Source organism: Streptomyces sp. R33 (genome assembly GCF_041200175.1).
Lineage (GTDB): Bacteria > Actinomycetota > Actinomycetes > Streptomycetales > Streptomycetaceae > Streptomyces > Streptomyces katrae_B.
In genome coordinates this window covers 1,064,591-1,176,707 of the sequence record NZ_CP165727.1, presented here as the reverse complement: position 1 = coordinate 1,176,707, position 112,117 = coordinate 1,064,591, and the positions used below count along the sequence as shown (strand labels likewise).

Genomic DNA, 112,117 nt, shown 5'->3' with positions numbered 1-112,117 from the left:
GCCCTGGGCCGCCAGTACGAGGGCGAGGGCGGAGCAGCCCAGCGCGGGCAGGAACGGGCGGTCGGCGACGAGCGGTTCCACCACGCAGCCCAGCAGCAGCGCGGTGTGCAGGGCGAGCATGGCGGGATAGTGGCCGCGGCCGTACTCGATGGCGCCGCGGGACAGGCTCCAGCGCGCATTGCGGCGGGCGACGGCGAGTTCGGCGAGCCGCTCGGCCACGACGAGAGCCATGAGCAGCAGGTACAGGTCCATCGTGGGGATCGGGTTCAGGGGCATGAGGTCACCAGCGCAGGAGGACGAGTTCGGAGGCGAAGCCCGGTCCGAAGGCGATCATCAGCCCGACCGAGCCCGGTGCGGGCGGCCCGGCGGCCTGGACCGCGCTGAGGACGTGCAGGACCGAGGCCGAGGAGAGGTTGCCCGCCTCCGCCAGCGAACGCCGGCTCGCCGCGAAGGCCGAATCCGGCAGCGCCAGCGCGTCGGCCAGCACGTCGAGGACCTTCGGCCCACCGGGATGGACGATCCACGCGTCCACGTCCGGCGGCTTGAGGTCGTGCCCGGCGAGGAACGTCTCGATCTCCTCGGCCACGTGCAGCCTGACCAGCGCGGGCAGTTCACGGCCCAGCACCATCCGGAAACCCCAGTGGCCGATGTCCCAGCCGAGCAGCCCCTCGGTGCCGGGGTACAGGCGGCTGCGCGCGGCCACCACCGAAGGCCCCGGCCTCGTCCCGTGCAGCGGATGGCCGCGGCCCACGGCGAGCAGCGCCCCGGCCCCGTCGCCGAAGAGGGCGCCGGCCACCAGGTTCGCCATCGAGGTGTCCGAGGGCTGCAGGGTGAGGGAGCAGAGCTCGGTGGACAGCAGCAGGGCCGCGTGGTCCGGGCGGCCCGCCAGGTAGTCGTGGAGGTGGCCGAGCCCCGCGGCGCCTGCCGCGCAGCCGAGGCCGAAGAGCGGCAGCCGCCTCACGCCGGGGCGCAGACCGGTACGGGTGGCGAGGCGGGCCTCCAGCGAGGGCGTCGCCAGCCCGGTCACCGTGGTCGACATGACCAGATCCACCTCGCGCGCCGTCAGGTGGCCCGCGCTCAGGGCGGCTTCGACGGCGCGGGCGCCGAGCTCCTCGGCCGTCTGCACGAAGAGGGCGTTCGTCCCGCCGAAGTCGTTCGAGGGACCGTAGCGCTCCAGCGGGAGCGCGAGGTGGCGGTACTCCACGCCCACCGAGGCGTGCAGCCGGTGGAGCAGGGCGGTGTCGGCCCCCGGGGGCAGGAAGCGGGCGAGCGCCGCCGCGATCTCGGACTGACGATAGCGGTGGGGCGGGAACACACTGCTCACTGCCAGGACACGCGTCATTGATTCAACATAGGGAATAACTGACACTTCGTGATGAATCCCGCATACCGGGCGCGGCGCGGCATAGCGTGATCGCGTGTCCCCCGCCCGAGCCGCAGACGGAACTCCGCCGACGCCCGCCCCGGCCCCGCAGACCGGCCGACGGCCCAAGCCCGCCGTGTCCGGTCCACCCGGTCCACCCGGTCGATCCGTCCTGTTCGGGCTGCTGGGGGCCTGCCATCCGGTGCCCGCGGCCGCCGTGACGCTGTTCGCCGCCGCCCTCGCCGCGGCCGTGGGGCGCAGCCTCCCGGGGGCGGCGCTCGCCGTGGCCGCGGTGGCCGCGGGCCAGCTCTCGGTGGGCTGGTGCAACGACCGGGTGGACCTCGGCCGGGACCTGGCGACCGGCCGCCGCGACAAACCCCTGGTCTCCGGAGCGGTACGGCCCGCCGCGGTGACGGCCGCGGCCCTCACGGCCCTGCTGCTCTGCGTCCCGCTGTCACTGGCCGGCGGATGGCTCGCCGGCTGCGCGCACCTGTGCGGGGTGGCCGCCGCCTGGGCGTACAACCTGCGGCTGAAGGGCACCGCCTTCTCCTGGCTCCCCTACGCCCTCGCCTTCGGGCTGCTCCCCGCCTTCGTCACCCTCGGGCTGCCCGGTGCGCCCTGGCCGCCGTGGTGGCTGACGGCCGCCGCGGCCCTGCTGGGCGCGGGCGCGCATTTCGCCAATGTGCTGCCGGACCTCGACGAGGACCTGGCCACGGGCGTGGTGGGCCTGCCGCACCGGCTCGGCGCCCGGCGCGCGGCGGCCGTCGGGGGGCTCCTGGTCCTCGGCTCGGCCGTGGCCCTGGTCGCCGGACCGCCGGGTCGGGTGCCCCCGTACGGCTGGGGGCTGCTCGCGGCGACGACGGTGGCGGTACTCCTCGGGGCCGGTCGGCCGACCGGCCGGAGCCGGATCCCGTTCCTGGCCACGATGGGGGTCGCCGGGGCCGATGTCGTGCTGCTGCTGGTACGCGGGGCGGACCTGGCCGGGCTCGGCTGACGCGGCCCGAGCGCCGGGCAAGCCTCGGCTCAGGCCGCGGCCGCCGCGGTCGGCGGGCGTCGCGTCCGGGTCCACTCCAGCAGCTGCTCCCGCGGCCAGGTGTTCACGACGCGCTCGGCCGGAACCCCGCACTCCACGGCCCGTTCGCAGCCGAGCAGCTGCCAGTCCAGCTGGCCCGGGGCGTGGGCGTCCGTGTCGATCGCGAACAGCGTGCCGGCCTCCACAGCCAGCCGCAGCAGCCGGCGCGGCGGGTCCAGCCGCTCGGGTCGGCTGTTGATCTCCACGGCGGTCCCGGACTCCGCGCACGCGGCGAAGACCGCCTCGGCGTCGAACTGCGACTCGGGGCGGGTCCGGCCCGTCACCAGCCGTCCCGTGCAGTGCCCCAGGACGTCCATCAGGGGGTTGCGTACGGCGGCCAGCAGGCGCCGCGTCATAGCGGGCGACTCCATCCGCAGCTTGGAGTGGACGGACCCGACGACCACGTCCAGCCGGTCCAGCAGCTCCGGCTCCTGGTCCAGCGAGCCGTCGAGCAGGATGTCGCACTCGATGCCGGTGAGCAGCCGGAAGGGCGCCCACGACGCGTTGAGCTCCGCCACCACGTCCAGCTGCTCGCGCAGTCGCTCCGGCGACAGGCCCCGGGCGACGGTCAGGCTCGGCGAATGATCCGTGAGCACGGCCCACTCGTGACCCAGCTCGACCGCCGTCCGCCCCATGGCCTCGATCGGGCTGCCGCCGTCGGACCACTCGGAGTGCAGATGGCAGTCGCCGCGCAGTGCCGCGCGCAGCGCGCGGGCGGCCGGGCTCGCCGGGGGGCCTTCGGGGTGCGCCGCGATCTCGTCCTCGAGTTTCTGCAGGTACGCGGGGATCGCCCCGCCGTCCGCCTCCCGCACCACCTGGGCGGTCTTCGGCCCGATGCCCTTGACCGCTTCGAGCGTTCCGGCCTCGACCCGCTCCCGTAATTCGCGTTCACCCATCCGGGTGAGTGCGGCGGCGGCCCGCCGGAAGGCCTGCACCCGGTAGGTGGGCGCCTGCCCCCGTTCCAGCAGGAAGGCGATCCGCTCCAGGGCCGCAACCGGATCCATGGGCTACCTCCCGATCCCTCTGCGATGGCTGGTTCCAGTGTGACGGGCAACCCCAAGGATGTCTTGGGAAGGTCATAAGGCTTGTTTATAGGGTCATAACCGGGGGGTGGGTGCCGGGTTAGGGTCGCCTTAGTTTAGGGTTCTCTTGATCCAGTTTTTTGTCGGTCGAAGGGAACCTGTCATGCCTCGCCCCCTGCGGGTAGCAATCGTCGGTGCCGGCCCCGCCGGAATCTACGCCGCCGATGCGCTGCTGAAGTCCGAGGCGGCCGCCGAGCCGGGTGTCTCCATCGACCTGTTCGAGCGAATGCCCGCCCCCTTCGGCCTGATCCGGTACGGCGTCGCCCCCGACCACCCGCGGATCAAGGGCATCATCACCGCCCTCCACCAGGTGCTCGACAAGCCGCAGGTCCGCCTGTTCGGCAACGTGGACTACCCGAACGACATCAGCCTCGACGAACTCCACTCGTTCTACGACGCCGTGATCTTCTCCACCGGCGCGACCGCCGACCGTGCGCTCGCCATACCGGGCGTCGAGCTCGACGGCTCGTACGGCGCCGCCGACTTCGTCTCCTGGTACGACGGCCACCCCGACGTCCCGCGCACCTGGCCGCTGGAGGCCGAGAAGGTCGCCGTCCTCGGCGTCGGCAACGTCGCCCTCGACGTCGCGCGCATCCTGGCGAAGACCGCGGACGAGCTGCTGCCGACTGAGATCCCGGCGAACGTCTACGACGGCCTCAAGGCCAACAAGGCGCTCGAGGTGCACGTCTTCGGCCGCCGCGGACCGGCGCAGGCCAAGTTCAGCCCGATGGAGCTGCGCGAGCTCGACCACTCGCCGAACATCGAGGTCATCGTCAACCCCGAGGACATCGACTACGACGAGGGCTCCATCGCCACCCGCCGCTCCAACAAGCAGGCGGACATGGTCGCCAAGACCCTCGAGAACTGGGCGATCCGCGACATCGGCGAGCGCCCGCACAAGCTGTTCCTGCACTTCTTCGAGTCGCCCGCCGAGATCCTCGGCGAGGACGGCAAGGTCGTCGGCCTGCGCACCGAGCGCACCGAGCTCGACGGCACGGGCAACGTCAAGGGCACCGGCCAGTTCACCGACTGGGACGTCCAGTCCGTCTACCGCGCAGTGGGCTACCTCTCCGACGAACTGCCCAAGCTCCCGTGGGACGTCGACAGCGGAACGGTCCCGGACGAGGGCGGCCGCGTGATCGAAGCCGGCGCGCACCTGCAGTCGACGTACGTCACCGGCTGGATCCGGCGCGGGCCCATCGGCCTCATCGGCCACACCAAGGGCGACGCGAACGAGACGGTCGCGAACCTCCTGGAGGACCACGCGGGCGGCCGCCTGAAGACCCCCGCAGCGCCCGCGCCGGAGGCCGTCGAGGCGTTCCTGGCCGAGCGCAACGTCCGCTTCACGACGTGGGAGGGCTGGTACGAGCTCGACGCGGCCGAGAAGGCGCTGGGCGAGCCGCAGGGCCGCGAGCGCGTGAAGATCGTCGAGCGCGAGGACATGCTGAAGGCGAGCGGGGCGTAACCGCCGCACCGTCCTGATCGGGTGGGGGCCGCCGGCGGTGGCCCCCACCCGCAGGTCCGGAGCATCCGCAGGTCCGGAGCGTCGTCAGTCCTGGATGGAGAGGATCTTCCGGGTCTTCGGATCGGCCTGGACGTGGAGCCGGGTGGTTTCACTGCCGCTCCAGGTCAGGGTGATGGTGGAGATGGCGTACAGCGGCCTATCGGGGCGAACCCAGGCAGGTCAGAGCCGCCGCCCGCAGGGCCCGCACGCCCGCCGGGAGCGCCGTGCGCACGTCCGGCGCGAATCCGGCGCATGGTTGGCCGGCAGGGCGGCCGGCTTCACCTCCGGTACGAAGAGCCGTGGGCGCCGGCCGGTTCGGGCCCTCCGATCTCCTCGGAGCGCAGGATCGACGGCTCCAGGCGGCGCAGCCCGGCACCCGACCGAAGGTGATTTCAGGCCGGCTTGGCTGAATCCATCGCCGATGCCTTGTGGCTTGGAACCGGCCACTCGAACGGAGGATCCGCAGAGCGGAGGCCCGTACCCGGAATGCGCGGCGGCTGCCGGTGGTTCGGACTCCACGCACCACCCGACCACCTGCACGCACTGGAGAGCTCATGAAGATCGGCATCATCGGCGCAGGCAACATCGGCGGCAACCTGACGCGCCGTCTGACCGCGCTCGGACACGAGGTGTCCGTGGCGAACTCCCGTGGCCCCGAGACCCTGTCCGACCTCGCGAAGGAGACCGGGGCCACGCCGGTCACGGTGGCGGAGGCGGCCCGCGGGGCCGAGGTCGTCGTGGTCACCATCCCCCTGAAGAACGTGCCCGAGCTGCCCGCCGGGCTGTTCGACCAGGCGGCGAAGGACGTCGTCGTCATCGAGACCGGGAACTACTACCCGAAGCAGCGCGACGGCCGCATCGCCGAGATCGAGGACGGGGGCCTGACCGAGAGCCGCTGGAGCGAGCGCCACATCGGGCACCCGGTGGTCAAGGCCTTCAACGGGACGTACGCCGAGGACATCCTGGACCGGCACCGGCCGGCCGGGGATCCGGACCGGATGGCCCTCCCGGTCGCCGGCGACGACGAGGCGGCGAAGCAGACCGTCCGGGCGCTCATCGGCGAACTCGGCTTCGACTCCGTCGACGCGGGCGGCCTCGACGACTCCTGGCGCCAGCAGCCGGGCACGCCCGTGTACGGGCTGCGGGCGGGCACCGACGCCGTGGTGAAGGCCCTCGCCGAGGCCTCCCCGGTCCGGACGGCGGACTTCAAGGGCTGACGGGCCACGGCCGGGCGCGGGAGTACGGGGTCTCCGGTCCGGTCCGGGGCTCGGGGGTCGGCCCTGACTCCGGCGCCGGCTCCGGCCCCCGCTCCGGCCGCCGACCCCGGCCGGCAACCGTGACCGAAGTGTCATGCGCCGGGCCCCTGTGCCGGCGGGCCGCCCTTGCTAGCGTCCTGCCGTCACAGGAGCCGTAGGAGGGCACGTTGCACGTCAGACCCCGTCTGCTGATCGCCCCGGTGGTACTGGCGGCGCTCTCGGCCGTTCTGACGGCCTGCACCGGACACCCGGACACCCCCGCCGCTCCCACCCGGTCGTCGGACGCCTCGCCCTCGGGCTCGGCATCGCCGACGGCGACCGTGTCCGCGAGCCCGGCCGTGTCCGCACAGGCCGCCACGCCCACCTCCGCCCCCACGTCCCCGGCGGCGCCCGCCAAGACGCCGACAGCGGCGTCGGCCCCCGCCCCCGCGACCCGGCTGTCGCTCACCGCGGCCGCCCCGGGCGGCGGGCTGAGCCTGGTCCGCGGCGGCCCCGCGCAGGAGTTCACCGTCACCGTCCGCAACGGCAATGCCCAGGCCTACCGGCACCTGCTGATCGCCTTCCAGATGGAGCCCCTCACCGGCGAGCCCGGCGACCTGCCCGGCCCTGCGTCCCCGTACGTACTGGAACGGCGCGACCCGGCCACCGGCGCCTGGCGCGGCGTGGAGCTGCGGATGGCCACCGACGCCAAGCCGGCCCACCTCTACGAGGGCGGCTCCCCCCTCGCCCGCGATGCCGTCCGCACCGAGCGCTACCGGCTGCGCGCCACCGCCACGGGCCCCAGCGGCAGCAGCCCGCTCATGGTGTACGCCCTCGACACGGACGCCGCCGAGGGCGCCCCGCTCGACGCGGGACGACCGGGGTACTCCTCGCTGCCGCACACCACCCGGCGCATCCTGTAGCTCCCGCTCCGGCTCCCTCTGCCGTACGCACCGCGGCGACCGCAGAGGTCCGGCCCCTTCAGGCGTTCGGTGGCGTGGCCCGCAGGCCCCCGAGCAGGGTGGCGAGGTAGCGGTGGGCCGTGTCGATCCGGTCATCGGCAGTGCTGCCGTGGACCTGCACCGCGTAGGCGATGCCGCACATGAGCGGGACGAGGTCCGCGGGCGCCAGGTCGGGACGTACCGCCCCGGCCGCGCGGGCCCGGTCGAGGAGCGTGGTGCCGGCCGACCGCAGCGACTGCTTGAGTTCCGTGGTGCGTGGCAGGCAGTCCTCGGCTGCGGCGGTGACCGGGGCCAGGGAGGCGTCGGTGACCTGCGCCTCGACCGTGCGGGTCAGGAAGCCCTCGAGCGCGCGCCATGGGTCGGTTTCGGCCAGCGCCTGCTCGCCGTGGGCGGCCAGGGCTTCCAGGCAGGGGGTGGCGACGGTCTCCAGCAGCGCCTCGGGCGTGGCGAAGTGCCGGTAGACGGTGCCGACACCGAGGCCGGCGCGCCGGGCGACGTCGTTGAGCTGCAACGGCGTGCCCTGGTCGACCAGGGCACGGGCGACGTCGACGATCCGGTCCCAGTTGCGGGCCGCATCCTTGCGCAGTGGCGTCGTCGTCATGGGGACATGCTAATGGGATAGCCCATCCGGATGGCCCCGCCGCCCGCCGCCCGCCGCCTGCGCATCCCGCTGCCGTTCGGTACGTCAGACGGCCGCCGGGTCAGACGGCCGCAGGCGCGTGCCGTTCGCTGAGGCGGCGTACGGACTCGACGACGCGGGGGTCGGTCGCCGCGCGGTGGGGCGCCACCGGGCTCGCCTGGGCGCCGATGACGACGCCGGTCCTGCCCGTCAGGGCGTCGTCGGTCGCGGCGACGATCGAGGGCCTGGCCGCCACTGACGCCGGACCGGACGTCGACCGGGCGAACTTGCGGCGTACCAGCGGCCACATCAGCCGCAGCGCGGGCGACACGATCTTCGAGTCGGTCATGGTGCCGTCGGTCATGTCGGTCGCGGCGCCCCCGGGGTCTGCGGCGAAGACCGATACGCCCGTACCGTCCAGCCGCCCGGCCAGGTCGAGCGTGTAGGCGAGGTTGGCGAGCTTGGCGCGGCCGTACCAGTGGAAGCCGTAGTAGCCGCCGGGCGGCTCGACGGCATCGAACACCCGCTTCGCGACCCCGACCGCACCCGAGGTCACGTTCACGATCCTGCTCGGCGCACCGGCCGTCAGCGTGGGCAGCAGCAGCTCGGTCAGCAGGTACGGCGAGAGGTGGTTGACGACGAACGACGCCTCGACCCCGTCCAGGTCCCGCCGCTCCGGGAACATCGCCCCGACGTTGTTGACCAGCACGGTCAGCGGTTCGCCCGAGGCGGTGTGCTCGCGGGCGATCCGGTCGGCGAGCCGGCGCACTTCCTCGAGCGAGGCGAGGTCGGCGGACAGGAACCGGCCGGGGTGTGCCGGGTCCGTCGCGTTGATCCGGTCGACCGCCCGGGCGCCCCGCTCGGCGTTGCGTCCGATCACGGTGACCGAGTAACCGGCGGAGGCCAGCCCCAGCGCCGTCTCCAAGCCGATCCCGCCCGTTCCCGCCGTGACCACAGCAGTCCTCTTCATGGCTTCCATCCCCACCAGTTATCCGGATACATCATCCGCTTGATGTGACCGTAACACAGATGCGGATGGACTATCCGGTTGGAGTCCGGTGGTTCCGGGACGGTCGTCGTCTGCCTGCGGGGACGCCCTTTCCTGCCGGGGTGGATAGGCTCGGCCCGGCCGCAGGGGCGGTGCGTACCCGAGAGAAGGAGCAGCGCCATGACCGGCGGCGACGAGGTCCGGATCCTGCGCGCGGGCGACCGCGCCGCCGTCGCGTGGAAGAACGGCGGCGGGGTGACCCGGGAGATCGCTGCCTGGCCCGAGGGTGCCGGCATCGCCGACTTCGGGTGGCGGGTCAGCCTCGCCGAGGTGGCCGCGGGCGGCCCCTTCTCGGCCTTCCCCGGCGTCGACCGCACCCTGACCCTGGCCGAGGGGGCGGGCATGGAGCTCACGGTGGCCGGCGCCCTCCGCCTCGTCGACGAGCGCTACGCGCCGCAGGACTTCCCCGGCGACGCCCCCACCGAGTGCCGGCTCCTCGACGGGCCCGTCGTGAACTTCAACGTGATGTACCGCCGCGACCGCGTGCACGCGCAGACCGCGGTCGTACGGGGCGCCCTCGCGCTCACCGCCGCGCCGGGGGAGACCCTGCTCGTGGTCGCGCTCGGCGGCCCGGCCGAACTCGAACTCGAAGGCGAAGCCGGGGCCGGTGCCGCAGCCGGCCCCGTCGCCCTCGGCCCGTACGACGGGGTCCGGATCACGGGCGCCCAGGCCTGCCGCCTGCGTACGCAAGGGCGCGCGGCGGTGGTCAGGCTGGCAGACCGCCCCGGGCGATGACGTCGGCGTACCAGCGGGCACTGTCCTTGAGCGTGCGCCGCTGGGTCGCGAAGTCCACGTGGACGAGGCCGAACCGTTTGCTGTAGCCGTACGCCCACTCGAAGTTGTCCAGCAGCGACCACACGAAATACCCGCGTACGTCGGCCCCGTCCGCGATCGCCCGGTGTACCGCGGACAGATGGCCGTGCAGGTAGTCGATCCGCTCCGGATCGTGCACATCGCCCTCCGGGTCGGCATAGTCCACGTACGCCGCTCCGTTCTCCGTGATCAGCACCGGTACGCCGGGCAGTTCGTCGCGCAGCCGGACCAGCAGCTCGTGCAGACCGCCCGCGTCCACGGGCCAGTCCATGGCCGTCCGGGGCCCCGGCGCGGGCAGGAAGCGCACGTACTCCTCGGCGCCCACCCACGGTGAGGGCCCGGCGGCCGCGACGCCGTCCCCCGGCGCGGCCGCCGCGACCACCGTCGGGGAGTAGTAGTTGAGGCCCAGCCAGTCGATCGGCTCCGCGGCGGCGGCCAGGTCGCCGTCCCTGACGAAGGACCAGTCCGTCACCCCGGCGGTGTCGCGGACCAGGTCCTGCGGCAGGCGCCCGTGGAAGACCGGGTCGAGGAAGATCCTGTTGCCCACCGCATCGATCCGGCGCACCGCGTCCATATCGGATGCGGAGCGCGTCAGCGGCCGCAGCGCGTGCAGGTTCAGCGTCAGCGATACCTCGGCCGACCGGGGGAGGGCCGAGCGCAGCGCCGCCACGCCCAGCCCGTGCGCCAGGTTGAAGTGGTGCGCGGCCTGCAGCGCGGACGCCGGCTCGGTGCGGCCCGGGGCGTGCACCCCGGACGCGTAACCGAGGAAGGCCGCGCACCAGGGCTCGTTGAACGTGGTCCAGCTCGCCACCCGGTCGCCGAGCGCCCCGGCCACGAGCCCCGTGTACTCGGCGAACCGCTCGGCGGTCTCCCGCCGCGGCCAGCCCCCCAGGTCCTCGAGCTCCTGCGGCAGGTCCCAGTGGTACAGGGTGGCGACCGGACGGATCCCTGCGGCCGACAGCTCGTCGACGAGCCGCCGGTAGAAGTCCAGGCCCTGCTGGACGACGGGCCCCCGGCCGGTGGGCTGCACCCGCGGCCAGGCCACCGAGAAGCGGTAGTCGGTGACGCCGAGCCGTCGGAGCAGGGCCACATCCTCGGTCATGCGGTGATAGTGGTCCGCGGCCGTGTCCCCGGTGTCGCCGTTGAGCACCTTGCCGGGGGTGCGGCTGAAGGTGTCCCAGATGGAGGGCGTCCGGCCGTACAGGGCGGCCGCGCCCTCGATCTGGTACGCGGCGGTGGCCGTGCCCCAGCGAAAGCCGGCCGGGAAGGAGAGGCCCGTCTTCGTGACGGGAGACGCGTCGAGCGTGGTCATGGGAAGACTCCAGGAAGATGGGGGAAGGCCGGGGCGGCTGCGTCAGCCCTTGACCGCGCCCTGCATGATGCCGCCGACGATCTGCCGGCCGAGCAGTCCGAAGACCAGCAGCACCGGCAGCGTGCCGAGCAGGGTGCCGGCCATGATCACGGACTGGTCGTGGACGTATCCGCCGCCCAGCTGGCGCAGGGCGACCTGGACGGTCGGCTCCTGCGAGGACAGCGCGACGATCGGCCAGAAGAAGTCGTTCCAGGCCGTCATGAAGGTGAGCAGTCCCAGGACCGCCATCGCCGGGCGGGCGATCGGTACGACGATCGACCAGAAGATCCGGGCGTGCGAGGCACCGTCCACCCGGGCCGCCTCGATCAGCTCGTCCGGCAGCGACTGCACCAGGAACTGCCGCATGAAGAACACGCCGAACGCCGAGACCAGCCCGGGCAGCACGACGGCCTGCAGCTGGTTCACCCAGTGCAGCTTGACGATCAGCATGAACAGCGGGATCACCCCGAGCTGCGGCGGGATCATCATCGAGGCGACGACGGCGCCGAGCAGCGCCCCGCGGCCACGGAAGCGGAGTTTGGCGAAGGCGAACCCCGCCAGCGTGGAGCACAGCACCGTGCCCACGGTGATCGCCCCTGAGACGATGAGCGAGTTGAGCAGCGCCGTGCCGATCGCCGCCTCGTCGAGGACGGCCTGCAGGTTGTCCAGGAGACGCGGACCGGGCAGCAACGCCGGTATGGGCCTGGCCAGTTCGGCGTTGGAACGGCTCGCGGCGACGAGGGTCCAGTACAGGGGGAAGGCCGATACCAGCACCGCGCAGATCAGGACGGCGTACGTGAGCCTTCCGCCGCGCCGGGCGGAGACGTGCGCGCTCATCGGCCGGCCTCCTTACGGGAACGGCGGCGCGCGGCCAGGGCGTTGACCCCCACCAGCACCACGATCAGCAGGAACATCACCCAGGCGATGGCCGCCGCCCGGCCCAGGTGGAAGAAGCCCCAGCCCTGCTCGTACATGTACAGGCCGAGGGTCTGGTACTGGTGCGAGATGCCGCCGGACATCGACCCCTCGAACAGCAGCGGCTCGCCGAACAGCTGGGTGGCGCCGATCGTCGAGACGGTCGAGGTGAAGACGATCGTGGGGCGCAGCCCCGGCAGCGTCACGTGCAGGAACTGCCGCAGGCGGGAGGCCCCGTCGACCTCGGCCGCCTCGTACAGCTCGGACGGGATCGTCTGCATGCCCGCCAGGTAGATCAGTGCGTTGTAGCCGGTCCAGCGCCAGACCACGATGGACGAGACGGCGATCTGGGAGGCCGCCGTACCGTTCTGCCAGTCGACCGGGTGGATGCCCACCAGGTCCAGCAGGCGGTTCACGAGCCCGAAATCGTGCCCGAAGAGCTGCGCGAAGATCAGCGATGCGGCGGCGACCGAGGTCGCGTACGGCAGCAGCAGCGCCGTACGGAAGAACGTGCGGGCGCGGAGCCGGTAGTTGAGCAGGTGGGCCAGGCCCAGTGCCATCAGCAGCTGGGGCACCGTGGACAGCACGCCCATGGTGAACGTGTTGCGCAGCGCCGTCCAGAAGAACGGGTCGGTGAACAGTGCCGTGTAGTTGCCGAGGCCGCGCCACTCCAGCTCGCCGGGGGTCTGCAGTTCGGCGCGGTAGAGGGAGACGTACGCAGTGTAGAGCAGCGGGAAGATCCCGAACGCGGCGAACAGGGTGAAGAAGGGGGCGAGGAAGGCGTACGGGGACAGCCCCGCCGGCCGGCCGCGCCGCCGGGGCGGCGCAGCCGGCGGCGCCGGGGCGGTCGGAGGCGCCGGCGGTGCCAGCGGTGCCAGCGGCTCAGCCGAGGGCATTCTTGACGGCCTTCTTCGCGTTCGACCAGGCCGTCTCGGGAGCCGTGCCCTTGCGTTCGACCTCGCTGAGCGCGTTGTTGATCTGGTCGGCGATGTCCTTGTCGTGCAGGCCGAGCACCTGGACGGGCGCTTGTTCGGCGGCGTCGCCGAAGATCTGGCCGATCGGCGCGCCGGAGAAGTAGGGGTCCTTGGCGTCGGCTATCTGGCCGATGGACCGGGTGGCCGAGGGGAAGTTGCCCTGCTTGCGGAAGACCTTGGTCTGCTGCTCGGGCGCGGTGAGCCACTTGATCAGCTCGTACGCCTCCTTCTTGTGCTTGGCCACGCTCGGGACCGCCAGGTAGGAGCCGCCCCAGTTGCCCGCGCCGCCGGGCAGCTTCGCGACGTCCCACTTGCCCTGGCCCGCGTCCCCGGCCTGGCCCTTGATGTAGCCGAGCATCCAGGCGGGGCAGGGCAGGGTGGCGAAGGAGCCGGAGGCGAACGCCTGGTTCCACGGCGGCGACCACTGGTCCAGCTTGGCGCTGAGTCCCTCGCCCGCGGCCTTGACCGAGGCGTCCCAGGCGGCCTTCACGGCGGGGCTGTTCTCGTAGATCAGGGCGCCCGAGGCGTCGTAGTAGCGCTCCTTCTGCTGGCCGACCATGATCGCGTTCAGGCTGCCCACGCTGTCGATCCAGGAGCTGCCGGCCGGCGCCTTCTCCTTGTACTGGCGGCCGAGTTCGAGGTATCCGTCCCAGGTGGCCCACCGCGCCGCCAGCTCGGTGCGGTCGGTGGGCAGTCCGGCGGCCTGGAACAGGTCGCGGCGGTAACACATGGCCTCGGGGCCGACATCGGTGCCCAGGCCCAGCACCTTGCCGTCCTTGGTGGCCGCGGCGGACCACTTGGCGGGGGCGAACTCGGCCTTGAGCGTCCCGGCCCCGTACTGGTTCAGGTCCACGAACTTGCCGCCCTGCTGCTGGGTGACCGAGGCGATGCGGCCGACCTCGATGGCCTGGACGTCGGCCAGGCCGCCGCCGCCCGCGAGGCGGGTCTGCAGCGACTTCCAGTAGTCCTGCTCGTCCTCGGTGTCGGTCTGCTTGATCTTGACGCCGGGGTGGAGCTGCTCGTACTCGGCGTAGAGCCCGGCCTCCTGGTAGCCGAACGAGCCGAACAGGTCGACGGTGAGCGTGACATCGCCGCCTGCGGCGTCGCCGGAGGACGCACCGTCCGACCCGGACCCGGATCCGCAGGCGGCCAGGAGCACGCCCGTGAGCGCGACGGCGCCGATGCGGACCACGGCTCTGGGGGTGGTTCGGGGGATGGACATGGGGCGGCCTCCTTGGCCTGGACGGGCAGGGTGCGGGGGTGGGAGTGCGCCAGTGTTGAGAGCGCTCTCAGAGCGCGTCTGGAGCGTGCACCCGCAGCCCCGGCCCCGTCAAGAGTTGTACGCACAACAGCACGCGTTCGTCCACAATCACCCCTCCTGCACGACGAGTTCACGCCGCGCCGCCCCGGCGGACCGGGTGGATCACGCGGACCACGCGGACCACGGGGATCGCGCATGTCACGCGGAGGCGCGCCGTACCAGGGCCGTCGGAGTGACCACCGAGGCGGGAACGCTGCGCTCGCCCTGGACCTTGTTCAGGGTGCGCAGGAGCAGCCGCGCCATCAGGCACCCCATGCCCTCGATGTCCTGGCGCACGGTCGTCAGCGGCGGATCGGCGCTCTCCGCCACCAGTTCGGCATCGTCGAAGCCGACCAGCGCCACGTCCCCGGGCACGGTGAGGCCGCGCTCCCGCAGCACCTGCAGGGCGCCCGTTGCCATCAGGTCGTTCGCCGCGAACACCGCGTCGAGGTCCGGACAGCGCTCCAGCAGCCCGGCCATCGCGCGGGCCCCGCCCGCCGCGGTGAAATCCCCCTCCGCGATCAGCGCCGGATCCGCATCGAGCAGCACGTCCCGGTAGCCGTCGAGCCGGTCCACCGCCGAAGTCTGGTCCAGCGGGCCCGCGATGTGCGCGATCCGCCGCCGGCCCTGGTCAAGCAGGTACCGTACGGCCTCGCGGGCGCCCCCGCGGTTGTCGGCGTCCACGTACGCGACACCGCCGTGCTCCCCGGACCCGGCGGTCCACCCCGGGCGGCCGCCGTAGACCGTGGGCATGCCGATGCGGCGGGTGATCGCGGGCAGCGGGTCGTCGGTGTGCAGTGAGAAGGCGAGCGCCCCGTCGACGTGGCCGCCCGCCAGATACCGCTCGATGCGGTCGTAGTCACCCCGGTCCTCCACCAGCAGCAGGACCAGCTGTGTGTCGTGCGCGGTCAGTTCCTTGCTGATGCCGCGGATCTGGCGGGAGAAGAAGGGGTCCGAGAAGATCCGGACCTCCGGCTCGGCGATGATCACCGCGACCGCCCCGGTGCGCCGCGTGACGAGGGTGCGGGCCGCGGGATTCGGCACGTACCCCAGCTCCCGTACGGCCTCGCGGACCTTTTCCACCAGATGGGCGCGGACGCCCTCGCCGCCGTTGACGACGCGGGACGCGGTGGCCCGGGACACCCCGGCACGCTCCGCCACGGCCTCGAGGGTGGGCCGGTGACCGGGAAGCTGTTCGGGCACGGGCATTCCTCCTGCGTGTCCGGGGGCTGTTGACTCGCGGAACAGCAGGGTAACGCGTACCGCCGGGAGCGTGAGAGCGCTCCCGGCGGCCTGATCTACAAGGCGCCCCCTCTGTCACCAGCCGATGCCGAGGGTCAGCCCGGTCGGCGGCTCGGTGTTGCCGAGGATCTGGACGGAGGACTGGTCGTTGACGTCGTCGTAGGGGAACCCGTAGGCCCGCCCGTCCAGGCCGACGGTGTGGAAGAAGCCGGCGTAGTCGTTCTTCGCCGTCCCGCCGTAGTACGCGGCCGGGGTGTACCAGGCGGTGGTGTCGAGGGCGACACCCCGGTTGAACGCGGCGCAGAACTCCGCGCCGAGCTGCTTCTCGGTGTCGTTGCCCGAAGCCAGCGCCCCTGCACAGGCCATGACGTCCGGCGAGGTCGGCTTGCGGAGGGTGAAGGGGCCCGCGCCGTTCTTGCTGAAGGTCAGGACGGAGCCGGAGACCCGCCCGGAGAAGGTCTCGCCGAGCCGGGTCAGGGTGAACGGGTGGGCGGTGTAGTGGGCCCAGGCCTGGTCGATGGCGGTGGTGAGGTGCTGTTGCCGCGCGCCGCCCTCGAGGAACAGGTTCGAGGAGCGCGGCGCCACGATGCGGTAGCCGTTCTGCAGCGGCTTGAAGGCCGCCCCGACGGAGGCCGCGTACTGCTGCATGACCTCGGCGCGGGTCCGCGTGATGCCCCGGGTGGTGTCGTGGCCACTGGAGGTCTGGCGCAGCCGCGAGGTCATAGGGAAGCCGAACTGGTCGACCTGGGTGGTGTTCCCGCCGAACGGGACCTGGCCCCGCACGTACGTGTACTCGTACCAGTCGTAGTACACGTCGCTGTTCGGGTCATGGGGATTGCGCAGGTCGGGGCCGCCCCAGCCCTGGTCGTCGGGGGAGACCGGGAGGTAGAGGGGCGAGCCGAGGGAGATGTAGATCCGGCCCCCGCGGATCGATGCCGGGGAGGGCACGGTGCCGCCCACCCGGGCGAGCGTGAAGGACATGTTGGGGTAGTTGACGCCGTTCTTGACCAGGTGGCCGGGCGCGGTGGCGTCGAGGTGGTTGATGTGGGCCATGGAACCGTCGGGCTTCATGTACGACCACTGGCCCGGGGTCACCTGACCGAGCACGGTGACGAAGATCTGGGAATCGGTGTACGTGCCACGGGTGTTGTTCCGGAAGGTGATCGGGAAGCTCCCGGCCCCGCCCTGCGCGTACTGCGCCGCGGCGCGGGTCGGGGCCGGCAGGACGAACCCCAGCAGGGCGATCAGCGCGGCCGCCACGGTCAGCGGGAGCCGTTGTCGGGTGTTCACGGGCGTCTCCTCCGTTCGCTCGGTCCGGTCAGTGGCCGAAGTCGAACCAGTTGACATTCACGTAGTCGGCGCTCTGGCCGCTGGTGAAGGTCAGGTAGACGTCGTGCGTGCCGGTGACGGGGCTGATGTTCGCCGGGACGGTCCGCCAGCTCTGCCAGCCGCCGGTGTTCGCGACCGAGAAGCTGCCGATCGGCGGGCTGGTACGGCTGTCCAGCCGGACCTCGACGAGCCCGCTGACCCCGCCGGCCGCACCGCCGGCGACCCGACCGTAGAACTGCCTCGCCGCGCTGGAGCCGAAGTCGACGCCCTTGTACAGGGCCCAGTCGCCGTTGGCGATCGTGCTCAGGTTCTGGCCGCCGCCGGTGTCGCTGGTGCTCTCCTTGGCCAGCCCGGCCTGGTCGTCGTACGACTCCGCCTCGATGGCCGTGTACGCGTCGCGGTGGCCGGACGGGGGTGTGGTGGGCGGGGTCGTCGGAGGAGTGGTGGGGGGTGTGGTCGGCGGGGTCGAGCCGCCCGTCGAGCGGAGTACGGACACGTAGTCGACGGCCATCGAGAAGCCGGGCTGGGTGCCCGCGTCGGGTCCGCCGCCGAAGGCGTCCGGGAAGCCGCCGCCCATGGCGACGTTCAGGATGATGAAGTAGCCGTGGTTCGTGGCGTTGGCCCAGGTGGTCGCGTCGACCTGGTTCGCCCGTACGGTGTGGAAGGTGTTCCCGTCGACGGAGAAACGTATCTCCTCGACGGCGGTGGACCGGTCCCACTCCACGGCGTACGTGTGGAAGCCGCCCTGGCAGCTGGTGCCGGGGCAGACGCGCTGGCCGCCGATGCCGGAGGTCTCGTTGCACGGGCCGCCGGGGCTGGTGCCGCAGTGCAGGGTGGCCCAGACGTTGTTGATGCCCTGGACGTTCTCCATGATGTCGATCTCGCCGATGCCCGGCCAGTTCCACCAGTTGCCGCGGTAGGGCGCGCCCAGCATCCAGAACGCCGGCCAGTAGCCCTTCGCCGCCGCTCCCGTGACGTTCGGCATCTGTATCCGGGCCTCGGTGCGCAGCTTCCCGCCCGCCGGGGGCTGGAAATCGGCGCGCCGGGTCTCGATGCGGCCGGAGGTCCAGTTGCCGGCGGCGTCCCGGCGCGGGGTGATCCGCAGGTTCCCGGTGCCGTCGAGGGAGACGTTCGCGGTGCTCGAGGTCATCGTCTCGACCTCGCCCGTACCGAAGTTGGCGGGCCCGCCGGGGTAGCTGGTCCCGGTGGTGTACTGCCAGTCGGCGGTGTTCACGCCGGAGCCCGCGGCCCCGTTGAAGTCGTCCAGGAACACCTGCGACCAGCCCGCCGGGGGCGGGGGAGCGGCGGCGTTGGCGGGCAGGGTGACCACGGCGGCTGCCGCCGCGGCCACGCCCATCGCGCTGAGCGCGGCGACGACGGCCCGGCGGACGGTCGACGGTTTTCTACCGGATGTGTGACGCATATGGGTGTGCCCTCTCTCGGGGAACGGCCCGCTGTGTGAGAGCGCTCTCAAGCGGAGCCGCTGGCCACTGTGCTCCCGGCGTCCACGGGCGTCAAGACTTCGAACCGGCAACGGGCATATGTGGAGAGGGGGTTCACTCCTTGAAGGGTGGTGCAGGGCGGGGCGCGAGCACGGCGCCGCACTTCGTACCGGCCCCGTCAGGTGGGCAGCCCCACCGCCCGCTCTCCGGGGGCCCGGGGAATCCGGGAGAGCGTGTGCGGAAATGTGCCCTGACGGCGTGTCGGCCCCGCAGAAGTCCTCAGGAACGAACGGACTCCGACGGGAAGGCCCACATCACACCTGCCACCGCAGGGACATGTGGAGACGGCGGACTGTGCCGATCCGCCGCCGTACCAGCAGCCCTGGCCCCCAACTGCACGTTTGTTGAGGTCTGTTGACTTCTGTCGGATCGGTCAGGATGCTTTCTGCTGACCGGGGACACGGGTGCCACCAGTGCCCCCAGTGCCCCAGTGCCCCAACGCCCCAGGGAGAGGAACCGCCGCATGGCCGATCCCGGCAGTCTGCTGGCCCCTCAGCGCCGCGCGCTCATCCTCGACGAGGTCCGCCGGCGCGGCGGGGTGCGCGTCAACGAGCTGACCCGCTCCTTGAACGTCTCCGACATGACCGTCCGCCGCGATCTGGACGTCCTCGCCCGCGAGGGCCTGCTGCGCAAGGTGCACGGCGGTGCGGTGCTCGGCGACGAAGCCAGCAGCCACGAGCCCGGGTTCGAGGCCAAGTCGGAGTGGGAGACCGCGGCCAAGCACGCCATCGCCAGGGCGGCGGCCGCCCTCGTCGCACCCGGCTCGGCCGTCGCCCTGTCCGCCGGGACCACCACCCACGCGCTGGCCCGGGAGCTCACCGAGGTCGCCGGCCTGACGGTGGTCACCAACTCGGTCCGCACCGCCGAGGTCTTCGAGGCCGTCCGCGGCACCGCCAGCGCCGGGAGCACCACCACCGTGATCCTGACCGGCGGCATCCGCACACCGTCGGACGCCCTCGTCGGCCCCATCGCCGACCAGGCCATCCGCTCCTTGCACGTCGACCTGCTCTTCCTCGGCTGCCACGGCTTGGGCGCCGATACCGGGCTGACCACGCCCAACCTCGCCGAGGCGGAGACCAACCGGGCCTTCCTGCGCTCCGCCCGGCGCACCGCGCTCCTCGCCGACCACACCAAGTGGTCGACCGTGGGGCTCACCACGTTCGCCGCCCTGGAGGAGGTCGACGTGCTGGTCACCGACTCCCTTCCGCAGGAGGAGGCCGCGGCGGCCACCGAGCGGGTCGGCGAGGTACTGCTGGCCGCCGGTCCCGCGCAGGAGCGCCCGTGGTGAGGAAGACCCGTACGACCCTGTCCGACGGGCGGGAGCTGATCTACTACGACGCCGGGGCCGGCGCCGGGACCGCTGCGGGCGGTCCCCTGCGTGACCACGCCGACGCGCGCGGCCTGCCGCCCATCGCGACGGTCTCCGAGCGGCGCCACGACCGGCTCCTCGACGAGTGGGTGGTGATCGCCTCGCACCGCCAGGGCCGCACCCACCTGCCGCCCGCGGACCAGTGCCCGCTCTGCCCGTCGGCCCCGGGCCGGCCCACCGAGATACCGGCTCCGGACTACCAGGTCGCCGTCTTCGAGAACCGCTTCCCCGCCCTGTCCGGACCGGGCGGCGGCCGCTGCGAGGTCGTCTGCTTCAGCCCCGACCACGAGGCCTCGTACGCCGACCTCGGCCCGGCGCAGGTCCGTACGGTCCTCGCGGCCCTGGCCGACCGCACCGCCGAGCTCGCCGGGCTCCCCGGCGTGGAACAGGTCTACTGCTTCGAGAACCGGGGCCCCGAGATCGGCGTCACGCTGGCCCACCCGCACGGCCAGGTCTACGCACTGCCCGTCCTCACCCCGCGCACCCGGCGCACGCTGGACACGGTCGCCCGCCACCACGCGGCCACCGGCCGCAACCTCTTCGACGAGGTCCGCGACGAGGCGCTGGCCGACGGTCGCCGTGTGGTGGTCGCGGGGGAGCACTGGAGCGCCTTCGTGCCGCAGGCGGCGCGCTGGCCGTACGAGGTGCACCTCTACCCGCACCGGCGCGTCCCCGACCTGCCCGCCCTGACCGAGGCCGAGCAGGCCGAGCTGGCAGCTCTCCACCTGGATCTGCTGGGCCGCTTCGACCGGCTCTTCCCCACGCCGGCCCCGTACATCTCGGCCTGGCACCAGGCCCCCGTACGCACCGGCCGGGACCTGTACGCCCTCCACCTGGAGCTGTTCACCACCCGGCGGGCCGCCGACAAGCTCAAGCACTTGGCCGGGACCGAGTCCGGGATGGGCCAGTTCGTCAACGACATCGCACCCGAGCGCGCGGCCGCGGCGCTGCGCGAGGTCTGACGGCCGCCTCCCGGTGCGCGGCGTTCTTACGCGTCCTTCTCCATGGTCGGGCGCAGCCGCTCCAGCAGGGCGTAGAGCGTCGCGCTCTCGGTTTCGTCGAGGGTGTCCAGCGCGCCGTGCGTCGCCTGCATCTCCTCGCGCACGCGGCGGATGATCTCGCGGCCCGCGTCCGTGGCCACGACGTTCTTGACGCGGCGGTCGGCGGGGTCGGGCTCGCGGCGCACCAGCTCGCGGGCCTCCAGCCGGTCCACGATCCCCGTGACGTTCGATGCGTCGCACACCAGGAGGGTGGCGAGGCCGCGCATCGGCAGCGGGCCGTTGAGCTGGGCGAGGACGCGGGCCTGCGTTGAGGTCAGGCCGTAGTGGGCCGCCGCGGCCGCGAAGTCGCGCCACTGGGCGGTTCCGATGGCGGCGAGCAGTTCCAGGAGCTGGAGCTTGGTGGGGGTGCGGGGGGTGGTGGCGCTCATGCCGTCGAGCGTACCCGGGTGCTTGACATTGTCAATTGTTTACTTGACCTCCTTAACTATTGACGTCTACCGTCTACGGAGTTACTTGATGACATCAAACATCTGCGATCTGAAGCACTAAGAAGGTCCTGCCAGCCATGAGCACCGCCGCCCCCATACCCGCCGAGGCCAAGACCAGGAACGAGACGGTCATCGTCTTCGCCCTGAGCCTTGCCGCCATGGTCGTGTCGATGATGCAGACCCTGCCGGTCCCGATCCTGGGCCTCATCCGCACCGACCTGGGCACCTCGACCGCCAACGTGAGCTGGGTGACCACCGCCACGCTGCTGTCCGCCGCCGTCTTCACCCCGCTGCTCGGCCGCTTCGGCGACCAGCACGGCAAGAAGCCCACGCTGGTGGCCGTGCTCGGCGTCATGGTCGTCGGCTCCGTCATCGCCGCCGTCGCGACCTCGCTCCCGCTGCTGATCCTGGGCCGCGTCCTGCAGGGCGCCGCCACCGCGATCTTCCCGCTCGCCCTCTCGGTGCTGCGCGAGGAAGTCCGCCCCCAGAAGCTCCCCGGCGCGATGGCCCTGGTCAGCGGCACCCTCGCGTTCGGCAGCGGCCTGGCGCTCGTCGCCACCGGCCTGCTCACCTCCGGCTCCGGCGCCGACTACCGCAACGCGTTCTGGATGGCGACCGGCTTCGCGACCCTCGCCCTGCTCGCCGTCGCCTTCCTGGTCCCCGCGACCCGGCACAAGACCGGCGGCCGCACCGACTTCCTCGGCGCGCTGACCCTCGGCATCACCCTCCTGCTGCTCCTGCTGCCGATCTCGCAGGGCCATGAGTGGGGCTGGACCTCCGGCCGTACGCTGGGCAGCTTCGCCGGCGCCGTCGTCATGACCGCCGTCTGGGTCTTCACGGAGCTCAAGGTCCGCGAGCCGCTCGTGGACATGCGGATGTTCGTCCACCGCCCGGTGCTCATGGCCAACCTGGCCGGCATCCTGGTCGGCTTCGGCATGTTCGCGAACTTCCTCGGCGTCTCGTACCTCGTCCAGATGCCGCAGAAGCTCACCGGCTACGGGTTCGACGCGTCCATCCTGCGCGCCTCCGTGCAGTTCCTGCTGCCCGGCGCGATCGTCTCCCTGCTCGCCTCGCCCGTCGGCGGCCAGCTGGTCCGCCACCGCGGCCCGCGCGTGGCCCTCGGCCTGGCCGCCGCACTCGGCGCCGTCGGCTTCGGCTGGCTCGCGCTCGACCACCAGCACAGCTTCTCGGTGATCGGCGCGGGCCTGGTCGTCGGCGCGGCCGTCAGCTTCGGTTACGCGGCCATGCCCGCCGTCATCATGGCGAGCGTCCCGCACCACCAGAGCGGCATCGCCAACGGCATCAACTCGATCTCCCGCTCCACCGGCAGCGCGATCGGCAGCGCCATCGTCACCACGATCCTGGCGTCGAAGACCATCGAGCACCTGCCCGCCGGCGTCCCGGCCCTGCCCGCCGAGTCCGGATTCACCCTCACCTTCTGGATCGGGGCCGTCGCCTTCGCCCTGGTCGCGGTGATCAGCTGGATCGGCCTGCGCGGAGCGCACGGACCGCGCACCGTCGAGGTGAGCACGCCCGCCGCCGCGAAGGCGACGGAGAAGCAGTCGCAGCCGGAGCCGGCCGAAGCCGTCTGACCCGGCCCTACGAAGGGACGGCACCGCTCGCGGATGCCGTCCCTTCGCGCGCGTCTGCGGCGAGCCCTACGAGGGGGACGCGGCGGTTCCCCTGGCGAACCGCTCCCACTGCCCCGCGACGATCTCCTGCGGCACCCCGCCGAAGTCCTTGGTGTCGATGACGTCGGACCGGAACGCGAGCGTGACCGACCCGGAACGGACCAGCGTCAGGTACTTGTACAACGAGATGCCCGGGTCCTTCACGTCCTGCGTCACGATGCGGTACGCGCGCGCCTCGTCGCCCAGTGCCGGAGCCGGGACCGGCTCTACCCTGAGCACCTTCGCCTCGGCGAGGGCACGGTCCTCCGTATAGCCGCCGGCGCACCGGCCGCCCGCGTCCGCCAGCGACTTCACGGCGGCGGCCGCGGCGCCGGCGTCCGGGTACGAGCGCAGCAGGATCTCCGTGCCCACCGCCTGGAACTGCCCCGGGACGCCCGCCTTGGCGTACGCCTGCGCCGTGTGGCCCGCCTTGCCGAGACTGGTCAGCGGCTGGCAGGCCGTCGGCTGCGCTTCGTAGAGCTCGCTCATCGGTTCGTCGAGCAGCGGATCCGTGACCTCGTACGGGCCGAACTTCTCGCCCTGCGCGACGACGAGCTCCTTGAGCCGATCGGCTCCCGGCCCCGGCGTACCGCTCGGGCTCGCGACGGCGCTGCCGGTCGGCACACCGGCCGCGGCTTCCCCGGTCCCGGAACCACTGCATCCCGCCGTACCCACCAGCAGTGCGGCGGCGCCGATGACGGCCCCTGCCGCGCGCCGGAACCGCTGCTCGTTCCCCACCCCGTACATGTGCTGCCGTCCCCCGAGCTCGTGTGGAAAGCGCGATTATCGCAGGCCGCGGCGGTGTGCCGGGCGGTCGGGGCCTCCCGGATCAGGTGGGACGATGCCGCCGCGGGCTGCGCGGGCAGCACCATCCGGGGTCCGGTGAGTCTGTACGGCAACACCGGAGGCGTCGTGTTCCCGGCCGGCACGGTATTCGGCCCGCTGCGCTGGGACGCCGACGTCCCGGCTCCGCAGCAGGGCGGTACCACGGTGCAGGGCCCGCGCTCCGGCCAGTGCCGATAGCCGCCGTGAGCCGCTGACCACGGCGGGACGGGGCCGCCCCCGCCCGGGGCGGCCCCGTCCCGTCTCAGATGTCGATGTGCCCCATCAGGCCGTGCTGGTAGTCCAGCTGCGCCTGGCGGATCTCGGCGGCGGTGTTCATGACGAACGGGCCGCTGCGCGCCACGGGCTCGCCGATCGGCTCGCCGGCCAGGACCAGCACCTCGGCCGCATCGCCGGGGGCCTCGACCGTGAAGCGCTCCGCGTCCCGGCCGAGGATCGCGAGGTGACCGTCGGGGAGCGGGGCGTCGGGAGTCGCGGCGGTGCCGGACAGCACGTACAGCATGGCGTTGTGGCCGGCCGGGACGGTGAACTCGGCGCGGCCGCCGGCCCGGAGGCGGGCGTGTACGACGAGCACCGGGGTGTGGGTCTCGAACGGACCGCTCACTCCGTGCGTGGTGCCGGTGATCACGGTGAGCTCGGCGCCGCCGTCCTCGGTGGCGACCGTGGGGATGTCGCCGGGTGCGGAGCCGTACTGGACGCGCGGGGGCGTCGCCTTGAAGCGGGCCGGCAGGTTCACCCAGATCTGCAGCAGGTGCTGCGGGCCGCCGTCGGCGAGCAGTCCGGGGGTGGGGCGGGCGAGGTGGACGAGCCCCGACCCGGCGGTGAGCCACTGCACCTCGCCGGGGTTCATGACGCGCTTGTGCCCCTCGGAGTCGATGTCCTCCATCGCGCCTTCGATGACGTACTGGATGGTCTCGAATCCGCGGTGCGGGTGCGGCGGCGCGCCCTTGGCCTCGCCCGGGCCGAGCACGTGCGGGCCGACCTGGTCGACCATCAGAAAGGGGTCGACCAGGGGCAGTTCCGGCTGCGGGAACGGGCGGCGGACCGGGAAGCCCTCGCCCTCGAAGGTGTGGAAGGGGCGGACGACGCGGGTGGTGGAGCGCACGGCGGCGGTGGTGATGTCCATGTACCGAATGAACGGCACGGCGAATTCCACTGTCAACGCGGACCTGTTTGGTTGTCAGGTCGTGCCGGCGGCTTCAGCCAGACCGTCTCCCGACCCCCTCCTCCCGCCCGCCTTCCTCCGTCGGCCTCAGCGCCTGCGGGCCCGGGCGCGCCGCAGCAGTACACCGGCGGCGGCGCCGGCCAGGGCGATCACCGCCACACCCGCCGTGGTCCACCAGACGGTGCTGTCCTCGTCCTCGCCGGCCGGGGCTGCGGACGGGCCACTCGCGGGCGACGGGCTCTGCGCCTGACCGGGGCTCGGCGCCGCGGACGACACCGGCGGGACCGGGGCGGTGGAGGGCGCGGACGGCGCGGCCGCACTCGGCGTGGCCGCGGACGGCGCCGGGTCGACGACCGGCACGGCGATCTCCTTCTCCCCGTGGCCGAGGGACGGGAACCCCACGTCGACGGTGACCTTCCAGTTGCCGGGCGGCAGCACCTCGGCCGTGGTCCAGCCGGTGCGCGTGCCCGCGTCACGGACCAGCCGCCAAGGGCCCATGGTGCGGGAGCCGTCGGGGCTGGTCGAGTTCACCGTGGCGGCGACCGCCTCCTCGATGGCGTCCCCGTCGTTCTCCCAGGTGATCTCGGTGGTGACATGGCCTTCCCGCTGCCCGGTGACCACGACCTTGACGGTGTCGCCGTGGGCGTGGGCGGTGGTGGGTACGGCCAGGGCTTGGGCGAGGAACAGGAACAGGAAGCCGAGTCCGGTGCGGACCGGGAAGGCGGGGCGTGTACGCATCGTGGGGTGCTCCTGGTGCGGTGGAATGCGATGAGCTGTGGTGCGGGAGATGAGGGGGCCGGTGGGCGGCCGCGCAGGGCGGCCGCCCACCGGCGGGAGGCGGTATCGGATCCGGAAGGTCAGCCGACCTTCTGGACCGTCCACACCTGCGACGCGCGACCGTCCGCGCGCTGGAGGTCGAGCAGCCAGGCGCCGTAGTACGGGCGGTTGCTCACGGTCAGGGCGTAGCCGCCGCTGGAGTCCGTGACGGTCACACCGCCGCCGCGGGACGACAGCTTCCACTGCTGCGCGGCGTTGTTGCCGCACGGCTGCTGCGCGATCCACATGCCGGCGGCCGGGGCGCCGCCCGTCTGCAGGCACTTGCCGGAGACCGCGGACTTGATGCGGACGAGGCCGCCGCCCGCGTCGTCGAAGAGCCACTGCTGCTGGGCGTAGCCGTTGGAGCGGCCTCCGACGAGCACCGTGCCGTCGGCGCTGCGGCCGCCCCACAGCTCGGCGGCCATGCCGGTGCTGCCGTTGCCGAGCGTGTAGCGGGTGCCGGGCGTGGTGGTGCCGCCGCCGGCACCGGTCGTACGGAAGGCCGTGGTCGGGCCGGCTCCGCTGTCACGGCCGGAGGCGTCGCGGACCGAGACCGCGACCTTGTACTCCGTACCGGGCTGGAGGTTGTAGATGCGCAGGGCCTGGGACTGGACCCAGGTCAGGTGCTTGCCGTTCAGCAGGACCTGGTACCAGGCGGCGCCGTCGACCTTCGGCCAGCTCACCACGACGGAGTTCGACTGGATCTGCGCGGCCGTCACCTTGGGGCCGCCCGTGGGCTTCTTGGTCGGCGTCGGGGTGGGCTTCTGCGTGGGGCTCGGGGTGGGCTTGGGGTTCGGGTCGGGGTTCGTGTCACCGCCGCCGTGGGCCTTCATCAGGAACTGGTTGTTCGCGATGTTCCAGTGCGTGGCGAGGTAGCTGCCCGCCTTGGGGCTGGTGTGGAAGTAGTCGTCGTGGTTGCAGTCCAGGATGTTCTCGGCGGCCTGGTTGGTGCACACGTTGCGCATCTGCGGGTAGTACGGGGTGTCCGAGTAGCACATGACGTCCCACTCGTCCGTGCAGTGGGCGCCGCGGCTGGTGTTGGGGGCGCTGTTGTTCACCGCGCCGAGGTTGTGGCCGAGTTCGTGCGCCGCGGTGTGACCGCCCCAGCAGCCGGAGTCCGTACGGCCGTAGGAGGGGCCGAAGTTGCTCTGGTTGTCCTGGCCGGGCCGCTCGTCGCCCGCGAAGGTGCCGATGCCGCAGTAGACCTGGGTGTCCGAGAAGATCATGTACTTGCGGTCGCGGCGGTCGAGGCCCTTGCCGGCGAGCGCGTTGTTGGTCGCGCTGAACTCGGAGAGCGCGGACGCCGGGAGCTCGATGTTGAGCACCGTCGGCGTGCAGTCCGCGGCCGTCACGTAGCGGATGTGACGGATGCCGCCGGTCTCCTGGGCGCTCGTCGAGTAGATGAGGTCGGCGTCGGCCGCCCACTTGCGGAACGAGGCGACGTACTCGGAGTAGCGGTCGCGGTCGGGGCCGTGGACGTACACGACCTGGACGCGGTTGCCGGTGCTGCCGTCACCGTCGCACTGGACGGTCTGGCCGGCGGGACCGGCGGCGACGGCCTGGTTGCTGCCACCGGACGCGGGTGCCGGGGCCTTGGACGCCGGGGTGCTGGCCGAGGCGGCGTCGGCGGCGGGCGCGTCCTGAGGACGCCCGCTGCCTTCTGCGGCAGCCGCTTCGCCGGCCTCGGGCTTTGCCGGGTCGGCGGCCGGGGCCTTCGTCTTCACGACGGGGGCGACGTCGGCCTTGATGTCGACGTCCTTCGGCGGGGCGTCGGGGCCGTGCGTGCAGAGCCCGGCCTCCGTGCGGTAGACGCCGACGCAACGGTCGCCCTTCGGTGCGGCCTTGAGGCCGTCGAAGACCATGCCCTTGGCGGTCTCGTTGGCGGGCTCGCCCACGATGGGCGCCGGCTCCGCGTCGCGGGCCGGTGCGGCGGCCGGTGTGAGGGAGTCCGCGGCCGCGTCGGCCAGTACGGGCGTCCCTGCCTGGGCGTCGTCGCCGAGCCCGGAGTAGGCGATGCCGCCCGCTATCACCGCCGCCGTGGCCATGGCGGCGGTGAGGAGTATCAACCGGCGCGGTTTGCGACGGTGTTCGCGCGGCTTCCTGCGATGTCTGGTCATGCGCACCTCAAATCCTTGGTCGGAGGAGTGGGTGCGCGGAAGCCTGCCAGATGGGCGCGGTGGAGAATTCGGACAAACGGGAATGGGCCCCGAGATATCAGACTGTTACCTGCTGGTTGTATTTGATGAACCGTCAACTCACTTAAAAATTAGGTAAGTTACGCGCGTAGGCTGTTAATGGTCCAGGCCATTTCGGAGATCTCGTTATCGAATCGAGATATGGGGTGAATCCTTGTTGACGGTAATTCAGTCAGGGATTCACCTAATTACTACCTGCCGAATTCCTCTCGTCACGAGCGGTGAGGAATCCACCCCTCCGCCCGAGGAGGATGCCTGCCAGGGTCAGCAGGAGCCCGCAGATCTGTTGCGGGGTGAGCGTCTCCCCGGCGATCGCCGTGCCCAACAGGACGCCCGTGACCGGGTTCAGGAGCCCCAGCAGGCCGACCGTTGCGGTCGGCAGTCGCCGCAGCCCCGCGAACCAGGCTGCGAACGCCAGTGCCGTCGCGACGACCGTGACGTACCCGAATCCGAGCAGCTCCGAACCGTCCAGGGCCGGCGGAGATCCCTCCGCCCTGGCGGCGAACGGCAGGAGCAGGAGCCCGCCGCCCAGCAGCTGCCACGCCGTCGAAGCGAGCACCTCGACCTCGGTGCTCCACCGCTTGGCGAGGACGTAGCCGAACGAGGACATCGTCATGGCGGCCACGGAGGCCGCCACGCCGAGGGCGTCCATCGGCACGGACCCGGTGAGCAGCATCAGCGACACCCCGGCCACGCCCAGGCCGGCGCCGGCCAGTTGGCGCAGCCCCGGCCGTTCGGAGATCAGCGCCCAGGCGAACAGCATCATCACCAGTGGCGCGGTCGCCATGACGGTCGAGGCCGTGCTCGTCGGCAGCCGCTGTGCGGCAATGTAGACCAGGGCGAAGAACCCGCCCATGTTCAGGAAGCCGAGCAGCAGGGACTTCCACCACCAGGATCCGCCGGGCAGCTTCCGGCAGGCGGCCAGGAGCAGCAGCCCGGCGGGCAGCGCCCGGAAGGCCGCCCCGTACAGCGGGTGGTCGGCGGGCAGGAACTCCCGGGTGACGTAGTAGTTCGTGCCCCACGCGATCGGTCCTATCGCCGTGACCAGCGACCACCGGAGATTAGCTTCCATGGAAGATACAATACCTTCCATGGAAGCTATACTGGAGTGGTGAAGCAGGAACCGCAGGAAACGCAAGCGACGGCGGAAGCGCGGGCCGACCACGTCGCCCGCATCCAGGCCGAGTGGGCCCGCGAACGCCCGGACGTGGACGTCACCCCGCAGGGCGTGATCGGGCGGCTGCACCGGCTCGGGCTGCTGCTGACGGACCGCCTCTGCCTCGTCTACCGCCGCTACGGCCTGAGCGAGGGGGAGTTCGACGTACTGGCCGCCCTGCGCCGCGCGGGCGACCCGTACGAGCGGGCGCCCGGCGAACTGGCCGTGCACACCATGGTGACGACCGGCGCCATGACCAAGCGGATCGACCGGCTCGAACGGGACGGCCTCGTCGCACGCCGCCGTTCGGCCGCCGACGGCCGGGGGCGGGTGGTCGCGCTCACCGCGGCGGGACGCGAGCTGATCGACCGGGCGTTCACCGAGCACATGGAGAACGAGCGGAGCCTGCTCGAGGGCCTCACCCCGCAGCAGGCCGCAGAGTTGGAGACGCTCCTCACCGCCTGGCTGGCCCGGATCGAGCCGCCGCCCGCGCCCTGAGACCGGCGTCGTCCCCGTTACCGGCGGCCGACGCCGAGCTTGACCCACTTCGCCGTGCTCGGCACCCCCTTCTTGTCGAGCAGGAACAGCATGTAGTACCCGGGCGGGGCGTCGGCCGCACTCGGCGGTGTCCGCAGCCCGAGCGCGTTGCCGTGTACGCCGGTGATCGGGAGTTCCAGATGGCGCTGGCTGGTGTTCACCGCGTGGGTGACGGTGGTCGGTGCCAGCAGCACGGCCCGGGTGACCCGGGCGGCGGTGGAACTGCGCACCTCGAAGCCCGCGCCGTAGCCCAGCTCGCCCCCGGGCGCCTGGTCGAGCGCGGGCCGGGTGCCCCGGTGCAGGTACGCGGGCTCGTAGAGCTCGATGCTGCCGTCCATCTTGTCCTTGATGTCCGGGTCGTTGGCGATCTGCTGGAGCTCGTCGCCGGTGACCATCATCCGGCCGTCCGGCAGCACGAGGGCGTTGGAGTGGTAGCCGCGGGGCAGCCGCTGCGCCGGTCCGAGCCGCCAACGGCCGTGCGCATCGCGCAGTTCGATCTGCCGGTACGAGAGGTCGGCCTGCGGGTTGAACGGTCCGTGCCCGTAATTGCGGGTGTCCAGGGCGCCGTTGACCGTGAGCAGCGTCCCGTCCGGCAGGATCAGCGTGTCGTCCTGGGTGCGGCCGAAGGCCCGCGGCTCCTCGGTGGTCCACCGCCCGCCGGACAGCCGGTAGGTGTTCGGGTCGTGCGGATCGCCGCCGAGCACCAGTACGGAGTCGGGGCCGCGGAACCCCGCCGGCAGGGGCACCGCCGAGCCGTAGCCGCGGAAGTCGGCGGGCCGCCGGGGCAGATCGGTCCGGGTCTCCTTGACCGGGTCGAACAGCCACTGCTGATCGGCGTCCCGGCCGAGGCCGTAGATCATGCCGTCGCGCAGCGAGAACAGGTGCGGATAGTCGTTGCGGAACGGGGCGTCCGCCCGCAGCCGCTCGGCGGCCAGGTCGACGGGGATGTCGTACGGGCCCCAGGGCACGGGGTGGCGCAGCGCGGGGAAGCGCTCCACGACCGGGGTGGGCGTGCCCGTACCCCGCTCGGACTGGCCGGACATGATGATCTGCCGCCCGTCCGCCCCCGTCACGACCGAGGGGTACCAGCGGCCGACGGACATGTCCTGGTTGCGGAACCACTTCTCGGTCCACGGGTCGAACACGAAGGACAGCTTGGCGCCGCTGCCGCCCTTGCCTCCGGTGTTGCCGCCGAAGACCCCGACCATCCCGTTCGGCAGGAAGGCGTGCCCCGCGCAGAAGAACGGCGCCGGGCGCGGTACGTACGTACCGTCGGGCATCAGGACCGTCGGGGGCTCCACCTTCTTGAAGGCCCGCGCCCCGGTGCCCCGGGACGGGTCCCAGAGGAAGGCGCGGCCCGCGTTCGTCCGGCCGATCCGGTCGGTGGGCCCGGTCTCCTTGGTGGGGTTGACCTCGACGCGTTCGAAGGAGAAGAGCAGCACCTTGCCGGTGGGCAGCAGGGCGGTGTGGACGCCGAAGTCGGGGGAGGGGAAGAACTCCGTGAACCGGCCGAACTGCGCTGCGGGGAAGCCGGCGTTGGTGCGCTTCTGCGAGGACTCGAGGGAGGCCAGGCTCTTGGTGCGCTTCGCCTGTGGGTATTCCTGGGGGCCCTTGGCGTCGTTGCGCCGCTGTGCGTGCGCCCGGGCGTGCTCCTCGCCGAGCACGGCGGCCTCTGCGGGGTCCGCCTCGACCCGCACGGCGCCGTCGTCGGCCCGGTGCTGCCCGGGAGGGGATTCGTGCCCGACTGCCGCGGCGGAGGCGGGCGGTGCGGGCAGGGTGAGGGGTGCGAAAGCGGCGGCCACGGCCACGCATGCGGACAGCACGGCTGAGCGCCGTACGAGCGGACCGGGCATGGGCTCTCCTCCGTCGACGGGATGCCCATCATATGAAAAATGCCGGATTTGACATGGAAGGGGACGGGTGTGGCGGGTGAAGGCGTGTCATGTGGTCCGTTCGGCCGCCCTGTCCGGACTGCTGAATCGTTTCTTCGGTGAACCGGGCCGTCCGACCGGGTGATGCTGCGTACCCGGTCGGGCTCGGCGCCCCTGTGCGGCGGCTATCCATGGCGACGTGATCAAGTCACTTCGCACCACTCGCACCGCAATGACCGCCGCCGCCGTGGCCGGATGCCTCGTCACGCTCGCCCCCTCGGCCGGGGCCGACGCCACGACCACCACCGCACCCCCCGGCCGGGTGGCCGTCGACGTCGCCTCGGTCAACGGCTCGGGCTGCCGCCCCGGCAGCGCCGCCGTCGCCGTGGCCCCCGACAACTCGGCCTTCACCGTCACCTACAGCGAGTACCTGGCCTCGGCCGGCGGGGGCATCGCCGCCACCGAAGGCCGCAAGAACTGCCTCCTCTCCCTCGTCGTGCACGTCCCGCAGGGCTACACGTACGCCGTGTCCCACGTCGACTACCGGGGCTACGGCAAGCTGGAGGAAGGGGCGATCGGCACCCAGAAGGCCAGCTACTACTTCCAGGGCATGAGCCAGACCGCCAACCGGACCCACCAGTTCCATGGCGCGCTCGACGACAACTGGCAGGTGACGGACACCACCGGCATCGAGGCCCTCGTCTTCGCCCCTTGCGGCGAGCAGCGCAACTTCAACATCAACACCGAGCTGCGCGCGGACGTCGGCACCTCCGACAAGACCAAGACCAGCTACATGACCGTCGACTCCACGGACGGCAGCATCAGCACCGTGTACCACTTCTCCTGGAAGCAGTGCCCGGTCCGGCGCTGAGCCGGCCGGTTCGCCGGCGGGCTCCCCGAGCGGCGGTGGCGGCGATCCGTCTCCGCCGCTCACGGGTGTCCCGCCGTCCGGTCGCCCGGCGGCCCGGCCGCCTACGAGGCCTTCCCCGCCGCGTCCCGGTAGCGGCCCGGGGTGGTCCCGAACTCCCTGCTGAAGGCGTGCGAGAAGGCGTACGGAGTGCCGTACCCGACCCGGCGCGCGATCGCGGCCAGCGGGTCCGGGGTGTCGCGGAGCAGGGTGGCTGCGTACGTCAGGCGCCACCACGTCAGGTACGCCATCGGCGGGCGGCCGACCAGCGCGGTGAACCGGCGCGCCAGCGTGGGACGGGAGACGCCCGCCTCGGCCGCCAGTCGGTCGTTGGTCCAGGGCGCGGCCGGATCCGAGTGCAGCGCCCGCAGGGCGCCGGCCGCGACGGGGTCGCCGAGTACGGCCGACCAGGCTCCGCCCGAGCCCTCGGCCATCCAAGAACGGATCATGTAGACGAGCAGCAGGTCCAGCAGGCTGGGCACCGCCATGCAGGACCCGGGCCGCTGCTCGCCGCCCAGCTCGCCGCCCAACAGGGATATCGCCGCGTGCAGTTCGGGGTGCGCGCCGACGCGATTCGGCAGATGCACCACTGTCGGCAGCTCCAGCATGAGCGGGTGGAGGCGGCTGCGGTCGAGCCGGTACTTGCCGCACAGCATCTCCACGGCGCCTGAGGCGGCCGCCGCGGCCCGGCCCGGCAGCGTCCCGTCCGGCCGCAGCTCGAACGGCACGGCCCGCGCCACGGCCGCGGCATCGGCGGGGGAGTCGGCGATCACATGCCCCGTACCGTGCGGCAGCAGCACGGCGTCGCCGGGGCCGAGGGAGACCGGCGGGCCGCCGCCGTCGGGCAGCAGCCAGCAGTTGCCCTCCAGCACCACGTGGAAGCCCGCGCCCTCGTACGGGGCGAAGCGCGTGCACCAGCTCCCGCTCACTCTGACCCGGTTGGAGGAGGGCTGCCCGATCCGTACGGCCGCGATGGCGTCGCTCACCACATCCATGGGACCAGGGTAGCCGTGGACCTCAGGCATGAGACGACCACGTATTCGGATGAGCCGAACGGGCATTGAGGGGCTCAACCATGCTTCCTAGGCTCGACGGTATGAAGAACGAGAGCAGGCAGAGCATCATGCTGGGCGAGGTCGAGATCACCCGGGTCGTCGAATGGGCGGGGCCGTTCGGACCGGCGCGCAACCTCGTGCCGGGGGTCGGGCCCGAGGTGTGGAAGGAGAACGAGGACCGGCTCTCGCCGGACCACTGGGAGACGGACGGCGACCGGGCGGTGCTCGCCCTCCAGACCTGGGTCCTGCGCAGCGGCGGGAAGACCGTTCTGGTCGACACGGGCGTGGGCAACGGCCGGGAGCGGCCCGGTTCGCCGCACTTCCATCACCGGCAGGGCGATTTCCTCGGGGAGCTGGCGCGGGCCGGGGTCCGGCCGCAGGACGTCGACATCGTCGTCAACACTCATGTCCACGGCGACCACGTCGGCTGGAACACCGTGGCTGCGGACGGGGGTTGGATGCCCGCCTTCCCCAACGCCCAGTACCTCATCCCGGCCGCGGACGACCACCACTTCGGGCCCGGCAACGCGTACGGCGGCGGCCTCCGGGAGGACGACCGGCTGATCTACGAGGACAGCATCGCCCCCGTCCACCGCGCCGGACAGGCCGTGCTCTGGGACGGCGCCCACCGCATCGACGAGCACCTCACCCTCGAGTCCGCGCCCGGACACACCCCCGGATCCGCCGTCCTGCGGCTCACCTCCGGGACCGACCGGGCCGTCTTCGTCGGCGACCTGCTGCACAGCCCGGTGCAGATCCTGGAGCCCGCCTGCAACAGCTGCTTCTGCCTGGATGCCGGCCAGGCCGCCGCCAGCCGTCGCCGGATCCTCGAACGCGCCGCCGACGAAGCCGAGTTGCTCGTACCCGCCCACTTCGCCGGTACGGGCGCCGTCGAAGTCCGCCGCCAGGGACAGAAGTTCGCCCTGGGGGAGTGGGCGGGCTACGTCGACGTCGAGTAAGGAGAGGGGCGGACCGTCGAATTCGGGACCGGGCGGGGTCGGGCCGGCGTCACCCGCAGGATCCGCAGGGCCAGCTGGATCTCCAGCGCACCGGCCGGGGTGTTCCAGTCCTCGCCCAGGATCTGCCGGACCCGGTCCAGGCGCTGCACGACGGTGTTGACGTGCACGTGGAGGGCGTCCTTGGTCCGGGCCAGACTGGCCCCGTGGGCGAAGTACGCCTCCAGCGTGCGGACCAGCTCCGTCCCGCGCTGCGTGTCGTACGCGATGACCGGCCCCAGCACCTGCTCGACGTACGCGCCCACGTCCGCCCCGTCGCCCAGGAGCACCCCGAGGAATCCGAGGTCGGGCAGGCCGGCCCCGTCGCCGGTGTGGCCGAGGGCGTGCAGGGCCTCGAGGCAGCGCAGCGCCTCGGCGTACACGCCCGGGAGCCCCTCCGGTCCGGCGGCGGGCCCGGCGGAGCCCGCGGTGACCGGGGTGCCCAGGGCGTGGCCCAGTTCGGCGGCGAGCGAGCGGGCGAGCGGGCCCGGGCCGTCGGTCGGGGCGAGGAGGACGACGCGGCCCTCGTGCAGCCCGGCCAGGCCGTCGCGGGCGCGCGCGTGGCGGGCGGCCTCCGCCGCCAGCCGGGGCCGCAGCGCGGCGTCGCAGTGCAGCACCACGAGGGCGTGCGGGCGGGTGAGGTCGACCCCGAGCTTGCGGGCCCGCAGGGTCTGGCTGTCGGTGTCGCGGACACGGCCGGGCACCGCCGGAGCCAGCAGGTCGCCGAGCAGTTCGCCGCGGACCCGGTCCTCGGCGTGGGCGACGGTCCGGCGCAGCAGGAGCAGGAGAGCCGTCACCAGGCCGGCCCGCTCGAACAGACGCCGTTCGGTGTCGGGCAGGTCGGCGCGTCCGCCGAGGGTGATGCTGCCCAGCAGCTCCGGCCCGGCCAGGACCGCGCAGACCCATACGCCGTCCACCGCGACGGCACGTCCGCCGGAGCGCGACGCGGCCAGGCCGCGGGCCGGCGGGCCGACCGGATCCGGGCCGACCCGTGCGAGCTCGGCGCCGTCGCCGTCGTGCACGACCAGGCTGCCGCCCAGCAGCGCGGCGACCTCCTGGGCGACGTCGGCCACGTCGCCGCCACGCAGGACGAGGCGGGTGAGGCGGTCGTGCGTCTCGGCGGCGAGCCGCATCGCCTCGCTCTGGGCGCGGGCGGTCTCGGTGGCGACCCCGAGTTCGACGAGGGCGGCGCGGGTCTCTTCGAGCAGCCGGGCGCTGTCGATGGCGACGGCGGCGTGGTCGGCGAGGGAGGAGAGGAGTGCGACCGCGTCGGGGGTGAAGTCGCGGACCGCCCGGTCGGCGGCGTACAGCACCCCGATCACACGGGTGCCGACGCGCAGCGGGACACCGAGGATGCCGCGCAGGCCCTCCTCACGGACCCCGTTGTCGATGGTGTCCGTGTGCCGGAAGCGGTCGTCGGTGCGGTAGTCGACGCTGGCGTACGGGCGGGCGGTCTGGGCGACCAGCCCCCCGAGCCCCTCGCCCATCCCGAGCCGCAGCTGCTGGAAGGCCGCCGACACCGAGCCGTCGGTGACGCGCATGAACGTGTCCCCGACGACCGGGTCGTTGAGGGTCATGTACGCGATGTCGGTGCCCAGCAGCATGCGGGCCCGGTGGACGATGGCCCGGAGCACCGCGTCCAGATCGCGCAGGGCGGCGAGGTCGCCGGCGGTGTCGAACAGGGCGGTGAGCTCGGCCTCGCGCCGCCGGTGCTGGTCGAGCGTACGCCGGATGTCCAGCGCCACCCGGGTGGCCTCGTCCAGGATGGCCTGCTCGGCGGGACCCGCCCCGGCCGTGCGGGCGTCCGCCGCGGGGCGGTCGAACTGCTCGACCGGTGCGCCGCGGCGCAGCAGACCGAGCAGTTCGAGCAGGGCGGATTCGGATCCGGAGGTCATGGGGGCATTCTTCCGTGGCCGGCCGGACCGTATCAGGCGGGGTCGACGGCGGTCGGAAGCGGAGCCGTCCGCCCGCCGGCGGCAGCCGCGGGCCCGGTGCCTGCCTGCGTCAGATCACGGCCGCGGGTCTCCCGGGCGAAGGCGACGGTGAGGGTGGTCACGACGGCTGCCGCACAGAGATAGAGGGAGACGGGAACGGAGGAGCCGTAGTCCTTGAGGAGCTCGACGGCGATGAGCGGGGCCAGCGCTCCGGCCACGATGGAGGCGAGCTGTGAGCCCATGGAGGCACCGGAGTAGCGGACGTCGGTGTCGAACATCTCCGAGATGAAGGCGGCTTGGGGCCCGTACATGGCACCGTGCAGGAGCAGCCCGGCGGTGACGGCCACGGTGATGACGGCGAAGGACTTCGAGTCGACCAGCGCGAAGAACGCGAACGCCCACAAGGCCATGCCGGCCGACCCGATCAGGGTCACGGGACGCCGGCCGATCCGGTCGGACAAGGCACCCCAGGCCGGGATGGTGACGAAGTGGACGGCCGAGCCGATGAGGACGGCGTTCAGCGCGGTGCTCTTGGCCAGCCCCAAGTGCACGGTGACGTACACGAGCAGAAATGAGGTCAGCACGTAGTACGAAATGTTCTCGCCGAAGCGGGTGCCGATGGCGGTCAGCACCTGGCGCGCGCTCTTGCGGAACACCTGGACGACGGGAGCCTCGTCCTTGCGCCCCTGCCGGGCGGCCTGCGCGGCGAGGAACACCGGGGACTCGGAGACGGACAACCGGATCCACAACCCGACCATCACCAGGACCCCGGAGAGCAGGAACGGGACGCGCCAGCCCCACGCCAGGAACGCGGCATCGGACTGCACACCGGCGAGCAGCGCGAGCACCCCGGTGGCCAGCAGGTTCCCGCCCGGAGCGCCGGACTGCGGCCAGGACGCCCAGAACCCGCGGTGCTCGGCCCCGCCGTGCTCGGACACGATCAGCACCGCCCCGCCCCACTCCCCGCCGAGGGCGAAGCCCTGCACCAGCCGCAGCACGGTGAGCAGTACGGGGGCCCCGGCGCCGATGCTCGCGTACGTGGGCAGCAGCCCCATCGCGAAGGTGGCCCCGCCCATCATGAGCAGGCTCAGCACGAGCAGCTTCTTGCGCCCGACCTTGTCCCCGAAGTGCCCGAACACCACCCCGCCGAGCGGCCGGGCCAGGAAACCGATGGCGTAGGTGATGAAGGCGATCAGGGTCCCGGTCAGCGGATCGCTGGTGGGAAAGAACAGCTTGTTGAACACCAGCGCGGCGGCGGTGCCGTACAGAAAGAAGTCGTACCACTCGATGGTGGTCCCGATGAGGCTCGCGGCGACGATGCGCTTGATGGAGCCGGGGCTTGGGGACGGTACGGCAGAGGCGGCCATGAGTACCACTTCCGGACGGGGGGAGGGGTCGTTTCCGTGTCGCCACACCATAGAAACGCCCAGGTCAGGTGCACATGTAGCGTGTCACCATAGTTCGGGGGCGGAGAGTGTGGGCGCCGCCCATGACGAGGCTCGGGTGCGCGATCCGGGGTTCGGGTGGGTGTCCGTATAGGCGAACGGCCACCGGCTGATCTCCGGTTGCGGGCGACCGGCTCGTCGCGGCATGTAACTGTTCATCTCGCTCATTTGGACGAACGTGCCGTTGCTTTTACAGGGCTCTGCTTACGCAAAACATCCATGCCCACCGCATCTGTTGCTAGATTCATGGCCCCTGGCCAAGCCTTACTGAAAGCTGCGCGCCCTATGAGCGTACGCGACAAGTTGCACCAAGATTTTCTATGTTCGGTCGGCGCGCCTCCATGTACAACGGAGTCACGGGCATCTGAGGAATTCCTTTGCGAGTGAACTGGATGCGGTCCACCTTGGCAGGAGTGGCCATTCTGGACTTGCTCCTGTCAGTCGGTTGCGGTCCAGCCGACAGCCGGCCCTCCCCTTCTTCAACTCCTGCTGCTGCCGGTGACAGAAGCGGAATCGCGGCCAGTATCCCTGTGGCTACCAGTAGCCCGCCGAGCGCGACGGACCCAGCAACTGCGGAAGTCGCCGTCGAGAATCGGTATGGCGAACCGCTCAGCTCCGACGGACTGCGGCTGGTACGCCAGATCCACGCGTTCGCCGTGGCTGGGAACGTTGAGGCGCTGCTCGGCGCCTGTCAGCCGTGCCGCGAAGACCACGCCGCCGCGGCGAAGCAGCGTGCCCTGCTGTCCGAACCGGGTGCCACGGAAGAACTGGCGCGGGTCCTGCTCACGCACGCCGAGCCCACTGACGGCCTCACGTACCCCGGATTCACCATGGGTGGCACCACGGACCTGGACCTTGCCGACGCGGCGCTGCTGGGCGCGGTGGTCGATGAGAAGGCCAGCCCTCCGGCCGTAAGGTACGACGGGATGCGTGCGTCCTTCGAATACGACGACCCGGCCATGGGAACCGGTCTGGCGTGGGAAGGGGTGTACGCCAGGTCATGACGACGACCCCTCCCGGCTCCGCGAGTGAGTCGAGCGGCCCGCGGGTGCGCCGGGCCCTCGGTCGGCACGCGGCGTTCATTTCCTACAGCACACGGGATACACCTGTTGCGAAGCTCCTCCAGAGCTCGCTACATGGCTTCGGTCGACCGAGGTGGTTTCGGTTACGGCCCGTCGTGCGGACTTTCCGTGACGTGGAGAGCCTTCCAGCCACCTCCGCACTGTGGAGCAGTATCCGTACCGCTTTGCAGGCCTCTGACTACCTGATTGTCCTGGCCTCCCCGGAGTCCGCGGCCGCGCCGTGGGTCGACCTCGAAGTGCGGGAGTGGCTGGAATCCGGCCGGGAGCCCGCCCGTATCCTGCTCTGCCTGCTGCGTGGCTCACTCGAGTGGGACGGCCGATCGGGCGACTTCACACCGGAGTCGGTGGTGGTGCCCGCGCTGCGCGGGGTGTTCACGGAGGAGCCGCGATGGGTCGACTTGACCTGGGTCGGGCAGCCGCTTCCCGACCCGCGCGACTTTCGGCTGCTCGACGCGGTCGCCAGTCTGTCGGCGGCCATTCTCGGCCGCCCGAAGGACGATCTCATCGGCGATGATGTACGCAATAGACGGCGAGCGCTCATTACCCTCATCGCTACCGCGCTGGCTCTCGCAATGCTCGCGGTGACGGCCGGCTTCGCCGCGGTCTTCGCAGTGCGACAGCGAGACGAGGCCCGTACCCAAGCCGGACTGGCACTGTCACGTCAGCTCGCCGCCGACAGCCAATTGGCAGCGGACAGTTCCCTTGATCTGGCAGCCCTGCTCGCTGTCTGCGCTCGCTCGGCATCACCTACCGGACAGGCCGACGCGGCGCTCCTGGCGGCCGTCGAACGCGAGCCGCGATTGCGCAGGGTCATCCTCGCGCGGCACCGGCAGCTGGGCGACTCCCTGCTCGCCTACGACCCTGCAACCCGGCGTGTCGCGATGGAGGTACCGGGCGGCGTCCGGCTGGTCGACCCGGAAGGTGACAGGGCACCGTTGTTCCTCAAGGGCGAGGACAGGGATGGCGGCACGGCCAAGGAGCAAAAGATCAGGTTCTCGGCTGATGGCAAAGCCGTCGTCGTCACTGACGACAAGGGCCGTATCACGCTCTGGAATGTCAGCAGCGGTCAGCCACGTGCCGCTGCGAGGACGAAGCTGCGGCTCCTCGACAGCCGCTTCGCGCCCGCTGCCGAACTCAGCCCCGACGGGAAGACCCTGGTCGTCGCCGAAACCGGCAACCAGAGCGTGGTACACCTGCTGAGTGTCCCGTCCCTTCGCCCGGTCGAGGAACGACCGGTGCTGGTCAGGACTTCCGATCCGTCGATTGGGAACGTGCACTTCGATCCCGCCGGCCGGTACCTCGTCGTGGTCGGCGATCCTGTCCAGGTGTATGCCACCAGCGACTGGCATGTCGCGGGACGCGTGAACGTCAGCTCCGCAGTGGACGCCGTGTTCGACCACGATGCGGGCCGACTCGCAGTCGTTGACAACTTCAAAGTCACAGTTGTGGACACCCGCTCGTGGACGCCCACTGCTGTGTCCACCTCCGGCGCGCTGAACCTCTACACCGCTGCCTGGACCGCCGACTCCAAGATGCTCTTGACCGCAGGAGACGGCGGACTTCAGGTGGTCGACCCCGCGACCGGACACGATGTGCAGAAGCCGCTGACCCTGCATCCCGGACGCAGCCGGGCCGACTCGACGAGCTACGTCCACGTCTTCCCGGACTTGCTGACGGTCAGCATTGGCAATGACGGCGTCGTGCTGTGGGATCTGTCCGGGGTGGACCCCCTCGCCACGGTGTACCCCTTGCCGTCGGTGTCCGAGGTGAGCCTCGCCTCGACAGCGCGGGTCATCGTCAATGGCCCGCAGGGCCTGCGCCACCTGTCCGCCGGATCCATGGTGGTGCGGGACACCTACGGCAGCCCCACCGGCCTGACGGTGGACCGGGTTGCGGTAAGCGCCGACGGCCGAGTTGCGGCAGCCGCAGACGAACGCGGTGTGTGGACCGTGGACCTGACAACCGGCACCAAGTCCCGGTCACTGCGGCCTCGCAACTTTGCACCACTCTCACTGGCTCTCAGCCATGACGGAACCGTGCTGGCTGGAGGGGAAAGCGGCCAGGTGACCTTGTGGGACACCGTCAACTCGCAGCGGCTGCGCCCGCTCAGCCTCAGGGGGAGCCCGGTCGGCGATTCGGCGACCCACGTCGTCTTCCTGTCACTCGACGAGCTACTCGTCGGCGGGGACCACGGCGCGGCGATCTGGAACGTTGTCTCGGGCAAGCGCCGTGACCTCCCGGTCAAGGGTCAGGTGACCGGGATTGGCGTCGCGCTGGGCGGCGACCTCGCGGCTGTCGCGGTCGGCGACCAGGTCCACCGCCTGCGCCCCTCGTCTGGGCGCATTGTCGGAGCGCCCTTGTCATCGCCCGAGCCGGTCGGTGACCTCGCGGTATCGGCGGACGGCGGACTTGTCGTCGGAGTGACCGGCCAGAAACTGCGGTCCTGGGATGCGTCCTCAGGCTGGATGCTCGGGGTGCTGCCGACTGCCGGGTACACAAGGCCCGCGAAGGACCGACCCTTTTTTGCGCCGAAAATCGAGTTCAGCCCGGACCGGCCGCTGCTCGTCTCGGCGATGGGCGACGCTCTCGTCACCTGGGACATGGATCGGAACCGGTGGATGCGGCAATCCCGCGCCCTGGCCGGACGCAGCCTCACTCGCAGTGAACGGGACGCCTACGTCGGAACCGTGAAGACGGCGGCAGCCTGCGAAGATCCCTGACATGAGCGGGCCGGAATCCCGGCGGAACCACCACGTCGCGGGCGAAAGGCGTCGAGGTTACAGATCAGACGACACGGCCCAAGACCCAAGCCACGAACACCGCACAGGAACGGAGCTGGTGGTTCGTGAGTTGATGTCCATTTTCGGGTGAGGCTCGTCAGGTGTTCGAGGTGGGTCTCGGCTTCCCGCAGCCGGGCCTGCAGTTCGGCGATCTGGGGGCGGAGGTCGTCGGCCAGGACCCAGGCGGCGTCTTCCTGGATGCCGAGCGCGTCGATCAGGGGCTGAATGTACACGCGGTCACCGCCTGAGGGTCGCGCCAGGTGGGAGTGTTCACGTCGGTGGGCCGGCGGGCCATGACCTGGATCATCGCCCAGTAGACGCGGGACGCGGAGGAGGCCGGGCGGTGCTCGTAGTCGCGGACCGGGCGCCGGTGCAGTATCAGGATCCCGTAGGTCTGGTCGACTCTCCACCGCTTGGGCTGCGGCACGAACCCCTTGTCCTGCGGGTTGCGTTCGACGGTCTCGACGTCGATGCCCAAGAGGGTGCCGTCGGCGGGGACCTGGTTCTTGAACCCCTGGTCGAGCAGGGCGATGCCTGCGGCGTTGTCGTGCGTGCTCGCTTCCAGGACGGTGACGGCGATGACCAGGCCCAGCACGTCCACGGCCTGCTTCCGCTCACTCGCCCCGCCACCCCAACAGACCACCCGCCGCGGACCACCGGATTCCACACACGCTCACACCATCAGGCAGACGACAGAAACACTCAAATACTCACGAACCGCCCTCTGATAAGCGATGTTGTATGTAATCTAGAGCGATTGGTGGCTTCGGATGGCTGCTGGAAGGGACGGGAATGGTACGGGCACCGAAGAGCGTAGACGTCAAGTTGAACCTGCATTTCCTCGAAATCTCAGGTACTTGGGAGCCGAACGCTGCGGAGCGGCGGGCGGCCTGGGAACTCTATGTGGAGCTGGTCACGCGGGTTGCGGTAGTGCCGCTGCCAGCCGAGGAGGGGCTGTTGCGGGAGGCGCTTAGTAGCCTGTATTCCCTGTTCTCCACCACCCGCGCTGTACTGCGGCAGCATGGCCCGGAGGTCGCGGAGCCCAAACGCGACGGCCAGTACAACTTTGGTTACTTGGCGGTTGCGATGTTGAACTTCGGCGTCCGCCCCCTGCTCGCCCGTTGGCACCCCGCACTTGAGAACTGGGAAGAACAGCGGCCTAGCGATCGCTCTCGACGCGACCACGAACAAGCTTGGCCGGAGGCCGACGAACTCCGCGGAGCCCTAAATGACACGCGACGCCTCCTGACGTCCTACGCTGACCTGCTCGCAAGTGCCTGTGGCGTTCCCCATCTGCTTGAAGCGGTACCCACGACGGACTGAAATGAACACTCAGATACTCGAAGCTCCCAAGCTACTTCGATGGCGACGCCGCTGGACCAGCTCAGGGAGCGCAAACCGATTGGTACGGCTGGCCAGTCATAACGGACCCCCACTCCTGAGGCGTGAGATCTCGAGCTGCTTTCGCACACAGACGTCGAACCCACGACTTGGGGTCGACGTCCCACAGCACGACGCTATTTTTGGATCCGGTCGTTGCCAACAGACGGCCGTCGGCGCTGAAGACCGGGCCACGAAGAAAGGCCGTGGCCGAGTCCTGAGGGAGCGACAAAGTCGCCATTCGCTCGCTTTGAGCGATTAACCAGAGGCTGACGCCTCCGCCATCCGACGCGAGCATGCGGCCATCCGGGCTGAAGGCGACAGCTGTACCGGGCGAGGTATGCACAGTGAAGGTAGTGCGCCTCGCGTTCTCGGTGAGATCCCAGAGGACGATGCCGAAGTCCCCGCCGATGGCGGTGTTTGCGCTCTCCACGGCGCTCCAGGCCAGGATGTCCCCTTTGGGGCTGAAGCTCAGCCGGTAGACAGGGCCGCTGCTTGCACTCGAGAATGTGCCGGCCTGAGTTCTGGTCGCGACGTTCCAGAGGATGATCTTCTGGTATCCGTAACCTCCCACAGCCAGGACGCGACTATCTGGGCTGAACGCGAGGCCATGAACCTCATAATGGACGTACTCCTTAGGGACGAGCGTGGCACGCCGGGTGCGCTGGGCTACATCCCACAAGATCACAGCACGGTTGGCTGCAGTGGCTAGAGTGCGGCCATCCGGGCTGAAGACAGCCCCCGTGCTCATGGGATCAGAGAGTGAAGCACCAGGCAGGGTCGCCAGTTTGGCGCCACGATGGACATCCCAGAGGAAAACGTTTGTGCCCGCGATGGTGGCGAGCGTGTTGCCGTCAGGGCTGAAGGCAGGATGCCCTCCGGAGCCTGGCAGATCGATCAGTCGAGCTCGCCGGGGAATGTCCCAAAGAAGGACCCCTCTATGGGTGGGGATTGCCAGAATTTTACCGTCCGGACTGAATGCGGGACTGCCGCTATATGTATTTCCTGCGCCGGATGCTGTTGCTACAATTAGTGGGCTCTGCGAAGTTACGTACCACACGATGATTCTTCCGTCATTTCCCGAAGAAATCAACCTCCGCCCGTCAGGACTGAACGCGATATCGAGAACCGCACTGGTGTGGCCACCAGTCAGGCTGTCGAATTGGGCCCGCTTGGCGACATCGTAAAGGCTGATTCCGGCGCTATTGTCGCCCGCGGCCAGGATTTGCCCATCGCGACTGAACGCAACGGCGTTGACATCGCCCTGACGTTCCCAGGTGGCCAGGGGAGTGCGTTTGGAGACGTCCCAGAGGATGAGCTTGGCATCATGGCCCCGGTGGCGATCATCCGTCCGTCGGGGCTAAAGGCAAGGTCAAACACCCCGCGGGTATGGCCGCCGGTCAGGCTGCCCAGTAAGGTGCGCGTGCTGACGTCCCAGAGTGACAAACCCATCGCTAGGGTCAGCCCGTCCGGGCTGAATAGGCAGGTGGTTCCCCCTGCATCGCCGACCAAGGTCGCGAGCTTCTTGTGAGTGGCGATATCCCAGAGGGTGCACTTACCGGAGGGGTAGGAGTGAGTCGTCTCGTCGATGCCGGGGAGGGCGAGAATGCGACCGTCCGGGCTGAAAGCGGGAGTTCCGGTTTCCGTACGGCCGCCGAATGTGGCTCCGGGTGCTCCTGAGGTCAAATCCCACAGGACGACCCTGTCAATCTCCACAACCGCGAGACTTCTCCCGTCAGGGCTGAACACCGAGGAATAGGCGGTACGGCTGCCGTGTAATGCGCGAGGAGGGGACGCCCTGCTAGAGACCAGATCTCGCAGGAGGAGTTGGCCGCCCTCTCCGCCTGTCGAGGCGATGGTGCGTCCGTCGGGGCTTAGTGCCAAGTTGGTCACCCCCTGGCCCGGCCCGGTCAAGAAGCGCTCCACGCGTTGGCTGCGCTGAAGCTGCCGCAAAAGGTTGGACCTGGCCTCGTCGGTGTCGCTGATCTTGAAAGAAGCTGCGCTGAGTAACATCGCTGTCTGTAAGTCACTCTGGCTCCTCAACTCGGCGGTCGCCGCTAGCTGTCGCGAATTGGCAACGGCGAGTCGTTTCAGGGCCAGTTGTCGCTCCTTGAACGCGAGGATTGCCGATCCACTTGCGATGAGCGTCAGAGCTGTGAGCACAGCGAACACGCCACGGATCACCCGGTTTCTCTGCCGGTGCTGCCGTACGTCCTCGCCTTCTAGCTCGTCAACTTGCCGACCATGGATTGGTGCCGCGAGTTGGGCAACACGGACGCGGAACTCCGCATTTCGGAGATCGAGTTGATCATCATCTCTCGCCCAGCCAAGGTTGATATATGCCGGCTCATGGCTAAATACGCCGTGGAGTTTCGGGGGAAGGGCGATGGTTTTCTCCCCGTCTTGGCCGGGGTCCCTGACTACCCATTTGAAGACGCAAGCCTCGTCGTCCCATTCAATTTCTCCATCCGTGAGCACGAGGAACAGGTTGCGACCCGATGGGTCATGCTCCAGCCAACAGGCAATTTCCTTATCAATCCATTTCGATTCTTTCGTTTCCGGTGACATCAAGAGAATGAAGAATATGGATGTTCTTAGTGCACGCTCGAGAGACGGCCACATCTCCGGACTCGCCGCGAGGCTTGCCTCGTCCCGGAATACCCTTAGGGCTCGCAGTCGATACCAGGGGCGCGCGAAGGAATGAAGGCCGTCGCGCAATGCGGAGGCAAGGGCGGCGTCTGCCTTTCGGCTGTACGAGATGAATACGTCATAGCCGGCCGGTTCGAGACTCGGCCAAGGAGTTGAGGGTCGCCGAAGCCGGGAAAGCAGTGATGATCGCAATGCCATTTAACTAGCCCCTCTCTGCATCCGGACAGGCGTGCTGGGGATTGCGGAGCAGCGTCTCGGTGGCGGCCTTGTCGTCTCCGCTGTATTCGCCGTTCCGGCCCCCGTCGGCCTTCCCGGCCGAGATCGTCTCGGCTGAATCCGGCCCCGCGAGCTCCACCTTTCCGTCACGGAAGGTACGTTCAGCGTGCAAGGCCCGCTCCCATTCTGCTTCGAAGTCTTACGCGGCGCTGTCCGGGTCCGAGTCGTACGGTGGTCGGCGAAGGTCTGTTCGGCGTCATGCGGCGTTCCCAGGTGGCGGGGTCTGTACCGTCCGCACCATCCTTCCGTCATCGTGTGTCGCCGTCTGCTACCGAAAGAGTGAGGGGAGCGGCGGCCTGCATCAGGATTCGGCTGGGAATCGCAATAGTTGAAAGCGAACATGAACCGGCCCGCTCCTTACCGTCACAGGCCGAGGCGGAGACCCTGATCAGCGACCAGCGGCGTATGGAGCACTCTGAGAACGTAACGGCAAGTGGAAAGTCCCGGGTGTACGAGGCCTGCGCCGCAATGACTCGCAGAACCCGTCAGCCGCGGCGGCCCTGTCGAGGGAGGACTCGGCTCGGGCGGCCATCCTGGTGAAGGGTAGATTCTGCCCGTTCGGCGTCCGTACGATCGCCGGCCGTCCCTGCCGGTACGTGGGCGCCTGGCGACCAGTGCACGTGCGCATCGGCTAAGAAGCCATCTCATTTGGATGGTTGGGTAGGCTGTCGGTCGTGGCGAGGATTGTTGAGCGGCTGGTGCCGGATGAGTTGTGGGAGCTGTTCCAACGGGTGGTGCCGGAGGCGCCATCGCGGCCTCAAGGCGGTGGCCGACGTCGGCATGGTGACCGTGAAGTACTGGCCGCGATCGTCTTCGTTGCCACCTCGGGTTGTACCTGGCAGCAGCTGCCCGCGGCATCGTTCGGGCCGTCGGGGGCGACAGCCCACCGACGCTTCTCCGAGTGGACGAAGGCCAGGGTGTGGGCCAAGCTCCACCGCCTGGTCCTCGACGAGCTCGGCGCCCGCGGCGAGCTGGACTGGTCACGCTGCGCGATCGACTCGGTGAACATGCGGGCCCTGAAAAGGGGGACCTGACAGGTCCGAATCCTGTCGACCGGGGCAAGTTCGGATCGAAGATCCACTTGATCACAGAGCGAACGGGTCTGCCCCTGTCCGTCGGAATCTCGGGGGCGAATCTGCACGACAGTCAGGCACTCGAACCCCTCGTACGCGGCATCCCGCCCATCCGTTCACGCCGCGGACGCCGTCGGCGCAAGCCCGCCAAGCTCCATGCAGACAAGGGATACGACTACGCCCACCTGCGGAAATGGTTACGTCAGCGCGGCATCAAGCACCGCATCGCCCGCAGAGGAATCGAGTCCTCGCAGCGGCTGGGCCGCCACCGCTGGACCATAGAACGGACCATGGCCTGGCTCGCCGGCTGCCGCCGCCTCCACCGCCGCTATGAACGCAAAGCCGAACACTTCCTCGCCTTCACTAGCATCGCCTGCACCCTCATCTGCTACCGCAGATTCGCCAAATGAGATGGTGTCTAAGACGCCTTGGGAGGCTTGCCGGCTCATGCCCGCCACCTCGGCCCCGGCCCACCCGCACATGGCCCGCGTCCACACAGTTGCCCCCCGGGGTATGTGCGCCCCGACCACCGCAGCACCCGGCAGGCCGGGCACGGCGTGATCCGAACCGCCCTGGTAGCGGGCCAGACCGAGAGGGTCAACTCTCCTCACTTTCAACGCAGTTGTTCACGCGGGATTCGCCGATCCGTGCGTGAATGGTCAACCGGGCGGGAAATGCTCCTGCTTGAGGGTGACCACGGGCGTGCTGGGGGGCATGGGTGGCTGTCGGGGAGAGAGTCTCAGGGGAGGAACCGTTCATCGAGGAGCCTCGGCTGGCCGTCCGGCGCCGGTCGTCCGGCTCGTGGTCGCGGCGCAGCGTGTTGCTGTTCTTCCTGCCCGTGCTGGCCACCGTACTGACGGGGCTCGCCACGCTGGCCGTGTCGGGCAATCTGCTCTTGCCCTTCGAGAGCGTCGTCGTCCTCGAGGGCAAGATGGCCTCCAAGCGGGACTTCTTCGAGGACGAGGAGGTCCAGCGGATCCTGCTGAAGCACCGCGTCAAGGTGCACATCACCAGCTCGGGCTCGCGCGAGGTCGCCCTGCGGGACCTCGGCGCCTTCGACTTCGTCTTCCCCTCGGGCCAGCCCGCCGGTGATCTGATCACCGGCGTGCGCGCTGCGGCCGGGCAGTACGCCAAGGTGCACCGTCCGTTCGTGAGCCCCATCGTGCTCGCGACGTACCGGGAGTACGCCGAGACGCTGTACGACGCGGGGATCGCCACCCCGCTGCCCGCGGAGGGCGCGGACCGGCCGCTCTACTACTCGCTGGACATGCAGAAGTTCCTCGACGGCATCGACCAGGGAAAGCGCTGGAACGATCTCGGCATCCAGCGGCACGGGATCTCCAACGCCAACCGGATCGTCGCCCAGAGCCCCGACGTGTGCGGCTCCAACTCGGCCGGGACCTATCTCGCGCTGGTCTCCTTCACCTGGCGCGGTGACGGTCCCGAGGTGCCCTCCAGCGATCAGGAGGCGAGCGGCCGCGCGCAGTCCGTCAAACACCTCATGGAGCAGGGCTTGCCTGCCGCCGACGTGTTCAGGACGTACATCTCGCCGGAGGGCAAGGGGATCGCCCCGGTGGTCGTGGCGTACGAGCACCAGTACCTCAGCTACCAGGTCCGGTACCGCGCCGAATCGGAGCGGCTCGACCGAGAGCGGGTGCTGCTGTATCCCTCCAGCCAGTTCGTCACCCAGCCCCAGTTCATCTCGCTGAACGCCAGGGGCGAGCGGCTCGGTGAACTCATGGCCACCGACCCGCAGTTGCGCCGGCGTGCGATGGAGCTGGGCTTCCGGATCCTGGACCCGGCCGGCCAGGTCGCCGGCGACCAGCTGTCGCAGTTCCTGACCGAGCGGAGCATCCCCGTGCCGGCCCTGCGGAGTGACAACACCCGCTCACCCATGCCCCGGATCCGCTATCTGGAGCAGATGATCTCCATCGTCGGCGACTGCCCGCCCGCCCAGCTCCCTGACGGGGCGCCGTGACGGCCCGTGGCACGCCCGGACGGCGCCGCCGCCGGACGCCGACCGCGCTCATCGTCCTGTGCCTGTGCGTGCTGGCCACGCTCACCGCCTGCACCGGGGACCGGGGTGAGCCGGTCACGCTGCGGGTGCTCGCCAGCTCGGAACTCACCGACATGCAGCCCCTGTTCGACGATCTGCGCCGCGAGACCGGCATCACGCTGACGATGGAGTACCAGGGCACCGTCGAGGCCGCCGCCTCCCTGGCCACCGGCCACTACCGGCACGACCTCGCCTGGCTCTCCTCGTCCCGCCCCTTCCAGCTCCTCCTGAAGGAGGCAGGACGGCAGACGGACGGTCCGCTGTCGACGAGCACCATGCGCTCGCCCGTCGTCGTCGGCCTGAAGCCCGAGGTGGCCCAGCGGCTGCGGAAGGCGACCGTCGACGGGCAGCTGTCGTGGGCGGACCTGGCGGACGCCTCGGCGGCCGGCACGCTGAAGTACGCCATGGCCGACCCGCGCAGTTCGAACAGCGGGCTCGCCGCGCTGGTCGGCGTCGCGACCGCCGCCGCGGGTACCGGCGGCGCACTGCGCCCCGAGGACGTCTCCTGCGACCGCCTGCGCGGCTTCTTCACCGGGCACGCGGTGACCGAGGATTCCTCCGGCCGCCTCACCGACGCGTACGCACGCCACCAGGACGGCCTCGACGCGCTGATCACGTACGAGTCCGAACTGCTCTCCCTCAACCGCGCGGGCACCCTGCGCACTCCCCTGGAGATCGTCTACCCGAAGGACGGCATCGTGCTGTCCGACTATCCGCTGATGCTGCTCGACCCGGCCAAGAGGGCCGCGTACGACCGCCTGACGGCCTGGCTCCGGAGCGAGCCGGTCCAGCGGAAGATCATGGAACGCACGCTGCGCCGGCCGGTCGACCCCGGCCTCACCCGCCTGCCCGGTCTGCGCGCCCCGCTCGGCAACGCCCTGTACTTCCCGGACAGTCAGGCGGTCGTCGACCGGCTGCTGGCCGACTACGCCGACGCGCGGAGCGCCCGCCCGGTGCGGGTGATCTTCCTGCTCGACTTCTCCACGTCCATGCGGGGCGAGCGGATCGCGAACCTCCGCGCCACGATGGACGGGCTCAGCGGCGCCGACGGCTCGCGTTCCGGCAAGTTCGCCCGGTTCCACCAGGGCGAGACCCTCACGGTGGTGCGCTTCGGCGGCCGCGTCCTGGACGAGCGGACCGTGACGTACACGGGGGCACCCGACCTGGAGCGGCTGCGCGACATCGTCGCCGCCGACACCTTCGACGCGGGCACCGCGGTGTGGTCGGCCCTCGACCACGGCTACCGGGCGGCGGCCGACGCGGTGGCCGAGGACCCCGCGCAGCGCGTCTCCCTGGTGCTCATGACGGACGGCGAGAACAACGCCGGGATGAGCCTCGACGACTTCCTCGCCCGATACGCGGCCCTGCCGGCGGCCGCCCGGGCGGTCCGGACGTACACCGTCCGGTACGGCGAGGCCGATCCGCGGGAGCTCGACCGGGCCGCCAGGGCCACCGGCGGGCACATGGCCGATGCCACCGGGCAGTCCCTTCTCAATGCCTTCAAGGAGATCCGTGGGTGTCACGAGTGAAGCGTGGTGGGCCGTGTGGTGGCCCTGGATGCTGCTGTGGGCGGTCACCGGGGCGGGCCTCGCGGCGCTCCTGACGGTGGGGCTGCTGCGGCTGGTCCGCGCCCGGCGGGCCGCCACCCAGGACCTCACGGACGGCATCTGCTTCTACCTGCACGACAAGACGGTCATGGACCACTATCAGATGGGCGGGTACACGGCCGCCCTGCGCAAGGAGGTCGAACAGCGCACCAGTGACAGCAAGGACGGCACCGTCCGCGCGAAGGTCTTCGGCGTCGGAGCGGACGGCGGACGCAAGGAGAACACCGAGATCGTCAGCCGCTATCTGGAGGTCGCGGAGCCGATCTCGGTGATCGGGCTGATCATGAAGGTGCTGGAGGAGAAGCGCATCATCGTGCACGTCGACCTCCCGAGCGGGTCTGTCGTCCGCAGCCCCGCGCTGCTGCGGACGGCCTCCGGCGCGCAGGGCGCCGTCCGGCTGCGCGACATCGAGGGGTTCGTACTGATCCGGGGCCGGTTCCGCGCCACCGGCGACGGCGGCCCGGAGCGGGGCGGCTCCACCGTGTTCCTCGCTCCGTACGGGGATCCTGCCGACCCCTCCCGGGCCCCCCGGGTTCGGATCTCCTGCGCCACGGAGGGCCTGCGCAACCAGGTCCCCCGGGGCACCTTCCTGGCCCGCTGTCTGGGCAAGGTCCAGGAATGGAACCCGGAGGAGGGGGTCCTCGAGGTCCAGGCGATGGCCGTCTTCCGCTGACTCGCGCAGCGTCCGCATCACGCGGAGACCGCCCCCCCCGGGGGCCGGTTGGCACGGGAAGTGGGCTCGTTCGGGGAATCACCTCGAAAACGCCGGGGCAGGCGGGGGGCGAGCGGGCACGGATGCGGTGCCCCCGCGGGAGCCGGACAGGCCCGAGGCACAGGTTCCCGCATCACGATCCGCCAGACCGAGGAGGCGCATCATGTCGCAGGTCAAGGAGTCGATCGAGGTCGACGTTCCCGTCCGGGCAGCGTATGAGCAGTGGACGCAGTTCGAGTCGTTCCCCCAGTTCATGGAGGGGGTCGAGAGGATCGAGCAGCGTTCGGACACCCTCACGCACTGGGTGACGAAGATCGCCGGTGTGGAGCGGGAGTTCGACGCGGAGATCACCGAACAGATCCCGGACACCAAGGTCGCCTGGGTCACGGTCGGTGGTGAGACCGAGCAGTCGGGACTGGTCACCTTCCGACCCATCGACCCCTCGCATACCCAGATCACGTTGATGATGGACTTCGATCCGGACGGGATGGCCGAGAACATCGGCGACAAATTCGGCTTCGTCGACCGCCAGGTCAAGGGAGACCTGAAGCGGTTCAAGCACTTCATCGAAGACCGGGGTACGGCCGCCGGGGAATGGCGCGGACAGGTCTGACCCCGGCCCCCCGGCTGCCCGGCTCCCCGCGTCCGGCCGCCCGCCCGTCCGGGCGGCCGGTGCGGCGGCAGCCGGGGCGCGCTCAGCCGGCCAGGGCGACGAGCCTCTGGTACGCCAGCTGGTCCGTCCGCCTGGCTGTGAGGTGGACGTGGACGTCGGCGAGGAACTCCGCCAGCGACGTGTAGCCGGGCGTGTAGGCCGCTTCGTCCTGCTCACTCGCCGCCGAGGGCACCCACAGGATCAGTACGCGCTCGTTCCTGCGCATGCCTTCCGGGCTGGCGAACGACAGCTCGTGGACGACCAGGCGCGGCTCGTCGACGGGCAGCGCCTGGAGCAGCTCATCGTGGGTCAGGTTGCCCTCGACCTCCGCAACCAGCCCACCCGGCGTGCCGCGGAGGATCACGGTGTTGGTCTCCCGCGTCTCCTTCAGACGCTGGAGGGCATCAAGGCAGCCTTCCGAAAGGCCGGCCGGGCTGTTCACACGGGCCTCGTTTCTCTCATGGCCGGAACCGGGGATCGGCAACTCGACCCCGGACGGGTTCGTCGGCTGGTCTGTTCACCTTCACCCGTGTTCCTTCCCGATCTTCCGCATCACGGTAGCCATCACACAGGACGGTCGGCGTTGGCGCGCCGGTGAGCGGGGCATCCGGCTTCTGCCCGCCCGGGCGCCATCCCCGCCCGGGCGGCAGCTTCAGCCCTCCACCCCCGTGGAGGTGTGCGGGGCGCCGACGGGCTTGGATTCCGGGGAACCGCGCTGGCGGAGATAGACGGACAGGATGGCCATGGCGGCCACGGCCAGGAGCTCGGACTGCCAGTTCTGCAAGGACCGGTTCCAGAAGTCGGCGGAGGCCAGATAGGCACCCCAGGAGATGGGGGCCTGGAGTCGACGCAGCTGCTGCTCGTCGTAGGCCGCCGTCCCGGCGATCGACTGCGCGAGCCAGGACAGGAAGAACAGCGTGGCCATCACGATGCCGAGGGACCGTGAATACAGCTTCTGGCGCCAGCCCTTGCTTCCGGCCCAGCGGGGCGAATCGGCTGTGGCGTGATCGCCGACGTGTTGCTCGCGGTCGCTTTCCGGTCCTGCTTTGTGGAGCTTCTTGGATTCCGGGGAACCGCGCTGGAGGAGCCAGACGGTCCCGAAGATGTAGAGGAAGAACTGCAGGAACTCCGACTGCCAGTTCTCGGAGACGTCGACGGCGAAGTCCGATGACATCAGGTACTCGCCGATCGTCAGCTGCTGCAGCCCGTCGACGGCGAGGTCTTCGTTGAATCCGGCATGCCCGGCGACTGCCTGGCCGGCCAGCACGAGCAGGAACGCGCCCCCGAAGGCGAGGGTGAGGCTGTTGTCCCGCCAGAAACCACCCGGCCGGTTCTCCCGTTCGGCGCTCACCGGTGCATCGCCCCGATCGCGATGAAGTAGCCGAGCCCGCCCAACACCGTCACCAGGCAGGCGCAGAACAGCACACGCACGTCAGCCTCCCTTCAGCGAACACCGGTACGGGTCGTCTTGGCGCTGCGGTGTGCAGTCGGCCGCGACCACCTTCCAGCCGTCGTCGAACTGCGACAGGAACAGCGTGTCGCCCTGCAGGCGCAGCATGGCCTGCCGCCCGTACACCTGCGTGCCCCGCACCTCGCCGGCTGACGGCAGCTCCTGGCCGCGCAGCGCCGGGCCGCACGGCTTGCCTTCGTCCTGTTCCAGCTGCCGCCTGGTCTGCGGCGCCAGCAGTGCGCAGGCCCGGGAGTAGTCCGCTGCGGTGAGGGATTCCTCGAAGGCCTGTCCGGCCTGCCGTGCGCCCTCCAGCCTGGCCGGAGAGGCTCCGCACCCGCTCAGCAGTCCCGCCAGGTCGACGGCCGCCGCGACCGCCACCGCCGGCCCGCGGGGTCCCGCGAACAGTTTCCCGACCGTCTTGCGGTCTCCGCGCAGCAGCACGATCGCGTCCATCGCCGTCTCCTCGGTCGCGGTGTACGGGCATCGGCGCCGATCGGGCACTGTCCTGACCCTTGCCGACCGGAGAGGGGAACCGGCCCATCCTCGTCCGGAAGCCCGAAGGCGGTGGCTCCACACGCCGGACGAGGCGGCGGCGGTCACTCGGCCGGCGGGTGAATGGCGTCGTCCTCGCCGGGCAGGCGCCCTACGGATCCGGCGGATCCGTGAACAGGTTCCGCATCCGAGCCGATTGGAGGAGGAGCCACCATGCCTCGCGGTTCCAGTCCCAAGCGTGAACGTCAGTACGAGCACATCAAGGAGAGTGCCGAGCAGCGCGGCGAGAGCACGAAGCGTGCGAAGGAGATCGCCGCACGTACCGTCAACAAGGAACGCGCCCGCTCCGGGGAGTCGAAGACCGCGAGCCGGTCCTCCACGCAGGACATGTCGTCGTCGAAGCGTGGTGGACAGCGCTCTCACACCGGCTCCCAGGGCCCGACGAAGGAGCAGCTCTACAACGAGGCGAAGCATCGGGGCATCGAAGGCCGTTCGAAGATGGACAAGGCGGAACTCAAGCGGGCCCTCGGCCGCTGACCGTCGGCTCGACGCTGGTGGCTCACGCGCATGGCCCAGAAGCGAAGGCTCGAAAAGGAGGGCCGGATAAGGCTCGGCGCCCCGGGCCGGCCCGTCCCGCGTATGCGGGACCATCGCCGGCCCCGTCGCGCGCGGCAGTCCGGTTTCATCTAGTTTGTCCCCGTACGGGATTCCCACGAACCAAGGAGTTCACCATGGCTGACAAGGGCAAGATGGACCAGGCCAAGGGCAAGGCCAAGGAAACCGTCGGCAAGGTCACCGGCAACGACCGGATGAAGGCCGAGGGCAAGACGGACCAGGCCAAGGGCAAGGCGAAGGAAGCCCTGAGCGAAACCGAGAAGCGCGCCCGCGGCATCCAGGATTCCCTGCGCGACAAGCGCGACAGGGCCTGACGCCGCCCCGGCGAGTCCCCACGGGCTCACCGGCGGACCAGGGATGCGGCCCCCGGCGCCTCGGCGTCGGGGGCCGCATCCTGTTCCGGCCCGGGGCAGGGGAGGGCTCCACACCCTCCGTGCGGCAAATGATGCGGGGTCCGACTCCGTGTGTGAGCGTGGACCTGCCTGTTCCGCGGGGTCGGCCCCGACGCACGCGGCAGGGCCCGGTCGAGGCGTGGTGCGGCCGGGTCCATGTGCACGAGAGAGGTAGCCCCTGATGGACAGCCAGGACAAGGACAGCCCGGTGGCCGAAGTGGTGGTGGCGGTCGGCGACTGCTCTGCGGAGGACGCGCGCGCCGTCCTCGACCTGCTCGAGCGTTCCTTCCCCGCAGAGGCCCGGGCGGGCAGCGCGGCGGAAGGCGGACGGGCCGCGACCGTGTGGAGCGCGACCCTCGACGCCGCGAAGCCGGCGGAGCGGAAGCCAACGCCCGTTCGGCTGAAGGACCCGGTCAGCGTCACCCTCCAGGGAGGCCCCCGCGCGGTGGAGCGGGTGCAGGCCGCGCTCGCCGGACAATTCACCGTCGAGGACATGGGAGCCGTATCGGGCGATCAGGAGAAGGAGATCGGACTCCGCATCCGTTCCTGAGAGCGAGCGCGGGGGCCGGGTGCGGGGGCCGGTCCACCCCGTCCGGCCCCGCTTGCGGACACGCGCCGCGTACGGACGCCGACACAGGGCAAACGGGGTGCATGACCGTACCCAAGACAACCGTTCTCGTCCTGGACAGTGCCGAGCCCGAGCTGCTGGCACGGTTCTACGCCGAGCTGCTCGGTGCCACGGCAGGGCCGGCACCGGGCGACGGGGAACTCCTGCTCGTCACCGGCCGCGGCGGCCTCGTCCTCGGAGTCCGCCGCGACCCGGACCACGCCCCACCGAGCTGGCCGCTCCCGGAGGGCTCCCAACAGGCCCATCTGTGCATCCTCGTGGACGAGAAGTCCCTCGACGAGGCCGAGCGCGAGGCCGTGACCCTCGGAGCCCGCCCGGTGGCCGCGGAGGACGACGGCAGCCTGCCGGGCAGCCGGACCACCCTGCGCCGCTACGCCGACCCGGCCGGCCACGCGTTCGCGCTCGCCGCCATCCGCGAGGACATCGTTCCCGGAGACACGCCCTGACAGCTCCTGACGCCGCCTGGGCGCCGCGTGGCTACATCGGGTCCATGGTTCCGCTGCCCCTCCCGTACACCTGCTCGCTCTTCTCGCGGATGCGCATGGCCCTGTCCCTCAGCCGCTGTCGTTCCACGGGATCCGTGGCGTGCTGCGCCGCCTGCTCCAGTTCTTGGGCCTTGTCACGCATCTCCCGAACCCGCTCGGGAGGCATGCTTTCCTCGCTCATGGTCAGTCCTTTCACGCGTGCCGATGGCGTCCTGCACCCGCCGCTGCGGGGGTCAGGGGTGGGGTGTCGAGGCCGGTTCCCTGGTGGAGGCCTTCGAGGAATGCCGCGACGGCCTCGGTGGCGGTGGTCGACGGCGTCCATCCCAGCTCGTCGCGGGCCCGGCCGGCGTCGAGCAGGGGGAGTCGCAGCACGGCGTCCAGCAGGCCGGGATCGGCCGGTACGAGGTGCACCCGCCAGGCCGCGGAGAGCGCGGCTCGGGCTGCGCCGGCCGGGAGCGGCAGCGTACGGGCGCGCAGGAGGCCCGCCACGGCGGCCGTGCTCAGTACGGGATCGGCCACCAGGTTGAACGGGCCGCGGACGGGGCGGACGACGGCCGCCCGGTACGCCTCGGCGGCGTCGTCGGTGTGCAGGGCCTGGAAGCGCAGGCCGGACACGGCGGGCAGCGCGGGCAGCAGGCCCGGCCGGATCAGGCGCCACGGCAGGAACCGCCCGCCGAAGATCCTGCCCTGCTCGCTCGCCGACTCCTTCTTGAACAGGAACGCCGGCCGCATCCGCACCACCCGCAGTTCGGGGTGGGCGAGTTGGAAGGCGTCGAGGTACCGCTCCAGATAGGCCTTCTCCCGGGTGTAGGCAGCGCCCGGCCAGCCGTGGGTGGGCCAGGACTCGTCGACCGGACGCCCGTCCTCCGGGCCGGGCGAGTACGCGCCGACCGACGAGGCGTGCACCAGAGCGTGCACACCGGCCCGTGCACACGACTCGAAGACGTTGATGCTTCCCAGGACGTTGGTCCGCCATGTGGCGACGGGGTCGTGGGTGGGCTGGAACTTCCACGCGAGGTGGACGACCGCGTCGGCGCCCGCGAAGACCTCGGTCAGGTCGCCGCGGCCCGGTTCGACGTCGGCTTCGATCCACCGCACGCCCGGGATGCTCAGGCCGGGCCGGCGACGGGAGACACCGAGCACGTCGGTGACCGTAGGGTCGGCCGCCAGGGCCTCGACCACGCTGGTGCCCGCGTTGCCGCTGGCGCCCGTGACGACGACTCTCATGACGCCCACCCCGCCCTTCGCGACAGCCGGTGGCGTGGCGTGCCGTCGGCGCGGCCCCGGCCGGCCGGGACGGAGCCTTCGGCAGCGGCGGTGAAGGCCCGGCCCGCGGCCTCCAGCCGCAGTTCCTCCAGGACGGCCGCCTGGCGCTGGGCTCGGTCCAGGAGCCGGGCGACGACGGCCGGGTCGAGGGGGGCTTCGGCGGTGGCGGCGAGGGTCCCCAGCGACCGCCACAGGGATGCCTTGCCCTCCACCCCGAGCCGCATGGCTTCCAGCTCGAGGACGTCGCTGAGGGGTGAGCGGCTCACCAGGCGGCCGTTGAGCTTGGCCCTGCCCGCCTTCTCGGCCAGACGGCCCATGACGACCCTGTGCCACTGCGCGGGGACGTCGAAGGCCGTCATGATCTCGCGCAGGCTCTCCCGGTCCTGGGCGATCTGCTCGGCCAGCGCGGCCAGGGGCACCCCCGCCGGGGTACCGCGGTGCGTCCGCGCCATCCGGCGGATGAGGGAGACGCCACCGCTGGCGCCCGCGAGGTGGTCGTTCAGATAGATCGTGAGGAGGCGGTGCCCGGTTGACGCGGGTGAGGAACGGGGTTCCGAGCTGTGGGGGCGGGTTTCCCTGGCATCCATGGCGCTGTTCCGATCGATGGGACGTGGAGGCTGCCGCCCGCGATGCACGGGGGTGGCCCTAGGCGTCTGACCGGCCTGGCGGCCTTCAAACCAGGAGTGCGGAGCGGGCCCCGGTGGAAGCCGTTCCTGCTGGTCAGCGCCCTTAATTGGACGTTCCGCCGATGGAATGCGACGTCCATGGTCAGGAAAGTACCTTGCGTGCGGACGCACTGAAACATTGGATTCCAAGGTCAGGATGTCGAGTTGCCCCCCGAGCTCCCCGAGCTCCCCGGGCTCCCTGGCGCTGGCCGCCCTGGCCCCGATGGACACCGGTCGGCCCGGAAGGAAGCGAAACGCATGGCAACCCTGCTCGACGGCTGCACGCCCTGGCCCGAGGAGTTCGTCGACCGCTACTGGGCGGCCGGGCTCTGGCGGGGCAACACACTGGACAACCTGCTGCGCGGCTGGGCCCAGCAGTACGGACCACGGACCGCGCTCGTGCACGGCGGCACCCGCATCACGTACGCGAACCTGAACCGGCGCGTGGACCGCATGGCCGCCGGATTCCGGCTGCGCGGCCTCCGGCCCGGGATGCGGGCCGTCGTGCAGCTGCCGAACGTGCCCGAGTTCGTCGTCACCGTGTTCGCGCTGATGCGGATCGGCGTGATCCCCGTGCTCTGCCCGGTCTCGCACCGGGCCTCCGAGGTGCCCGACCTCGTACGGGTCACCCAGGCCGTCGGGTACGTCGCTCCCTCGGTGTACCAGGGCTTCGACCACACGGCGATGGCAGCGGACATCGCGGCCCGATGGCCCTTCCTGCGGCAGGTGTTCACCTATGAGGCGCCGGGCGAGTCGTCCCCGTACGGCGGTCTGACGACCGACCCGTCGGGCTGCCAGTACTCCCCGCTCGGCTCCATCGACGCCGCTCCCGAGCCGGCGCTCGCGCAGAGCGCCGACCAGGTGGCGTTCTTCCTGCTCTCCGGCGGCTCCGCGGCCGTGCCCAGGCTCGTTCCGCGCACCCACAACGACTACGCCTACCAGGCACGGGCCGCCGCCGAGCTGGTGTCGCTCACCGAGACCGACGTGTATCTCGCTGCGCTGCCCGCCGAGTCCAACCTCGCCTTCGGCTGCCCGGGCATCGTCGGTACCCTCTCGGCCGGCGGCACCGTCGTCCTGCTCGAGAACCCGGAACCCGCCGAATGCCTCGCGGCCATCGAACGGGAGCGGGTCACCCTCACGTCGCTGGCGCCCGACGCCGCCCAGCGCTGGCTCGACGTACTCCCCACGGTCCAGGCCGACTTGAGCAGTCTGCGCCTCGTGCAGGTCGGCGGCGCGCCCTTGGACCGGGCGACCGCGGAGCGGATGGGCACCGAACTGGGCTGCCGCCTGCAGCAGGTCTTCGGCATGGCCGAGGGGCTGCTCACCCTCACCCGGCCCACCGATCCGGACGAGACCGTGCTCACCACGCAGGGCAGGCCGCTCTCGCCCGACCACGAGCTCCGCATCGTCGACGCCGACGGCAAGGACCTGCCCGACGGGCAGCCCGGCGAACTCCTCGCCCGCGGTCCGTACACCCTGCGCGGTTACTACAGGGCGCCGGACCTCAACGCACGCTCCTTCACCGCCGACGGGTACTTCCGCACCGGCGAACTGGCGCGGCGCACCCCGCACGGCGACCTGGTGGTGACCGGCCGCGTCGAGAGCGCCCCGGGCGGACCGGCCACGAGGACCCGTCCGGCCCGTGACGGACAGGGCGTCGGGCTCGCCGGCTCCCGGCACCCCTACGGGGAGGGCGGCGTGTCCTGGCAGGTCACGTCCGCAGCGGGCAGCCGGCCCGTGGCGAGGTACTTGTCGACCGTGGCGTCGGCGCAGGACGCCGGGTCGGAGAGGTACACACCGTGCTTCCGGCCGCCCAGCGCGAGCACCATTCGCGAGCCCTTGAGCGCCTTGTGCAGGCCCTGGCCGCTGGCCAGCGGGGTCGTCGGGTCCCACTCGTTCTGTACGGTCAGTACGTCGGCCCGGGTCTTCATGGGCGTCGCGGGCTCGACCGGCCGCTGCCAGAAGGCGCACGGCTTGATGTTCGACGCGAAGTCCCCGTAGATCGGATACTTCGCCTTGTCCCGCACCGCGTCCCGCGCGTACTGATCGGGGTCACGCGGCCAGCTGTCCGTGTCCCCGCACACGACGGACCAGTAGACGGCCGTGGCGTTGTCTCCGGAATCGGGGGCTGCTGCCGGGCCGGCCGCAGCGGTGTTCGGCCCGGAGGCGCTCCATGAGGAGGTCCGGGCGGCTGCCGGCAGCCGCTCCGGCTCCGGCGCGCCGCCGTCCGCCGGCGGGTGTCCGGTCTCGGCCAAGGCCTTCAGGAACCTGATGGCGGCCGAAGCCCCGTACGGGTCGAAGAACAGCGAAGGATCGGCCCTGAGATCGTCACCCGTGTACTTCCGCCCGTCGTGGACGATCGGGTCCCGGTCGGCACGCGCCACCAGGCCCCAGAAGGTGGCCGACACCTCTTCGGGCGTGGTGCCGAGCCCGTACCGGTCCGAGCGCTCCGCCGCCCACCGCGTCCACCGCGCGAAGGCGGGCTCCGCCTCGGTGCCCCACACCTGGATCATGCCGCGCCAGACGCGCTGCGGGTCCACCCCGCTGTCCAGCACGAAGCGGTCGGTGTGCTGCGGGAACATCTGGGAGTACACGGCGCCGAGGTAGGTCCCGTACGAGTAGCTCAGGTACGAGATCTTCCGCTCGCCGAGCGCCGCGCGGATCACGTCCAGGTCGCGCGCCGTGTTGCGGGTGGTGATGTACGGGATGACGTCGCCGGACTTCTCACGGCACTTGTCGGCGATGCCGCGCGCCCAGGCCACGTCCGAGGGGAAGGTCTCGGGCCGGTACGCACCGCCGATGCCGTGTTCGGCCCGGCTCAGCCCGCCGCAGGTGATCGGACTGCTCTCGCCGACCCCGCGCGGGTCGAAGCCGATGAGGTCGTACTGGTCCCGTACGTCCTTGGGCATGTTCTTGTCCAGCTGGACCGGCCGGGTCAGGGCGGGGGTGCCGGGACCGCCCGGATTGAAGAGCAGGACGCCGCGCCGCTTGGCGGGGTTCTCGCTCTTGATCCGGGATATCGCGAGGTCGAGCGTGCGGCCCTCGGGGTGCTGATAGTCGAGCGGCACCTTGAGGGTCGCGCACTCGAACGTCGCCGGCCGGTCCGGGCTGCAGCGGTGCCATGCCGGCTTCTGGCGCATGTGGCCGGGGGTCTGGGCGGCGGCTGCCTGATGTGCCGTCAGCAGGGGCAGGGAGGTCGCGACGAGTCCGACGGTGGCGAGCAGCGGTGCGAGGCGTTTCATGGGCGGGTGCCGTTCCTTCATCCGGTGAAATCGCTGGTGTGCCCACCTTGTTGCATCGGCGGGCACCGGCGAATCCCCTGGAAGAGCCGTCCCTGGTCCCTCTCCCGTACCACGTGGAATCAGGGCAGTTGGCCGGAATCCGGCCTGGCGATCCCTCCGCTCGGGGGGCGGGCGCCACCCCGGCAACGGCCGGATGCGCGCATGATCACCGCTGGTACGCGGGGGTACGAAGACCGCCTCGGCACCCGACGCGAACACCGCCCGAGCCGCGGGTAGTCCGGTCCCCCTCAAGTACGACGACGCCGCCGAACAGGGGACGCAGGCCCGGGGCCGGATGATGACTCGCCGACGTGCCGGACGCCACGTCCGGGATCATGGGCGTACTGTCCACGCACGCACAGACCGTCTGGAGTGGTTCCACCGTGAATCTCGTTCCGCCCGACTCCTCGGTGCTCCGTCCGATGCCCGGACAGCCGCGCGTGGTGCTCCTGAAGCCGCTGGTGACGTCTCCGCTGATCGAGGTCGGCGAGTATTCCTACTACGACGATCCGGACGAGCCCACCGCCTTCGAGACGCGCAACGTGCTCTACCACTACGGGCCGGAGAAGCTGATCATCGGGAGGTTCTGCGCTCTGGGCACCGGCGTCCGGTTCCTCATGAACGGTGCCAACCACCGTATGGACGGCCCCTCGACCTTCCCGTTCCCCATCATGGGCGGCGGCTGGGCCGAGCACTTCGATCTCATCACCGGCCTCCCCGGCCGCGGGGACACCGTCGTCGGGAACGACGTCTGGTTCGGCCACGGTGCCACGGTCATGCCCGGAGTGCGCATCGGCCACGGCGCGATCATCGCCGCCGGAGCCGTCGTCGTCGACGACGTCCCCGACTACGGCATCGCCGGCGGCAACCCGGCCCGGCTGATCCGAACCCGGTACAGCGAGGCGGACGTCGCCCGCCTCCTCGCCCTCGCCTGGTGGGACTGGCCGGCCGAGCACCTGACCCGGCACGTGCGCACCGTGATGTCCGGCAGCATCGACGACCTGGAAGCCGCCGCCCCGGCCGGGCCCCGGCGCACGTGAGCGGGAGCCCTGCCGACCCGACGGCCGTTCCTCACCCTTCCGCTGTCCGGGGGGTCGTATTGACCACTCCGAAGGGGATGTGAACGCTGGGGGTGCCCGGTGCCGTGGCGTTCAGATGAGAGACCTGGTCGTCGAAGAAGATGTGCGGGTCGAGCGCTTTCATGACCGCAGCTTTGTCGATACCGCCGAGGAAGAAGGCGTCGTTGACCCGTAGTCCCCACCCTTTGAGGCTCGCGACGGCGCGTTCGTGTGCCGGTGCATCCCGAGCGGTGACCAGGGACACCCGAACGCGGGGCCGATAGGCCGGATCGTTGCGGCGCTGCTCCTCCTCGCGGCGCTGGAGGCGATTGATGCCGGCGAGGAAGTCCCGTAGCGGGCCCGGATCGTGGGGGGTGGTGGCATTGCGGACCTCGTGCGCACGGAACGCGTCGACACCGCCGCTCTGGTAGATCCGCTCGGCGGCGTCGCCTGCCACCACTCCGTCGAAGTCGAAGGCGATGCGGAGTTCACGGTCGGTCTCGTCGTCGATTCGTGCTGTCTGGAGTACATGACCCGCCGGCAGTCCCTCTGCGACCGCGTCGCGGACGTCAGGTCCGTTGGCCGACAGGAACAGCGACATGTTCAGCGCCGGCATGAAGCGGTGTGAGGGTCGACCCTGCCGGAAGACCGCGCGGCTGATCGGCAGGTCGTGCGCTTTGATCGAACGCATGACGCGCATGCCGGTGTCCGGGTCGTTCCGGGAAAGGATGATGACCTCGACCAAGGGATCGGACGGATCCGAGAGGTCGTTCAACGACAGCAGGCGTCTGACGAAGGGGAAGGCCACCCCTTTGCCCAGCACATCGTCGACATGAGTCTCCTGATGGCTCCGGTAGGCGTCCTCTCCTCGCTCCCGGAACACGGCGTCGCAGTCGGTCAGGTCGAAGAGGGCACTGGAGGCGATCCCGACCACCAAGCGGTCGGACAGGTCGTACTTCATGGCACTCCTCTGTCGGCACTGCTTTCCGTTGCTCCCGGCTCCACCGGCGGCCGGGACCGGCCACGGGAGGGAGGTCACAGACCCGGACCCTTATCAACCTCATGCCCCGTATGTCACTCTGGCGCCCATGCTCCTGCCGTTCCCGTCCCGAGCCGTGCCCGCCGTACTGGCCGGGGCCGTGACCGCCCTGTCGGCCGCGTGCGCACCTTCGGCTGCCGCCGGTCCGGTGGCCCCACCGCGGACGACGGCAGCGGTACCCGCTCCGGCCCGGGCGGCGGCCCCGCCCGCGGGCCCCGGCGTTGCCGTCCGTACCCAGGTCTCCACCCTGTCCATACCCTCTGCCGGTATCGCCGGGCTGCGCGTGGTGCCGTACGAGGGCACCACCGACGACGCGCCCGGGACCCGTATCCAGGACCTCGGCGTGGCGGCCAGTCCGTACGGCGAGCGGGGCGGAGTCGGCCCCGGTCAGATCGGCAATTTCCTGGTCACAGCGCACCGCCTGTCGGCGGGCGGTCCACTGCACGACCTGCCTTCCGTCGACGAGGGCGACACGGTTCTCGTGACCGCGGGTGGGACGGTCTACACGTACGAGATCGTCGCGACCCGCAAGACGTCCTTCCGCTCGGAGAGCTCGCTGAGCGGACAGCGCGCCGCAGTGCCCGGGGCGCCCGGGGTGAGCCCCGCACAAGCCATGATCACGATCTCGACCTGCGCCACGCCGGAGGACCACGCCGAAGGCAACTTCTGGAGCGATGCCCGGGGCAACCCCGAGCACCGCATCGACAAGATAGGGGTTCTGCGCAAAACCGCCGGAGCCCCGCCCGCCGGCTGACACTGCCACGGTCCCGGCTACGGCCGCCGGCGACGCCCGCCGCCGCACCGAGATGCGGCGCGGTCGTGGGCAGCGCACGATGAACGAGGACGTCTCGGTACGAGCGCGGAACGAGCTCGGCAGCGGCGACGGGCCGGTGCCGCGGAAGCGGGCCGGCCGCGCGTGAGGGCGTCCTCCTTCAGATCGTGCACGGCTGCGGCGCGGGAAATTCCGGCGCGCCCCGATGGCCGGCCGCACCCGCCCCGGTGCCGGACGCGCCCCCGTGCGAGGAAGCGGGGAGAACATGAAGAAATCCCTGGTGGCCGCACTGGCCACTGCCACGTCCGCGACGGCCGTCCTGCTGGCCGGTCCGGCGACGCCCGCGACGGCCGCTTCGGCGTTCTGCGACCGGACGACGCCGAGCACCTCGATCCTGTTCTACAAGACCGGAAGCGGCGAAGCCGGCACCGGCACCCTCTCCGCCGGCCGCTGGCAGTACGAGGGGGCGCTCGATCTCCCGGCCGGCTACACGCACGCCGCAGCGAGCCGCGACTCGCTGCTGCTGTACGACAAGAACACCGGGGACGCGGAGGTCGGTACCTTCAGGGACGGGCAGTACAACCGCACCCGGACGTTCGAGGACTTCTCCACGGGCTGGACCTTCATCGAGGCGTCCGGCGACTCCGTGATCTTCTACAACGGCAACTCAGGCCACGGTGTCACCGGCACCCTCAAGAACGGCGCGTTCCGACAGGTGCGCGCGTACGACAACTTCAGCACGGGCTGGGGGACCATGGCCGCCTCGTGCGACACGTTGGTCGCCGCGGCCAGGCACGGGTCGAGCTCCCCCTGGAGCAACGTGGGCTTCGGGACCCTCAAGAACGGCGTCTACCGGGACACGGGCAGCATCCCGAAGGACGACTACCTGGGGCAGTTGACCGCGACTCAGGACTCTGTGCTGTCCTTGGCGAAGACCGGCGGCCAACTCGAGTTCCGGGTGTCCGACGCCACCGACGGCTCGGGCATCGACTTCCGCAAGATCGGCACCTCCGGCATCTGGGACAAGGTGGGCCGGACCTCGGACAGCCTGTTCTTCTACAAGAACGACGGGACCGCCTGGACGTCGACGCTCGTCAACGGCGACTACGCCAACGTCGGCCCGCTCCCCGACGTTTCATCCGGCTGGTCGCTCATCGAGGGCGGCGTCTGACCCGGCCGGTGGCCCGGGTCCTCCGCCGGTGCGGACCGCAGCAAGGTGATCAAGGGCAAGGCGGGGCGCGACGACACCACTCGTCGCGCCCCGCCTTGCCCTCAGCAGCCGGGGCACCCTCGGCCCGGACCGCTGACCGGGGCCCCTCAGCCCCGGTCGTAGGTGTGGAACCCGCGCCCCGTCTTGCGGCCGAGGAGCCCTGCCTGGACCATCCGGCGGAGGAGCGGCGGCGGGGCGTACAGGGGTTCCTTGAACTCGGCGTAGAGGGACTCCGCGATCGCGGCGACGGTGTCGAGGCCGATGAGGTCGGCGAGTTTCAGCGGTCCCATGGGGTGGGCGCAGCCGAGCACCATGCCGGCGTCGATGTCGGCGGCCGTCGCGAAGCCGGACTCGGCCATCCGGATGGCCGACAGCAGGTAGGGGACCAGTAGTGCGTTGACCACGAAGCCGGACCGGTCCCGGGAGCGGATCGTGGTCTTGCCGAGCGTTTCGCGTAGGAAGCACTCCATCGTGCCGGCGGTGTCCGCCGTGGTGTGGAGGGAGGAGACGATCTCGACCAGCGGCAGGACCGGGACGGGGTTGAAGAAGTGCACCCCCAGCACGCGGTCGGCGCGGCCCGTGGCCATGCCCAGGGTCATGATCGGGATGGCGGAGGTGTTGGAGGCGAGGATCGCCCCCGGGTCCTCCACGAGCTTGTCGAGGGCGCTGAAGATCTCCTTCTTCACGTCGGCGTTCTCCACGGCGGCTTCGATGACCAGCTGCCGGTCCGCGAGATCCTCGAGGTCCCCGGTGAACAGCAGGCGGGCCAGCGCGGCCTCGGCGGAGATCCGGTCGAGCCTGCCGCGCTGCACGGCGCGTTCCAGCGACACGGCGACCCGCTCGCGGGCGGCGCGGGCCGCCGTGGCGTCGGCCTCGCAGACGACCGTGTCGAGGCCGGCGCGGGCGCAGACTTCGGCGATTCCGGCGCCCATCCGGCCGCAGCCGACGATGCCGATGCGACGGATCTCGGAGCCGAGCGTGCTCATGAGCGGACCTCCGTACGGCGGACGAGGTGGCAGGTGCGGTGGCCGTTGAGGGCGTTGACGGTCGTCCTGCGGTCCGGCGGGCCGGTGATCTCGACGCGGCGGTCGGTCAGGCCGGGTGCGGACGGGACCACCCGCCGGCCGGGGTCGGCGCGGACGGCCGAGGTGGCACGGGAGAAGTCCAGCCGCGAGCCGGCTGCCAGGTTGCTGCAGCGGCGCTGCCGTTCCTCGAAGAGCTCGAGGCTGCGCGGGGCGAAGGCCGCGTCGAGGCGGCCGATGAAGTCCAGGGCCGCGGGGGGCGGATCTCCTCGTGGCGCTCGCCCGGCGCTCCGTGGACCTGTACCGCGTGGGTCAGTGCAGGGGTGGACATGGTGGGTCTCCTCCAGGGGGAGGGGAGGGCCGGACGGGACGGTGCGTCCGGCCCTCCGGGAGCACGGGCCGACGGGGCGGGCCGGCGAAGCGGTGCTGTTCGCGGGACCTGCCGGGCTGCTAGTGGAACTGCTCCTCCTCCGTGGAGCCGGCGAGCGCGGTGGTGGAGGAGGCGGGGTTGACGGCGGTGGAGACCAGGTCGAAGTAGCCGGTGCCGACCTCGCGCTGGTGCTTGACGGCGGTGAAGCCGTGCTCCTGGGCGGCAAATTCGCGCTCCTGGAGGTCCACGTACGCGGTCATGCCGTGCTCGGCGTAGCCGCGGGCGAGGTCGAACATGCCGTGGTTGAGGGAGTGGAAGCCGGCCAGGGTGATGAACTGGAAGCGGTAGCCCATGGCGCCCAGCTCCCGCTGGAACTTGGCGATCTGGTCGTCGTCCAGGGCGGCCTTCCAGTTGAAGGAGGGCGAGCAGTTGTAGGCCAGCATCCGGTCGGGGTACTCGGCGTGGACGGCCTCGGCGAACTCGCGGGCCTGGGCCAGGTCCGGAGTGCCGGTCTCGACCCAGATGAGGTCGGCGTACGGGGCGTAGGCGAGGCCGCGGGCGATGACCGGCGCCATCCCGTTCTGGACGCGGTAGAAGCCCTCGGCGGTCCGCTCACCCGTCGCGAACTGCGCGTCGCGCTCGTCGACGTCGCTGGTCAGCAGGGTCGCGGCGAGGGCGTCCGTACGGGCGATGATCAGGGTCGGGGTGTCCGCGATGTCGGCGGCCAGGCGGGCCGCGTTCAGGGTGCGGATGTGCTGCGCGGTGGGAACGAGGACCTTGCCGCCGAGGTGGCCGCACTTCTTCTCGGAGGCGAGCTGGTCCTCGTAGTGGATGCCCGCCGCGCCCGCCGCGATCATGGCCTTGGTGAGCTCGAAGGCGTTCAGCGGACCGCCGAAGCCGGCTTCGGCGTCGGCGACGATCGGCGCCAGCCAGTCGATGCCGTCCGCAGCGCCCTCCGCTGTGGAGATCTGGTCGGCTCGCAGCAGGGCGTTGTTGATCCGACGGACCACCTGGGGGACGGAGTTGACCGGGTAGAGGCTCTGGTCCGGGTAGGTGTGCGCGGCCTGGTTGGCATCGGCGGCGACCTGCCAGCCGGAGAGGTAGATGGCCTGGAGGCCTGCCCGGACCTGCTGGACGGCCTGGCCGCCGGTGAGGGCGCCGAGCGCGTGGACGTAGTCCCGCTCGTGGAGCCCGCGCCACAGCCGTTCGGCGCCGCGCCGGGCCAGGGTGTGCTCCTCGCGGATGCTGCCGGAGAGCCGGACGACGTCCTCGGCGGAGTAGGTCCGCTCGATGCCGGCCCAGCGCGGGTCGCTCGCCCAGCGCCCGGCGAGTGCCGCTGCCGCTGCCGTCGTGTTCGTGTCTGCCATGACCGTCACCGTCTCCAGGATGTCGAATGAGCTGCGCCTGTACGCCAAAGATGCAAAGGCTTGGCACTATGTGCCGTTCACAGTGGTCGCGGCCCGCCGTCCGTACGTGGAACGAGCTGAGCAATGTTGTCGAACCCCAGCCGGAACCTGCCGGGATCACCGACATCAGGGCATGAATTCGTGCCCGGTGGTTCCGTGCCGGCCGCCCGGTCGGCGGGCCGCAGGACGACTCTCCCAATGACACCCAGTGCCATCAAGAAGGGACGTCTGCTAAGTTCTGCGCATCTTTTCGCGCTGGTTTGCCAAGTCTGCTAAGGCCGTTGGACACGGACTCCGGGGCCGGCCGCAGGACACGAGGGGGCACGGTGGGCAAGACGTACGCGGGGGCACGGCTGCGGCGGCTGCGCGAGGAGCGGCGGATGAGCCAGGCCGATCTGGCCCGGGTGCTCGCGATCTCGCCCAGCTACCTCAACCAGATGGAGCACGACTCCCGCCCGCTGACCGTGCCCGTGCTGCTGCGGCTGACCGAGGCCTTCGGCGTCGATCCGGGCTTCTTCTCGGAACGGGACACCAGCCGCCTCGTCGCGGACCTGCGCGAAGCGCTGGCCGGGGAGGTCGCCGAGGCCCGGGTCTCGGCCTCCGACCTCGCCGAACTGGCCTCCCGTATGCCGGCGGTCGCGCAGGTGCTGCTGGACCTCGGGCGACGCAGCCGGCTGCTGGCCGAGGGTCTGGCCGGTGCCGCGGACGGCCGCGGCGGGGGCAGCGGCGGGCCCCTCTCCCCGCACGAGGAGATCCGCGAGTTCTTCTACCGCCGCCAGAACTACCTGCATGACACCGACCTCGCCGCCGAGGAGCTGGCCCGGGCCCTCGGGATCCGGCCCGGCGAGGTCGTCCGCGCCCTCTCCGCCCGGCTGGCGGACCGGCACGGCGTACGGATCGCCGTCGCCGGTGGCTCGGCGGCCGGCTCCGAACGGCTGCACCACTACACGGAATCCGGCCGCGTGCTCCAGCTGTCCGCCCGTCTGAGGCCGGGCCAGCAGGCCTTCCGGATGGCCACGCAACTGGCCCTGCTCGAGTACGGGGACGAGCTGGACCGGCTCGCCGCCGAGGACTTCCCCGCCGGTTCCAGCTCGCACGGCCTCGCCCGCATCGGCATCGCGAACTACTTCGCCGCCGCGCTGATCCTCCCGTACGGCGCCTTCCACACGGCCGCCGAGGGATTCCGCTACGACATCGAGCGGCTCACCGACCACTTCGGCCTCGGCTACGAGACGGTCTGTCACCGCCTGAGCACCCTCCAACGCCCCAGGCTGCGCGGGGTGCCCTTCTCGTTCGTGCGCGTCGACCGCGCCGGGAACATGTCCAAGCGGCAGTCCGCGACCGGATTCCACTTCTCCCGTGCGGGCGGCACCTGCCCGCTGTGGAACGTGTACGAGGCCTTCGCCGCACCCGGCCGCATCCACGTCCAGGTCGCCGCCATGCCGGACGGGCAGCGCTACCTGTGGACCGCCCGCGCCGTCACCCGGCACCGGGGCGGCTGGGGCGAACCCGGCAAGACCTTCGCGATCGGCCTCGGCTGCGAGATCCGGCACGCCGCGCGGCTCGTCTACTCCGACGGCCTCGACCTGGACGACACCTCCGCCGACACGCCCATCGGCATGGGCTGCCGGATCTGCGAGCGCCTGGAGTGCCCGCAGCGCGCCGTCCCACCCCTCGGGCGCCCGCTGGCCGTCGACGAGAACAGCAGCACCTTCGTCCCCTACCGGGTGGCGGAGTAGGGCCGGCGCTCAGGAACAGCCCAGCCGGAAGGCCTCCGCCCGCGTCACCGGCTCCCCGGCCCGGATCCCGTGCAGGACGTGCGTCAGGACCTCCGCGCCGCGCACCACCCGCGGGCCCGGCCGGTTGAAGTACGCGGGCCCGGCGAGCACCCACACCTCGCCGGCCCGTACCGCGGCCAGCTCGTCCCAGCCGGGCAGCGAGGTCAGCAACTCCCGCTCGCGCAGCGTGCGTTGCCGGCTGAACCCGCAGGCAGCAGGAGGAGCACGTCCGGACGGGCCGCCCGGACCGTGTCCCAGTCCATGGGCCGGGTGTGTTCGCCCGGCGCGGCGATCAGTGCCTCGCCGCGCCCGCGTACGTGATCTGCTCCGGCACCCAGTGCCCGGCCGGCCAGAGCGGATCGAGCCACTCGATCGCCACCACCCGGGGCCGCGGCCGCCCGACCGTCTGCGTGCGGACGGCCTCCAGCCGGGTCGCGAGGGCCTCGCGCCGGGCCTGCGCGACGTCCCGTACGCCCAGCAGCTCGCCCACGGTGACCAGGCAGTCCAGTACGTCGTCCAAGGTGCGCGGTTCGAGGCTGAGCACCCGGGGTCCGGCCCCCTGGACGCGCACCGCCCGGCTCACCTCCGCGCAGGAGACCGCGCAGACGTCGCACAGGTCCTGCGTGAGGACCACATCGGGTGCGAGGGCCCCGAGAGCCTCGGTGTCGAGGGTGTAGAGGGAGGAGCCGCCGTGCGTCCCCCGATCGAGGACCGGGCGACGGCTAAGACGACAGGAAGGACAGGCGTACCGTGCGGCGGGGGTTGTCCCGGTTGGTGTCGACCAGTACGACGGACTGCCACGTACCCAGCGCCAGCCTGCCCTGCACGACCGGCAGCGTGGCGTGCGGCGGTACGAACGCGGGCAGTACGTGGTCGCGGCCGTGCCCCGGGGAACCGTGCCGGTGGCGCCAGCGGTCGTCGGCGGGCAGCAGGGTGCGCAGGGCCTCCAGCAGGTCGTCGTCGCTGCCGGCGCCCGTCTCGATGACGGCCAGCCCGGCCGTCGCGTGCGGGGTGAACACGTTGAGCAGTCCGTCGCGGCCACGGGAGGCGTCCCGCAGGAACTCCGTACAGGCTGCGGTCAGGTCGTGCACGGTCTCCGAGGAGCCCGTCGTCACATCGAGGGTGCGTGTGGTGAAGGTGTCTGCCATGGCCCCATCCTCACCGGGCACCGCGCCCTGACCGCGCCGCCGCGCCTCGAGGATCGCCGTACGCGTGAGCCTAGGCCGGCCCCGTCCCGCGCCCGCGAGCGTCTGCGGGCAGGTTGCGGGGGACGGTGGCTGCGCCACCGATGCGTACGGCGTCCACCACGGCCTGGTGCAGGAGTCGGCTGTAGTCCTCGGACGCACAGGGGACCGGACTGCCGGTGACGGTGAACCAGTCCGAACCGCCGCTGTACTGCACGGCCACCTGGGCCTCCTGGCCCGACCAGGTCGTATGCACGGTCAGGTCCCCGCTGAGGACCCCCGCCTCCTCGGTGTGTACTCCGCCGCGTCCGGCGAACACCCCTGTCGTTGTCCACGAAGCCCAGGTCATGGCGCATCGCCCCTCACCGCGGAGTCCACTGACCCTTCCACGTTACGGCGGGTCCGGCGTTCCCGCGTGGTCGCCGCGGCGCAGGGCGCGCCCGGCACGGCGGCGAGGCCGAACGGGCGACGCCGCCGGTTGGGGGATCCCGGCGGGCGGTGCGCGGCGACGGCTCGCAGTATGACGCTGAACCCCACGCGCGCGGCCGGGCTGCGCGCGCGTCGATCCGAGCCAAGGAGACCTGCCATGACCCGTGCTTCCACGAACGCCCCCGGCCGGTGACGCGGCGCGGGCACGAGCCGAGGCGGAGAGCGGTGGCCGGCCAGGCGCTGATCGTCATCGACATGATCAACACCTATGACCATGACGATGCGGAGCTGCTGCTGCCCGCCGTTCGCGGCGCCCTGCCCGGTGTCAGGGCGCTGCTGGCCCGGGCCCGCCGCAACGGCGTCCCGGTGGTCTACGTGAACGACAACTTCGGACAGTGGCGCTCCCACCACGGCGAAATCCTGGACAGGGCCTTGGCGGGCCCGCACGCGGATCTCGTCAAACCCGTCGCGCCCGACAGCGACGCGCTGTTCATCGTCAAGGCACGGCACTCGATCTTCTACGAGACGCCGCTCGCCTATCTGCTGCGGGAGCTGGACGTGGACCACCTGATCCTGTGCGGGCAGGTGACGGAACAGTGCGTGCTCTACTCCGCCCTGGACGCGCACATCCGCCACCTCGACGTGACCGTCGTACGGGACGCCGTCGCCCACATCCACGAGGACCTGGCCGATGCCGCGCTGCGGATGATGCAGATCAACATGGCGGCGGACATCCGCTCCGCAGACGACATCACCTTCTCCGGGTGAAACGGCGGGGCGGACGCGATGTCACCAGGCGACGGCTATGCAGGCGTGAACGCGCTTGCCGCCGGTGGGTGTGGGCTTGACGTCGACGTCCTGCGCGATGTGGCGGACGAGGATCCAGCCCCAGCCGCCACTGCCGTGGACGTGGGGCCGCACGATCTCGGGCGGGGCCGAGCTGGTGTCGGTGACGTCGATGTCGAGCAGACCCTCGTGCAGGACGAGATCGAGGGCGCACGGGCCGTCGGTGTGCCGCACGGCGTTGGTGACGAGCTCGGTCACGATCAGCACGGCGGCGTCCGCGGCGGCCGGGTGCACCGGCTGCCCCTGGTCGCCTGCGCTCTGCAGAAACCGGGAGGTCGCGTCCCGGGCGCGGCCGGCCGCGCTGGTGTCGGGCGGCAGGTCGAGGTGCCGCCGGGGCTGAGCGTACGAGGGAGTCATCACGGGCTCCGATTGAGGAGTTGTCTCCTTCTTGTGTAGAGGCGCATGCCCGCCAGGGGCGAGCCCACACACATCCGTGTGCCGGGTCAGGGGACGAGGACGACTTTCCCGGCGACCGTCCCGGACTCGGCCAGGCGCATCGCCTCGGCGACGCGGGCCAGCGGGATCTCGGCAGCGACCTTCGCGGTGATCTCACCGCGCTGCAGCGCCGTGAACACCTGGGTGAGGTCGGAGCGCAGGCGCGCCCGGAAGCGGTCCTTTGCGTAGGCGCGACCGGCCCACACGTTGAAGAAGTACGCACGGCGGCCGTTCGGCAGTGCGTTCCACAGCCACACCCGGCCCAGGAGCTTGAGGATCGGCGACGAGCCGGAGCCCTCGTCGTCGCGGGTGGCGGCGCTGCCGTATGAGACGAGCGTGCCGCCGGGGGCCAGGAGCCGCCAGGAATCCACGATGCCCTCGCCGCCGACGTGGTCGAACACCGCGTCCACCCCACCCGGCGCCAGGGCTCGTACCCGTGCCGGAACGTCGCCGGAGCGGTAGTCGACGGGGGCCACCCCGAGGGCGCGCAGTGCGTCGTGGTGGCGGGTCGAGGCGGTGCCGATCACCCGGGCGCCCGCGGCGAGCGCCAGCTGGACCAGGATCGAGCCGACGCCGCCGTTGGCGCCGTGGACCAGCACGGTCTGGCCGGCGCGGACCCGGGCCTTGCGGTGGAGCATCTGCCAGGCGGTGACGCCGTTGACGACCGCGGTCTCCGCGTCCACCGGGCTGACGCCCTCGGGTACCTCCACCACGTCGGCGGCGTCGAGGGCGATGTGGCTCGCCCAGCCTCCGGTCTTCGTCAGGGCGGCCACCCGGCGGCCGAGCAGGCCGGAGCCGACGCCCTCGCCCACGGCCAGCACCGTGCCGACCAGGTCGTATCCGGGGACGAAGGGGAACGCGGGCTGGTCGTAGTACCGGCCGCGGCGCATCTGCTGCTCGGCGAAGGACACGCCCGTCGCCTCCATCGCGACCACCACCTGGCCGACTGCCGGGACCGGGACCGGTCCGCGGTGCAGCTCCAGGCCTTCCGGCTCGACCTTGCCCGGCAGAACGATCTCGATCATCTCGGCGGTGTTCATCATGACCCTCCAGCTGGTTTCGCCATATCGCGTTCGTTAGAAGCTGTAACAAGAATGGGCAGCCGTATCGCCGGTGTCAAGGGGGTGGCTCGTCCGATCGCGAGGGGCCCTGTCGATGGTGATAGCCTCTAACCATCCGCCATGTGGCGATGGGCGACGAGAGGGCGGCGGGAATGACCGGGAGTGCGAAGACCCCCCGTGAGCGGTACCGGCAGCAGGTGCGCGAGGAGGTCAAGGAAAAGGCCTGGCAGCAGATCGCCGGCACCGGCGCCTCGGCGCTCTCCCTCAACGCGATCGCCAAGCAGATGGGCATGAGCGGGCCGGCGCTGTACCGGTACTTCGCCAACCGCGACGAGTTGATCACCGAACTCATCCGCGACGCCTACCGCAGCCTCGCCGATGCCTTCATCGCCGTCGGCGACGGGGGCGACGGGGGCGAGGGGGGTGACCGGGGGGCGGGGCGAGCCCGGCTCGCCGCTCTGGCGCAGGTGCTCCGCCGCTGGGCGCTGGAGGACCCGCACCGCTACTTCCTCATCTATGGCACCCCCGTACCCGGCTACAACGCGCCGCAGGACATCACCGCGATCGCCTCGGAAATGATGTCCGTCCTGCTCGACGCCTGCACCGCCGCCGGACCGGACCCCGCCCCCGGTGTGGAACCCCATGCCTTCGAGGGACGCCTGGCCGGCCACCGGGAGTGGGCCGGCAGCCACCCGGACGCCCCGCCGTCGGCCCTGCGCCTGGCCCTGGAGTTCTGGAGCCGCCTGCACGGCGTACTGTCCCTGGAGCTGGCGGGCCACTTCACCGGCATGGGCCTGGACCCCGCCCTGCTCTTCGCGGCCGAGGTGGACGGCCTGACCACCCGCTGACGCGCACGCACCCCGTGTGAGCAGCCCCTCGGCGTCGGTCGCCGGACGACGCCGGACGCCCCGCGAGTCACATCACCCGTGCCTCCCTACCGGGATCCCCGGCGCTCAGTACACGTCGCGGCCGTACCGCTTGTCGGCGGAGAGCTGTTTCAGGTACGCGGCGGCCTCGTCCTCGTCGAGGCCGCCGTGCGCCACCGCTATGTCGCGCAGCGCCCGGTCGACGTCCTTCGCCATTCGGCTCGCGTCACCGCACACGTAGAAGTGGGCGCCGTCCTGGAGCCATGACCACAGCTGTGCGCCGTGCTCGCGCATGCGGTCCTGGACGTACGTCTTGGTGCGCTGGTCGCGGGAGAAGGCCAGGTCGAGGCGGGTGAGCGTGCCGTGCCTGTGGAGTTCCTCCAGCTCTTCGCGGTAGTGGAAGTCGGTGGCCCGGCGCTGTTCGCCGAAGAACAGCCAGTTGCCGCCGTGGTGCCCGAGGGCGCGGCGGTGTTCGAGGAAGGCCATGAACGGGGCGATGCCGGTACCCGGACCGACCATGATCGCCGGTGTGTCCGCGCCCGCGGGCGGGCGGAAGTGGGCCGATCGCCGTACGAACAGCGGTACCGGGGTGCCCGGTTCGGCGTCCGCGAGGAAGGTGGAGGCGACTCCTTTGCGCTGCCGGCCGCCCGGCCCCTCGTAGCGAAGGACCGAGACGGTCAGGCTCACCTCGCGCGGGTCGACGAGGGGGCTGGAGGAGATGGAGTAAAGGCGCGGCTGGAGGCGTTTGAGGCGCTCGGCCCACTCCTGGGCGCTGAGGCGGACCGGGAACTCGGCCAGGAGGTCGACGGGCTGCCGGCCCCAGGCCCACCGGGCGAGGCCGTCCTTGTTGTCGGGGCGCATCAGCTGCTTGAGCCTGCGGTCGCCGGTGTGCTCGGTGACGAACCGCAGGAGGTCGGGCGTGAGACGGGTGATGTCCAGGTGCCGGTGCAGCGCCTCGGCGAAGGGCAGGGGGACTTGCCCGGCGACGGCGACCTCCGCGTCGGGGGCGAGACCGGTGGCGGCCAGCCATTCCGTCACCAGGTCGGGGCAGTTGACCGGCAGGACGCCGAGGGCGTCACCCGCCTGGTACGCCGGGCCGTCCCCGCCCAGGTCGAAGGTGAACCGGCGGACCTCCTTGGCGGCGCCGGGCAGGCTCAGGAGCCGATTGCCGGACAGCCGGGCGGCGTAGGGGGAGTTCTTGTCCGGCACCGGACGGGACGGCCCCGGGGCCGTCGCCGGATGCGGGGCGGCGGGCTCCGGGGCGGCGGGTTCCGGGGCGGCCGCCAGCGCGTCGCGCACCCGCTCCAGCCACCGGGCGGCGGGCTCCTCGTAGTCGGGCTCGCAGTCCACGCGCGGCAGGAGGCGCCGGGCCCCCAGCTCTTCGAGGCGCCGGTCGAGCCGGCGGCCGTGGCCGCAGAAGGCGTCGTACGCCGAGTCGCCGAGCGCGAGGACGGCGTACCGGACGTCCTCGAGCCGGGGCGCGTCGGACGAGACGAGGGCCTCCCAGAACGCGGCTCCGTTGTCCGGGGCGTCGCCGTCGCCGAACGTGCTCGTGACGACCAGCAGATCCGTGCCGGGAGTGAGGGATGCGGGGGTGCGGTCCGCCATGCCGTGCACGGTCACCGCGGAGCCGCTGCCGGTCAGTTCCGTTCCGATGGTGGCGGCGAGGTCCTCGGCGTTCCCCGTCTGGGAAGCCCACAGGACCACGGTCTGCCGGGCCGGCGTGCCCGGTGCGGCGGGAGCCGGTGCCGGAGCGGCCGGAGGCGTGGCGGCCAGGGCCGTCGCCGTACGCGAGTACGCGCCGGCGAGCACTCCGTCGACCCAGAGGGCGTGCCCCGCCTCGAAGGGGGCGCCGGCAGGCAGGACCGGGACGCCCGCGCCGGGCGGGGAGGAGGCGAGCCCGGCGAGGAATCCGGCGAGGTACTGGCGTTCCCGGTCGGAGAGCTCGGGCGGCGTGTGGCCGTCCAGCCCGAACAAGGAGGTGAGTGCCGCCGGTGAGGCGGGTGCGGGTGCGGGCGCGGTAACGGGACGCGTCAGCGTCGCAACGGCACCGCCCGGGTGTGCCGCGGCCGCGATGAGGCCGGGCTCGGCGGCCGGGACGGCCACCGGAACCGGGACCCGTGTCTTCGTCAGGGTCACCGCGCACATCTTGAACCCGGGCTGGAAGGAGATCGGGTCGACGGCGTCGTCGGTGACGGCGTTGACGCTGAGGTACTCGCCGAACAGGTCGTTCCAGTGGAAGGGGGCGACGCAGTTCCCGGGCCGGACCCGGTCGGTGACGACGGCGGGCAGCACGGCGCGCCCGCGCCGTGAGGCCACCTCCACCCCGTCGCCCGCCGCGATCCCGAGAGCGGCCGCGTCCTGCGGGTGGATCTCCACGAACGGCCCGGGGGCGAGCTTGTTGAGCTTGGCGACCTTGCCGGTCTTGGTCAGGGTGTGCCACTGGTGTTGCAGGCGGCCGGTGTTGAGGACGAACGGATAGTCGTCGTCCGGGAGTTCGGCGGCCGGGAGATGGTGGCGGGCGAAGAACACGGCCCGTCCCGTCTCCGTGGGGAAGACCAGCCGGGGACGGCTGCCGTCCGGGCGCTCCACCGGGGTCTGGCTGAGGCCGTCGTTGAGGTAGCGGACCGGGTTGCGGTCCGGCCCGCCCGGGGCGGCCGGCCACTGCACCGGGCTCGCGCGCAGCCGCTCGTACGTGACACCGCGCAGGTCCCAGCCGGTCTTCGGGTTCCAGGCCTGCCGGAGCTCCTCGAACACCTCCTCGGCGCAGCTGTACGTGAACGCCTCGGCGAATCCCATCGCGCAGGCGACCCGGGCGATCAACTGCCAGTCGGGCAGGGCCTCGCCGGGCGGGTCGGCGGCCCCCTGCACCAGGGTGAGGTTGCGCTCCGAGTTGATCATCACGCCGTCCGCCTCGGCCCAGAGGGTGGCGGGGAGCACGATGTCCGCGTAGGCGTTGGTCTCGGTCTCCGCGAACACGTCCTGGGTGATGACCAGTTCGGCGGTCTCCAGCGCCTTGATGACCGTGCTGCGGTTGGCGACGGAGGCGACCGGGTTGGTGCAGATGATCCAGCACGCCTTGATCTCGCCGGCGGCCATCTGCTCGAACATCTCGATGGTCCCGCGTCCGACGTCGGTGCGCAGCGTGTTCTCCGGCAGGCCCCACAGCTTCTCGACGAAGTCGCGGTCCTCGTCGACCAGGACCGAGCGCTGGCCGGGCAGGCCGGGCCCCATGTAGCCCATCTCGCGGCCGCCCATGGCGTTGGGCTGGCCGGTGAGGGAGAACGGGCCGCTGCCGGGACGGCAGATGGCGCCGGTGGCCAGGTGCAGGTTGACCAGGGCGTTGGTGTTCCACGTCCCGTGGGTGGACTGGTTGAGGCCCATGGTCCAGCAGCTCGTCCACTCGCCCGCCTCGCCGATCCAGCGGGCGGCCAGCCGGATGTCCGCCTCCGGTATGCCGGTGATCTCGGCGACCTTCGCGGGCGGGTAGTCCCGCAGGAAGGCGGGCATGTCCTCCCAGCCCTCGGTGTGCTCGGCGATGAAGTCCGGGTCGGTCCAGCCGCCTTCGACCAGCAGGTGCAGCAGCCCGTTGAGGAGGGCCAGATCGGTGCCGGGCCGTATCTGCAGGAACAGGTCGGCCTTGTCGGCGGTGGCGTTGCGCCGGGGGTCCACCACGATCAGTTTGGCGCCGGCGGCCTTGACGCGGTCCATCATCCGGAGGAAGAGGATGGGGTGGCAGTCGGCCATGTTGGCGCCGATGACGAAGAACGCGTCCGCCCGCTCGAAGTCCTCGTACGAGCCGGGCGGCCCGTCGGCGCCGAGCGAGAGCTTGTAGCCGCTGCCGGCGCTCGCCATGCACAGCCGCGAATTGGACTCGATCCGGTTCGTCCGCAGGAACCCCTTGGCCAGCTTGTTGGCGAGGTACTGGGCCTCCAGGGACATCTGACCGGAGACGTAGAGCGCCAGTGCGTCGGGGCCGTGCGCGTCCAGGATCTTCCGCAGGCGGCGGGCCGTCTCGGCGACGGCCGTGTCCACCGCGACGGTGGCGGGCCCGGCGCCCCGCTCGCCGCGGATCAGCGCGGTCTCCAGCCGGCCGGGCGCGGCCAGCATGTCCGCGTGCGTGGCGCCCTTGGTGCACAGGCGTCCGGAGTTCGCGGGGTGCTGCTTGTCGCCGCTTACCTTGGCCACCGTACGGCGCCCGTCGCTGCCACTGGCGATGTCCAGTACGACCCCGCAGCCGACGCCGCAGTAGGAGCAGACCGTACGCACCTGCCGACCGGTCGCGGCCCTCGCCTCCGCCACAGCAGACCTCCTCGCGCCGCCGGCCGACCCCACCGCCCGGGGCCGCTGCGGCCGTGTGCAGGTCGGTCCCGTTACGGCCCAACGTAGAAAGTCCGTGTTGCGTACAGGTGACGGGGGGCGCCACCCGGGGGTTACAACCATCTGCGCCAAGATCACCACGGGAGGTGAGGCACGTGCCACGGGATCCCCGCCGGCCGGACATGATGGCGATGGCACCTTGATCCGTACGCGACACGCAGTGAGGAACAGATGAGCGACGCAGCCGCCCTCCTCCACCCAGGAGCTCCCGACTCACCCGTGATACTCCACGTTCCGCACTCGTCCCGTGCCATACCCGCGGACGTCCGCGCCGGGATCCTGCTGGACGACGGGGCACTCGAAAGGGAACTGGACTACATCACCGACTCGCACACGGCGGAGATCGCGGCGCGGGCGGCCGGGGCCGCCCGCGTCACCCCCTGGAGGTTCGAGAACCGGCTGTCGCGGCTGGTCATCGACCCCGAGCGGTTCCCCGACGAGCGGGAGGAGATGCTGGCACGGGGCATGGGCGCGGTCTACACCCGGACGACGCACCGCGAAGAGCTCCGCCCGGCCGACTTCGACGGACGACCGCTGATCGAGCGGTACTTCCACCCGTACGCGCAGGCGATGACGGACGCGGTGGAGGAGCGGCTGGCGGCCGTCGGGCGGGCCGTGATCCTCGACGTGCACTCGTACCCGGCGAAGGCGCTGCCCTACGAGCTCCACGGCGACGGTCCGCGCCCGCCGATCTGCATCGGAACGGACGCCTTCCACACGCCCCGCCCCCTGCTCGACGCGGCGCGGCAGGCGTTCGCGGGCTTCGGCGGCACGGGGCTGGACAGCCCCTTCGCGGGAACGTACGTGCCGCTGCGCCACTACGGGAAGGACGCGCGGGTCGGCGCGCTGATGGTGGAGATCCGGCGGGACGTCTACATGAGCGAGCCGGGAGGAGCGGCGGGCACCGGACTCGACGCGCTGGCGCAGGCGCTGGCCGCTCTCGTGGACGGGGCGGCCCGGTGACGGGACTCCACCCTGCGTGACGGCGGACCGCCGGGTGAGGGCATCCCAAGGCGCAGCCGGCCGGACCGGAGATGAGACATGGCCGACGTCCCGGCCGGCCGGTGCACGGCCGACCGGGACCTTGGGCCGGGGTTCAGGAGAGGTCGAACCGGTCGAGGTTCATCACCTTGTCCCACGCGGCCACGAAATCACGCACCAACTTCTCCTCGCCGTCCTCGGACGCGTAGACCTCCGAGAGGGCGCGGAGCTGGGAGTGCGAGCCGAAGACGAGGTCCACGGCGGTGGCGGTCCACTTGGCCTCGCCCGTGGCGCGGTCCCTGCCCTCGAACACGTTCTCGGCCGAGGCCGACGGCTTCCACTCCGTGCCCATGTCGAGCAGGTTGACGAAGAAGTCGTTGGTCAACGTCTCCGGCCGGTCCGTGAAGACACCGTGCGGGGACTGCCCGAAGCCGGTGTTCAGGGCCCGCATGCCGCCGATCAGCGCCGTCATCTCGGGAGCGGTGAGCGTCAGCAGGTTGGCGCGGTCCAGCAGGAGGGTCTCCGGCGACAGCTTCTCCCCCTCCCGCAGGTAGTTGCGAAACCCGTCCGCCGGGGGTTCGAGCACGGCGAACGCCTCCAGGTCGGTCTGCTCCTGCGAGGCGTCCGTACGCCCGGGTGCGAACGGGACCGTGATCTCGTACCCGGCGTTCTTCGCGGCCTGCTCGACCGCCGCGCACCCGCCCAGGACGATCAGGTCCGCGAGCGAGACCTTCTTGGCACCGGCCGAGCCGTTGAACTCCTGCCGGACCTGCTCGAGGGTCTGCAGTACCCGGGCCACCTCGGGTACGGCGTTGACCTCCCAGTCCCGTTGCGGCGCGAGCCGGATCCTGGCCCCGTTGGCCCCGCCCCGTTTGTCGGTGCCGCGGAAGCTCGCCGCCGCCGCCCAGGCGGTGGTGACCAGCTGCGGGACGGACAGCCCCGAGGCGAGGATCCTGCTCTTGAGGGCGGCGATGTCCGCGTCCCCGACCAGCTCGTGATCGACCGGCGGGACGGGGTCCTGCCACAGCTGCGGCTCGGGGATCCACGGGCCGAGGTAGCGCGAGAGGGGTCCCATGTCGCGGTGCAGCAGCTTGTACCAGGCCTTGGCGAAGGCCACCGCGAGCTTGTCCGGGTTCTCGTGGAAGCTCTTCACGATCGGCGCGTAGACCGGGTCCAGCTTCAGCGCGAGGTCCGTCGTCAGCATCATCGGCGCGTGCCGCTTCGACGGATCATGGGCATCGGGCACGGTGTCCCGGGCCGACGGATCCGTGGGAGTCCACTGCTGCGCACCGGCGGGACTCGTCGTCAGCTCCCAGTCGTACCTGAACAGGTTGTCCAGGTACCCGTTGTCCCATTTCGTCGGCTCGGAGGTCCATGCGCCCTCGAGCCCACTGGTCAGCGTGTCGACGCCCTTGCCGCTGCCGTACGTGTTCCGCCAGCCGAGGCCCTGCTGCTCGAGGGGGCTGGCCTCGGGCTCCGGGCCGATGTAGGCGGGGTCGACGGCACCGTGACACTTGCCGAACGTATGTCCGCCGATGATGAGCGCAGCCGTTTCCTCGTCGTCCATGGCCATGCGCTTGAACGTCTCGCGAATGTCCTTGGCGGCGGCCAGCGGATCCGGGTTGCCGTTGGGCCCTTCCGGATTGACGTAGATCAGGCCCATCTGCACGGCGCCGAAAGGACCGGTGAGTTCCCGGTCACCGGCGTAGCGCTCGTCTCCGAGCCAGGTGTCCTCGGGCCCCCAGAAGATTTCCTCGGGCTCCCAGGTGTCCTCCCGGCCGAAACCGAATCCGAACGTTTTGAACCCCATCGATTCCATGGCGCAGTTTCCGGCGAAAATCAGCAGATCGGCCCAGGAGATCTTCCGGCCGTACTTCTGCTTGACCGGCCAGAGCAAACGGCGGGCCTTGTCCAGGCTCGCATTGTCCGGCCAGCTGTTGAGGGGCGCGAAGCGCTGGGATCCGGCGCCGCCACCGCCCCGGCCGTCGGCGATGCGGTACGTGCCCGCGGCGTGCCAGCTCATCCGGATGAAGAGCGGCCCGTAGTGGCCGTAGTCGGCAGGCCACCAGTCCTGGGAGTTCGTCATCACCTCGAAGACGTCCTGCTTCAGCGCATCGACGTCGAGGGTCGCGAATTCCTTCGCGTAGTCGAAGTCCTCGCCCATCGGGTCGGACAGGGGCGAGTGCTGGTGGAGGACCTGCAGGTCCAGCTGATTCGGCCACCAGTCCCGGTTCGTCCTGGGGCGGGTCGGCGTGGGGGTGGGGGAGGGGATTGCTGGGTTTTCGCTTTCGCTGCCGGACACGTCCGCCCTTCTTCCTGTCTCGGTGTTTCTTTTCCTTGCTGGTGTCGAACACTGCGACCCACGCTCGTAGCGCGCCGTGGCGCCCGCCGGATGTCGGCGTCCTGATGGTCGCGCACCGTGGACCGCGCGGCGACGAGAACACGCAGGGCGCCGCTGCGTTAAGAAGAACTCGCGCAGGGGAAGAGCGCTATTCAGATGATCGTGATCATTGCGCGGCGTGAGAGCGCCTGAAAGGGACGCGGACATCCGGCAATCGCTCCACCGCGCCTCAGTCGAGCGCGGACGCCGCGACCGAAAGATCGGCCACGAGACCGCGGAAGGCGGCCTCCCGGTCGTCGGCCCGCAGTACGGCGGAGGGGTGGACCGTCGTCAGGAGCAGGCCGCCGCCCTCGCCCTCGCCTTCCTCCAAGGAGGGCATCGGCCGCAGGATGCCGCGCTCCTCGCCCACCCTGAAGAGTTCCCGAGGAGCGCCTTGCCCGCCGTACCGCCCAGTACGACCACCAGCCGGGGGGAGACCAGACGCAGCTCCGCCGCGAGCCACGGCCGGCAGGCGGTCATCTCGCGCAGGCTCGGCGCCTTGTGGATACGGCGCTTGCCCCGCGGGGCCGTGGTGAATTTGAAGTGCTTGACGGCGTTGGTGACGTAGACCTCCTCGCCACCGAGGCCCGCCTCGGCCAGCGCACGCCGCAGCAGTCGGCCGGCCGGCCCCACGAACGGTTCACCCTGCCGGTCCTCCTGATCGCCCGGCTGCTCTCCGACGAGGAAGAGCCGAGCCGTGGGCGACCCGGCCCCGAACACGGTCTGTGTGGCGTCCTGGAAGAGCGGGCATCCACGACAGTCGGCGGACGCCCGGCGCAGAGCCGCCAAACCGCCGCGGCGCGGCAGATAGGGGCTCGCGTCGTACTCCTGCCCCTGCTCCCGCCCTGCCGGCGACGCGGACGTCGCCCGTGCCCTCGTACCGGGCCCCATGGTTTCACCACTTCCCCGTGGTGGGCCGTCCTGGTCCGCCCCGCGTCCGACACGACCGCGGGGCGGCAGTCGGCGTCTCCCCGCCGCCGCACGCCGGAAACCTCCTTGAACCGCGCAGGGTCCTCCTCGGCGGCTACTCGCTCACCCGAAGGCGCGCTTCCCAACCGACCCTGTCCTGCGGGTTTGAGCGGCGCCGGGACGGCAAGGCGCACCCCGTGACGCGATCCCGTGAGGCGTGCCGTGAGAGATGACGTTCTCCCCCCTGTGCGGCAAGGGCCCGCTCCGTCCGAGACGCCCGGTTCCCCCGGCGGCGGGCGGCTGCCGCGCGACCACACCCAGGCCATCCTCGAGACCACCAAACATGTGGCCGCGCTCCTCAAGACGACCGGAAAGCCGTTCGCCCTCGCCGGCAGCGTGGCCGCATTCGCCCACGGCCTCCCGGCTCGCTTCCAGCACGACACGGACTTCTGCGTCCGGCCCGAGGACTCGGGAGTGGTCATCGAGGCACTGGAGGAAGGGGGCATCGCGATGCGCCGGGCACCCGAGGACTGGCTGGTCAAAGGGCGTTCCGGCGGGGAGGAGATCGATCTGATCTTCGAGCTGGCGCGGCGTCCGGTCAGTACGGAACTGCTCGCCCGGGCGGAGGTCCGGCCGGTCGACTCGGTGTGGATGCCCGTACTGGCGCCCACCGATCTGATGGACGCCCGCCTCACCGCGCTCTGCGAGCACTACTGCGACTTCGGGGACCTGCTGCCGATGGCCCGGATGCTGCGGGAGCAGATCGACTGGGACCGGATGAACCGGGAACACCGGGATGCACCACTGTCCGACGCGTTCCTGTACCTCCTCGAACGGCTCCACGTCGTCGACTTCGACCGGCGGGAGGACGCCTCGTGACATCGACCGAATTCATCGAGTACCGGCTCGAGCACCTACGGGACCGCCTGGCGCGCGAGGAGATCTCAGAACTCGGCGTACGGGTCGAGGCCCGCGGCGCTGGCGCACTGGTCCGGGGAAGCGTCAACAGCGCCGACTGCCGGGCGGCGGTCCTGCGGATCGCCGGAGAAGAGCTGGCGGGCGTGCTCTGGCACGAGGACGTCACCGTGAGCTGCCCCGGACCTCCCGACCATTCGGAGGAACTGCCGTGATCCGGGTCGCAGCCGTCGGAGACATCCACCTCGGCCCCGGCAGCGAGGGCCTGCTGCGGCCCGCCTTCGATACCCTCGCGGGCTGCGCGGACCTGCTGCTGCTCGCCGGCGACCTGACCCGGCACGGCACCCCGCAGGAGGGCCGGGTGGTGGCCGGCGAGGTGGCCGGGCTGCCCGTACCCGTGATCGCGGTGCTCGGCAACCACGACTACCAGAGTGACCAGCAGGACGCCCTCACACGGGAGCTGAACGAGGGTGGCGTACGCGTCCTGGAGTGTGACGGCGTGCTCGTCGACATCGACGGTACGAAGGTCGGCGTCGCCGGGACGAAGGGTTTCGGCGGCGGCTTCGCGGGGCGCTGCGCCAGTGACTTCGGCGAACCCGAGATGAAGGCGTTCGTCCGGTACACCCGGCGGTGCGCGGACGGACTGGCACGGTCGCTGCGGGAGCTGCGCGAGGCGGGGAGCGATGTGCGGATCGCCCTCACGCACTTCTCGCCGGTGCCCGACACCCTTGCGGGCGAGCCCCCGGAGATCTTCCCGTTCCTCGGCAGCTATCTGCTCGCCGAGGCCATGGACGAGGCGGGTGCCGATCTCGCCGTCCACGGTCATGCCCACCTCGGCACGGAGCACGGCCTGACAGCAGGCGGAGTACGGGTGCGCAACGTGGCGATGCCGGTCATCGACCGGGCCTTCGCCGTCTACCACCTCGGCGTCGGAAACGGGCAGGTCCGCCCGCGGTGAGGGCGGCCCCGGCGCCACGAGGCGAGCCCTCGAACTGAGCACCTCCCTGCGTGCCTACCGGGCCGCGGGCCGCGGGCGCGCGATGCTCCTCCCATGCCGTCGGGGCCCGGTCGGCGGATGCGAGGAGGGCGTGGAGCCGGTGGTTCTCGAGAGGAAGAAGGCCCGTGCGGTCCGCGTGATGCGACGCTCGGCCAGGCGTACGGTGTTCGGCCTGGACGCACGGCTGCCCCTGCTGGACGTGGCGAAGGGCGGGGTGCGGAAGGCGTTTCCGGACCACTGGGCGTTCCTGCTCGGCGAGATCGCCCTCTACAGCCTGGTCGTGCTGCTGCTGACCGGTACGTACCTCACGTTCTTCTTCGACCCGTCCATGCGCGAGGTCACCTACCAGGGCTCCTACGTCCCCCTGAACGGCCTGCCCGTCTCCTCCGCCTACGCCTCCACGCTGCGCATCAGCTTCGACGTGCGGGGCGGTCTGCTGATCCGGCAGATGCACCACTGGGCGGCCCTCGTGTTCGTGGCCGCGATCGGCGTCCACCTGCTGCGGGTGTTCTTCACCGGTGCGTTCCGCAGGCCCCGCGAGGTGAACTGGGTGGTCGGCGTCACGATGCTGCTGCTCACGCTGGTCGAGGGCTTCGCGGGATACTCGCTCCCCGACGATCTGCTGTCGGGTACGGGGCTGCGCACCGCCCAGGGCATCATGCTGTCGCTGCCCGTCGTGGGCACGTACCTGAGCCTCTTCGTCTTCGGCGGCGAGTTCCCGGCCGAGGACATCGTGTCCCGGCTCTACCCCGTGCACATCCTCCTCGTGCCAGGACTGCTCGTCGCCCTGGTTTCGCTGCACCTGCTGCTCGTCGTGCACCTCAAGCACACGCAGTGGGCGGTCCCCGGCAGCAGCGGCCGCAACGTGCTGGGCAAGCCGTTCTTCGCCCAGTACACGGCGAAGTCCGCGGGGCTGTTCTTCATGGTCGCCGGCCTGCTGTCCGCGCTCGCCGCGCTGGCGCAGATCAATCCCGTGTGGGCGTACGGGCCGTACCGCCCCGACCTGGTGTCCACCGGGTCCCAGCCGGACTGGTACGTGGGCTTCCTGGAAGGGGCCCTGCGGCTGATGCCGGGCTTCGAAACCCGACTGTGGGGCCACACCCTGACGTGGAATCCACTGATCGCGGGCGTCGTCCTGCCGGGACTGCTGTTCGCCGGCCTGTACGGCTATCCGTTCTTCGAACGCTGGATCACCCCGGAGGGCGGGGAGCAGCACCTGTGCGACCGGCCGCGCCACCGGCCCGCCCGCACCGCGCTGGGCGTCGCCGTGCTCGCCGCCTACACGATCCTGCTGCTGGCCGGCGCGCAGGACATCATCGCCTTCATCACCGAGATCCCCGTCGCGGCGATCACCTGGGCGCTGCGCTGCGCCCTGCTCGTCGTGCCTGCGGCATCCTTCTGGCTCACCCGTCGGATCTGTCTCGCCCTGCAGGAGGAGGACGTCAGGGCGCTGGAGAGCGGACTGGCGACGGACGACGTACGCCAGTCGGTCGAGGGCGGCTTCCACCCGGCGCACCGGCCGGCGACGGGGGCGGAGCGCTACGTGCGCTCCGTCCACCGCGTGCCGGCGCCCGTACGGGTGGCCCTGCCCGGCCGGACCGCAGGCGAGCGGCGTCCGGCCGTACGGGGCCTTGCGGAGCGGCTGAGGTGGGGACTGAGCCACTGGTACTACCGCGATCAGCTGGTGCCGCCGCTGACCGAGGCGCAGCGCATCCGCGTCGCTGCCGTGCTGGCCGGCCCGGACACCGAGGAGACCGGGCCCGCAGCCGAGCACTGACCCCCGGACCGGATCAGGCGTCCTGACCCGGGCGGAACACAAATCCGAACAGTCCCGGGATCACGACGCCGGCGCCGATGAGGGCCAGCCAGAGCCCCTGAACGGCGCCGATGCCCATGAGCGCCGTACCGGTGGCGGTGATCACGGGCGCGAAGCTCCTCGCGGGGAACGAGAACTCCCTGCCCCCGCCCGTACGGATCTCCGCATCGCCGGTGTCCTCGGGACGTCGGCCACCGCGGCCGTACTGCCGCCACAGGAACGCGGCGACCAGCGCCGACATGAGGAACGACACCGACAAGGCGGCGATCCCCGCCGGATCACTGGAGAACGCCGCGTAGACGCCGCCGGTGACGGCGAAGAACACGGCCACACCGGTGAACAGCCACGCCTCCGCCTTCACCGGGGCACCACTTCGGGGTGGTGCAGGTCGAAGGCGGGCGAGTCCGACCGGATCCGGGGCAGCGCCTCGAAGTTGTGCCGGGGCGGCGGGCAGGAGGTGGCCCACTCGAGGGACCGGCCCCAACCCCACGGGTCGTCCACGTCCACGCGCCTGCCGTGGCGACCCGTCTTCCACACGTTGTAGGCGAACGGCAGCAAGGACAGCCCCAGGAGGAAGGATCCGATGGTGGAGAGCGTGTTGAGCAGGGTGAACCCGTCGGCCGCCAGGTAGTCGGCGTACCGCCGGGGCATGCCCTGCTCGCCGAGCCAGTGCTGGACGAGGAAGGTCAGCTGGAAGCCGGTGAACAGGGTCCAGAAGTGCATCCGGCCCAGGCGCTCATCGAGGAGTTTGCCCGTGAGCTTGGGCCACCAGAAGTAGAAGCCCGCGAAGGTGGCGAACACGATCGTGCCGAAGAGCACGTAGTGCAGGTGGGCGACCACGAAATAGCTGTCGGTGAGATGGAAGTCCATCGGCGGCGAGGCCACCAGGACTCCGGTCAGACCGCCCAGCAGGAACGTCACCAGGAATCCGATGGACCACAGCATCGGCGTCTCGAACGACAGCGACCCGCCCCACATCGTGCCGATCCAGTTGAAGAACTTCACCCCGGTCGGAACGGCGATGAGGAACGACAGCAGGGAGAAGAACGGCAACAGCACGGCGCCGGTGGCGAACATGTGATGGGCCCACACCGTGGCGGAGAGTCCCGTGATCGCGATCGTCGCACCGACCAGGGCGGCATAGCCGAAGATCGGTTTCCGGCTGAACACCGGGATGATCTCGCTGACGATCCCGAAGAACGGCAACGCCACGATGTACACCTCCGGATGGCCGAAGAACCAGAACAGGTGCTGCCACAGCAGCGCGCCGCCGTACGCCGCGTCGAAGACGTGCGCCCCGAACTTGCGGTCCGCCTCCAGAACCAGCAGCGCAGCGGTGAGCACCGGAAACGCCAGCAGCGCCAGGATCGAGGTGAACAGCACGTTCCAGGTGAAGATCGGCATCCGGAAGACGGTCATGCCCGGCGCCCGCAGGCACACGATCGTCGCGATGAAGTTCACCGCACCGAGGATGGTGCTCAGTCCCGACACCGCCAGCCCCATCACCCACAGGTCGGCGCCCACACCGGGGGAGTACGCCGCCCCGTTCAGCGGTGCGTACGCGAACCAGCCGAAGGCGGCGGAGCCGTTCGCGGTCAGGAGTCCGCTGATCACGGTGAGGCCCCCGAAGAGGAACACCCAGTACGTGAAGGCGTTCAGGCGGGGGAAGGCGACGTCCGGGGCGCCGATCTGCAACGGCATGATCGCGTTGGCGAAGCCGGTGAACGTCGGGGTGGCGAACAGCAGCATCATGATCGTGCCGTGCAGGGTGAAGAGCTGGTTGTACTGCTCGGCGGAGACGATCTGCAGTCCGGGCCGGGCCAGCTCCGCCCGCATGACGAGGGCCAGCACACCGCCGAACAGGAAGAAGCCGAAGGCGGTGACCAGGTACATGTTGCCGATCACCTTGTGGTCGGTGGTCGACAACAGGCGCAGCACCTGCGACCCCGCCCGCACCCGTGCACCGGTGACCCGCTCGTCGTCCTGCTCCGCCTCCGCTGCTGCCGACAACGGGTCAGTGAGCGACACCAGGGCCTCCAGTAGCGATGACGGGCCGGCCGGCCGACGGCCTGTCGGCCCAGCCTGGCACCCGGCATCACCTTCACCGACCAAGCGCGACGGCGCGCCGCCGAGAGTTACCCGCATCGAGGAGCGCAGGCGCTGTGGGCGGGCAGTTCAGGTACGCGCCGGGCCCCGGTCGCGGGCCGCCGCGCGGTGGGTTGCCGCGGCGTCCGTGACATCGAGGAACACCTGGCCCAGCTCGGGCCAGCGCCTCTTCAGCTCGGTCCGGATGCGGACCATGGCGTCCTCGACGGTCTCGCTGTCGTACCCGGCCGTGAGGTCGACGCTCGCAGCCAGCAGCACGGAATCCGGACTCAGGCGCATCGTCAGCAGGGCGGTGACCGAGTCGATCTCCGGCTGCTGCAGCAGCAGTTCCTTCACCCCTCGCTGCACCTCGGGCTCGGCCGCCTCGCCGATCAACTGGGCGCGGGCGTTCCTGCCGAGCGTGTACGCCACGTAGACCAGCAGGACGCCGATCAGGATGGAGGCGGACGCCTCGTACGCCATCTGTCCGGTCGCCATGTGGAGGCCCATCCCGGCCATGGCCAGCAGGACGCCCGCGCAGGCGGTGCTGTCCTCCGCCAGGACGGTCCGCAGCGCCGGGTCGCGGCCCTCCCGGATCTCCTCGCGCATCCCGTGCCCGGCGGCCGCGGCCGCGCCGCGGACCTGGAGGACGGCACGGACCAGGGAGGCCCCCTCGGCGAGCAGCGCCACGAAGAGCACGACGAAGCCGATCACATACCCCTCGTGGGACTCGGAACCGCCCGAACGGAACGCCTCGATGCCCTGGAACACCGAGAAGCAGCCTCCGGTGACGAAGATGCCCACCGCGGCGAGCAACGACCAGAAGAAGCGCTCCTTGCCGTAGCCGAAGGGGTGCCGTCGGTCGGCCGGCCGCCGGCTGCGCTTGACCGAGGCCAGCAGGAACACCTCGTTGAGGCTGTCGGCCACCGAATGGGCCGCTTCGGACAGCAGGGCGGGAGAGGCGGCGATGACGCCACCGACGGCCTTGGCGACGCAGATGACCAGATTGGCCGCGAGGGCCACCCACACCGTGAACCGGGTCTCGCTGTCCCGTTCCGCCGGGCTTCCCCCGGAACCGGCCGTACGCCCTGTGCCCATGCCCTCCGCATGCCCGGGGCACGACCGGCTAACCGGCGGCGCCGGAGGCCGCGCTCGTCCGCGCGTGCAGGGTGCGTACGGAGCAGCAGCTCGTCGTGGACCAGGCGGCCGAGGAGCGCGCCGCCGAAGACGACGAAGCCGACGCCGACGAGCCAGGCCTGGATGACGAGGACGGTTCCGAACGGGCCGTACGTGACGGCGCTGGACGCGATCAGCGGTGAGAACACGAGCCGTGAGAAGACCCGCAGGCCGAGGAGCCCCAGCATGGTCGCCGCCGCGCCGGGGAGGAGGGCGGTCCATGCGACCCGGCCGCCGAGCAGCAGCCGCTGGGACCACCAGAAGAACAGGGCGCCGATCACGACCGTCACGAAGCCCCGGGCCGGGGAGCCGCGCCACGGCGCGGAGATCGCCGACAGGTACAGGACGCCCGTCAGTACGCCGAGCCACAGGACGTGCCGCCACCGCGCCCACCAGCGGGCGGGTGGCAGGCCCCAGATGCTCTCGTAGCCGTTCTGGACCATGGTGGCGAACGACAGGCCGAAGACGGCGAGCAGGGCCAGCCCGAACGCCGTCGTGGTCCGCCACGCCTGGCCGGACAGGGCGAAGAGGCGTTCGATCTCCAGCCGGGCGGCCGCCGACACGCCGAGGCCGTCCCCCAGCCATTGCGCGAAACCCTGCCCGTCGGCGGCATCCGCGGCGGATACGACGATCAGCAGCGGTACCAGCGTCAGGAACCCGAGGGCGGCGAACCCCAGCGAGCGTTGCCACAGATCCAGTTCCTGCACGCGAACCCAACGGCGTCCGGCCCGCGCACGGCGGAGCGCGCTGCCCGCCCGCCCCAGCCGGGACGGCCGACCGGGCTCCTCAGTGCCGGTCATCTCGGCCGGGGAACGCACCGCCGGGGAACGTGCCGTCGGGTGCGTTCATGTCTTCAGCAGCCGGTTGAAGAACGAACGGTAGCGCTGCAGTGCCAGCCGCAGGTCCTCCGTGGCGACCTCCTCGCCGCGGCCCCACTGGTCGACGAGCGCCTGCTTGTGGTCCGCGAAAGAACGGGCGAGCGTCTGCATCACCTCCGCGACCAGGGTGTCCGCGGACCGCACCGCGTCCTCGGGGTCGTCCACGAAACGGCCCTGGATCTCACGCCACGTCGTTCGGTACTCCTCCGCCTCCTTGGCGTCGAGCAGGGGCTCGTTCTCGTCCTCGCCTTCGTCCACGCCGGAAGAGCTCCGCTCCGCGGTCGGCGCCCCCGCGTCGTCTCCCGCGCCGCGCTCCTCGTCCCGGTCCTCGTCCCGGTCCTCCTCCTGTGCTGTGGCCTCACCGGGGTAGACCGCCGCCCCTTGCGTGCGGCCGGGGTCCGCCAGGTCCTCGGTGCTGAGACCGCTGCCGCCCAGGCGTTCCTCGCCCTCGCCGCGGTCCTGGATGCCGTCGTTGCGCATGTCATCGACCTCCTTGGTCGCTCAGCAGCTCGGCGAACAGGGCGCGGTAGTGCACCATCGCCCCGCGGAGCTCTTCTGTCGTCGCCCGTCCTTCGGTGCTGCGCACCTTGACCGCGTGCGCCGCGCGGTAGTGCTGGAGGGTGTCCCCATGGGCCACCGAGAGGTCGCGGACCTGGGCGTCGAACCCGTCGGTGGGATAGCCCCGCTCCCTCATCAGCCGCGTCACCAGCTCGTCGGCCTGCGTCACGGACCCTTCGGGGCGGTCCACGAAGTGCTCCTGGACGCCGCTCCACTCCTGCGCATAGGCGCGGCGGCGTTCCTCCGGGAGCTCCTTGATGTCGAGATCGGCGTGGCGTTCCTCGCGGGCGTGCAGCTCGCGGTCGGCGGCCAGCCGGCCGCCCTCCTGCTCGACCGTGCGCTCGTACTCCGGTCCGAACCGGTCCTGCAGGTGGCGTCGCCGCGACCGCATCCACAGCGCTGTGCCGAGCGCGATCACCACGATCGCCGCGATCACGATGACGGCGATGAGTGTGCCTGTTGACATGGTGGGCCTCCGTTCCGGGGGCTCGTCGGTGGGGTGGTGCGGTGGCGGGCCGTCAGTGCCATCAGGTGCTGCCGACCGCGGCGCCGGATGCGGCGAACTCCTTCACGAAGGCGCCGCAGAAGGCTTCCAGGTCCGCCGGTTTGCGGCTGGTGACCAGCGTGGCGGGCTCCGCGTGGCAGACGTGCACCTTCTCGTCCACCCAGGTGCCGCCCGCGTTGCGGATGTCGGTCGCGAGGCTGGGCCAGGACGTGAGGGTCCGGCCCCGTACGACGTCCGCCTCCACCAGCGTCCAGGGGGCGTGGCAGATCGCGGCGACGGGTTTGCCCGCCTCGAAGAAGCTCCGGGTGAAACCGACGGCCAGTTCGTTCATCCGCAGCGCGTCGGGGTTGGCGACGCCGCCGGGCAGCACGAGTGCGTCGAAGGCCTCTGCCGTGTCACCTGCCAGGACGTGGTCGACGCCGTACGTGCCCCCGGGGGCGAAGTGCCGGAACGCGCGGACGCGGCCGGGCTGGGTGGACACCAACCGCGGGTTCCATCCGGCGTCGAGCACGGCCTGCCAGGGCTCGGTCAGTTCGATCTCCTCGACGCCCTCGGGCGCCGTGAGGAAGGCGATACGCATCGGGGGACACCTCGTTCGGTCAGGCGGTTGCGGCACCGCGGGCTCCTCTCGTACCTGCGGCGCCTGCCCGGACGGAAGCGTCTCAATCAGCGCGGCCCGGCCAAGGGCCGGAGGAGGCCCACTCGCCGACACCGTGTCGCCGAGGTCCCGGCGCGGTGTCGCAATAGGCTCGCGAGCGGCGGGTACCGGTGACCGGCCGTTCCCTATCCGGAGGAGGTCGGCTCCCATGTCAGACGATCGGGACGAGACCCCGGCGGAGTGGGCCGACCGCCGCTGGAACGAGACGCTCCAGGAAGTCCGCGTCGCCCAGACCGGGGCCCAGATCCTCTTCGGCTTCCTGCTCAGCGTCGCCTTCACGGCCCGCTTCGAGGAGCTGGGCCTTTTCGACCGCGGCCTGTACGTCGTGACCGTGGCGCTGGGCGCCCTGGCGACCGGCACCCTGATCGCCCCGGTCGCCTACCACCAACTGCTGGCCGGCCACCACCTCAAGCCGCAACTGGTCAGGGCGGCGGGGCGGCTGGTCTCCACCGGCATCGTGCTCCTCGCGCTGACCGTGACCCTCTCGGTGCTGCTCCTGCTGCGGGTCGCCACCTCGCACTGGATCGCCTGGCCGGTGACCGCCTGTGTCACCGGCTGGTTCGCGATCTGCTGGCTGGTCATGCCGAGCATGCTCCTGCGCAGCAAGACCAGGAAGGGGTGACGCGCGGCGTCTGGTACGCCGCGTGAAGGGCCGGCCGCGCAGGGCGATCGCAGGTTTTGGCCGGTGGCGTCCGGGCAGGCGCCGGACATCGGGGGCCGGATGACGCACGAGGAGGGACGGGCCATGGAAGACCAAGGCGGCGCCGGAGGCGCCCCCCTGCACGATCACGGTGACAAGGAACGGCGCCGTGCCCCGCACGTCGCGCCCCGTGCCGGGGCCGACGGCAAGGACCTGCCGCCCGTCCGGGCGGCGGACACCGACGAGGCGAGCCGGCTGGACCGGCCGAACGAGCCGGACAAGGCGACCGAGCCGCCGCGCACGACCCGCCGCCGGGAGCGGGGGTCCGCAGGCTGATCCCGGCCTCGGGTTCACCCGTCACAGCGGTGCCCGGCCGGTCACCCGACCAGTCGGACGAACGCGCGGGCGTTGACGACGGCGGCCCCGCCCGAGTCGTTGTTGAAGTACGCGAAGACATCGGCGTCCGCGGGCCAGGTGTCGGCGATCCGGGCTGCCCAGGAGCGCAGTGCCGTCCGGCCGTACCGGGGCGCCGGATCGGCCCGTCCCTCGTGGAACCGCACGTATCCCCATTCGGCGGTCCGCCACAGCGGTGTCACGGGCCGCGAGCCGCGGTCGGCCCAGCACAGGGCGGCCCGGTGGTCCGTGAGGACCTTGCGCACGTCCGCGGTCCACCACGACTCGTGCCGCGGTTCGACGGCGATGCGGGTGCCGGCCGGGAAACAGGCCAGGCAGCCGTCCAGCGCGTCCGGGTCGGCCCGCAGGGTGGGGGGCAGTTGGAGCAGGATCGGCCCCAGCCGGTCGCCCAAGGCGGCCGCGTGCGTCATCAGCCGGTGGACCGGTTCCTTCGGTTCGTGCAGTCGTTTGATGTGCGTCAGGTACCGGCTGGCCTTCACCGCCATGACGAAGCCCGGGGGCGTGCGTTCGCGCCACTGGGCGAAGGTCTCCGCAGAAGGCAGCTTGTAGAAGGCGTTGTTGCTCTCCACGGTGGCGAAGTGCTCCGCGTACACCTCCAGCCACAACCGCTGGGGCCGGTCGGGCGGATAGAGGACCCCTGCCCAGTCCCGGTACTGCCATCCCGAGGTGCCGACGCGTACGGGCATGTCGTCACCGGCTTACGGGGGGAGCGGGGTTGTGGCCGGCCGGGACGACCTCCGCCGCCGGGACCGGGCCGGGTGGTGTGCCGTCGCCGAAGGGGCGCCCGCCCAGCGCTGCGCGGCCGTGCGGTGCGAGCCAGCCCGACGGGTCCGGGCCGACCGGCACGATCCCGGTCGGGTTGATGTCGTCCTGCACCGTGAAGTAGTGCCTCTTGATGTGGTCGAAGTCGACCGTGTCGCCGAAGCCGGGTGTCTGGAAGAGGTCCCGGGCGTACGCCCAGAGCACGGGCATCTCGGACAGCTTCTGCCGGTTGCACTTGAAATGGCCGTGGTAGACGGCATCGAACCGGACGAGCGTGGTGAACAGCCGTACGTCCGCTTCCGTGATCGTGTCACCGACGAGGTAGCGCGAGCCCTCCAAGCGCGCGGAGAGCCGGTCGAGCCGGCTGAACAGGCGCTCGTACGCATCGGCGTACGACTCCTGCGACCCGGCGAACCCGGCCCGGTAGACGCCATTGTTCACGTCCCGGTACACCACCTCGTTCACGGCGTCGATCTCCGGCCGGAGGGCGGGCGGGTAGAGGGCCGGCGCGCCGTTGCGGTGGTACGCCTCCCACTCCAGGGACAGGGCGATCGTGATCTGCGGAACGTCATTGGTCACGACCTGGCCGCTCGGTACGTCCACGATCGCCGGGACGGTGATGCCCCGGTCGTATCCGGGATCGCGGGCGAAGTAGGCCTCCTGCAGCCGCTCGATCCCGAGCACCGGATCGCGGCCCCCCGGATCGAGGTCGAACCGCCAGCTGCGCTCGTCGTGCGTGGGCCCGGCGACGGCCATGGGCAGAGCCGCCTCCAGCCCGAGGAGCCGCCGTACGATCACGGACCGGCCGGCCCAGGGACAGGCGCGGCTGACCACCAGACGGTAGCGGCCGGGCTCCACGGGGAAGCCGTCGCGTCCGTCGGCGGTGATCCGGGTGGTGAGGTACCGGTCGTCGCGGGAGTACTCCTTGCCTCGCGTCACATAGCTCACGCGGACCGCCTACCCGGGAACCACGGCGTCGAACGCGGATACGGCGGGAATCGGTGCGGTTCGGCGTCGAGCTTCTTCTTCGCCCCGGCCGCCTCGTCCGCCGAGGCAATCCAGCTCCGGTGCATCGGTTTGCGCCGGATCCGACGGGCTGCCGGCGGGTCGCCACCGGACTCGGTATGACGTGCGCCGGAGTGCGCAATCCGCAGCCGCGGACGGCTGTCGGGCAGCTGACCTGCGGGTGAACACGGGGTGTCGCCAGCATGCGTCCGCCCCTCGGTTCCGCCTCGGCCGCAACGAAATCCGTAGAGTAACCGGCCGGTAGCTCTAGATCATCTGACATGTTCTCGGCTAGCGTCATCTCGCGCGCCGCCACACCCAGGGCACACGGCCCTGCCGGGACTAGCGGCGCAGGGGAATTACTCACGTTGACGACTGCCATTCAAGGCATCTTCGCCGTCCGTCCCTATACGCCTCACTGCCAGGTGATCCATGACGAGGGGGACCACGCCGTCATCGGCATCTCCTCCGGGAACTCCTACTTCACCCACGACCGCGTGCTCGACCTCGCCCGGTGGGGGCTCGAACACTTCCGGCAGGTCGATCTCATCTGGACCGACATGCACGTGGCCGAGATGTTCGTGGCCCTCGGCTACCCCGAGGTCGAAGCGCAGCGCAAGGCGGTGAAGAACCTCCGCGGCGTCCGCGCCAAGGTCACCGCCGCGGTCGCCGCCCTCGACCCCGAGGGGGAACGGCTGCGCGGCCGTCCCATGTCCGCGCTCCTGGAGTTGCCGGCCTACCAGCGCATCCGCTCCCGGCTCGACACCCTCATGACCGACGACCCCGAGTTCCGCGAGGTGTGCGACCAACTCGCGGCCCGGTTCCTCGCCGACAAGCTGAACGGCCAACCGCCCACCGAGTTGCAGCGCGAGGTGTGCATCAAGTACGTGTGCGCCGAGGTACCCCTGTTCCTCGACACCCCGGCCATTCTCGGGGTCTCCTCCTCGCTCAACTGCTACCACCAGGCACTGCCGTTGGCAGAGCTGCTGTACGCACGGGGCTGGGGCCTGCGCGCCTCGCGCAATCAGGGCCACGCCGTCATCACCCCCGCCGAAGCACCCGAAGAACAGGACCGCCCCGCATGACCACCACCATCGACCCCTCCACGGCCGCCGCCGCCGACGAGCTCACCCGGTTCCCGTTCGACGCCAACGGCACGCGACTGCCCGACGAGATCGCGCACCTGCTCACCGAAGAGCCGGTCAAAAAGGTCCGCACCATAGCCGGAGCAGAGGCCTGGCTGGTGTCCTCCTATCGACTGTGCAGGCAGGTACTCGACGACCCGCGGTTCTCCCTCAAGGACACCTCCGCACCGGGTGCGCCCCGCCAGTACGCGCTGACCATCCCCCCGGAGGTGGTCAACAACATGGGGAACATCACGGGTGCCGGGCTCCGCAAGGCCGTGATGAAGGCCCTCAACCCGAAGGCCCCCGGGCTGGAGGCATGGCTGACCGGCCACGCGCACGCGCTCGTCGACCGGTTGGTCGCGACAGGGGTGCCGGCCGACCTGCGCCGCGACTTCACCGTCCCCTACTCCACCGGGCTGCACTGCCACATCCTCGGCATCCCCCAGAGCGACGGCCCCGACCTCTACCGGTCGCTGCACGTCGCGTTCATGAACAGCCCCCGCACCATCCCCGCGGCGGGCATCAACTGGGACCGCGACATGGGCCACATGATCGCCCGTCTCGACGACCCGGCGACGACGGGCCTCATGTCCGAACTCGCCGCCCTGCGGGACGACCCCGACTACGCGCACCTGACGGACGAGATGCTCGCCACCGTCGGCGTCACGATGTTCGGCGCGGGCGTCATCAGCGTCATGGGCTTCCTCACCATGGCACTCGTCTCCCTGATCCAGCACCCCGAACTGAAGGCCCAGTTGATCGCCGACCCGGCGCTCATCCCGGCCGCGGTGGACGAGCTGCTGCGCATCAACCTGTCGATCGCCGACGGCCTGCCCCGGATCGCCACCGAGACCATGCAGCTCGGCGACGTCACCGTGCAGAAGGGGGAGCTCGTCCTCGTCCTCGTCGAGGCCGCCAACCACGACCCCGCCGAATTCGAGGACCCGCACACCGTCCGCCTCGACCGGCCGAACCCGAACGCGCACCTGTCGTTCGGCGGCGGAGGCCACTACTGCCCCGCCACCGCCCTCGGCAAGCGGCACGCACAGATCGCCGTCGAGGTGCTGCTCGAGCGGCTGCCCGGCCTCGACCTCGCCGTGCCGATCGAGCAGCTCGTGTGGCGCACCGGGTTCATGAAGCGCATCCCCGAGCGGATGCCCGTGCTCTGGTGACGTTTGACGACGCCCCTTAGGCGCCTTCGGGTACCGGCAGCCGGGACGCCCGGCTGCCGGTCTCGGGCATCTGAGGACCGTCCGCACCGGTCACAGGTGCCGGCGCTGGGCGCGCCTCTCGCTCTCGTAGCGCTTCCTGGCTTCGCGGGCGGCGGGGGACGCGGAGACCTCCGCCACCGCGACCTCCCACCAGGCGTGGGACGCCAGGGCCGGCAGGTCCGGTGCCGGGGGCGCCGTCTCGACGTAGATCGCCGTGGGCCGCTCCGCCTTCCTGGCGTCGAGCACCGCCTGCCGCAGCTCCGCGACCGTGCGCGGGCACAGCACGCCGACTCCCAGGCTCTCCATGTTGGCGGCGAGATCGACCGGCAGCGGACGGCCCGCATAGCGCCCGTCGGCCGTGCGGAAGCGGTAGTCGGTGCCGTAGCGTTCCGCGCCCACGCTCTCGGACAGGGCTCCGATGGACGCGTAGCCGTGGTTCTGCACCAGCACGGGGATGATCTTGATGCCCTCCTGGACGGCCGTCACCAGTTCCGTCGGCATCATCAGGTACGTGCCGTCGCCCACCAGCGCGAACACCTCGCGCTCCGGCGCGGCGAGCCGGACACCGAGCGCGGCCGGGATCTCGTAACCCATGCACGAATAGCCGTACTCGACGTGGTATTGGCGGCGCTCGCGCGGACGCCACAGCCTGTGGAGATCGCCGGGCATCGATCCGGCCGCGTTGACGACGACGTCGGTCGGCTCCAGGAGTTCGCCCAGGACGCCCAGCAGCTGGGCCTGCGTGGGCGGGCGGCTGCCGTCGGGGGCCGCGACGGCCTCGTCGACGGCGCGCTGCCAGCGCGCCACCCCGTCGCGGTACTGCGCCCGGTGGCTCTCCGGGACCCGGTACGTGCCCAGGCGCGCGGTCAGCGCCTCCAGGGCGGCGCGGGCATCCGCGACCAGCGGCTGCCCGGCGAGCTTGTGGCCGTCCGAGGCCGCGACGTTGACGTTGACGAACCGGACGCCGGGCCCGGCGAACAGCGTGGCCGAGGCCGTCGTGAAGTCGCTCCAGCGGGTGCCGACGCCGATCACCACGTCGGCCCGTCGCGCCACGTCGTTGGCCGCAGCCGTCCCGGTGTGGCCGAGGCCGCCGAGGGCCGACGGATGGTCCCAGTCCAGCACGCCCCGCCCGGCCTGCGTTTCGGCGACCGGGATCCCGGTGGCGTCCGCCAGTGCGCGCAGTGCATCCTCGGCGGCGCTGTGGTGGACGCCTCCGCCGGCCACGATCAGCGGGCGCTCGGCGGCCCGGATCAGCCGTACGGCGCGGTCGAGTTCGCCGAGGTCGGGCTGCGGGCGGCGGATGTGCCACACCCGGTCGGCGAAGAACTCCTCGGGCCAGTCGTGGGCCTGGGCCTGGACGTCCTGGGGGAGGGCCAGGGTGACGGCGCCGGTGTCGACCGGATCGGTGAGCACCCGCATCGCCTGGAGTGCCGCGGGGATCAGCATCTCCGGCCGCCAGATCCGGTCGAAGAAGCGGGAGACGGGCCGGAGCGTGTCGTTCACGCTCACGTCGCCGGCCCACGGGGTCTCGAGCTGTTGCAGCACCGGGTCGGCCGGCCGGCCCGCGAACACGTCGCCGGGCAGGAGCAGCACCGGGATCCGGTTGATCGTGGCGAGGGCGGCCCCCGTGACGAGGTTGGTCGCACCGGGGCCGATCGAGGTGGTCACCGCGTGCGTGCTCAGGCGCCCGCTCTGGCGGGCGTACCCGACGGCGGCATGGACCATCGACTGCTCGTTGCGGCCCTGGAGGAAGGGCAGGCCCGCAGGGTCCTGCGCCGCCGCCTCGGCCAGCGCCTGGCCGAGGCCGGCCACGTTCCCGTGGCCGAGGATGCCCCAGCAGGCCGTGATCAGGCGCTGCCGGTGGCCGTCGCGCTCCGTGTACTGGCGGGAGAGGAAGCGTACGAGCGCCTGCGCGGTGGTCAGCCGGACCGCGGGGGAGTCGGCTGCGGAGGCGGTGTCGGGCGGGGGCAGCATCAGCGCGTGCCTTCCGGGGACGGGGCGGTGTAGAGGGGCAGCCGGGGGTCCGCGGGCTCGTCCGGCCAGGTCCCGCGGATCCAGGCGTGCGCGGGGTCGTCGCAGATCAGCCAGCGCCGCTCCGCGCTCGGACCGGCCATCACGTTGAGGTAGTACATGGGGTAGCCGGGAGCGGCCATGGACGGACCGTGCCAGCCGTCGGGCACCAGGACGGCGTCACCCGTGCGGACTTCGGCCAGGACGTCGGAGGGACCGCCCGCGCCCGAGGGATAGACGCGGTGGTAGCCCATGCCCTCGCACTTGCCCTCGCCGCTGCGCGCGCTCCCGCACGGACCCTCGCCGATGGCGAACCAGTAGATCTCCTCCAGCCGGGACTCCACGCCCGGCCGGTCCTGGTCGTGCTTGTGCGGCGGGTACGAGGACCAGTTCCCGGCCGGGGTCAGGACCTCGACCGCGATCAGCCGGTCCGCCTCGAAGGCCTCGGCGGAGGCGAAGTTGTTGACCTGGCGGGCGGCCCGGCCGGCCCCGCGGATCTCGACCGGCACCCCGGACGCCGGTCCGTAGCGCAGCGGGAGCTTCGAGGTGCAGCGGGCCCCGCAGAGAGCGAAACGGCCTCCTCCCGCCGAGTCGACCCGGGCCGTCGCGTCCCGCGGCAGGTACGCGAAATCGCTGACGGCGCTGAACACGTCCGGACGTCCGTGCAGCAGCAGCCGCGCACCCTCGCACACGACCTCGGCCGCGCCGGACAGCGGCAGCAGGATCCATTCGCTGTCGCCGGTTTCGAGGGTGTGGGAGCCGCCCGGTGCCAGGTCGAGGATCCGCAGGGAGGTGTGGGTCCAGCCGGCGGACTCCGGGTCGATCCGGCAGCGGTAGCCGTCCCGCGCGGCGGCGCCGTCGGGCAGGTGGAGATGTGTCACGTGGTGCTCCTGGTACGGGGCCGGCGCGAGGGCGGGAGGCGGGCGGGGGAGGGCGGGATGAGGCGGCAGGGGTTCAGCGGTCCAGCAGGCCGACGGCCGTGTCGACGGCCCGGGCGACGTCCCCGTCCGGCGGATACAGCACGGTGCGCCCGATCATGAGCCCGCGTACCTGCGGGATGCGCAGGGCCTGGCGCCAGGACTCGTACATCGCGTCGCGGTCCGGGCCGCCCTCGCCGCCCAGCAGCATCGTCGGCAGCGTCGTCGAGGACATCATCCGTTCCATGTCCGCGACGATCGGGAGCTTCAGCCAGGTGTGCGCGGTCGTACGGCCCAGGCCCTGGGCGATGTTGTTCGCCCACATCTGCTCGTCCGCGGTCAGCAGGTTGACGATCCTGCCCCGCTGCCGGCGGGAGCTGAACGGTTCGATCATCGCCATGAGCGATCGCTCGTTGAGCGCGTCCGCCGCCCGGGCGGCGCTCTCCAGGGTCCTGATGGTGCGCGAGTCGTGCGGATCGATGCGCAGCAGCATCTTCCCGCCGTCGAGACCGGAGTCGGCGATGCCGGCGGCGTCGTACCCGGTGAACCGGTCGTCCATCTCGAACGTGGCGCCGCTCAGGCCGCCCCGGTTCATCGAGCCGAGCACCAGCTTGCCGTCCAGGGCCCCGAGCAGGGTCAGGTCCTCGACCAGATCGGCGGTGCCGAGGAAGCCGTCCACACCGGGACGCGCGAGCGCCTCGGCGCAGCGGGCCAGCAGCTCGTGCCGGTCGCCCATGGCGGCGGGGTCGCCGCCGGCGGCCATGGCACCGCGCGCCGGATGGTCGGCGGCCAGGACGAACATCGGGCGGGCCAGCCGTGCCCGGTCGAACCGCGGGCGCCGGCGGACCAGCAGTCGGACGGCCTCGGGGTCGCAGGCCCGCAGCTCGGTGAGGGAGCTGAGGTCGAACGGCCGCCGCACGAGGGGCGGGGAGCATGCGGTCGGCGTGGCGGCCACGGCGGTCTCGGTCATACGATCATCTCTCGGTGGCCTTCGGTACGGGGGTCCCTCAGCCGGTGTGCGGCCGGCGGGACGGCCAGGACCGGATCGTCCGGACGCCGCCGCCAGTGGCGGGCGAGCAGCGCCCGGATCTCGTGGGGTTCGGGCATGTCATCGGCGCACGCGAGGCGTCCGGCGACGAGGGCGCCGGCCGCGTTGGCGGTCTCGACGACCTCCCGCAGCGGCCGGCCCCGGCGCAGCCCGGCGGCCAGCGCGCCGCCGAACGCGTCACCGGCGCCCAGTCCGTTGACGACCTTGACCGCCAAGGGGGAGACCCGGACCTCCTCGGTGGCGGTACGGGCCAGGACGCCCGCCGGTCCCTGCTTGACGACGGCGAGCCGTACGCCCCGCTCCAGCAGCAGGTCGGCGGCCCGGTCGGGGTCCCGGGTACCGACGGCGACCTCGGTCTCGTCGCGGTTGCCGACGGCGACGGTGGCGAGTTCCAGACCCTGCGCGTACCAGGCGGGGGCCTCGGACGGGTCGTCCCAGAAGGACGGGCGCCAGTCGAGGTCGAACACCACGTCGGCGCCGGGCGCGCGCCGGGCCGCCGCGAGCAGGGTGGTGCTCCGGGACGGGTCGACGGCCAGTCCGCCGCCGGTGATCCAGACGATCGCCGCGGCACGGATGACGTCGAGGTCCAGGGCGTCCGGGGCGATGCACTGGTCGGGGGCGACGGGCCGCCGGTAGAAGACGAGCGGGAAGTCGTCCGGCGGGTGCATTTCGCAGAACACCACCGGGGTCTGAGTGCCGGGGACGGTGACCACCTGGCGGTCGTCCACACCGAACGCGCGCAGCGTCCGCCGTACGTACGGACCGAAGGGGTCCTCCCCCACCCCGGTGACGACCGCGGTGCGCAGACCGTGCCGGGTGGCGGCCACGGCGACGTTGGTGGCCGTACCGCCGAGCGATTTGGCGAAGGTCTGCACATCGGCCAGGGGCACGCCGGTCTGCTGAGGGTAGAGGTCGACCCCCACGCGGCCCAGGGCCACCAGGTCGTACGACGGGATCCGGCCCCCGCCCGCAGCGGTGCCCGTGGTGCTCATCGGCCGACCGCCCACCGGCCGGCGCCGAGATCGGCGAGGAGCCGCAGCCCGGCGGTGACGTCACGGACGGGCCCCTCGCCGGGCGCGGGCTCGGCGGTGAGGACGGCGTCCTGCTCCATGACGTACCAGCCGTCGTACCCGCTGCCCTCCAGCAGCCCGACCAGTTCCGCGATCTGCGCATCGCCCTGGCCGAGCGGCCGGTACATGCCGGCTGCGACGGCGGCGGTGTAGCCGAGCCGGCCGGCGCGGACCTGCTCGGCCGCCCCGGCGTCGACGTCCTTGAGGTGGACGTGGGCGATCCGGCCGGGGTCCCGGCGGGCCAGCGCGAGCGGGTCCGTGCCGCCGACGAGGAGGTGGCCGGTGTCCAGGCAGAGAGGGACGCCGCTGCCGTCGAGGACCCGCAGGACCTCGTCCACCCGCTCGACCATCGTGCCCACATGGGGGTGGAGGGTGGCGGTGATGCCGTACTCGCGGGCGGCGGCGGCGAGGGAGTCGAGGCGGGCGAGGAGGGTGCGCCAGCCGTCGGAGCCGAGGCTCGGGCGGCTGTCGTACCCGTCCAGGCCTGTGGCCGCGGCGAGTACGAGCGTGTCCGCGGAGCAGGCGGCGAAGGCGGCGAGGGCCGCGCGGACCGCGGGCAGCGGGTCGAAGTCCGGATCGTGCAGCACGGCGGGGACGAAGCCGCCCACCGCGCGCATGCCGTGCGCGCCGAGTACGGCGAGGCGTTCGCCCGGGGCATCCGGCAGGAATCCGTCGGGCCCGAACTCGGTGGCCGTGAGGCCCAGTTCCCGCATCTCGCGCAGCACCCGGGCGGGCGACATCTGATGGCCCCAGCCGGGGACCTCGCACACGCCCCAGGAGATCGGGGCCGCGGCGATCCGGGCGGCCAGGGGCCGGGTGGTGTCCGCCGTGCTCATCGGGCATCCCCTCCGGCTCCGGCTCCGGCGCGGACGTCGTCGACGCGGACCGGGCTGCCGAGCCGCCGGGAGAGTTCGCAGGCCTCGGCGACGAGCAGCGCCTCGAGGGCGTCGTGCCCGCTGCAGGGGGTGGGGCGCAGGCCCCGCGCGACATCGAGGAAGGCGTCCAGCTCGGCGACGTAGGCGTCGTGGAAGCGGGCGAGGAAATCGGGCCACGGGTCGGCCGGAGCCTTGGGGCCGTCGGGTTCGGCCGAGTACAGCGGAGCCCGGGCGTCGAGGCCGGCGACCAGGGTGCCCCGGCTGCCGGAGACCTCCATGCGCACGTCGTACCCGGCGCCGTTGTAGCGAGTGGCGTTGCAGCTGACCAGGGTGCCGTCGTCGAGGGTCAGGAGCGCCGCCGCCGTGTCGACGTCACCGGCCTCGGAGAAGAACGGCTCGCCGAGGTTGGAGCCGGTGGCGAAGACGCTGACCACCTCGCGGCCGGTGACCCAGCGGACGATGTCGAAGTCGTGGACGCAGCAGTCCCGGAAGAGGCCGCCGGAGGTGGGGACGTACGAGGCCGGCGGCGGGGCCGGGTCGGCGGTGACGGCCCGGATGGTGTGCACGAAGCCGAGGCCGCCGGTGCGGACCGCCTCGCGGACGGCACCGTACCCGGCGTCGAAGCGCCGCTGGAAGCCGAGCTGGAGGGCGGTGCCGCAGCGCTCCACCTCGCGCAGAGCGGCGAGGGTGCCCGGTACGTCGGTGGCGATCGGCTTCTCGCAGTACGTGGGGAGCCCGGCCCGGGCGGCGCGGATGATCAGATCAGAATGGGCGTCGGTGGCGGTCGCGATGACCACGGCGTCGACGCCTGCCCGGAGCACGGCCTCGACCGAGTCGAGAGCGGCGACGGATGCCCGGGCGTCCGCGAGCGTGCCCGCCACGTCGTGGGCGCGGGCGGGATCGGTGTCGGCCACCAGGAGTTCGGTGACCGCGGGGTGGGTGGCCAGTGTTCTGGCGTGGAAGGAGCCGATGCGGCCCGTTCCCAGAAGACCGACGCGCATGGTGTCGCCTTTCGACGGAGCGGAGAGCAGGGGGAGAAGAGGGAGTGGCCGGGCTGTCGTCAGTCGGCGGGCGCGGGCTCGGGCGAGCGGAGTTCGTGCTCCAGGGCCTCGAGTTCGGCTCCGCCGGCCATCTGGCGGGTCAGCTCGGCCAGCGAGATGTCGGCCTTCTCGAAACAGCCCAGGCTGCGGCCCCGCTTGAGGAGCAGGAACCGGTCGCCGACCGGGTAGGCGTGGTGCGGGTTGTGCGTGATCAGGACCACGCCGAGACCCCGGTCCCGCGCCTGTGCCACGTAACGCAGCACCACACCGGCCTGCTTGACGCCGAGCGCCGCGGTCGGTTCGTCCAGAATGAGCACCCGGGCCCCGAAGTGGACCGCCCGCGCGATGGCGACGCACTGCCGCTCGCCACCCGACAGCGTCCCGACCGGCTGCTCGACGTCGCGCAGGTCGATGCCCATCTCGCGCAGTGCCGTACGGGCCGTATCCCGGCCGTACCTCCGGTCGAGGAGGCGCACCGGCCCGAAGCGGCGTACGGGCTCGGAGCCGAGGAAGAAGTTGCGCCACACGCTCATCAGCGGCACGACCGAGAGGTCCTGGAACACCGTGGCGATACCCCGGTCGAGTGCCGCGCGCGGTGAGGGGAAGTGCACCGGCTCGCCGTCGAGGAGGAGTTGGCCGCCGGTGTGCTGGTGCGCACCGGCCAGGATCTTGATCAGGGTGGACTTGCCGGCTCCGTTGTCGCCCAGGACACAGGTCACCTGGCCGGGATGGACGACCGCGCTCACGTCGCGCAGCGCGATGACGGAGCCGTACGACTTGCCGATGCCCTTGGCCTCCAGCAGCGGGCGCAGCGCCCGGGATGCGTCCTTCATCGCCGTACCCTTTCCGCCCGACGCCGGAACGTGTTGTTGACCAGGACGGCGGAGAGCAGCATCACGCCGAGGAACGCCATGAACCAGTCGCTGTTCCACTGGGCGAAGACGATGCCCTGGCGGGCCATGCCGAAGATGAGCGCGCCGATCGCGGCGCCGACCGCCGAGCCGTACCCGCCGGTCATCAGGCAGCCGCCGATGACCGCGGCGATGATGTACTGGAACTCCAGCCCGACACCCTGGTTGGCCTGCACGGTGGTGAACCGCAGGATGTTGATGGTGCCGACCAGCCAGGCGGCGGTCGCCGTGGTCATGAACAGCACGATCTTCGTACGCTCGACGGGTACGCCCACCTGACGGGCACTCAGTGCCGAGCCGCCCACCGCGAAGATCCAGTTTCCGCCGCGGGTGCGCATCAGGACGAGCGAGGCGAGCACCGTCGCCACGACCCACCACACCAGCGAGATCTGGAACGACGTCCCCCCGATGTCGATGGTGGAGGCGAAAACATAGCCTGCCGATTCGAAGCCCGGCGTACTGCGCATACCGCTGACCTGCACGCTTCCTGTCACCGCGCGGGTCACGCCGAGGTTGAGGCCCTGGAGGGCGAGGAACGAGCCGAGGGTGACGATGAAGCTCGGCAGCCCGGTGCGCATGACCAGCCAGCCGTTGAGGGCTCCCACGCCGAGGGCGAAGGCCAGCGCGACGAGGAGCGCGAGCCAGACGTTCCAGCCGAGTTCGACCGAGAGCAGTGCGGTCACCAGGGCCGTGGACGCCGTCATCACCCCGGCGGAGAGGTCGAACTCGCCGCCGATCATGAGCAGGGCGACGGCGACGGCGACGATGCCGAGCGTCGCCGAGTCGTCGAGCCAGGTCGCCGCGCCCAGCGGGCTGAGGAACTGGCCGGTGACCGCGGAGAAGAAGGTGAAGACGAGCAACGCGCCGAGGAGGGCGCCGAGTTCGGGCCGCAACAGCAGCCGGCCCAGTGGGCCGCGCCGGGCGAGCCGCTCGTCCGGCCCGGAACCCTGCTGCGGGGTGGCGGGGGTAGTTCGGGCGGGGGAGGTTGCGGTCATCGGGTGCCCCGGGCCGCGTACTTCGCCACCTGGTCGACGTTGGACGCATCGACGAAGGCGGGGCCGGTGAAAACGGGCAGGCCGCCGCCGACGGTGTTGCCGTTGTCGTGCTGGAGCTTCAGCATGACGACGGGCAGGTAACCCTGCTCGTACTGCTGCTGGTCCACGGCGAAGGTGATGGTGCCGGCCTTGACGGCGCCGATCACGTCGGTGTTGAGGTCGAAGGTGGCCACCTGTGCCTTGGAGTTGAGGGCCTTGACCGCTTCGGTGGCCGTCGCGGCTATCTGGGCGTTGAGCGTGAGGACGCCGTCGACCGCGGGGTCGGCCTGGAGGGCGCCGCGGATCCGGGACAGTACGTCGGTCGGGTTGGCGGCGTCGACCTGGAGGTTGACCACGTCGCCGCCGAAGCCCTTGCGGGCGCCGTCGCAGCGCTGGTTGAGGCCGATGTTGCCCGCCTCGTGGATCACGCAGAGGACCTTGTGGCGTCCGCTCTGCCTGAGCTTGGCGCCCGCGCCCTCACCGGCGACCGATTCCTCCTGGCCCACGTGCCCGATGGCGCCGAACTCGCGGCTCTTGGCGGATCCCGAGTTGATGGTGATCACCGGGATCCCGGCCGCGACGGCGGCCTTGACCGAACTCTGGAGGGCGTCGGGGTTGGCCATCGAGACGACCAGGCCGCCGACGTGCTGGGCGACCGCGTTGTCGATCAGTTTGGCCTGGCCGGAGGGGTCCGGGTCGGAGTTGTAGTCCACCTGTACGCCGAGCTGCTTGCCCGCGTCGGTGGAACCGTTCTTCACCACGTTCCAGAACGCGTCGCCGGGACCGCCGTGGCTGATGACCGCGATGTGCAGGGATCCGTTTCCGGCAGCCGGCTTGGCGCCGGACGCGCCGGCGGCCGGACTCTTGGCGGAACCGCCCTCGGCGGCGGGGCCGCTGCAGGCGGCGGCGAAGGCGAGCGCCACGGCGACCGCGGCGGTGGGCAGCGGGCCGGGCAGGTTGCGTCTGCGGGACGCGGAGGGTCGGCGTCCGGGTGCGGAGTGGTTCACGTTCATGGGGTGCGACCTCCGATGAGGGGCTGCGGGGCCGGAGGCGAGGTGTCGGCCCTGAAGGGGGAGTACGTGCGCCGGCCGCTGGGGCACCCCGGGGGGCGGGTGGGTGTGCCGCAGCGATGGGCATCACCTTCGTCCCGCGCAAGTCAGTATGTCAAGACATACGGACTTGGTTGTTCGGTGTGTGAGGTCGGACCGTGACGGGTCCGGGGGTGCGCCTCAGCGCGCCATGAGGGTGATTTCGAAGGAGTAGAGCGAAGCACGGTAGAGGTGGTCGCCGTACTCCACGGGGCGGCCGTCGCTGTCGTACGCCGTGCGCCGCATGGCCAGCAGCGGGGCACCCCGGACCTCGGAGAGCAGCCGGGCCTCGGCGGTGGACGCCCGCCGGGCGGTGATCGACTGGTCGGCCAGGCTCAGCCGGGTACCGGCCGCGCGCAGCAGCTCGTACAGGCCCCGGTCCGCCAGGTCGTCCACGGTGAACCGGCACAGCTCGACGGGGACGTGGTTGCGCAGCAGGGCCAGCGGCTCGCCGTCCGCATAGCGCAGCCGCTCGAGCGCGACGACCTCGCTGCCCGGCGGCAGGCGCAGCGCAGCCGCCACCTCGTCCGGGGCCGGAACGCGCTCCATCGACAACACCTCGGTGCGCGGATGCCGGTCGGCGCGGAGCAGGTCGTCGTGGAGGCTGGTCAGCTCGACCTGGCGGCGGACCCTGCTGTGCACGACCTGCGTGCCGACGCCGCGCTTGCGGACCAGCAGCCCCTTGTCGACGAGGTGCTGGATGGCCTGCCGCATGGTGGGACGGGACAGGCCCAGGTCACCGGCCAGCGCGATCTCGTTCTCCAGCCGGGATCCGGCGGGCAGCTCGCCGCCCGCGATCAGCTCCTCCAGCCGTACGGCCACCTGGAAGTACAGGGGAACCGGGCTGGAGCGGTCGATGCTGATCAGCGAGGCGAGGGAAGACATCCTGGGCTCCAGCGGCCGGGGGGCGAGAGTGACATTATCCCCCGCGCCGCCTCGTTGATCAGCATGTCCTGACGTCCTGATGCCCGTACGCCTTGACCGGCGGAACCCCGGTGGAACCCCATGGGATCCCCGGGGCCGCCTCAGGGGGCCAGGAACGAGGTGAGCGCGGCCGCCACCGCTACGGGATCCTCCAACTGCGGGTAGTGCCCGACGGCAGGCGGCCCGGCGAGCTCCACGACCTCGGCCTGCGGCATGCGCGCCCGGATCCGGGCGAGTACGTGGGCCCCGCTGATCGGATCGGCAGGCCCCCACACGAACAGCGTGGGTCCGGGGAAGCCCTCGAGGGCCGAGGTCCAGCGCGCGGCATGCCGGCGGCGCTCGTCGATGTAGCGCAGCAGTCGCGGGGCGAGGCGGTGGCCGCCGGCCCGCGACGCGGACGCCCACAGGTCGTGAAGGTCCTCGTCGTGGACCGGCCGCCCGAGCACGGCGCGCAGGGACCCGGCGAACCGCCGCTCCGTGGTGAGCGGCGCCAGCAGCGGACCCAACGGGCCGTGCAGCAGACGCTGGATCGGCACGGGGCGGTGCAGATCGGGGTAGAGGCCGCCGTTGAGCCAGGCCATGCGGGTGATCCGGGCCGGGTCACGGGCCAGCAGCTCCTGGCCGACGCTCACCCCGTAGTCGTGTGCGACCAGGGCGGTTCTGCCGATTCCGTACCGCCGCCAGACCTCCTCGACCAACGAGGCCTGGTCGAGGAGCGAGTAGCGGTGATGCCGGGGCTTGTCGCTCTCCCCGAAACCGAGCAGGTCCAGCGTGGTGACCCGCAGTCCGGCCGCGACGAGCGCCGGGACGACGGCGGCCCAGTCGTGGGAGGAGGTCGGGAAACCGTGGACGAGGGTGACGGGAGCGCCGGACGCGGGCCCGTCCTGGCGTACGAACACCGAGTGACCGTCGATCCGGACGGTGCTGCCACCCTCGGTCCAGCCGCGCAGCGGCGGCAGGACGCGTCCGCTGCTCATGCCGTCGGTCATGCCTGCGCCTCCTCGTCGTGCAGGTGGCCCAGCCCGTGCAGGAGCGCGCGCAAGCCGAACGCGAACTCGGCCTCGGCGTCGAGCGAGTTGAGCAGTTCGGCGTGGCGGCGGACCACGGGGTGGGTGCGCGGGGAGAGGGAGGCGAACAGGTCGGCCATCGCGGCACGCTGACCGGCGGTACGGGCCGCGCCGCCCGAGTCGAGCACGGCCGCGCCGATCACGAAGTGGGTCACCGTCAGGTAGACGTGGACGGCCGGCCGCGGAGCCCACCCGTGGGCGAGGAGCTGCCCGAGGGCGTGCTCACGTGCCCGCAGGGCATGGGGACCGAGCAGCTGACCGGCGGTCAGCAGCGGGACGATCGCCGGGTGCGCGGCGAGGACCCGGCGGAACTCCCGCGCCCCGCCTTCCAGTCCGGCCCGCCAGTCCCCGTCGAGCGAGGGCAGCCGGATCTCCCCCAGCATGTGGTCGACCGTCTCGATCAGCAGCTCCTCGCGGCTCGCGACGTGCCGGTAGAGGGAGGTGTGGCGCACCTGGAGGTGGTCGCCGAGCCGGCGCATCGTGAGCGCCTCCAGGCCCTCGCGGTCGGCCAGTTCGAGCGCGCCCGCGGTGATCCGGTCGAGCGTCAGCCCGCCTTGGCGGGGCCTGCGCCGGTCGCGTTCGGCGTACCGGGCCCGCCACCAGGCGGGGGAACCGGGCTCCGCGGGGGCGGGTTCGGACTCGGCTCCGGGCTGGAGTGTCATGGGTGGTGGCGCCTATTCGAAGAGGTCGGGTTCCGTGCGGGTGATCTCGTCCCAGAGGGGCTGGAAGGAGAACCAGCCCGCGAGCGGGAACCCGGTCTGGTCCCGGGTGTGCCGGGCGGCCTCGGGGTCGATCAGGTGCGGGGTGCCGGCGGCCTCCGCGAGCAACTGCGCCTGGGCGCTGCGCTCCATCGAGATGAACCACCAGGCCGCCTCGTCGACCGATTCGCCGACGGTGAAGATGCCGTGGTTCTGGTGGATGACGGCCTTGTGCGGCCCCAGCCCCGCGGCGAGCTGCCGGCCGGCCTCCTCTTCGACCACCACGGCACCGGCACCGTCCCGGTGGACGGTGTGCTGCTCGTACACGGCGCACGCGTCCTGGGTGATCGGGTCCAGCAGGCGCCCCAGACTCGAGAACGCCTTCCCGTGGACGGCGTGGGCGTGACAGGCGGCGACCACGTCGGGCCGGGCGGCGTGGATGGCCGAATGGATCACGAATCCGGCCCGGTTGACCGGGCGCCTGCCGTGGCGGACCTGCCCCTCGTGGTCGACGAGGATCAGGTCGCTGACCCGTACGTGCCGGAAGGACATGCCGAACGGGTTGACCCAGAACATGTCCGGGTACTCCGGGTCGCGCACGGTGATGTGCCCGGCGACCCCTTCGGAGAAGCCGAGGCGGCCGAAGACGCGGCAGGCGCCGGCGAGCCGCTGCTTGCGGTGCTCGCGCTCCTGCGCGGCGTCGGTGAACACGGGCGGCAGGGCCAGCTCGAGGTTCTCCTGGCGCGGCACGAACGCACTGCCGCGCAGCCCGGCGCCCGCCGCGGCGCCCGTACCTGTCCCCGTCCCCGCCTCTGTGTCCGTACCCGTGTCCGTACCCGCGTCGGCCGTCTCGTGCCGCCCTCGGGTGCCCGTCGTCCCGTCCACGCCCGCCTCCCTCTGCTATGCGTCCGCTGGACGCACATCATGGGTCCAGCGGACGCATAGCGCAAGACCTCTCTAGCTTGATCTTTAACCTCTGAGGTCGAACGGTGCGTCGAACTCGATCACTCGGTTCGGTAACCAGCGCACGCGGAAGCGGCCTTCGTCTGGATCATGTGCTCCGACCAAGGAAACACTCACATCCAGCGCGAAGGCCGTGAGGATGAGTCTGCTGCATCGTGATGCCCGGCGAGAGCCGTTGGCGGAACTGTCACGCTTCCGGGGTGAGTTCTACTCCTGCCTGACCGCTCGTTCGGACGCGTTGTTCGAGCTGGCCGACGCGATCCTGTGCGGCAACGGTCCGGTGAGGTCACTGGCCGAGTT

The 112,117-nt window shown here is 71.3% G+C and carries 105 protein-coding genes and 6 pseudogenes (2 of these 111 cut by a window edge); 42 read left to right on the top strand and 69 right to left on the bottom strand.

Annotated features, from left to right (window positions below; genetic code table 11):
• Positions 1–252: the beginning of an isoprenylcysteine carboxyl methyltransferase family protein gene (locus AB5J51_RS05890; protein ID WP_136223972.1), read on the bottom strand. It extends 300 nt beyond the left edge of the window; 252 of the gene's 552 nt are visible here — the first part of the coding sequence; the start codon lies at positions 250–252; its stop codon lies off the left edge, out of view.
• A gap of 28 nt (positions 253–280) precedes the next feature.
• Entirely contained in the window at positions 281–1,342 is a 1,062-nt protein-coding gene (locus AB5J51_RS05885; protein WP_133895932.1) for a type III polyketide synthase, read from the bottom strand.
• 76 nt (positions 1,343–1,418) lie between these two features.
• On the opposite strand from AB5J51_RS05885, the gene AB5J51_RS05880 reads away from it, so the two are divergent.
• The gene (locus AB5J51_RS05880) at positions 1,419–2,357 is read left to right on the top strand and encodes a UbiA family prenyltransferase (protein ID WP_369777052.1); all 939 of its coding nucleotides are present in this window, start codon (positions 1,419–1,421) and stop codon (positions 2,355–2,357) included.
• Positions 2,358–2,386: 29 nt separating this feature from the next.
• On the opposite strand, the gene AB5J51_RS05875 is transcribed toward AB5J51_RS05880, so the two are convergent.
• Complete coding sequence (locus AB5J51_RS05875) at positions 2,387–3,439, bottom strand: PHP domain-containing protein (protein WP_369777051.1); 1,053 nt, start codon at positions 3,437–3,439, stop codon at positions 2,387–2,389.
• A 181-nt stretch (positions 3,440–3,620) separates the two neighbouring features.
• On the opposite strand from AB5J51_RS05875, the gene AB5J51_RS05870 reads away from it, so the two are divergent.
• From AB5J51_RS05870 to AB5J51_RS05860, 3 genes are all read left to right on the top strand, one after another.
• On the top strand, positions 3,621–4,982 hold the full coding sequence (locus tag AB5J51_RS05870) for an FAD-dependent oxidoreductase (RefSeq protein ID WP_053789980.1): 1,362 nt from the start codon (positions 3,621–3,623) through the stop codon (positions 4,980–4,982).
• Between the two features lie 467 nt (positions 4,983–5,449).
• Complete coding sequence (locus AB5J51_RS05865; protein WP_369777050.1) at positions 5,450–6,238, top strand: NADPH-dependent F420 reductase; 789 nt, start codon at positions 5,450–5,452, stop codon at positions 6,236–6,238.
• Between the two features lie 206 nt (positions 6,239–6,444).
• Positions 6,445–7,179, top strand: a complete 735-nt coding sequence (locus tag AB5J51_RS05860; protein WP_369777049.1) for a hypothetical protein — start codon at positions 6,445–6,447, stop codon at positions 7,177–7,179.
• Between the two features lie 58 nt (positions 7,180–7,237).
• Here the strand turns inward: AB5J51_RS05860 and AB5J51_RS05855 are convergent, their stop codons facing one another.
• Entirely contained in the window at positions 7,238–7,819 is a 582-nt protein-coding gene (locus tag AB5J51_RS05855; protein WP_136223847.1) for a TetR/AcrR family transcriptional regulator, read from the bottom strand.
• A gap of 100 nt (positions 7,820–7,919) precedes the next feature.
• A complete protein-coding gene (locus AB5J51_RS05850) occupies positions 7,920–8,807 on the bottom strand; it encodes an SDR family NAD(P)-dependent oxidoreductase (RefSeq protein WP_369777048.1) in 888 nt (295 codons plus the stop codon).
• A 198-nt stretch (positions 8,808–9,005) separates the two neighbouring features.
• Here AB5J51_RS05850 and AB5J51_RS05845 point away from each other — a divergent pair, with 198 nt between their 5' ends.
• A complete protein-coding gene (locus AB5J51_RS05845) occupies positions 9,006–9,620 on the top strand; it encodes a HutD family protein (RefSeq protein ID WP_369777047.1) in 615 nt (204 codons plus the stop codon).
• Here the strand turns inward: AB5J51_RS05845 and AB5J51_RS05840 are convergent.
• From AB5J51_RS05840 to AB5J51_RS05810, 7 genes are all read right to left on the bottom strand, one after another.
• Positions 9,592–11,010 carry a GH1 family beta-glucosidase gene (locus AB5J51_RS05840; protein WP_369777046.1) on the bottom strand — a complete coding sequence of 473 codons (1,419 nt, stop codon included), beginning with the start codon at positions 11,008–11,010 and terminating at the stop codon, positions 9,592–9,594. The two genes, AB5J51_RS05845 and AB5J51_RS05840, sit on opposite strands and share 29 nt — an antisense overlap.
• Before the next feature lie 42 nt (positions 11,011–11,052).
• On the bottom strand, positions 11,053–11,886 hold the full coding sequence (locus AB5J51_RS05835; RefSeq protein ID WP_136223850.1) for a carbohydrate ABC transporter permease: 834 nt from the start codon (positions 11,884–11,886) through the stop codon (positions 11,053–11,055).
• On the bottom strand, positions 11,883–12,860 hold the full coding sequence (locus AB5J51_RS05830; RefSeq protein ID WP_369777045.1) for a carbohydrate ABC transporter permease: 978 nt from the start codon (positions 12,858–12,860) through the stop codon (positions 11,883–11,885). The genes AB5J51_RS05835 and AB5J51_RS05830 overlap by 4 nt, the downstream gene beginning before the upstream one ends.
• A complete protein-coding gene (locus tag AB5J51_RS05825) occupies positions 12,847–14,160 on the bottom strand; it encodes an extracellular solute-binding protein (RefSeq protein WP_136223852.1) in 1,314 nt (437 codons plus the stop codon). Before AB5J51_RS05825 ends, AB5J51_RS05830 begins: the two co-directional genes overlap by 14 nt.
• Before the next feature lie 237 nt (positions 14,161–14,397).
• Positions 14,398–15,441 carry a LacI family DNA-binding transcriptional regulator gene (locus AB5J51_RS05820; RefSeq protein WP_199828176.1) on the bottom strand — a complete coding sequence of 348 codons (1,044 nt, stop codon included), beginning with the start codon at positions 15,439–15,441 and terminating at the stop codon, positions 14,398–14,400.
• 114 nt (positions 15,442–15,555) lie between these two features.
• On the bottom strand, positions 15,556–16,770 hold the full coding sequence (locus AB5J51_RS05815) for a glycoside hydrolase family 64 protein (protein WP_369777044.1): 1,215 nt from the start codon (positions 16,768–16,770) through the stop codon (positions 15,556–15,558).
• A 28-nt stretch (positions 16,771–16,798) separates the two neighbouring features.
• Positions 16,799–18,232 (bottom strand): glycoside hydrolase family 16 protein, encoded by a 1,434-nt coding sequence (locus AB5J51_RS05810; protein ID WP_133895921.1) that lies wholly within the window; start codon positions 18,230–18,232, stop codon positions 16,799–16,801.
• Between the two features lie 542 nt (positions 18,233–18,774).
• Between AB5J51_RS05810 and AB5J51_RS05805 the strand changes: the two genes are divergently transcribed.
• Both AB5J51_RS05805 and galT read left to right on the top strand, forming a co-directional pair.
• The gene (locus AB5J51_RS05805; protein ID WP_369777043.1) at positions 18,775–19,599 is read left to right on the top strand and encodes a DeoR/GlpR family DNA-binding transcription regulator; all 825 of its coding nucleotides are present in this window, start codon (positions 18,775–18,777) and stop codon (positions 19,597–19,599) included.
• Positions 19,596–20,642, top strand: coding sequence for a galactose-1-phosphate uridylyltransferase (galT, locus tag AB5J51_RS05800; RefSeq protein WP_369780225.1), 1,047 nt, complete (start codon positions 19,596–19,598; stop codon positions 20,640–20,642). The genes AB5J51_RS05805 and galT overlap by 4 nt, the downstream gene beginning before the upstream one ends.
• A 26-nt stretch (positions 20,643–20,668) precedes the next feature.
• Here the strand turns inward: galT and AB5J51_RS05795 are convergent, their stop codons facing one another.
• Complete coding sequence (locus tag AB5J51_RS05795; RefSeq protein ID WP_053788079.1) at positions 20,669–21,109, bottom strand: MarR family winged helix-turn-helix transcriptional regulator; 441 nt, start codon at positions 21,107–21,109, stop codon at positions 20,669–20,671.
• Positions 21,110–21,246: 137 nt separating this feature from the next.
• Between AB5J51_RS05795 and AB5J51_RS05790 the strand changes: the two genes are divergently transcribed.
• Positions 21,247–22,761, top strand: coding sequence for an MFS transporter (locus tag AB5J51_RS05790; RefSeq protein ID WP_369777042.1), 1,515 nt, complete (start codon positions 21,247–21,249; stop codon positions 22,759–22,761).
• A gap of 66 nt (positions 22,762–22,827) precedes the next feature.
• On the opposite strand, the gene AB5J51_RS05785 is transcribed toward AB5J51_RS05790, so the two are convergent.
• On the bottom strand, positions 22,828–23,586 hold the full coding sequence (locus AB5J51_RS05785; protein ID WP_369777041.1) for a hypothetical protein: 759 nt from the start codon (positions 23,584–23,586) through the stop codon (positions 22,828–22,830).
• A 135-nt stretch (positions 23,587–23,721) separates the two neighbouring features.
• Here AB5J51_RS05785 and AB5J51_RS05780 point away from each other — a divergent pair, with 135 nt between their 5' ends.
• Entirely contained in the window at positions 23,722–23,862 is a 141-nt protein-coding gene (locus AB5J51_RS05780; protein WP_369777040.1) for a hypothetical protein, read from the top strand.
• Between the two features lie 64 nt (positions 23,863–23,926).
• Here the strand turns inward: AB5J51_RS05780 and AB5J51_RS05775 are convergent, their stop codons facing one another.
• From AB5J51_RS05775 to AB5J51_RS05760, 4 genes are all read right to left on the bottom strand, one after another.
• Positions 23,927–24,826, bottom strand: coding sequence for a pirin family protein (locus tag AB5J51_RS05775; RefSeq protein WP_369777039.1), 900 nt, complete (start codon positions 24,824–24,826; stop codon positions 23,927–23,929).
• A gap of 108 nt (positions 24,827–24,934) precedes the next feature.
• Positions 24,935–25,585, bottom strand: a complete 651-nt coding sequence (locus AB5J51_RS05770; protein ID WP_053788083.1) for a hypothetical protein — start codon at positions 25,583–25,585, stop codon at positions 24,935–24,937.
• A gap of 119 nt (positions 25,586–25,704) precedes the next feature.
• The gene (locus AB5J51_RS05765) at positions 25,705–27,780 is read right to left on the bottom strand and encodes an RICIN domain-containing protein (protein WP_369777038.1); all 2,076 of its coding nucleotides are present in this window, start codon (positions 27,778–27,780) and stop codon (positions 25,705–25,707) included.
• A gap of 262 nt (positions 27,781–28,042) precedes the next feature.
• Positions 28,043–28,930 (bottom strand): EamA family transporter, encoded by an 888-nt coding sequence (locus AB5J51_RS05760; RefSeq protein ID WP_369777037.1) that lies wholly within the window; start codon positions 28,928–28,930, stop codon positions 28,043–28,045.
• Positions 28,931–28,969: 39 nt separating this feature from the next.
• On the opposite strand from AB5J51_RS05760, the gene AB5J51_RS05755 reads away from it, so the two are divergent.
• Positions 28,970–29,512 (top strand): MarR family winged helix-turn-helix transcriptional regulator, encoded by a 543-nt coding sequence (locus tag AB5J51_RS05755; RefSeq protein ID WP_053788132.1) that lies wholly within the window; start codon positions 28,970–28,972, stop codon positions 29,510–29,512.
• 17 nt (positions 29,513–29,529) lie between these two features.
• Here the strand turns inward: AB5J51_RS05755 and AB5J51_RS05750 are convergent, their stop codons facing one another.
• The gene (locus AB5J51_RS05750; protein WP_136223859.1) at positions 29,530–31,404 is read right to left on the bottom strand and encodes a glyoxal oxidase; all 1,875 of its coding nucleotides are present in this window, start codon (positions 31,402–31,404) and stop codon (positions 29,530–29,532) included.
• Between the two features lie 250 nt (positions 31,405–31,654).
• Here AB5J51_RS05750 and AB5J51_RS05745 point away from each other — a divergent pair, with 250 nt between their 5' ends.
• Positions 31,655–32,293: a DUF4360 domain-containing protein gene (locus tag AB5J51_RS05745; protein ID WP_107093566.1), complete on the top strand. Its 639-nt coding sequence runs from the start codon at positions 31,655–31,657 to the stop codon at positions 32,291–32,293.
• Between the two features lie 101 nt (positions 32,294–32,394).
• Here AB5J51_RS05745 and AB5J51_RS05740 read toward each other — a convergent pair whose 3' ends face one another.
• On the bottom strand, positions 32,395–33,324 hold the full coding sequence (locus AB5J51_RS05740; protein ID WP_369777036.1) for an AraC family transcriptional regulator: 930 nt from the start codon (positions 33,322–33,324) through the stop codon (positions 32,395–32,397).
• A 101-nt stretch (positions 33,325–33,425) separates the two neighbouring features.
• On the opposite strand from AB5J51_RS05740, the gene AB5J51_RS05735 reads away from it, so the two are divergent.
• Positions 33,426–34,343, top strand: a complete 918-nt coding sequence (locus AB5J51_RS05735; RefSeq protein WP_053788088.1) for an MBL fold metallo-hydrolase — start codon at positions 33,426–33,428, stop codon at positions 34,341–34,343.
• Here AB5J51_RS05735 and AB5J51_RS05730 read toward each other — a convergent pair.
• Both AB5J51_RS05730 and AB5J51_RS05725 read right to left on the bottom strand, forming a co-directional pair.
• Positions 34,325–36,274: a helix-turn-helix domain-containing protein gene (locus tag AB5J51_RS05730; protein ID WP_369777035.1), complete on the bottom strand. Its 1,950-nt coding sequence runs from the start codon at positions 36,272–36,274 to the stop codon at positions 34,325–34,327. The genes AB5J51_RS05735 and AB5J51_RS05730 overlap by 19 nt on opposite strands.
• A 32-nt stretch (positions 36,275–36,306) precedes the next feature.
• Positions 36,307–37,680: an MFS transporter gene (locus tag AB5J51_RS05725; RefSeq protein WP_369777034.1), complete on the bottom strand. Its 1,374-nt coding sequence runs from the start codon at positions 37,678–37,680 to the stop codon at positions 36,307–36,309.
• A gap of 734 nt (positions 37,681–38,414) precedes the next feature.
• On the opposite strand from AB5J51_RS05725, the gene AB5J51_RS05720 reads away from it, so the two are divergent.
• The 3 genes from AB5J51_RS05720 (at position 38,415) to AB5J51_RS05710 (ending at position 41,868) form a co-directional block, all read left to right on the top strand.
• Positions 38,415–38,762 carry a hypothetical protein gene (locus AB5J51_RS05720; RefSeq protein ID WP_369777033.1) on the top strand — a complete coding sequence of 116 codons (348 nt, stop codon included), beginning with the start codon at positions 38,415–38,417 and terminating at the stop codon, positions 38,760–38,762.
• Positions 38,759–41,560, top strand: a complete 2,802-nt coding sequence (locus AB5J51_RS05715) for a toll/interleukin-1 receptor domain-containing protein (protein WP_369777032.1) — start codon at positions 38,759–38,761, stop codon at positions 41,558–41,560. The genes AB5J51_RS05720 and AB5J51_RS05715 overlap by 4 nt, the downstream gene beginning before the upstream one ends.
• Positions 41,561–41,721: 161 nt before the next feature.
• Positions 41,722–41,868 (top strand): hypothetical protein, encoded by a 147-nt coding sequence (locus AB5J51_RS05710; RefSeq protein ID WP_369777031.1) that lies wholly within the window; start codon positions 41,722–41,724, stop codon positions 41,866–41,868.
• Here AB5J51_RS05710 and AB5J51_RS05705 read toward each other — a convergent pair.
• A pseudogene (locus tag AB5J51_RS05705) lies at positions 41,835–42,236 on the bottom strand (IS5/IS1182 family transposase); the annotation flags it as partial. The gene AB5J51_RS05710 and the pseudogene AB5J51_RS05705 overlap by 34 nt on opposite strands.
• A gap of 209 nt (positions 42,237–42,445) precedes the next feature.
• Here AB5J51_RS05705 and AB5J51_RS05700 point away from each other — a divergent pair.
• Complete coding sequence (locus AB5J51_RS05700) at positions 42,446–42,943, top strand: hypothetical protein (RefSeq protein WP_369777030.1); 498 nt, start codon at positions 42,446–42,448, stop codon at positions 42,941–42,943.
• Between the two features lie 61 nt (positions 42,944–43,004).
• On the opposite strand, the gene AB5J51_RS05695 is transcribed toward AB5J51_RS05700, so the two are convergent.
• The 4 genes and pseudogenes from AB5J51_RS05695 to AB5J51_RS05680 form a co-directional block, all read right to left on the bottom strand.
• On the bottom strand, positions 43,005–43,751 hold the full coding sequence (locus tag AB5J51_RS05695; RefSeq protein ID WP_369777029.1) for a WD40 repeat domain-containing protein: 747 nt from the start codon (positions 43,749–43,751) through the stop codon (positions 43,005–43,007).
• A 315-nt stretch (positions 43,752–44,066) separates the two neighbouring features.
• Positions 44,067–44,285 (bottom strand): annotated as a pseudogene (locus AB5J51_RS05690) (WD40 repeat domain-containing protein); the annotation flags it as partial.
• A gap of 53 nt (positions 44,286–44,338) precedes the next feature.
• Positions 44,339–45,847, bottom strand: a pseudogene (locus tag AB5J51_RS05685) (TIR domain-containing protein); the annotation flags it as partial.
• Between the two features lie 4 nt (positions 45,848–45,851).
• Positions 45,852–46,037, bottom strand: coding sequence for a hypothetical protein (locus AB5J51_RS05680; RefSeq protein ID WP_369777028.1), 186 nt, complete (start codon positions 46,035–46,037; stop codon positions 45,852–45,854).
• Positions 46,038–46,608: 571 nt separating this feature from the next.
• On the opposite strand from AB5J51_RS05680, the gene AB5J51_RS05675 reads away from it, so the two are divergent.
• The 5 genes from AB5J51_RS05675 to AB5J51_RS05655 all read left to right on the top strand — a co-directional run bounded on the left by AB5J51_RS05675 (position 46,609) and on the right by AB5J51_RS05655 (position 51,986).
• Positions 46,609–47,408 (top strand): IS5 family transposase gene (locus AB5J51_RS05675; protein ID WP_369780224.1). Its coding sequence is split into 2 segments (ribosomal slippage): positions 46,609–46,948 and positions 46,948–47,408, totalling 801 coding nucleotides; the frame shifts between segments, so codons are not numbered across the junction.
• A 407-nt stretch (positions 47,409–47,815) separates the two neighbouring features.
• A complete protein-coding gene (locus AB5J51_RS05670; protein ID WP_240805232.1) occupies positions 47,816–48,976 on the top strand; it encodes a hypothetical protein in 1,161 nt (386 codons plus the stop codon).
• A complete protein-coding gene (locus AB5J51_RS05665) occupies positions 48,973–50,583 on the top strand; it encodes a substrate-binding domain-containing protein (protein ID WP_369777027.1) in 1,611 nt (536 codons plus the stop codon). Before AB5J51_RS05670 ends, AB5J51_RS05665 begins: the two co-directional genes overlap by 4 nt.
• Entirely contained in the window at positions 50,567–51,334 is a 768-nt protein-coding gene (locus AB5J51_RS05660) for a hypothetical protein (protein WP_234382381.1), read from the top strand. Before AB5J51_RS05665 ends, AB5J51_RS05660 begins: the two co-directional genes overlap by 17 nt.
• Positions 51,335–51,536: 202 nt before the next feature.
• Positions 51,537–51,986: an SRPBCC family protein gene (locus AB5J51_RS05655; protein ID WP_133895911.1), complete on the top strand. Its 450-nt coding sequence runs from the start codon at positions 51,537–51,539 to the stop codon at positions 51,984–51,986.
• A gap of 82 nt (positions 51,987–52,068) precedes the next feature.
• On the opposite strand, the gene AB5J51_RS05650 is transcribed toward AB5J51_RS05655, so the two are convergent.
• The 3 genes from AB5J51_RS05650 to AB5J51_RS05640 form a co-directional block, all read right to left on the bottom strand.
• The gene (locus tag AB5J51_RS05650; protein ID WP_053788114.1) at positions 52,069–52,467 is read right to left on the bottom strand and encodes a cofilin family protein; all 399 of its coding nucleotides are present in this window, start codon (positions 52,465–52,467) and stop codon (positions 52,069–52,071) included.
• A 210-nt stretch (positions 52,468–52,677) separates the two neighbouring features.
• On the bottom strand, positions 52,678–53,376 hold the full coding sequence (locus tag AB5J51_RS05645; RefSeq protein ID WP_369777026.1) for a DUF6766 family protein: 699 nt from the start codon (positions 53,374–53,376) through the stop codon (positions 52,678–52,680).
• Between the two features lie 81 nt (positions 53,377–53,457).
• Positions 53,458–53,928 (bottom strand): hypothetical protein, encoded by a 471-nt coding sequence (locus AB5J51_RS05640; RefSeq protein ID WP_369777025.1) that lies wholly within the window; start codon positions 53,926–53,928, stop codon positions 53,458–53,460.
• Positions 53,929–54,180: 252 nt separating this feature from the next.
• Here AB5J51_RS05640 and AB5J51_RS05635 point away from each other — a divergent pair, with 252 nt between their 5' ends.
• The 4 genes from AB5J51_RS05635 (at position 54,181) to AB5J51_RS05620 (ending at position 56,048) form a co-directional block, all read left to right on the top strand.
• Positions 54,181–54,504, top strand: coding sequence for a plasmid stabilization protein (locus AB5J51_RS05635; RefSeq protein WP_369777024.1), 324 nt, complete (start codon positions 54,181–54,183; stop codon positions 54,502–54,504).
• Positions 54,505–54,698: 194 nt separating this feature from the next.
• Positions 54,699–54,896 (top strand): CsbD family protein, encoded by a 198-nt coding sequence (locus AB5J51_RS05630; protein WP_136223874.1) that lies wholly within the window; start codon positions 54,699–54,701, stop codon positions 54,894–54,896.
• A 259-nt stretch (positions 54,897–55,155) separates the two neighbouring features.
• A complete protein-coding gene (locus AB5J51_RS05625) occupies positions 55,156–55,524 on the top strand; it encodes a hypothetical protein (protein WP_369777023.1) in 369 nt (122 codons plus the stop codon).
• 101 nt (positions 55,525–55,625) lie between these two features.
• Positions 55,626–56,048 (top strand): VOC family protein, encoded by a 423-nt coding sequence (locus tag AB5J51_RS05620; protein ID WP_053788119.1) that lies wholly within the window; start codon positions 55,626–55,628, stop codon positions 56,046–56,048.
• Positions 56,049–56,079: 31 nt separating this feature from the next.
• Here the strand turns inward: AB5J51_RS05620 and AB5J51_RS05615 are convergent, their stop codons facing one another.
• Genes AB5J51_RS05615 through AB5J51_RS05605 form a run of 3 tightly spaced genes read right to left on the bottom strand, consistent with a single transcriptional unit; the run spans position 56,080 to position 57,940 of the window.
• The gene (locus AB5J51_RS05615; RefSeq protein WP_053788120.1) at positions 56,080–56,268 is read right to left on the bottom strand and encodes a DUF6381 family protein; all 189 of its coding nucleotides are present in this window, start codon (positions 56,266–56,268) and stop codon (positions 56,080–56,082) included.
• Between the two features lie 11 nt (positions 56,269–56,279).
• Positions 56,280–57,314, bottom strand: coding sequence for an NAD-dependent epimerase/dehydratase family protein (locus AB5J51_RS05610; protein WP_136223876.1), 1,035 nt, complete (start codon positions 57,312–57,314; stop codon positions 56,280–56,282).
• Entirely contained in the window at positions 57,311–57,940 is a 630-nt protein-coding gene (locus AB5J51_RS05605) for a single-stranded DNA-binding protein (protein ID WP_240805234.1), read from the bottom strand. The genes AB5J51_RS05610 and AB5J51_RS05605 overlap by 4 nt, the downstream gene beginning before the upstream one ends.
• Before the next feature lie 336 nt (positions 57,941–58,276).
• On the opposite strand from AB5J51_RS05605, the pseudogene AB5J51_RS05600 reads away from it, so the two are divergent.
• Positions 58,277–59,449 (top strand): annotated as a pseudogene (locus AB5J51_RS05600) (AMP-binding protein); the annotation flags it as partial.
• Positions 59,450–59,700: 251 nt separating this feature from the next.
• Here the strand turns inward: AB5J51_RS05600 and AB5J51_RS05595 are convergent.
• Positions 59,701–61,260, bottom strand: a complete 1,560-nt coding sequence (locus AB5J51_RS05595; RefSeq protein ID WP_136223878.1) for an alpha/beta hydrolase — start codon at positions 61,258–61,260, stop codon at positions 59,701–59,703.
• 461 nt (positions 61,261–61,721) lie between these two features.
• Between AB5J51_RS05595 and AB5J51_RS05590 the strand changes: the two genes are divergently transcribed.
• Complete coding sequence (locus tag AB5J51_RS05590) at positions 61,722–62,339, top strand: CatB-related O-acetyltransferase (RefSeq protein WP_369780223.1); 618 nt, start codon at positions 61,722–61,724, stop codon at positions 62,337–62,339.
• 31 nt (positions 62,340–62,370) lie between these two features.
• On the opposite strand, the gene AB5J51_RS05585 is transcribed toward AB5J51_RS05590, so the two are convergent.
• Positions 62,371–63,318, bottom strand: coding sequence for a 5'-nucleotidase (locus AB5J51_RS05585; RefSeq protein WP_053788123.1), 948 nt, complete (start codon positions 63,316–63,318; stop codon positions 62,371–62,373).
• A gap of 127 nt (positions 63,319–63,445) precedes the next feature.
• On the opposite strand from AB5J51_RS05585, the gene AB5J51_RS05580 reads away from it, so the two are divergent.
• Both AB5J51_RS05580 and AB5J51_RS05575 read left to right on the top strand, forming a co-directional pair.
• Positions 63,446–64,150, top strand: coding sequence for a class E sortase (locus AB5J51_RS05580; protein WP_369777022.1), 705 nt, complete (start codon positions 63,446–63,448; stop codon positions 64,148–64,150).
• A gap of 283 nt (positions 64,151–64,433) precedes the next feature.
• Positions 64,434–65,339 carry a hypothetical protein gene (locus tag AB5J51_RS05575; protein ID WP_369777021.1) on the top strand — a complete coding sequence of 302 codons (906 nt, stop codon included), beginning with the start codon at positions 64,434–64,436 and terminating at the stop codon, positions 65,337–65,339.
• Between the two features lie 146 nt (positions 65,340–65,485).
• Here the strand turns inward: AB5J51_RS05575 and AB5J51_RS05570 are convergent, their stop codons facing one another.
• The 3 genes from AB5J51_RS05570 to aceA form a co-directional block, all read right to left on the bottom strand.
• Complete coding sequence (locus AB5J51_RS05570; protein ID WP_369777020.1) at positions 65,486–66,364, bottom strand: 3-hydroxybutyryl-CoA dehydrogenase; 879 nt, start codon at positions 66,362–66,364, stop codon at positions 65,486–65,488.
• Positions 66,361–66,495, bottom strand: a complete 135-nt coding sequence (locus AB5J51_RS05565) for a hypothetical protein (RefSeq protein ID WP_369777019.1) — start codon at positions 66,493–66,495, stop codon at positions 66,361–66,363. Before AB5J51_RS05565 ends, AB5J51_RS05570 begins: the two co-directional genes overlap by 4 nt.
• A 355-nt stretch (positions 66,496–66,850) precedes the next feature.
• The gene (gene aceA / locus AB5J51_RS05560; protein ID WP_369777018.1) at positions 66,851–68,137 is read right to left on the bottom strand and encodes an isocitrate lyase; all 1,287 of its coding nucleotides are present in this window, start codon (positions 68,135–68,137) and stop codon (positions 66,851–66,853) included.
• A gap of 365 nt (positions 68,138–68,502) precedes the next feature.
• Between aceA and AB5J51_RS05555 the strand changes: the two genes are divergently transcribed.
• Entirely contained in the window at positions 68,503–69,915 is a 1,413-nt protein-coding gene (locus AB5J51_RS05555) for a short-chain fatty acyl-CoA regulator family protein (RefSeq protein ID WP_369777017.1), read from the top strand.
• Positions 69,916–69,924: 9 nt separating this feature from the next.
• Here the strand turns inward: AB5J51_RS05555 and AB5J51_RS05550 are convergent, their stop codons facing one another.
• From AB5J51_RS05550 to AB5J51_RS05535, 4 genes are all read right to left on the bottom strand, one after another.
• Positions 69,925–70,125 carry a hypothetical protein gene (locus AB5J51_RS05550; RefSeq protein WP_369777016.1) on the bottom strand — a complete coding sequence of 67 codons (201 nt, stop codon included), beginning with the start codon at positions 70,123–70,125 and terminating at the stop codon, positions 69,925–69,927.
• Positions 70,126–70,246: 121 nt separating this feature from the next.
• Entirely contained in the window at positions 70,247–70,588 is a 342-nt protein-coding gene (locus AB5J51_RS05545) for a hypothetical protein (protein WP_369777015.1), read from the bottom strand.
• A gap of 88 nt (positions 70,589–70,676) precedes the next feature.
• On the bottom strand, positions 70,677–71,102 hold the full coding sequence (locus AB5J51_RS05540; RefSeq protein ID WP_053788128.1) for a secondary thiamine-phosphate synthase enzyme YjbQ: 426 nt from the start codon (positions 71,100–71,102) through the stop codon (positions 70,677–70,679).
• A gap of 70 nt (positions 71,103–71,172) precedes the next feature.
• Complete coding sequence (locus AB5J51_RS05535) at positions 71,173–71,487, bottom strand: hypothetical protein (protein WP_053789114.1); 315 nt, start codon at positions 71,485–71,487, stop codon at positions 71,173–71,175.
• Between the two features lie 305 nt (positions 71,488–71,792).
• Between AB5J51_RS05535 and AB5J51_RS05530 the strand changes: the two genes are divergently transcribed.
• Positions 71,793–72,335: an isochorismatase family cysteine hydrolase gene (locus tag AB5J51_RS05530; protein ID WP_053789115.1), complete on the top strand. Its 543-nt coding sequence runs from the start codon at positions 71,793–71,795 to the stop codon at positions 72,333–72,335.
• Between the two features lie 21 nt (positions 72,336–72,356).
• Here AB5J51_RS05530 and AB5J51_RS05525 read toward each other — a convergent pair whose 3' ends face one another.
• Positions 72,357–72,770, bottom strand: a complete 414-nt coding sequence (locus tag AB5J51_RS05525; protein WP_053789116.1) for an ATP-binding protein — start codon at positions 72,768–72,770, stop codon at positions 72,357–72,359.
• Positions 72,771–72,856: 86 nt separating this feature from the next.
• Positions 72,857–73,888 carry a medium chain dehydrogenase/reductase family protein gene (locus AB5J51_RS05520; RefSeq protein ID WP_053789117.1) on the bottom strand — a complete coding sequence of 344 codons (1,032 nt, stop codon included), beginning with the start codon at positions 73,886–73,888 and terminating at the stop codon, positions 72,857–72,859.
• A 149-nt stretch (positions 73,889–74,037) separates the two neighbouring features.
• On the opposite strand from AB5J51_RS05520, the gene AB5J51_RS05515 reads away from it, so the two are divergent.
• Positions 74,038–74,757 (top strand): TetR/AcrR family transcriptional regulator, encoded by a 720-nt coding sequence (locus AB5J51_RS05515; RefSeq protein WP_369777014.1) that lies wholly within the window; start codon positions 74,038–74,040, stop codon positions 74,755–74,757.
• A 105-nt stretch (positions 74,758–74,862) separates the two neighbouring features.
• Here the strand turns inward: AB5J51_RS05515 and AB5J51_RS05510 are convergent, their stop codons facing one another.
• A complete protein-coding gene (locus AB5J51_RS05510; RefSeq protein WP_369777013.1) occupies positions 74,863–79,077 on the bottom strand; it encodes a molybdopterin-dependent oxidoreductase in 4,215 nt (1,404 codons plus the stop codon).
• Between the two features lie 249 nt (positions 79,078–79,326).
• Here AB5J51_RS05510 and AB5J51_RS05505 point away from each other — a divergent pair, with 249 nt between their 5' ends.
• Entirely contained in the window at positions 79,327–80,118 is a 792-nt protein-coding gene (locus AB5J51_RS05505; RefSeq protein WP_369777012.1) for an N-formylglutamate amidohydrolase, read from the top strand.
• A gap of 133 nt (positions 80,119–80,251) precedes the next feature.
• Here AB5J51_RS05505 and katG read toward each other — a convergent pair whose 3' ends face one another.
• Together katG and AB5J51_RS05495 are read right to left on the bottom strand one after the other, a co-directional pair.
• Positions 80,252–82,438 carry a catalase/peroxidase HPI gene (gene katG / locus AB5J51_RS05500; RefSeq protein WP_369777011.1) on the bottom strand — a complete coding sequence of 729 codons (2,187 nt, stop codon included), beginning with the start codon at positions 82,436–82,438 and terminating at the stop codon, positions 80,252–80,254.
• 268 nt (positions 82,439–82,706) lie between these two features.
• A pseudogene (locus tag AB5J51_RS05495) lies at positions 82,707–83,407 on the bottom strand (UdgX family uracil-DNA binding protein).
• A gap of 264 nt (positions 83,408–83,671) precedes the next feature.
• On the opposite strand from AB5J51_RS05495, the gene AB5J51_RS05490 reads away from it, so the two are divergent.
• The 4 genes from AB5J51_RS05490 to AB5J51_RS05475 all read left to right on the top strand — a co-directional run bounded on the left by AB5J51_RS05490 (position 83,672) and on the right by AB5J51_RS05475 (position 87,114).
• Positions 83,672–84,304, top strand: coding sequence for a nucleotidyltransferase family protein (locus AB5J51_RS05490; protein WP_369777010.1), 633 nt, complete (start codon positions 83,672–83,674; stop codon positions 84,302–84,304).
• Complete coding sequence (locus AB5J51_RS05485) at positions 84,301–84,555, top strand: BON domain-containing protein (protein WP_053789124.1); 255 nt, start codon at positions 84,301–84,303, stop codon at positions 84,553–84,555. Before AB5J51_RS05490 ends, AB5J51_RS05485 begins: the two co-directional genes overlap by 4 nt.
• Positions 84,552–85,298: a metallophosphoesterase gene (locus AB5J51_RS05480; protein WP_053789125.1), complete on the top strand. Its 747-nt coding sequence runs from the start codon at positions 84,552–84,554 to the stop codon at positions 85,296–85,298. The genes AB5J51_RS05485 and AB5J51_RS05480 overlap by 4 nt, the downstream gene beginning before the upstream one ends.
• 178 nt (positions 85,299–85,476) lie before the next feature.
• Positions 85,477–87,114: a cytochrome bc complex cytochrome b subunit gene (locus AB5J51_RS05475; protein ID WP_369780222.1), complete on the top strand. Its 1,638-nt coding sequence runs from the start codon at positions 85,477–85,479 to the stop codon at positions 87,112–87,114.
• Between the two features lie 13 nt (positions 87,115–87,127).
• Here AB5J51_RS05475 and AB5J51_RS05470 read toward each other — a convergent pair whose 3' ends face one another.
• From AB5J51_RS05470 to AB5J51_RS05440, 7 genes and pseudogenes are all read right to left on the bottom strand, one after another.
• Entirely contained in the window at positions 87,128–87,514 is a 387-nt protein-coding gene (locus AB5J51_RS05470; protein WP_133895892.1) for a cytochrome c oxidase subunit 4, read from the bottom strand.
• Positions 87,511–89,109 (bottom strand): cytochrome c oxidase subunit I, encoded by a 1,599-nt coding sequence (ctaD, locus tag AB5J51_RS05465; RefSeq protein WP_053789346.1) that lies wholly within the window; start codon positions 89,107–89,109, stop codon positions 87,511–87,513. Before ctaD ends, AB5J51_RS05470 begins: the two co-directional genes overlap by 4 nt.
• A gap of 219 nt (positions 89,110–89,328) precedes the next feature.
• Complete coding sequence (locus AB5J51_RS05460) at positions 89,329–90,336, bottom strand: cation diffusion facilitator family transporter (protein WP_369777009.1); 1,008 nt, start codon at positions 90,334–90,336, stop codon at positions 89,329–89,331.
• A gap of 77 nt (positions 90,337–90,413) precedes the next feature.
• A pseudogene (locus tag AB5J51_RS05455) lies at positions 90,414–91,214 on the bottom strand (ribonuclease BN); the annotation flags it as partial.
• 45 nt (positions 91,215–91,259) lie between these two features.
• Entirely contained in the window at positions 91,260–91,772 is a 513-nt protein-coding gene (locus AB5J51_RS05450; protein WP_136223890.1) for a hypothetical protein, read from the bottom strand.
• Between the two features lies 1 nt (position 91,773).
• Complete coding sequence (locus tag AB5J51_RS05445) at positions 91,774–92,316, bottom strand: hypothetical protein (RefSeq protein WP_136223891.1); 543 nt, start codon at positions 92,314–92,316, stop codon at positions 91,774–91,776.
• Positions 92,317–92,377: 61 nt separating this feature from the next.
• Entirely contained in the window at positions 92,378–92,935 is a 558-nt protein-coding gene (locus tag AB5J51_RS05440) for a type 1 glutamine amidotransferase domain-containing protein (RefSeq protein ID WP_053789130.1), read from the bottom strand.
• Between the two features lie 226 nt (positions 92,936–93,161).
• Between AB5J51_RS05440 and AB5J51_RS05435 the strand changes: the two genes are divergently transcribed.
• Both AB5J51_RS05435 and AB5J51_RS05430 read left to right on the top strand, forming a co-directional pair.
• The gene (locus tag AB5J51_RS05435; protein ID WP_053789131.1) at positions 93,162–93,635 is read left to right on the top strand and encodes a DUF6328 family protein; all 474 of its coding nucleotides are present in this window, start codon (positions 93,162–93,164) and stop codon (positions 93,633–93,635) included.
• A gap of 123 nt (positions 93,636–93,758) precedes the next feature.
• Positions 93,759–93,989 (top strand): hypothetical protein, encoded by a 231-nt coding sequence (locus tag AB5J51_RS05430; protein ID WP_136223892.1) that lies wholly within the window; start codon positions 93,759–93,761, stop codon positions 93,987–93,989.
• Between the two features lie 41 nt (positions 93,990–94,030).
• Here the strand turns inward: AB5J51_RS05430 and AB5J51_RS05425 are convergent, their stop codons facing one another.
• Together AB5J51_RS05425 and AB5J51_RS05420 are read right to left on the bottom strand one after the other, a co-directional pair.
• Positions 94,031–94,753, bottom strand: coding sequence for a DUF72 domain-containing protein (locus AB5J51_RS05425; protein WP_369777008.1), 723 nt, complete (start codon positions 94,751–94,753; stop codon positions 94,031–94,033).
• Between the two features lie 4 nt (positions 94,754–94,757).
• Positions 94,758–95,777, bottom strand: a complete 1,020-nt coding sequence (locus tag AB5J51_RS05420) for a glutathione S-transferase family protein (RefSeq protein WP_369777007.1) — start codon at positions 95,775–95,777, stop codon at positions 94,758–94,760.
• A gap of 425 nt (positions 95,778–96,202) precedes the next feature.
• Between AB5J51_RS05420 and AB5J51_RS05415 the strand changes: the two genes are divergently transcribed.
• Together AB5J51_RS05415 and AB5J51_RS05410 are read left to right on the top strand one after the other, a co-directional pair.
• On the top strand, positions 96,203–96,919 hold the full coding sequence (locus AB5J51_RS05415) for a tRNA-dependent cyclodipeptide synthase (RefSeq protein ID WP_267887513.1): 717 nt from the start codon (positions 96,203–96,205) through the stop codon (positions 96,917–96,919).
• Positions 96,916–98,133, top strand: coding sequence for a cytochrome P450 (locus tag AB5J51_RS05410; RefSeq protein WP_053789134.1), 1,218 nt, complete (start codon positions 96,916–96,918; stop codon positions 98,131–98,133). The genes AB5J51_RS05415 and AB5J51_RS05410 overlap by 4 nt, the downstream gene beginning before the upstream one ends.
• 90 nt (positions 98,134–98,223) lie before the next feature.
• Here AB5J51_RS05410 and iolD read toward each other — a convergent pair whose 3' ends face one another.
• The 13 genes from iolD to AB5J51_RS05345 all read right to left on the bottom strand — a co-directional run bounded on the left by iolD (position 98,224) and on the right by AB5J51_RS05345 (position 111,622).
• A complete protein-coding gene (gene iolD / locus AB5J51_RS05405) occupies positions 98,224–100,146 on the bottom strand; it encodes a 3D-(3,5/4)-trihydroxycyclohexane-1,2-dione acylhydrolase (decyclizing) (protein ID WP_369777006.1) in 1,923 nt (640 codons plus the stop codon).
• Positions 100,146–101,063, bottom strand: a complete 918-nt coding sequence (gene iolB / locus AB5J51_RS05400; RefSeq protein ID WP_369777005.1) for a 5-deoxy-glucuronate isomerase — start codon at positions 101,061–101,063, stop codon at positions 100,146–100,148. Before iolB ends, iolD begins: the two co-directional genes overlap by 1 nt.
• Positions 101,064–101,136: 73 nt before the next feature.
• Positions 101,137–102,069 carry a deoxyribose-phosphate aldolase gene (locus AB5J51_RS05395; protein ID WP_369777004.1) on the bottom strand — a complete coding sequence of 311 codons (933 nt, stop codon included), beginning with the start codon at positions 102,067–102,069 and terminating at the stop codon, positions 101,137–101,139.
• Complete coding sequence (gene iolC / locus AB5J51_RS05390; protein WP_369777003.1) at positions 102,066–103,139, bottom strand: 5-dehydro-2-deoxygluconokinase; 1,074 nt, start codon at positions 103,137–103,139, stop codon at positions 102,066–102,068. Before iolC ends, AB5J51_RS05395 begins: the two co-directional genes overlap by 4 nt.
• Positions 103,136–104,053, bottom strand: coding sequence for a TIM barrel protein (locus AB5J51_RS05385; protein WP_369777002.1), 918 nt, complete (start codon positions 104,051–104,053; stop codon positions 103,136–103,138). The genes iolC and AB5J51_RS05385 overlap by 4 nt, the downstream gene beginning before the upstream one ends.
• Positions 104,050–105,093 carry a Gfo/Idh/MocA family oxidoreductase gene (locus tag AB5J51_RS05380; RefSeq protein ID WP_369777001.1) on the bottom strand — a complete coding sequence of 348 codons (1,044 nt, stop codon included), beginning with the start codon at positions 105,091–105,093 and terminating at the stop codon, positions 104,050–104,052. The genes AB5J51_RS05385 and AB5J51_RS05380 overlap by 4 nt, the downstream gene beginning before the upstream one ends.
• A gap of 59 nt (positions 105,094–105,152) precedes the next feature.
• Entirely contained in the window at positions 105,153–105,965 is an 813-nt protein-coding gene (locus AB5J51_RS05375) for an ATP-binding cassette domain-containing protein (protein ID WP_369777000.1), read from the bottom strand.
• The gene (locus tag AB5J51_RS05370) at positions 105,962–107,038 is read right to left on the bottom strand and encodes an ABC transporter permease (protein ID WP_369776999.1); all 1,077 of its coding nucleotides are present in this window, start codon (positions 107,036–107,038) and stop codon (positions 105,962–105,964) included. Before AB5J51_RS05370 ends, AB5J51_RS05375 begins: the two co-directional genes overlap by 4 nt.
• Complete coding sequence (locus AB5J51_RS05365) at positions 107,035–108,090, bottom strand: sugar ABC transporter substrate-binding protein (protein ID WP_369776998.1); 1,056 nt, start codon at positions 108,088–108,090, stop codon at positions 107,035–107,037. Before AB5J51_RS05365 ends, AB5J51_RS05370 begins: the two co-directional genes overlap by 4 nt.
• Before the next feature lie 216 nt (positions 108,091–108,306).
• The gene (locus AB5J51_RS05360) at positions 108,307–109,050 is read right to left on the bottom strand and encodes a GntR family transcriptional regulator (RefSeq protein WP_053789141.1); all 744 of its coding nucleotides are present in this window, start codon (positions 109,048–109,050) and stop codon (positions 108,307–108,309) included.
• Positions 109,051–109,190: 140 nt separating this feature from the next.
• The gene (locus tag AB5J51_RS05355; RefSeq protein ID WP_369776997.1) at positions 109,191–110,078 is read right to left on the bottom strand and encodes an alpha/beta fold hydrolase; all 888 of its coding nucleotides are present in this window, start codon (positions 110,076–110,078) and stop codon (positions 109,191–109,193) included.
• A complete protein-coding gene (locus AB5J51_RS05350; protein WP_053789142.1) occupies positions 110,075–110,818 on the bottom strand; it encodes a TetR/AcrR family transcriptional regulator in 744 nt (247 codons plus the stop codon). The genes AB5J51_RS05355 and AB5J51_RS05350 overlap by 4 nt, the downstream gene beginning before the upstream one ends.
• A 12-nt stretch (positions 110,819–110,830) precedes the next feature.
• A complete protein-coding gene (locus tag AB5J51_RS05345) occupies positions 110,831–111,622 on the bottom strand; it encodes a class II aldolase/adducin family protein (RefSeq protein ID WP_053789353.1) in 792 nt (263 codons plus the stop codon).
• Between the two features lie 334 nt (positions 111,623–111,956).
• On the opposite strand from AB5J51_RS05345, the gene AB5J51_RS05340 reads away from it, so the two are divergent.
• Positions 111,957–112,117, top strand: partial view of an NF041680 family putative transposase gene (locus tag AB5J51_RS05340; protein ID WP_369776996.1) — the beginning only. Its footprint extends 1,297 nt past the window's final position; the window shows 161 of its 1,458 coding nt (coding positions 1–161); the start codon lies at positions 111,957–111,959; the stop codon falls past the right edge of the window.

Coding starts and splice junctions, on each gene's coding strand:
- AB5J51_RS05440 (WP_053789130.1), bottom strand. CDS start 92,935: ATGCGTATCGCCTTCCTCACGGCGCCCGAGGGCGTCGAGGAGATCGAA.
- AB5J51_RS05435 (WP_053789131.1), top strand. CDS start 93,162: ATGTCAGACGATCGGGACGAGACCCCGGCGGAGTGGGCCGACCGCCGC.
- AB5J51_RS05595 (WP_136223878.1), bottom strand. CDS start 61,260: ATGAAACGCCTCGCACCGCTGCTCGCCACCGTCGGACTCGTCGCGACC.
- AB5J51_RS05790 (WP_369777042.1), top strand. CDS start 21,247: ATGAGCACCGCCGCCCCCATACCCGCCGAGGCCAAGACCAGGAACGAG.
- AB5J51_RS05515 (WP_369777014.1), top strand. CDS start 74,038: ATGGGCGACGAGAGGGCGGCGGGAATGACCGGGAGTGCGAAGACCCCC.
- AB5J51_RS05505 (WP_369777012.1), top strand. CDS start 79,327: ATGAGCGACGCAGCCGCCCTCCTCCACCCAGGAGCTCCCGACTCACCC.
- AB5J51_RS05475 (WP_369780222.1), top strand. CDS start 85,477: ATGCGACGCTCGGCCAGGCGTACGGTGTTCGGCCTGGACGCACGGCTG.
- AB5J51_RS05520 (WP_053789117.1), bottom strand. CDS start 73,888: ATGAACACCGCCGAGATGATCGAGATCGTTCTGCCGGGCAAGGTCGAG.
- AB5J51_RS05830 (WP_369777045.1), bottom strand. CDS start 12,860: ATGCCCTCGGCTGAGCCGCTGGCACCGCTGGCACCGCCGGCGCCTCCG.
- AB5J51_RS05715 (WP_369777032.1), top strand. CDS start 38,759: ATGACGACGACCCCTCCCGGCTCCGCGAGTGAGTCGAGCGGCCCGCGG.
- AB5J51_RS05795 (WP_053788079.1), bottom strand. CDS start 21,109: ATGAGCGCCACCACCCCCCGCACCCCCACCAAGCTCCAGCTCCTGGAA.
- AB5J51_RS05770 (WP_053788083.1), bottom strand. CDS start 25,585: ATGCGTACACGCCCCGCCTTCCCGGTCCGCACCGGACTCGGCTTCCTG.
- AB5J51_RS05875 (WP_369777051.1), bottom strand. CDS start 3,439: ATGGATCCGGTTGCGGCCCTGGAGCGGATCGCCTTCCTGCTGGAACGG.
- AB5J51_RS05840 (WP_369777046.1), bottom strand. CDS start 11,010: ATGACCACGCTCGACGCGTCTCCCGTCACGAAGACGGGCCTCTCCTTC.
- AB5J51_RS05735 (WP_053788088.1), top strand. CDS start 33,426: ATGAAGAACGAGAGCAGGCAGAGCATCATGCTGGGCGAGGTCGAGATC.
- AB5J51_RS05885 (WP_133895932.1), bottom strand. CDS start 1,342: ATGACGCGTGTCCTGGCAGTGAGCAGTGTGTTCCCGCCCCACCGCTAT.
- aceA (WP_369777018.1), bottom strand. CDS start 68,137: ATGGCAGACACGAACACGACGGCAGCGGCAGCGGCACTCGCCGGGCGC.
- AB5J51_RS05355 (WP_369776997.1), bottom strand. CDS start 110,078: ATGACCGACGGCATGAGCAGCGGACGCGTCCTGCCGCCGCTGCGCGGC.
- AB5J51_RS05585 (WP_053788123.1), bottom strand. CDS start 63,318: ATGAAGTACGACCTGTCCGACCGCTTGGTGGTCGGGATCGCCTCCAGT.
- AB5J51_RS05395 (WP_369777004.1), bottom strand. CDS start 102,069: ATGACCGAGACCGCCGTGGCCGCCACGCCGACCGCATGCTCCCCGCCC.
- AB5J51_RS05360 (WP_053789141.1), bottom strand. CDS start 109,050: ATGTCTTCCCTCGCCTCGCTGATCAGCATCGACCGCTCCAGCCCGGTT.
- AB5J51_RS05635 (WP_369777024.1), top strand. CDS start 54,181: ATGCCTCGCGGTTCCAGTCCCAAGCGTGAACGTCAGTACGAGCACATC.
- AB5J51_RS05375 (WP_369777000.1), bottom strand. CDS start 105,965: ATGAAGGACGCATCCCGGGCGCTGCGCCCGCTGCTGGAGGCCAAGGGC.
- AB5J51_RS05570 (WP_369777020.1), bottom strand. CDS start 66,364: ATGAGCACGCTCGGCTCCGAGATCCGTCGCATCGGCATCGTCGGCTGC.
- AB5J51_RS05425 (WP_369777008.1), bottom strand. CDS start 94,753: ATGCCCGTACGCGTCGGCACCTCGGGATGGCAGTACCGGGACTGGGCA.
- AB5J51_RS05785 (WP_369777041.1), bottom strand. CDS start 23,586: ATGTACGGGGTGGGGAACGAGCAGCGGTTCCGGCGCGCGGCAGGGGCC.
- iolC (WP_369777003.1), bottom strand. CDS start 103,139: ATGAGCACCACGGGCACCGCTGCGGGCGGGGGCCGGATCCCGTCGTAC.
- AB5J51_RS05430 (WP_136223892.1), top strand. CDS start 93,759: ATGGAAGACCAAGGCGGCGCCGGAGGCGCCCCCCTGCACGATCACGGT.
- AB5J51_RS05620 (WP_053788119.1), top strand. CDS start 55,626: ATGACCGTACCCAAGACAACCGTTCTCGTCCTGGACAGTGCCGAGCCC.
- AB5J51_RS05745 (WP_107093566.1), top strand. CDS start 31,655: ATGACCGCCGCCGCCGTGGCCGGATGCCTCGTCACGCTCGCCCCCTCG.
- AB5J51_RS05350 (WP_053789142.1), bottom strand. CDS start 110,818: ATGACACTCCAGCCCGGAGCCGAGTCCGAACCCGCCCCCGCGGAGCCC.
- AB5J51_RS05760 (WP_369777037.1), bottom strand. CDS start 28,930: ATGGAAGCTAATCTCCGGTGGTCGCTGGTCACGGCGATAGGACCGATC.
- AB5J51_RS05640 (WP_369777025.1), bottom strand. CDS start 53,928: ATGGACGCGATCGTGCTGCTGCGCGGAGACCGCAAGACGGTCGGGAAA.
- AB5J51_RS05870 (WP_053789980.1), top strand. CDS start 3,621: ATGCCTCGCCCCCTGCGGGTAGCAATCGTCGGTGCCGGCCCCGCCGGA.
- AB5J51_RS05460 (WP_369777009.1), bottom strand. CDS start 90,336: ATGGGCACAGGGCGTACGGCCGGTTCCGGGGGAAGCCCGGCGGAACGG.
- AB5J51_RS05845 (WP_369777047.1), top strand. CDS start 9,006: ATGACCGGCGGCGACGAGGTCCGGATCCTGCGCGCGGGCGACCGCGCC.
- AB5J51_RS05575 (WP_369777021.1), top strand. CDS start 64,434: ATGAAGAAATCCCTGGTGGCCGCACTGGCCACTGCCACGTCCGCGACG.
- AB5J51_RS05580 (WP_369777022.1), top strand. CDS start 63,446: ATGCTCCTGCCGTTCCCGTCCCGAGCCGTGCCCGCCGTACTGGCCGGG.
- AB5J51_RS05765 (WP_369777038.1), bottom strand. CDS start 27,780: ATGACCAGACATCGCAGGAAGCCGCGCGAACACCGTCGCAAACCGCGC.
- AB5J51_RS05855 (WP_136223847.1), bottom strand. CDS start 7,819: ATGACGACGACGCCACTGCGCAAGGATGCGGCCCGCAACTGGGACCGG.
- AB5J51_RS05450 (WP_136223890.1), bottom strand. CDS start 91,772: ATGCGCAACGACGGCATCCAGGACCGCGGCGAGGGCGAGGAACGCCTG.
- AB5J51_RS05610 (WP_136223876.1), bottom strand. CDS start 57,314: ATGAGAGTCGTCGTCACGGGCGCCAGCGGCAACGCGGGCACCAGCGTG.
- AB5J51_RS05825 (WP_136223852.1), bottom strand. CDS start 14,160: ATGTCCATCCCCCGAACCACCCCCAGAGCCGTGGTCCGCATCGGCGCC.
- AB5J51_RS05615 (WP_053788120.1), bottom strand. CDS start 56,268: ATGAGCGAGGAAAGCATGCCTCCCGAGCGGGTTCGGGAGATGCGTGAC.
- AB5J51_RS05725 (WP_369777034.1), bottom strand. CDS start 37,680: ATGGCCGCCTCTGCCGTACCGTCCCCAAGCCCCGGCTCCATCAAGCGC.
- AB5J51_RS05385 (WP_369777002.1), bottom strand. CDS start 104,053: ATGAGCACGGCGGACACCACCCGGCCCCTGGCCGCCCGGATCGCCGCG.
- AB5J51_RS05605 (WP_240805234.1), bottom strand. CDS start 57,940: ATGGATGCCAGGGAAACCCGCCCCCACAGCTCGGAACCCCGTTCCTCA.
- AB5J51_RS05525 (WP_053789116.1), bottom strand. CDS start 72,770: ATGACTCCCTCGTACGCTCAGCCCCGGCGGCACCTCGACCTGCCGCCC.
- AB5J51_RS05590 (WP_369780223.1), top strand. CDS start 61,722: ATGCCCGGACAGCCGCGCGTGGTGCTCCTGAAGCCGCTGGTGACGTCT.
- AB5J51_RS05740 (WP_369777036.1), bottom strand. CDS start 33,324: ATGGATGTGGTGAGCGACGCCATCGCGGCCGTACGGATCGGGCAGCCC.
- AB5J51_RS05445 (WP_136223891.1), bottom strand. CDS start 92,316: ATGTCAACAGGCACACTCATCGCCGTCATCGTGATCGCGGCGATCGTG.
- AB5J51_RS05540 (WP_053788128.1), bottom strand. CDS start 71,102: ATGGCAGACACCTTCACCACACGCACCCTCGATGTGACGACGGGCTCC.
- AB5J51_RS05625 (WP_369777023.1), top strand. CDS start 55,156: ATGGACAGCCAGGACAAGGACAGCCCGGTGGCCGAAGTGGTGGTGGCG.
- AB5J51_RS05805 (WP_369777043.1), top strand. CDS start 18,775: ATGGCCGATCCCGGCAGTCTGCTGGCCCCTCAGCGCCGCGCGCTCATC.
- AB5J51_RS05730 (WP_369777035.1), bottom strand. CDS start 36,274: ATGACCTCCGGATCCGAATCCGCCCTGCTCGAACTGCTCGGTCTGCTG.
- AB5J51_RS05655 (WP_133895911.1), top strand. CDS start 51,537: ATGTCGCAGGTCAAGGAGTCGATCGAGGTCGACGTTCCCGTCCGGGCA.
- AB5J51_RS05750 (WP_136223859.1), bottom strand. CDS start 31,404: ATGCCCGGTCCGCTCGTACGGCGCTCAGCCGTGCTGTCCGCATGCGTG.
- AB5J51_RS05850 (WP_369777048.1), bottom strand. CDS start 8,807: ATGAAGAGGACTGCTGTGGTCACGGCGGGAACGGGCGGGATCGGCTTG.
- AB5J51_RS05835 (WP_136223850.1), bottom strand. CDS start 11,886: ATGAGCGCGCACGTCTCCGCCCGGCGCGGCGGAAGGCTCACGTACGCC.
- AB5J51_RS05410 (WP_053789134.1), top strand. CDS start 96,916: ATGACCACCACCATCGACCCCTCCACGGCCGCCGCCGCCGACGAGCTC.
- AB5J51_RS05630 (WP_136223874.1), top strand. CDS start 54,699: ATGGCTGACAAGGGCAAGATGGACCAGGCCAAGGGCAAGGCCAAGGAA.
- AB5J51_RS05380 (WP_369777001.1), bottom strand. CDS start 105,093: ATGCGCGTCGGTCTTCTGGGAACGGGCCGCATCGGCTCCTTCCACGCC.
- AB5J51_RS05370 (WP_369776999.1), bottom strand. CDS start 107,038: ATGACCGCAACCTCCCCCGCCCGAACTACCCCCGCCACCCCGCAGCAG.
- AB5J51_RS05365 (WP_369776998.1), bottom strand. CDS start 108,090: ATGAACGTGAACCACTCCGCACCCGGACGCCGACCCTCCGCGTCCCGC.
- AB5J51_RS05810 (WP_133895921.1), bottom strand. CDS start 18,232: ATGCGTCACACATCCGGTAGAAAACCGTCGACCGTCCGCCGGGCCGTC.
- iolD (WP_369777006.1), bottom strand. CDS start 100,146: ATGCTGCCCCCGCCCGACACCGCCTCCGCAGCCGACTCCCCCGCGGTC.
- AB5J51_RS05695 (WP_369777029.1), bottom strand. CDS start 43,751: ATGAGCACGGGGGCTGTCTTCAGCCCGGATGGCCGCACTCTAGCCACT.
- AB5J51_RS05535 (WP_053789114.1), bottom strand. CDS start 71,487: ATGACCTGGGCTTCGTGGACAACGACAGGGGTGTTCGCCGGACGCGGC.